Origin of the sequence: Pseudomonas sp. PLMAX (assembly GCF_046042685.1) — a bacterium.
Taxonomy (GTDB): Bacteria; Pseudomonadota; Gammaproteobacteria; order Pseudomonadales; family Pseudomonadaceae; genus Aquipseudomonas; species Aquipseudomonas putida_AE.
Window position 1 is genome coordinate 113658 of the sequence record NZ_CP064949.1, and the last position, 115343, is coordinate 229000.

General features: G+C 58.9%; 107 protein-coding genes and 1 pseudogene (2 of these 108 cut by a window edge). 45 read left to right on the forward strand and 63 right to left on the reverse strand.

The window, feature by feature from the left end; all coding sequences use genetic code 11:
• Both DKB71_RS00515 and DKB71_RS00520 read right to left on the reverse strand, forming a co-directional pair.
• Nucleotides 1–231, reverse strand: partial view of a cation-transporting P-type ATPase gene (locus DKB71_RS00515; RefSeq protein WP_408601182.1) — the start only. Its footprint begins 2448 nt before the window's first position; only the first 231 of its 2679 coding nucleotides appear in the window; its start codon is at nt 229–231; the stop codon falls past the left edge of the window.
• A gap of 771 nt (nt 232–1002) precedes the next feature.
• A protein-coding gene (locus tag DKB71_RS00520) for an IS3 family transposase (RefSeq protein WP_408596099.1) occupies nt 1003–2222 on the reverse strand; the annotation gives its coding sequence in 2 pieces (ribosomal slippage) (nt 1003–1877 and nt 1877–2222; 1221 coding nt in all).
• Nucleotides 2223–2417: 195 nt separating this feature from the next.
• Between DKB71_RS00520 and nhaA the strand changes: the two genes are divergently transcribed.
• The 6 genes from nhaA (at nt 2418) to DKB71_RS00550 (ending at nt 9402) form a co-directional block, all read left to right on the forward strand.
• Nucleotides 2418–3614 (forward strand): Na+/H+ antiporter NhaA, encoded by a 1197-nt coding sequence (gene nhaA / locus DKB71_RS00525; RefSeq protein ID WP_408599351.1) that lies wholly within the window; start codon nt 2418–2420, stop codon nt 3612–3614.
• 163 nt (nt 3615–3777) lie between these two features.
• Nucleotides 3778–5232: a TrkH family potassium uptake protein gene (locus tag DKB71_RS00530; RefSeq protein WP_408599352.1), complete on the forward strand. Its 1455-nt coding sequence runs from the start codon at nt 3778–3780 to the stop codon at nt 5230–5232.
• A gap of 124 nt (nt 5233–5356) precedes the next feature.
• Nucleotides 5357–5725 carry a histone-like nucleoid-structuring protein, MvaT/MvaU family gene (locus DKB71_RS00535; RefSeq protein ID WP_408599353.1) on the forward strand — a complete coding sequence of 123 codons (369 nt, stop codon included), beginning with the start codon at nt 5357–5359 and terminating at the stop codon, nt 5723–5725.
• 217 nt (nt 5726–5942) lie between these two features.
• A complete protein-coding gene (locus tag DKB71_RS00540) occupies nt 5943–6896 on the forward strand; it encodes a TAXI family TRAP transporter solute-binding subunit (protein ID WP_408599354.1) in 954 nt (317 codons plus the stop codon).
• An 83-nt stretch (nt 6897–6979) separates the two neighbouring features.
• Nucleotides 6980–9007 (forward strand): TRAP transporter permease, encoded by a 2028-nt coding sequence (locus DKB71_RS00545; protein WP_408599355.1) that lies wholly within the window; start codon nt 6980–6982, stop codon nt 9005–9007.
• Nucleotides 9004–9402 carry a DUF1850 domain-containing protein gene (locus DKB71_RS00550; RefSeq protein ID WP_408599356.1) on the forward strand — a complete coding sequence of 133 codons (399 nt, stop codon included), beginning with the start codon at nt 9004–9006 and terminating at the stop codon, nt 9400–9402. Before DKB71_RS00545 ends, DKB71_RS00550 begins: the two co-directional genes overlap by 4 nt.
• Nucleotides 9403–9469: 67 nt before the next feature.
• On the opposite strand, the gene dctM is transcribed toward DKB71_RS00550, so the two are convergent.
• The 5 genes and pseudogenes from dctM to DKB71_RS00575 all read right to left on the reverse strand — a co-directional run bounded on the left by dctM (nt 9470) and on the right by DKB71_RS00575 (nt 14132).
• On the reverse strand, nt 9470–10753 hold the full coding sequence (gene dctM / locus DKB71_RS00555; protein WP_408599357.1) for a C4-dicarboxylate TRAP transporter large permease protein DctM: 1284 nt from the start codon (nt 10751–10753) through the stop codon (nt 9470–9472).
• Nucleotides 10750–11382 carry a TRAP transporter small permease gene (locus DKB71_RS00560; RefSeq protein WP_408599358.1) on the reverse strand — a complete coding sequence of 211 codons (633 nt, stop codon included), beginning with the start codon at nt 11380–11382 and terminating at the stop codon, nt 10750–10752. Before DKB71_RS00560 ends, dctM begins: the two co-directional genes overlap by 4 nt.
• Before the next feature lie 67 nt (nt 11383–11449).
• Nucleotides 11450–12445: a TRAP transporter substrate-binding protein gene (locus tag DKB71_RS00565; RefSeq protein WP_408599359.1), complete on the reverse strand. Its 996-nt coding sequence runs from the start codon at nt 12443–12445 to the stop codon at nt 11450–11452.
• A gap of 323 nt (nt 12446–12768) precedes the next feature.
• Nucleotides 12769–13077, reverse strand: a pseudogene (locus DKB71_RS00570) (DUF190 domain-containing protein).
• Between the two features lie 152 nt (nt 13078–13229).
• Nucleotides 13230–14132 carry a universal stress protein gene (locus tag DKB71_RS00575; protein WP_408599360.1) on the reverse strand — a complete coding sequence of 301 codons (903 nt, stop codon included), beginning with the start codon at nt 14130–14132 and terminating at the stop codon, nt 13230–13232.
• 385 nt (nt 14133–14517) lie between these two features.
• Between DKB71_RS00575 and DKB71_RS00580 the strand changes: the two genes are divergently transcribed.
• From DKB71_RS00580 to DKB71_RS00590, 3 genes are all read left to right on the forward strand, one after another.
• Nucleotides 14518–15492, forward strand: coding sequence for a TerC family protein (locus DKB71_RS00580; RefSeq protein ID WP_408599361.1), 975 nt, complete (start codon nt 14518–14520; stop codon nt 15490–15492).
• Nucleotides 15493–15864: 372 nt separating this feature from the next.
• Nucleotides 15865–17250: an NfeD family protein gene (locus tag DKB71_RS00585; RefSeq protein WP_408599362.1), complete on the forward strand. Its 1386-nt coding sequence runs from the start codon at nt 15865–15867 to the stop codon at nt 17248–17250.
• Nucleotides 17251–17253: 3 nt separating this feature from the next.
• Complete coding sequence (locus tag DKB71_RS00590) at nt 17254–18012, forward strand: slipin family protein (RefSeq protein ID WP_408599363.1); 759 nt, start codon at nt 17254–17256, stop codon at nt 18010–18012.
• A gap of 124 nt (nt 18013–18136) precedes the next feature.
• Here DKB71_RS00590 and glmS read toward each other — a convergent pair whose 3' ends face one another.
• The 21 genes from glmS to rpmH all read right to left on the reverse strand — a co-directional run bounded on the left by glmS (nt 18137) and on the right by rpmH (nt 38480).
• Nucleotides 18137–19969 carry a glutamine--fructose-6-phosphate transaminase (isomerizing) gene (gene glmS / locus DKB71_RS00595; RefSeq protein WP_408599364.1) on the reverse strand — a complete coding sequence of 611 codons (1833 nt, stop codon included), beginning with the start codon at nt 19967–19969 and terminating at the stop codon, nt 18137–18139.
• A gap of 1 nt (nt 19970) precedes the next feature.
• Nucleotides 19971–20750 (reverse strand): DeoR/GlpR family DNA-binding transcription regulator, encoded by a 780-nt coding sequence (locus tag DKB71_RS00600; RefSeq protein ID WP_274073873.1) that lies wholly within the window; start codon nt 20748–20750, stop codon nt 19971–19973.
• A gap of 191 nt (nt 20751–20941) precedes the next feature.
• Nucleotides 20942–22309 carry a bifunctional UDP-N-acetylglucosamine diphosphorylase/glucosamine-1-phosphate N-acetyltransferase GlmU gene (gene glmU, locus DKB71_RS00605; protein ID WP_408599365.1) on the reverse strand — a complete coding sequence of 456 codons (1368 nt, stop codon included), beginning with the start codon at nt 22307–22309 and terminating at the stop codon, nt 20942–20944.
• 113 nt (nt 22310–22422) lie between these two features.
• Entirely contained in the window at nt 22423–22848 is a 426-nt protein-coding gene (locus DKB71_RS00610; protein ID WP_007969909.1) for a F0F1 ATP synthase subunit epsilon, read from the reverse strand.
• Between the two features lie 45 nt (nt 22849–22893).
• Nucleotides 22894–24273 carry a F0F1 ATP synthase subunit beta gene (atpD, locus tag DKB71_RS00615; protein WP_020797984.1) on the reverse strand — a complete coding sequence of 460 codons (1380 nt, stop codon included), beginning with the start codon at nt 24271–24273 and terminating at the stop codon, nt 22894–22896.
• 27 nt (nt 24274–24300) lie between these two features.
• The gene (gene atpG, locus DKB71_RS00620; protein WP_008064595.1) at nt 24301–25161 is read right to left on the reverse strand and encodes a F0F1 ATP synthase subunit gamma; all 861 of its coding nucleotides are present in this window, start codon (nt 25159–25161) and stop codon (nt 24301–24303) included.
• 50 nt (nt 25162–25211) lie between these two features.
• Nucleotides 25212–26756 carry a F0F1 ATP synthase subunit alpha gene (gene atpA, locus DKB71_RS00625; protein ID WP_274073776.1) on the reverse strand — a complete coding sequence of 515 codons (1545 nt, stop codon included), beginning with the start codon at nt 26754–26756 and terminating at the stop codon, nt 25212–25214.
• A 21-nt stretch (nt 26757–26777) separates the two neighbouring features.
• Nucleotides 26778–27314, reverse strand: coding sequence for a F0F1 ATP synthase subunit delta (locus DKB71_RS00630; RefSeq protein WP_274073777.1), 537 nt, complete (start codon nt 27312–27314; stop codon nt 26778–26780).
• A 12-nt stretch (nt 27315–27326) separates the two neighbouring features.
• Complete coding sequence (locus tag DKB71_RS00635) at nt 27327–27797, reverse strand: F0F1 ATP synthase subunit B (protein WP_274073778.1); 471 nt, start codon at nt 27795–27797, stop codon at nt 27327–27329.
• Nucleotides 27798–27855: 58 nt separating this feature from the next.
• Nucleotides 27856–28113, reverse strand: a complete 258-nt coding sequence (gene atpE / locus DKB71_RS00640) for a F0F1 ATP synthase subunit C (protein ID WP_003097235.1) — start codon at nt 28111–28113, stop codon at nt 27856–27858.
• Nucleotides 28114–28247: 134 nt separating this feature from the next.
• Complete coding sequence (gene atpB, locus DKB71_RS00645; RefSeq protein WP_408599366.1) at nt 28248–29117, reverse strand: F0F1 ATP synthase subunit A; 870 nt, start codon at nt 29115–29117, stop codon at nt 28248–28250.
• Nucleotides 29118–29133: 16 nt separating this feature from the next.
• Nucleotides 29134–29541 (reverse strand): F0F1 ATP synthase subunit I, encoded by a 408-nt coding sequence (locus DKB71_RS00650; protein ID WP_007969901.1) that lies wholly within the window; start codon nt 29539–29541, stop codon nt 29134–29136.
• 148 nt (nt 29542–29689) lie between these two features.
• Nucleotides 29690–30562 carry a ParB/RepB/Spo0J family partition protein gene (locus DKB71_RS00655; RefSeq protein WP_046818611.1) on the reverse strand — a complete coding sequence of 291 codons (873 nt, stop codon included), beginning with the start codon at nt 30560–30562 and terminating at the stop codon, nt 29690–29692.
• A gap of 9 nt (nt 30563–30571) precedes the next feature.
• Nucleotides 30572–31369 carry a ParA family protein gene (locus DKB71_RS00660; RefSeq protein WP_008064610.1) on the reverse strand — a complete coding sequence of 266 codons (798 nt, stop codon included), beginning with the start codon at nt 31367–31369 and terminating at the stop codon, nt 30572–30574.
• Nucleotides 31370–31387: 18 nt separating this feature from the next.
• A complete protein-coding gene (gene rsmG / locus DKB71_RS00665; RefSeq protein WP_274073780.1) occupies nt 31388–32032 on the reverse strand; it encodes a 16S rRNA (guanine(527)-N(7))-methyltransferase RsmG in 645 nt (214 codons plus the stop codon).
• The gene (gene mnmG, locus DKB71_RS00670; protein WP_408599367.1) at nt 32029–33927 is read right to left on the reverse strand and encodes a tRNA uridine-5-carboxymethylaminomethyl(34) synthesis enzyme MnmG; all 1899 of its coding nucleotides are present in this window, start codon (nt 33925–33927) and stop codon (nt 32029–32031) included. The genes rsmG and mnmG overlap by 4 nt, the downstream gene beginning before the upstream one ends.
• 630 nt (nt 33928–34557) lie before the next feature.
• Nucleotides 34558–35928 carry a tRNA uridine-5-carboxymethylaminomethyl(34) synthesis GTPase MnmE gene (gene mnmE / locus DKB71_RS00675; RefSeq protein WP_408599368.1) on the reverse strand — a complete coding sequence of 457 codons (1371 nt, stop codon included), beginning with the start codon at nt 35926–35928 and terminating at the stop codon, nt 34558–34560.
• Nucleotides 35929–36007: 79 nt separating this feature from the next.
• Nucleotides 36008–37687, reverse strand: a complete 1680-nt coding sequence (gene yidC / locus DKB71_RS00680; RefSeq protein WP_274073782.1) for a membrane protein insertase YidC — start codon at nt 37685–37687, stop codon at nt 36008–36010.
• A 2-nt stretch (nt 37688–37689) separates the two neighbouring features.
• Nucleotides 37690–37935, reverse strand: a complete 246-nt coding sequence (gene yidD, locus DKB71_RS00685; RefSeq protein ID WP_080725322.1) for a membrane protein insertion efficiency factor YidD — start codon at nt 37933–37935, stop codon at nt 37690–37692.
• A complete protein-coding gene (gene rnpA, locus DKB71_RS00690) occupies nt 37928–38329 on the reverse strand; it encodes a ribonuclease P protein component (protein ID WP_274073874.1) in 402 nt (133 codons plus the stop codon). Before rnpA ends, yidD begins: the two co-directional genes overlap by 8 nt.
• A gap of 16 nt (nt 38330–38345) precedes the next feature.
• The gene (gene rpmH / locus DKB71_RS00695; protein ID WP_003213577.1) at nt 38346–38480 is read right to left on the reverse strand and encodes a 50S ribosomal protein L34; all 135 of its coding nucleotides are present in this window, start codon (nt 38478–38480) and stop codon (nt 38346–38348) included.
• Between the two features lie 567 nt (nt 38481–39047).
• Here rpmH and dnaA point away from each other — a divergent pair.
• Genes dnaA through gyrB form a run of 4 tightly spaced genes read left to right on the forward strand, consistent with a single transcriptional unit; the run spans nt 39048 to nt 45257 of the window.
• Nucleotides 39048–40568: a chromosomal replication initiator protein DnaA gene (dnaA, locus tag DKB71_RS00700; RefSeq protein WP_274073783.1), complete on the forward strand. Its 1521-nt coding sequence runs from the start codon at nt 39048–39050 to the stop codon at nt 40566–40568.
• Nucleotides 40569–40606: 38 nt separating this feature from the next.
• Nucleotides 40607–41710 carry a DNA polymerase III subunit beta gene (gene dnaN / locus DKB71_RS00705; RefSeq protein WP_408599369.1) on the forward strand — a complete coding sequence of 368 codons (1104 nt, stop codon included), beginning with the start codon at nt 40607–40609 and terminating at the stop codon, nt 41708–41710.
• Between the two features lie 20 nt (nt 41711–41730).
• The gene (gene recF / locus DKB71_RS00710) at nt 41731–42834 is read left to right on the forward strand and encodes a DNA replication/repair protein RecF (protein WP_008064628.1); all 1104 of its coding nucleotides are present in this window, start codon (nt 41731–41733) and stop codon (nt 42832–42834) included.
• Nucleotides 42835–42839: 5 nt separating this feature from the next.
• On the forward strand, nt 42840–45257 hold the full coding sequence (gyrB, locus tag DKB71_RS00715) for a DNA topoisomerase (ATP-hydrolyzing) subunit B (RefSeq protein WP_077185067.1): 2418 nt from the start codon (nt 42840–42842) through the stop codon (nt 45255–45257).
• 112 nt (nt 45258–45369) lie between these two features.
• On the opposite strand, the gene DKB71_RS00720 is transcribed toward gyrB, so the two are convergent.
• The 5 genes from DKB71_RS00720 to glyQ all read right to left on the reverse strand — a co-directional run bounded on the left by DKB71_RS00720 (nt 45370) and on the right by glyQ (nt 51329).
• Nucleotides 45370–46701 carry an IS4 family transposase gene (locus tag DKB71_RS00720; RefSeq protein WP_323629399.1) on the reverse strand — a complete coding sequence of 444 codons (1332 nt, stop codon included), beginning with the start codon at nt 46699–46701 and terminating at the stop codon, nt 45370–45372.
• A 236-nt stretch (nt 46702–46937) separates the two neighbouring features.
• Nucleotides 46938–47717, reverse strand: coding sequence for a lysophospholipid acyltransferase family protein (locus tag DKB71_RS00725; RefSeq protein WP_408599370.1), 780 nt, complete (start codon nt 47715–47717; stop codon nt 46938–46940).
• Nucleotides 47718–47784: 67 nt separating this feature from the next.
• Nucleotides 47785–48318, reverse strand: coding sequence for a D-glycero-beta-D-manno-heptose 1,7-bisphosphate 7-phosphatase (gene gmhB / locus DKB71_RS00730; RefSeq protein WP_408599371.1), 534 nt, complete (start codon nt 48316–48318; stop codon nt 47785–47787).
• A 6-nt stretch (nt 48319–48324) separates the two neighbouring features.
• Nucleotides 48325–50379 carry a glycine--tRNA ligase subunit beta gene (gene glyS / locus DKB71_RS00735; RefSeq protein WP_408599372.1) on the reverse strand — a complete coding sequence of 685 codons (2055 nt, stop codon included), beginning with the start codon at nt 50377–50379 and terminating at the stop codon, nt 48325–48327.
• Nucleotides 50376–51329, reverse strand: coding sequence for a glycine--tRNA ligase subunit alpha (glyQ, locus tag DKB71_RS00740; protein ID WP_003213601.1), 954 nt, complete (start codon nt 51327–51329; stop codon nt 50376–50378). Before glyQ ends, glyS begins: the two co-directional genes overlap by 4 nt.
• A gap of 81 nt (nt 51330–51410) precedes the next feature.
• On the opposite strand from glyQ, the gene tag reads away from it, so the two are divergent.
• The 3 genes from tag to DKB71_RS00755 all read left to right on the forward strand — a co-directional run bounded on the left by tag (nt 51411) and on the right by DKB71_RS00755 (nt 53209).
• A complete protein-coding gene (tag, locus tag DKB71_RS00745; RefSeq protein ID WP_323625759.1) occupies nt 51411–51968 on the forward strand; it encodes a DNA-3-methyladenine glycosylase I in 558 nt (185 codons plus the stop codon).
• 40 nt (nt 51969–52008) lie between these two features.
• Complete coding sequence (locus tag DKB71_RS00750; protein WP_274073789.1) at nt 52009–52896, forward strand: lysophospholipid acyltransferase; 888 nt, start codon at nt 52009–52011, stop codon at nt 52894–52896.
• 73 nt (nt 52897–52969) lie between these two features.
• Nucleotides 52970–53209 carry a PilZ domain-containing protein gene (locus DKB71_RS00755; RefSeq protein ID WP_408599373.1) on the forward strand — a complete coding sequence of 80 codons (240 nt, stop codon included), beginning with the start codon at nt 52970–52972 and terminating at the stop codon, nt 53207–53209.
• On the opposite strand, the gene DKB71_RS00760 is transcribed toward DKB71_RS00755, so the two are convergent.
• The 5 genes from DKB71_RS00760 to def all read right to left on the reverse strand — a co-directional run bounded on the left by DKB71_RS00760 (nt 53210) and on the right by def (nt 57922).
• Nucleotides 53210–53524 (reverse strand): tetratricopeptide repeat protein, encoded by a 315-nt coding sequence (locus DKB71_RS00760; RefSeq protein ID WP_274073790.1) that lies wholly within the window; start codon nt 53522–53524, stop codon nt 53210–53212. It abuts the gene before it with no gap.
• A 160-nt stretch (nt 53525–53684) separates the two neighbouring features.
• Nucleotides 53685–55058 carry a Trk system potassium transporter TrkA gene (trkA, locus tag DKB71_RS00765; protein WP_046818627.1) on the reverse strand — a complete coding sequence of 458 codons (1374 nt, stop codon included), beginning with the start codon at nt 55056–55058 and terminating at the stop codon, nt 53685–53687.
• A gap of 22 nt (nt 55059–55080) precedes the next feature.
• Nucleotides 55081–56391 (reverse strand): 16S rRNA (cytosine(967)-C(5))-methyltransferase RsmB, encoded by a 1311-nt coding sequence (rsmB, locus tag DKB71_RS00770; RefSeq protein WP_408599374.1) that lies wholly within the window; start codon nt 56389–56391, stop codon nt 55081–55083.
• Entirely contained in the window at nt 56388–57347 is a 960-nt protein-coding gene (fmt, locus tag DKB71_RS00775; RefSeq protein ID WP_408599375.1) for a methionyl-tRNA formyltransferase, read from the reverse strand. The genes rsmB and fmt overlap by 4 nt, the downstream gene beginning before the upstream one ends.
• A gap of 68 nt (nt 57348–57415) precedes the next feature.
• Nucleotides 57416–57922: a peptide deformylase gene (def, locus tag DKB71_RS00780; RefSeq protein WP_408599376.1), complete on the reverse strand. Its 507-nt coding sequence runs from the start codon at nt 57920–57922 to the stop codon at nt 57416–57418.
• A gap of 172 nt (nt 57923–58094) precedes the next feature.
• Between def and DKB71_RS00785 the strand changes: the two genes are divergently transcribed.
• The 3 genes from DKB71_RS00785 (at nt 58095) to DKB71_RS00795 (ending at nt 60919) form a co-directional block, all read left to right on the forward strand.
• A complete protein-coding gene (locus tag DKB71_RS00785; RefSeq protein WP_406591861.1) occupies nt 58095–59120 on the forward strand; it encodes a LysM peptidoglycan-binding domain-containing protein in 1026 nt (341 codons plus the stop codon).
• An 80-nt stretch (nt 59121–59200) separates the two neighbouring features.
• Nucleotides 59201–60307 (forward strand): DNA-processing protein DprA, encoded by a 1107-nt coding sequence (gene dprA / locus DKB71_RS00790; RefSeq protein WP_408599377.1) that lies wholly within the window; start codon nt 59201–59203, stop codon nt 60305–60307.
• A gap of 54 nt (nt 60308–60361) precedes the next feature.
• Complete coding sequence (locus DKB71_RS00795; RefSeq protein ID WP_008064654.1) at nt 60362–60919, forward strand: L-threonylcarbamoyladenylate synthase; 558 nt, start codon at nt 60362–60364, stop codon at nt 60917–60919.
• Nucleotides 60920–61018: 99 nt separating this feature from the next.
• Here the strand turns inward: DKB71_RS00795 and DKB71_RS00800 are convergent, their stop codons facing one another.
• Complete coding sequence (locus DKB71_RS00800) at nt 61019–61996, reverse strand: NADPH:quinone reductase (protein WP_408599378.1); 978 nt, start codon at nt 61994–61996, stop codon at nt 61019–61021.
• Between the two features lie 163 nt (nt 61997–62159).
• On the opposite strand from DKB71_RS00800, the gene hemF reads away from it, so the two are divergent.
• Both hemF and aroE read left to right on the forward strand, forming a co-directional pair.
• Nucleotides 62160–63074 (forward strand): oxygen-dependent coproporphyrinogen oxidase, encoded by a 915-nt coding sequence (hemF, locus tag DKB71_RS00805; protein WP_323625766.1) that lies wholly within the window; start codon nt 62160–62162, stop codon nt 63072–63074.
• Nucleotides 63075–63086: 12 nt separating this feature from the next.
• Nucleotides 63087–63914 (forward strand): shikimate dehydrogenase, encoded by an 828-nt coding sequence (gene aroE / locus DKB71_RS00810; protein WP_323607362.1) that lies wholly within the window; start codon nt 63087–63089, stop codon nt 63912–63914.
• A gap of 73 nt (nt 63915–63987) precedes the next feature.
• Here aroE and DKB71_RS00815 read toward each other — a convergent pair whose 3' ends face one another.
• The 3 genes from DKB71_RS00815 to betC all read right to left on the reverse strand — a co-directional run bounded on the left by DKB71_RS00815 (nt 63988) and on the right by betC (nt 68149).
• Nucleotides 63988–65556 carry a SulP family inorganic anion transporter gene (locus DKB71_RS00815; protein ID WP_406593016.1) on the reverse strand — a complete coding sequence of 523 codons (1569 nt, stop codon included), beginning with the start codon at nt 65554–65556 and terminating at the stop codon, nt 63988–63990.
• A 141-nt stretch (nt 65557–65697) separates the two neighbouring features.
• Nucleotides 65698–66618 carry a choline ABC transporter substrate-binding protein gene (gene choX / locus DKB71_RS00820; protein WP_408599379.1) on the reverse strand — a complete coding sequence of 307 codons (921 nt, stop codon included), beginning with the start codon at nt 66616–66618 and terminating at the stop codon, nt 65698–65700.
• Between the two features lie 16 nt (nt 66619–66634).
• Entirely contained in the window at nt 66635–68149 is a 1515-nt protein-coding gene (gene betC, locus DKB71_RS00825) for a choline-sulfatase (protein WP_408599380.1), read from the reverse strand.
• A 114-nt stretch (nt 68150–68263) separates the two neighbouring features.
• On the opposite strand from betC, the gene DKB71_RS00830 reads away from it, so the two are divergent.
• Nucleotides 68264–69214: a choline sulfate utilization transcriptional regulator gene (locus DKB71_RS00830; RefSeq protein ID WP_408599381.1), complete on the forward strand. Its 951-nt coding sequence runs from the start codon at nt 68264–68266 to the stop codon at nt 69212–69214.
• A gap of 45 nt (nt 69215–69259) precedes the next feature.
• On the opposite strand, the gene DKB71_RS00835 is transcribed toward DKB71_RS00830, so the two are convergent.
• Complete coding sequence (locus tag DKB71_RS00835; protein ID WP_323625771.1) at nt 69260–69925, reverse strand: NAD(P)H-binding protein; 666 nt, start codon at nt 69923–69925, stop codon at nt 69260–69262.
• Nucleotides 69926–70007: 82 nt separating this feature from the next.
• Between DKB71_RS00835 and DKB71_RS00840 the strand changes: the two genes are divergently transcribed.
• The gene (locus tag DKB71_RS00840) at nt 70008–70334 is read left to right on the forward strand and encodes a DOPA 4,5-dioxygenase family protein (RefSeq protein ID WP_408599382.1); all 327 of its coding nucleotides are present in this window, start codon (nt 70008–70010) and stop codon (nt 70332–70334) included.
• On the opposite strand, the gene DKB71_RS00845 is transcribed toward DKB71_RS00840, so the two are convergent.
• Nucleotides 70335–70736, reverse strand: coding sequence for a GFA family protein (locus tag DKB71_RS00845; protein ID WP_274073804.1), 402 nt, complete (start codon nt 70734–70736; stop codon nt 70335–70337).
• Nucleotides 70737–71136: 400 nt separating this feature from the next.
• Between DKB71_RS00845 and DKB71_RS00850 the strand changes: the two genes are divergently transcribed.
• The 9 genes from DKB71_RS00850 (at nt 71137) to DKB71_RS00890 (ending at nt 81453) form a co-directional block, all read left to right on the forward strand.
• Nucleotides 71137–72444: a CitMHS family transporter gene (locus DKB71_RS00850; protein WP_274073805.1), complete on the forward strand. Its 1308-nt coding sequence runs from the start codon at nt 71137–71139 to the stop codon at nt 72442–72444.
• Nucleotides 72445–72529: 85 nt separating this feature from the next.
• Complete coding sequence (locus DKB71_RS00855) at nt 72530–73297, forward strand: TerC family protein (RefSeq protein ID WP_408599383.1); 768 nt, start codon at nt 72530–72532, stop codon at nt 73295–73297.
• Between the two features lie 271 nt (nt 73298–73568).
• Nucleotides 73569–75227: a Na/Pi cotransporter family protein gene (locus DKB71_RS00860; RefSeq protein ID WP_408599384.1), complete on the forward strand. Its 1659-nt coding sequence runs from the start codon at nt 73569–73571 to the stop codon at nt 75225–75227.
• A gap of 190 nt (nt 75228–75417) precedes the next feature.
• Nucleotides 75418–76794, forward strand: coding sequence for a M16 family metallopeptidase (locus DKB71_RS00865; protein WP_408599385.1), 1377 nt, complete (start codon nt 75418–75420; stop codon nt 76792–76794).
• A 64-nt stretch (nt 76795–76858) separates the two neighbouring features.
• Nucleotides 76859–77887, forward strand: a complete 1029-nt coding sequence (locus tag DKB71_RS00870; protein ID WP_274073809.1) for a DUF5924 family protein — start codon at nt 76859–76861, stop codon at nt 77885–77887.
• Nucleotides 77888–77941: 54 nt separating this feature from the next.
• On the forward strand, nt 77942–79090 hold the full coding sequence (locus DKB71_RS00875; protein ID WP_274073810.1) for an ABC transporter permease: 1149 nt from the start codon (nt 77942–77944) through the stop codon (nt 79088–79090).
• A complete protein-coding gene (locus tag DKB71_RS00880) occupies nt 79087–79890 on the forward strand; it encodes an ABC transporter ATP-binding protein (RefSeq protein WP_408599386.1) in 804 nt (267 codons plus the stop codon). Before DKB71_RS00875 ends, DKB71_RS00880 begins: the two co-directional genes overlap by 4 nt.
• 1 nt (nt 79891) lies before the next feature.
• Nucleotides 79892–80830: an MlaD family protein gene (locus tag DKB71_RS00885; protein ID WP_408599387.1), complete on the forward strand. Its 939-nt coding sequence runs from the start codon at nt 79892–79894 to the stop codon at nt 80828–80830.
• Nucleotides 80827–81453 carry an ABC-type transport auxiliary lipoprotein family protein gene (locus DKB71_RS00890; protein WP_323607354.1) on the forward strand — a complete coding sequence of 209 codons (627 nt, stop codon included), beginning with the start codon at nt 80827–80829 and terminating at the stop codon, nt 81451–81453. Before DKB71_RS00885 ends, DKB71_RS00890 begins: the two co-directional genes overlap by 4 nt.
• Nucleotides 81454–81573: 120 nt before the next feature.
• On the opposite strand, the gene DKB71_RS00895 is transcribed toward DKB71_RS00890, so the two are convergent.
• From DKB71_RS00895 to DKB71_RS00915, 5 genes are all read right to left on the reverse strand, one after another.
• Nucleotides 81574–82803 carry a nucleoside recognition domain-containing protein gene (locus DKB71_RS00895; protein WP_408599388.1) on the reverse strand — a complete coding sequence of 410 codons (1230 nt, stop codon included), beginning with the start codon at nt 82801–82803 and terminating at the stop codon, nt 81574–81576.
• A gap of 188 nt (nt 82804–82991) precedes the next feature.
• Nucleotides 82992–84323 carry a glutamate/aspartate:proton symporter GltP gene (gene gltP / locus DKB71_RS00900; protein ID WP_408599389.1) on the reverse strand — a complete coding sequence of 444 codons (1332 nt, stop codon included), beginning with the start codon at nt 84321–84323 and terminating at the stop codon, nt 82992–82994.
• A 673-nt stretch (nt 84324–84996) separates the two neighbouring features.
• Entirely contained in the window at nt 84997–85461 is a 465-nt protein-coding gene (locus DKB71_RS00905; RefSeq protein WP_408599390.1) for an inhibitor of vertebrate lysozyme family protein, read from the reverse strand.
• 2 nt (nt 85462–85463) lie between these two features.
• Entirely contained in the window at nt 85464–85628 is a 165-nt protein-coding gene (locus tag DKB71_RS00910; protein ID WP_003170804.1) for a DUF1328 domain-containing protein, read from the reverse strand.
• A gap of 72 nt (nt 85629–85700) precedes the next feature.
• Complete coding sequence (locus DKB71_RS00915) at nt 85701–85988, reverse strand: hypothetical protein (protein WP_408599391.1); 288 nt, start codon at nt 85986–85988, stop codon at nt 85701–85703.
• Between the two features lie 434 nt (nt 85989–86422).
• On the opposite strand from DKB71_RS00915, the gene algB reads away from it, so the two are divergent.
• On the forward strand, nt 86423–87769 hold the full coding sequence (gene algB, locus DKB71_RS00920; RefSeq protein WP_274073817.1) for a sigma-54-dependent response regulator transcription factor AlgB: 1347 nt from the start codon (nt 86423–86425) through the stop codon (nt 87767–87769).
• Nucleotides 87770–87779: 10 nt separating this feature from the next.
• On the forward strand, nt 87780–89570 hold the full coding sequence (locus tag DKB71_RS00925) for a KinB sensor domain-containing domain (protein WP_408599392.1): 1791 nt from the start codon (nt 87780–87782) through the stop codon (nt 89568–89570).
• A gap of 6 nt (nt 89571–89576) precedes the next feature.
• Here the strand turns inward: DKB71_RS00925 and DKB71_RS00930 are convergent, their stop codons facing one another.
• The 7 genes from DKB71_RS00930 to DKB71_RS00960 all read right to left on the reverse strand — a co-directional run bounded on the left by DKB71_RS00930 (nt 89577) and on the right by DKB71_RS00960 (nt 96765).
• Complete coding sequence (locus DKB71_RS00930) at nt 89577–91190, reverse strand: EAL domain-containing protein (RefSeq protein ID WP_274073819.1); 1614 nt, start codon at nt 91188–91190, stop codon at nt 89577–89579.
• Between the two features lie 75 nt (nt 91191–91265).
• A complete protein-coding gene (locus DKB71_RS00935; protein WP_274073820.1) occupies nt 91266–92045 on the reverse strand; it encodes an N-acetylmuramoyl-L-alanine amidase in 780 nt (259 codons plus the stop codon).
• Nucleotides 92046–92146: 101 nt separating this feature from the next.
• Entirely contained in the window at nt 92147–94069 is a 1923-nt protein-coding gene (locus DKB71_RS00940; RefSeq protein WP_408599393.1) for a diguanylate cyclase, read from the reverse strand.
• Nucleotides 94070–94945, reverse strand: a complete 876-nt coding sequence (locus DKB71_RS00945) for an endonuclease/exonuclease/phosphatase family protein (RefSeq protein ID WP_274073822.1) — start codon at nt 94943–94945, stop codon at nt 94070–94072.
• Nucleotides 94946–94959: 14 nt separating this feature from the next.
• Nucleotides 94960–95601 carry a thiol:disulfide interchange protein DsbA/DsbL gene (locus DKB71_RS00950; RefSeq protein WP_408599394.1) on the reverse strand — a complete coding sequence of 214 codons (642 nt, stop codon included), beginning with the start codon at nt 95599–95601 and terminating at the stop codon, nt 94960–94962.
• A 200-nt stretch (nt 95602–95801) separates the two neighbouring features.
• Nucleotides 95802–96431 carry a cytochrome c gene (locus DKB71_RS00955; RefSeq protein ID WP_274073824.1) on the reverse strand — a complete coding sequence of 210 codons (630 nt, stop codon included), beginning with the start codon at nt 96429–96431 and terminating at the stop codon, nt 95802–95804.
• 43 nt (nt 96432–96474) lie between these two features.
• Nucleotides 96475–96765, reverse strand: coding sequence for a c-type cytochrome (locus tag DKB71_RS00960; protein WP_408599395.1), 291 nt, complete (start codon nt 96763–96765; stop codon nt 96475–96477).
• 191 nt (nt 96766–96956) lie between these two features.
• On the opposite strand from DKB71_RS00960, the gene yihA reads away from it, so the two are divergent.
• The gene (gene yihA / locus DKB71_RS00965; protein ID WP_046818665.1) at nt 96957–97601 is read left to right on the forward strand and encodes a ribosome biogenesis GTP-binding protein YihA/YsxC; all 645 of its coding nucleotides are present in this window, start codon (nt 96957–96959) and stop codon (nt 97599–97601) included.
• Between the two features lie 336 nt (nt 97602–97937).
• On the opposite strand, the gene polA is transcribed toward yihA, so the two are convergent.
• A complete protein-coding gene (gene polA, locus DKB71_RS00970; protein ID WP_408599396.1) occupies nt 97938–100751 on the reverse strand; it encodes a DNA polymerase I in 2814 nt (937 codons plus the stop codon).
• A 74-nt stretch (nt 100752–100825) separates the two neighbouring features.
• On the opposite strand from polA, the gene DKB71_RS00975 reads away from it, so the two are divergent.
• Together DKB71_RS00975 and DKB71_RS00980 are read left to right on the forward strand one after the other, a co-directional pair.
• Nucleotides 100826–101116: a DUF2782 domain-containing protein gene (locus DKB71_RS00975; RefSeq protein ID WP_046818667.1), complete on the forward strand. Its 291-nt coding sequence runs from the start codon at nt 100826–100828 to the stop codon at nt 101114–101116.
• A 59-nt stretch (nt 101117–101175) separates the two neighbouring features.
• A complete protein-coding gene (locus DKB71_RS00980) occupies nt 101176–102126 on the forward strand; it encodes a homoserine kinase (protein ID WP_406592372.1) in 951 nt (316 codons plus the stop codon).
• 108 nt (nt 102127–102234) lie between these two features.
• On the opposite strand, the gene DKB71_RS00985 is transcribed toward DKB71_RS00980, so the two are convergent.
• Nucleotides 102235–103155, reverse strand: a complete 921-nt coding sequence (locus DKB71_RS00985) for a zinc ABC transporter substrate-binding protein (protein WP_408599397.1) — start codon at nt 103153–103155, stop codon at nt 102235–102237.
• 66 nt (nt 103156–103221) lie between these two features.
• Here DKB71_RS00985 and DKB71_RS00990 point away from each other — a divergent pair, with 66 nt between their 5' ends.
• The 4 genes from DKB71_RS00990 to DKB71_RS01005 are packed head-to-tail and all read left to right on the forward strand — an operon-like array spanning nt 103222 to nt 106021.
• Nucleotides 103222–103704: a Fur family transcriptional regulator gene (locus tag DKB71_RS00990; RefSeq protein WP_274073829.1), complete on the forward strand. Its 483-nt coding sequence runs from the start codon at nt 103222–103224 to the stop codon at nt 103702–103704.
• Entirely contained in the window at nt 103704–104489 is a 786-nt protein-coding gene (gene znuC, locus DKB71_RS00995; RefSeq protein ID WP_274073830.1) for a zinc ABC transporter ATP-binding protein ZnuC, read from the forward strand. The genes DKB71_RS00990 and znuC overlap by 1 nt, the downstream gene beginning before the upstream one ends.
• Nucleotides 104482–105270 carry a zinc ABC transporter permease subunit ZnuB gene (gene znuB / locus DKB71_RS01000; protein ID WP_274073831.1) on the forward strand — a complete coding sequence of 263 codons (789 nt, stop codon included), beginning with the start codon at nt 104482–104484 and terminating at the stop codon, nt 105268–105270. The genes znuC and znuB overlap by 8 nt, the downstream gene beginning before the upstream one ends.
• A gap of 37 nt (nt 105271–105307) precedes the next feature.
• Nucleotides 105308–106021: a PA5502 family lipoprotein gene (locus DKB71_RS01005; RefSeq protein ID WP_408599398.1), complete on the forward strand. Its 714-nt coding sequence runs from the start codon at nt 105308–105310 to the stop codon at nt 106019–106021.
• Between the two features lie 84 nt (nt 106022–106105).
• Here the strand turns inward: DKB71_RS01005 and katE are convergent, their stop codons facing one another.
• The gene (katE, locus tag DKB71_RS01010) at nt 106106–108244 is read right to left on the reverse strand and encodes a catalase HPII (protein ID WP_408599399.1); all 2139 of its coding nucleotides are present in this window, start codon (nt 108242–108244) and stop codon (nt 106106–106108) included.
• A 209-nt stretch (nt 108245–108453) separates the two neighbouring features.
• Here katE and DKB71_RS01015 point away from each other — a divergent pair, with 209 nt between their 5' ends.
• The 4 genes from DKB71_RS01015 (at nt 108454) to DKB71_RS01030 (ending at nt 112240) form a co-directional block, all read left to right on the forward strand.
• On the forward strand, nt 108454–109461 hold the full coding sequence (locus DKB71_RS01015) for a methionine ABC transporter ATP-binding protein (protein WP_274073833.1): 1008 nt from the start codon (nt 108454–108456) through the stop codon (nt 109459–109461).
• A complete protein-coding gene (locus DKB71_RS01020) occupies nt 109461–110135 on the forward strand; it encodes a methionine ABC transporter permease (protein ID WP_008027679.1) in 675 nt (224 codons plus the stop codon). Before DKB71_RS01015 ends, DKB71_RS01020 begins: the two co-directional genes overlap by 1 nt.
• Nucleotides 110136–110224: 89 nt before the next feature.
• The gene (locus DKB71_RS01025; RefSeq protein WP_274073834.1) at nt 110225–110998 is read left to right on the forward strand and encodes a MetQ/NlpA family ABC transporter substrate-binding protein; all 774 of its coding nucleotides are present in this window, start codon (nt 110225–110227) and stop codon (nt 110996–110998) included.
• Between the two features lie 237 nt (nt 110999–111235).
• Nucleotides 111236–112240 carry an RHS repeat-associated core domain-containing protein gene (locus DKB71_RS01030; RefSeq protein WP_408599400.1) on the forward strand — a complete coding sequence of 335 codons (1005 nt, stop codon included), beginning with the start codon at nt 111236–111238 and terminating at the stop codon, nt 112238–112240.
• Between the two features lie 191 nt (nt 112241–112431).
• Here the strand turns inward: DKB71_RS01030 and DKB71_RS01035 are convergent, their stop codons facing one another.
• The 4 genes in view from DKB71_RS01035 to DKB71_RS01050 are tightly spaced (at most 10 nt apart) and all read right to left on the reverse strand, a layout consistent with a single transcriptional unit that may run on beyond the window.
• Complete coding sequence (locus DKB71_RS01035) at nt 112432–113067, reverse strand: SCO family protein (protein WP_408599401.1); 636 nt, start codon at nt 113065–113067, stop codon at nt 112432–112434.
• Entirely contained in the window at nt 113064–113963 is a 900-nt protein-coding gene (gene cyoE, locus DKB71_RS01040; protein ID WP_323627828.1) for a heme o synthase, read from the reverse strand. Before cyoE ends, DKB71_RS01035 begins: the two co-directional genes overlap by 4 nt.
• Nucleotides 113951–115024, reverse strand: a complete 1074-nt coding sequence (locus DKB71_RS01045) for a heme A synthase (RefSeq protein ID WP_274073837.1) — start codon at nt 115022–115024, stop codon at nt 113951–113953. The genes cyoE and DKB71_RS01045 overlap by 13 nt, the downstream gene beginning before the upstream one ends.
• Nucleotides 115025–115034: 10 nt before the next feature.
• Nucleotides 115035–115343, reverse strand: partial view of a hypothetical protein gene (locus DKB71_RS01050; RefSeq protein ID WP_323609113.1) — the 3' portion only. 285 nt of this gene lie beyond the right edge of the window; only the last 309 of its 594 coding nucleotides appear in the window; its start codon lies off the right edge, out of view; the stop codon is at nt 115035–115037.

Here is a 115343-nt window from a genome sequence, read left to right on the forward strand (position 1 = left end):
CAGGTGTTGCAGCATCGCGGTAATCGCAGCGGATCCTAGAAGCACATAAATCAGAATGTTGTGAAATTGCAGCAAGAATCTGAGCCACGCAGGTCGACGTGCTGCTTCTGGTAGCCTGTTGCAACCAGTGCGGGCAAGCCTGGCTTGGACTTCGGTTGCCTCCAACCCGACATGTTCATTCACCTCAAGCAGGTTCGTCACTTGCTCTGCAGGCAGCGTATGCCACGTCACGGAATGCGTGGGAACTGGTGTTTGCTCAGTTGCTGCGTCGACCACCGGCTTCTTCAATGAATATCTCCTGTGCGCACAGCTCAACTGAAAGGGGCTGAGGTGGTCATGGGCAGGCGTGGTATAGCAGAACGCTTAAAAATCGTTGGATATTCTTACATTCTTTCAATTATCCAGCTGATACGAACTAAAAGATCTATGCAAACAACAGCTTGATGATTATTGACTCAAATCAGATTTTCAGCGGTCGGTAGTGTGACAAAATGTTTTAATTGGCAATCTGCTCTCACTGTCATTAATGGTGCTGGCTCCTAATATTGCTCAGAGTAGGAGTGACAATATATAAATGTCGAATGCCGCAATCTGCGTCTGTCTCATCCATTAAATATATGGCGCGCAGCTGCAATGCTTTGATATTTAATTGCTTTACAGTCCGCACATGGGTTGTACTCAAATTAAGAGTCTAACGATACGAACTCCCCAGCTTGATTGTTACTGCTATCGACCGAGGTCTGGTCCAGCACCCCTGATGCTTCTGGTAACCGGGAAATCAACCCAAACCGTAGCTCGGCAGCTGTAACAAGACCACCTTGCGCGATTGTGGTTTGTCGAACTGAAGTCCATCTCCAGTGGCTGCTCTGCAGTGACAACCATTTCTTCCGGCACGTCCAATCACGTATCGGCTCCAGCTCCTTTGCCTTGAAGGAGGTAGATCGTATGGATATCGTTGCTCGCGCTGGACTTGCCCCTACAAAACCGGACACCAACTCCCCGTTAAATTGATGCAGCTGCCAAGCGCCTGAACTCCCTCGGTGAGCGATAGTTCAAAGCGCTGTGCGGATGCTGCTCGTTGTAATGCTCAAAGGCAATTGCCAGGTTACGTAGCGCCGTTTCTCGATCTGGCTTGGGCATGTGCGCCACATAATCCCGCTTGATCGTCTTCACGAAGCTCTCGGCCATGCCGTTGCTCTGCGGGCTGCGCACCGGTGTGGTCAATGGCTGCAAGCCGATCTGTCGAGCAAACAGGCGTGTCTGTTCAGCGGTGTACGCCGAGCCGTTGTCGCTTAGCCATTGAACTGGCGTGGCGGGCAGTCGATCACCAAAACGCTTCTCCACGCTTTCCAACATCAGGTCGCGAATATCATCGCCGCTGTACCCGGTCGGGCTCGCAACCCAGCCGATGGCTTCGCGATCACAGCAATCGAGGGCGAAGGTCACGCTCAGTTTGGCGCCGTCCTCACAACGGAACTCAAAGCCGTCCGAGCACCAACGCGTATCGCTGGTTTCCACCGCAATACGGCCTTCGTGCCGACGCGGCACGCCGGGCTGTTTGATCCGGCGTTCAAGCAGCAGATTGTGATCACGCATGACCCGGTAAACCCGTTTCACGTTGATCGCGGGCAGCGACCGCTTTTCACGTGCGCGACGCAGCAGTCCCCAGACGCGACGGTATCCATAGCTGGGCAGTTCGCTGACCTCTTGCTGGATTTCAGCGACCAGCTCTACATCGTTCACAGGCCTGCTTCGCCGTGTCTTGGGCGATACCGATTGCTTGATTCGAACCGTTAATTGCGAGCGCGCCACACCGAGACATTCGCTGACCAGCTTCACTGGTCGTCCCCCGGCAACAAGGGTGAGTGCGCAATCCATTTTCGCGACCGGGCGATCTCCACGGCCTCTTTGAGGATTTCTGCTTCCATCGTCTTCTTGCCCAGCATCCGTTGCAGTTCACGGATCTGCTTGAGTGCATCGCTCAGCTCAGAGGCCGGCACCACGGCTTCACCAGCACTGACCGCCGACAGGCTGCCGTCCTGATAGAGCTTGCGCCACAGGAACAACTGGTTGGCATTGATGCCGTTGCGCCGAGCGACGACCGACACACTTTGTCCTGGCTCAAGGCTCTCGCGAACCATCGCCAGCTTCTGCTCCGGGCTCCAGCGGCGCCGCCGCTCCTGGCCCAAAAGCTCCCCACTCTTATCGTTGCTGTTAGTCATAAACATAACCGTTTGCCTATCCCTTATCGTAAGGGGGAAACGGTGTCCTGTCTTTCATGGGGCTCGTTCACGCGCATCTCTGTTAGCCCCCAATCCAGAGCGCCTAGAGTGGAATGTTTTCAGGCTGGTTAATGCAGCCATGTTTATTTAGGCCAGCTGTTAATATATTACCTTTTAAGTGACCCAAGGACGCTGATGACCAAGCAGCAAGCTACCGCCGAAACCCCTAGAGCTGCCGCAATTCTGGCCCGCTTCCTATCGTCGGAATCTGCGGGAGGTCTTGTGCTGATGGGCGCAGCGCTGGCAGCTCTGATTGTTGCTAACTCCCCTCTATCCCAGGGTTATTTTGCTGCCCTGCACACGGCTTGGTTGGGCATGTCTGTTGCGCACTGGGTGAATGACGGGCTGATGGCGATCTTCTTCCTGATGGTCGGCCTCGAGATCAAAAGGGAAGTGCTGGTGGGCGGGCTTTCCACCTGGGGCCAGCGCGCTTTACCGGGATTTGGTGCCTTAGGCGGCATGATTGTCCCTGCGCTGATCTACATCGCAATCAACTGGGGCCATCCTGAGACCTTAGGTGGGTGGGCGATACCTGCTGCTACCGACATCGCATTTGCCTTGGGTGTCTTATCGCTGCTGGGCAAGCGAGTCCCGATTTCACTGAAGGTATTCCTCGCCGCCTTAGCGATAATTGACGATCTCGGCGCGGTCGTGATCATTGCCTTTTTCTATACATCGGGCCTTTCCATGCCGATGTTGCTGGCATCACTCGCGACTCTGGTCATTCTTATCGCAATGAATCGATTGGGCGTAAGACGGCTGCTCCCGTATCTCCTGGTTGGGGGCGTACTGTGGTTCTTCGTGCTGCAATCGGGTGTGCATGCCACCTTAGCGGGCGTCGCACTGGCAATGTGCATTCCCATGGGCAAGCCGGAAGAAGAAGCACGTTCCCCATTGATGTTCCTCGAAGAGAAGCTGCACTCATGGGTAGCATTTGCTGTAGTGCCTATATTTGGCTTCGCCAACGCAGGTGTTTCATTGGCCGGTATTTCCATGGAAAACCTGGTCGACCCCGTTCCGCTGGGTGTCGCGCTGGGTCTGTTGGTAGGCAAACAGGTCGGTATTTTTCTGTTGGCTGCGCTGGCTATTCGTTTTGGCCTGGCCAAACTGCCGGAAGGGAGTAGCTGGATACAACTTTATGGCGTAGCGCTGTTGTGTGGTATTGGCTTCACCATGAGCTTGTTCATTGGCAATCTGGCGTTCCCTGGATCGCCTCATTTGGTCGATGAAGTCAAAGTCGGGGTATTGATCGGTTCGATTCTGGCTGCGATTGGTGGCGTCACCGTTCTGCGCCGCTTCAGCGCCCAAGCGAGTGCTGCCGTAGCCAAGTAACCTCGCCTGAGATGACCGCAGTATTTCTCGAGGCAAAGAAATACTGTGGTTTAGTAACCCGCGTCAGTGAACAAGGTTCCCGTCGAAATTTTACGCAAAAATTACAGGGGAGATGAGGGTGCGTATCTGATACTGCACGGCGTTGATTTGGCAGGCTACTTTTATGTCCCTCGCGGCAATGCGGCTTATCGGTTTCATCTTAGGTATTTTTCTGATTACGCTGGCCGTAAGCATGGCTATTCCAATGATCACACTGGTGGCCTTTGAGCGTAGCGACGATCTGTCGGCCTTTCTCTGGTCGAGTTTGATTACCTTCATCAGCGGCCTTCTTTTGATCGTGCGTGGACGCCCTGATACTGGCCAGCTCCGTCCGAGGGATATGTACCTGTTGACGACTGGCAGTTGGGTGGTGGTGTGTACCTTCGCGGCGTTGCCAATGGTGTTCATCAGTCACATCAGTTACACCGACGCTTTCTTCGAAACAATGTCCGGCATCACAACCACGGGCTCAACTGTCCTGAGTGGTTTGGATACCGCTTCACCTGGATTGTTGATCTGGCGCTCCATGCTGCACTGGCTCGGTGGTATCGGCTTCATCGGCATGGCTGTGGCGATCCTTCCACTGTTGCGAGTGGGTGGCATGCGTCTTTTCCAGACAGAGTCCTCAGACTGGTCGGAGAAAGTGACGCCGCGTTCTCATGTGGCAGCCAAGTACATCCTCTTTCTCTATCTGGGACTTACTGGCACCGGGGCTCTGGCACTCTGGATCGCAGGGATGACGCCGTTTGAAGCGGTCAACCACGCAATGTCGTTGATCTCTACTGGCGGATTCTCCACTTCGGACGCCTCGCTTGGGCATTGGACGCAGCCAGCGATTCACTGGGTAGCGGTGGTCATCATGATACTGGGTAGCCTGCCCTTTACCTTGTACGTCGCAACATTGCGCGGCCATCGGCGTGCGCTGCTGAAGGATCACCAGGTACGCGGATTTCTTGGATTCTTGATTGTCACCTGGCTGGCTGTGGGTACATGGCTATGCTTTCACAGCGACTACGTTTGGTGGGATGCATTTCGTATTGTGGCGGTCAACGTGACCTCGGTCGTCACGACCACGGGAGTTGCAGTTGGTGATTACACACTATGGGGTAGTTTTGCCGTTCTGTTGTTCTTCTATCTGACGTTTGTCGGCGGATGCTCAGGCTCCACAGCTGGCGGACTGAAAATCTTCCGCTTCCAAGTTGCTGCCGCCCTACTCGTGAGTAGTTTGAAGCAGTTGATCCATCCTCGAGCCGTGATTCAGAAGAAGTACAACGGTCATCCGATTGACGAGGAGATCCTGCGCTCACTTTTAACCTTCTCGTTTTTCTTCACCATCACCATTGCCATAATCGCCTTAGGGCTGGCTCTGATCGGGCTGGACTGGACGACTGCTTTAAGTGGCGCCGCTACTGCAGTATGCAACGTTGGACCAGGCCTTGGCACGATCATTGGGCCTGCCGGTAACTTCTCATCACTACCTGATGCAGCAAAATGGTTACTGACCATTGGCATGTTACTGGGGCGGTTGGAAATCCTCACCGTACTGGTAATTATTACGCCGGTCTTTTGGAGGTATTAGCCTACCTATTGTGAGTTTGAGACTGGGAAAGTCTCCAATGTGGTGTGGGTGACGAAAATCTAATCATCGCTTAGCATGAGGAATGTGCATTCCGCGCAGCTCAAAACCTTAATGAAAGTTTCCCATGTCTCGTTTGGCTGAATATCGCAAGCTTGAACAACAACTGGCCGAACAGCTCGCAGAGCTCGAGTCGCTGAAAAGCGATTCAGGCCTGCAGCGAGAAATGGACTTTGAAAGCAAGCTCCGTGCATTGCTCGGCGAGTACGGCTTCAGTCTGCAGAATGTCATCAACCTGCTTGATCCTCAGGCCGGTCGCCGCTCCCCTGGTGCTGCTGCCGCACCGAAGGCAGCCCGTAAAGCCCGCGAGGTGAAAATCTATAAGAATCCGAATTCTGGTGAGTTAATCGAAACCAAGGGCGGAAACCATCGCCAATTGAAAGAATGGAAAACCGAGTTCGGTGCAGATGTTGTTGAGTCGTGGCGCACTCAATAACATCATCTGTAAGTACAAAGGGCCCCGTTAGGGTAATGCCAGTCAGCTAAGCTGACTGGCATTTTTTTCGGGCGTGAGAATCCCGATTAGGCGTCACCGCAGTGACCGATTGAGAAGCCCAAAATCATTAGGCTAACTCAGCTTCCCACTCAAGGCGTTGGTTTCGACTACAGTAGAAAGACTCTGCATAAAGCCAAAACAAGACGGAGAGTTTTTCATGCGAGTAAACAAACGCTTTAGTCTCTTTGCGGCAACCGCTGCGTTGACAGTCTCATGCGCAGCTAACGCCGCACCTGTGTTCATAAACATCCTGACAGGCGGTACTAGCGGGGTTTATTACCCCATTGGGGTTGGGCTGTCACAGATATACAGCGATGGGATTCCGGGGGCAAAGACTTCTGTCCAAGCGACCAAAGCCTCGGTGGAAAATCTCAACCTTTTACAAGCTGGTCGTGGGGAGCTCGCTCTGGCGCTGGGGGACTCTGTGGCTGATGCAAAAAACGGCGTGGAAGATGCCGGGTTCAAGGCCCCGCTGACAAAGTTGCGAGCAATTGCAGGCGCCTATCCGAACTACATTCAAATTGTTGCGAACAAAGAGTCCGGCATCAAAACCTTGGCGGATTTGAAAGGGAAAACCATTTCCGTCGGCGCCCCGAAATCCGGTACCGAGCTGAACGCTCGTGCGATCTTCAAAGCGGCGGGATTGACGTACGAAGACATGAGCAAAGTCCAATACCTACCCTTTGCGGAGTCGGTCGAGCTGATCAAAAACCGTCAGTTAGATGCCACGCTTCAGTCCTCGGGGTTAGGAATGGCGGCCATCCGCGACCTTTCCTCAACCATGCCATTGAACTACGTCTCCATTCCTCCCGATGTGGTATCGAAAATCGGCAATGCCGCTTATCAGCCTGCACAAATTCCAGCCAATACCTATGACGGACAGCCTGAGCCAGTGCCTACGGTGGCGATCACCAATATTTTTGTGACACGCGAGGACATTTCGGATGACGTTGCCTACCAGATGACCAAGCTGATGTTCGAAAACCTCACTCGCTTAGGTAATTCTCACTCAGCTGCCAAGGACATCAAGTTGCAAAACGCTGCCAAGAATCTGCCCATTCCACTTCACCCCGGCGCCGAGCGCTACTACAAGGAAGCTGGAGCGCTGTAATCCAAAAAAATGCGCCAAGGGGATGGTCGCTAGAGCGATAGAGCGGTACGTACCCTTCTATGTAGTTTTGAGGCAGGTACCCAATGAGCGAAGATCATCATGGCATAGCCGCCAACCCACGCGACTGGCCTAAAACGCTGTTCTACGTGGCGTTGTTGTTTTCAGTATTCCAGATTATCACCGCTGCGTTTGCGCCTGTTTCCAGCCAGGTGCTGCGCGCGGTGCACGTTGGTTTCCTGCTGTGGGTGGTGTTTCTGAGTTACCCGGCGTATGGCAGAGCACGTCCTTGGCAGCCTTTGGCCTGGGTATTGAGCATCGCTGGGATTACCACTGCCTTGTATCAATGGTTCTTCGAGGCGGATTTGATCCAGCGTTCAGGTGACCTGACATCTGCAGATATGGTGGTTGGGCTGGTATTGATCGCATTGGTGTTTGAGGCGGCTCGTCGGGTGATGGGTATCGCATTGCCTGTCATCTGCGGACTGTTTTTGGCATACGGTCTATTGGGTGAATACCTGCCAGGCGACCTGGCACATCGAGGCTACGGTTTCGATCAAATCGTCAACCAGTTGTCATTCGGCACCGAAGGTCTCTACGGGACACCAACCTACGTTTCCGCTACCTATATTTTCCTGTTCATTTTGTTCGGTTCCTTTCTCGAACAGGCGGGCATGATCAAATTGTTCACAGATTTCGCGATGGGACTGTTTGGCCACAAACTCGGGGGGCCGGCAAAGGTATCGGTCGCGTCATCGGCTTTGATGGGGACGATTACAGGTTCAGGCATTGCAAACGTTGTCACGACAGGACAGTTCACGATTCCATTGATGAAGCGCTTCGGCTACAAGGCGGCATTTGCTGGAGGCGTAGAGGCGACTTCGAGCATGGGCAGCCAGCTGATGCCACCTGTGATGGGAGCTGTGGCCTTCATTATGGCGGAAACAATTAATGTCCCGTTTGTAGAGATCGCCAAAGCTGCGTTAATTCCAGCCATCCTGTATTTCGGTTCGGTGTTCTGGATGGTTCACCTTGAGGCAAAACGCTCCGACCTTAAAGGGCTGCCCAAAGACCAATGTCCCAGCGCATGGGGTGCGGTAAAGGAAAGCTGGTATTTGCTGATTCCGCTTTTTGTCCTGGTCTACCTTCTGTTTTCCGGACGTACCCCGCTATTCTCCGGAATGGTGGGTCTGGCGTTAACAGCCATCGTTATTCTCGGTTCGGCAATCATTCTTCGGGTGTCCAGTTTCGCGCTGCGATGTGCGTTCTGGATCGCGCTGGGTGTCCTCTGTGTCGGTTTTTTCCAGTTGGGTATCGGCGTGATCTTTGCGGTGATCGCCACGTTGGTGGTCATCTGCTGGTTAATTCAGGGAGGCCGAGAAACCCTGAGTATTTGCCTGCACGCTTTGGTCGAAGGTGCTCGTCATGCCGTGCCGGTCGGAATTGCTTGCGCTCTAGTGGGAATCATCATCGGCGTTGTGTCATTGACGGGGATAGCCTCGACTTTCGCCGGCTACATATTGGCCATTGGCAGAGATAACTTGTTGTTATCACTCATTCTGACGATGGTTACCTGCCTGGTGTTGGGTATGGGTATCCCGACGATTCCCAACTACATCATCACCAGTTCGATTGCAGCACCCGCACTGTTGGAGTTGGGTGTGCCGCTGATCGTGTCGCACATGTTCGTTTTCTACTTCGGAATTCTTGCAGACCTTACCCCACCGGTTGCCTTGGCATGCTTTGCCGCAGCGCCCATCGCCAAGGAAACAGGATTCAAGATCAGTCTGTGGGCGGTTCGTATTGCACTGGCTGGCTTTGTCATTCCGTTCATGGCGGTCTACAACCCTGCGCTCATGATGCAAGGCGACAATTTGTGGATGACTGCCTATATGTTGGTCAAGACGATGTTGGCCGTTGGCCTTTGGGGAATGGCGTCCACAGGTTATCTGCAACAGAAGATGCCGGTTTGGGAGCGTTTATTGTGTTTCGCGGCAGGTGCCTTGTTGGTCGTTGCGCTGCCGTTGACCGACGAAATCGGTTTTGTGCTGGGTGTGTTGCTGATAGTTCAGCATGTCTGGAGGTCTCGCCGTGGCGGACTGGCCAGAGCATGATCGGCTTGTGCCTGGGTCTGGCGGGAGTCGCCTGGGCCCAACTCCCAATCTCAAGCTTTACACTGGCTTGGAATCACACAATCGAAAAAATTCGTTGGGAAGAAGACTACCGTGTCTCGGAACAGGGACTTGTGCTCACTGAAGCCAGGGTCAAGGGAAATGGCGCAGGCATGGAAATTCCCTCAGGGGCCAGGTTGGAAAAAGGCAGTTGGCACTATCAACGTCAGCTGCCGCCCTTGCAGCCTCTGAGTCTGGGACGCTCCCCGCAAGCAGGTGACTACCAGTTATGCTTCGATCAGCAATGTCATGAGATGAGCGAGTGGCTGGGGCCACCCGTCAGCAATCCGGCCTCATTGGAGCTATGGAGTTGCTGGACGGACTCAGGGCAACAATAAGTGGTCAGAAGCACAAATGTGAAAGCCCTGTCCGGATACGAACGTCCAGTACCCGGACAGGCAGGCATCAACTCATGCCCAGCCAGTTTGGCAAAACCAGGGAGATCCAAGGTACGTAGGTAATCAGTATCAGGAACAGGAGCAGAATCATTAGCCAGGGCATGGCGGCTCTGATGGTTGCCGGCAGTGTCATACCCGTCACAGCAGAGGTCACGAACAGGTTCAGACCCACGGGCGGCGTGATCAAGCCGATCTCCAGATTCACCACCATAATGATACCCAGGTGAATCGGATCGATACCCAGCTTCATGGCGATGGGGAAGAGGATCGGTGCCAGGATCAAGATGATGGCCGAGGGTTCCATAAAGGCCCCGGCAATCAACAACACAATGTTCACCACCAGCAGGAACATCACCGGTGTCAGCCCCGCTTCAATCACCCACGCGGTGATCTGTTGCGGTAGCTGCTCGGTCGTCAGCACATGGGCAAAGAGCATGGCGTTGGCAATAATGAACATCAGCATGATGCTCAGCTTGGCCGAGTCCAGCAGGACCTTTGGTGTTTCGCGGAACGTTAAGTCTTTGTAGACGAACAAGGCGATGAAGGCCGAGTACACCGCCGCTACCGCCGCCGCTTCAGTCGGGGTAAACATCCCGGAGTAGATACCTCCCAGGATGATGAACATCAGCAGTAGACCCCAGATCGCCTTGCGTGCCGTGCTAAGCCATTCACGGAGCGTCGCGCGCGGCATTGCGGGCAGCTTTTTCTTCACGGCGACGATGTAGATCGCGACCATCAACGCCAGCCCCAGCAGCAGGCCTGGTAATACGCCAGCCATAAACAGTTTGCCGACAGACGTTTCGGTCGCGGCTGCGTAGACCACCATGACGATTGAGGGTGGAATCAGGATGCCCAGAGTCCCCGCGTTACAGACGATCCCCGCGCCGAAGGCCTGCGGATAACCGGAGCGGACCATGCCGGCAATGGCAATTGAACCCACCGCCGCCACAGTGGCTGGGCTCGATCCGGAAAGGGCAGCGAACAACATGCACGCCAACACGGCAGCGATAGCCAGACCACCACGGATATGGCCGACACAGGCATTGGCAAAGTCAATCAGCCGCCTAGCGACGCCACCGGTGGTCATGAAGGCCCCCGCGAGCAGAAAGAACGGGATGGCCAGCAGCGTGTAGTGCTCCGACGTCTCGAACAGTTTGATCGCCAGTGAGCGCACGGAGTCCGGGCTGAAAAAAACGATGGTCAGTGAGCCGGCCAACCCCAGGGAGATAGCAATGGGAACGCCGATCAGCATCAGCACGAACAGTGATGCAAAGAGGAAGGCAATGGTCATGACTTGTCATCCTCGTGTTCAGTCAGTTTCATCGCATCCGCGGCTTCATCGGCCAAGCCCAGGCCGGTCTGCCTGTTTTGCAGGATGCGCACGAGAATTTCAGCGAAACGGATGAAGACCAAGGCGAACCCTACGGGGACGATCAACCCGATGTGCCATTGCATGATCCCGTACTGGCCCAGGTCTTCGGCACCTATGCGCGCAATCATCAGGGTCTGGATCCACCCGAAACTGGCAATGCTGAGCAATCCGGCATAAGTCAGACAGAAAAGACAGGCAATGATACCAATGAGCCGTTGCACCGGTTTGCTGGCCAGATTGACCAGCGCGTCAACGCCGATATGGCCGGCCGTGCGCACGCCATATGACAACCCGAAAAAAATCAGCCAGCCAAACAGGGCCTTGGTCAGTGAGGTGCTCCAGGTCATGGCCTGTGCCATTCCCATGACCCCGTCGCCGATGGCGAACAGCGATTCGCTGGCGCCTTCCCAGTTCTCAGCGAGGCGATAGAACAGGGTGTAGAGGTTGTTGAGGACAACGTAGACGAATGTTACCAACGTCATGGCGGCCAAAAGGAAGACGATGAAACCTTCCTCGAAGTGTTCCCAGATGCGCCGAAGAGCATTCATGGATGGCATCTCCTGTAGCGGACGACAGGCAGGTGTTGCCAGGGCGGCAACACCTGCCGACGACCGATCATTGGGCCTGGTTGGCGGCTTCAGCGGCAATGATCAGCTCGGCGCCGATATCGCCTTCGAATTTTTTCCACACCGGTTTCATCGCGACACGCCATTGTTCGCGTTGCTCAGGCGTCAGGGTAATGATCTCGGTGGTTTTGGCCGCGATGATGCTCTGCTTGGCATCCTGGTTCAGTTGCTCGGCCTCTTTGTTCACATGAGCGGTGACTTCGACAAGTATCTTATCCAACTCGCTGCGAAGCTCCGGCGACAAACCGTTCCAGAACTTGGTGTTGGTGATCAGCATGTAGTCCAGTACGCCGTGGTTGGATTCGGTAATGTACTTCTGCACTTCATGCATTTTCTGGCTGTAGATGTTCGAGTAAGGATTCTCCGCGCCGTTGACGACACCGGTCTGCAAGCCTTGATAAACCTCGGCGAAGCTCATCTTGCGTGGATTGGCGCGTATGACCTTGAACTGCTCCTCGAGCACTGCAGAAGCCTGCACCCGGAACTTCAAGCCACGGGCGTCACCCGGCACTCGTAGCGCTTTGTTCGCGGACAGTTGTTTCATCCCGTTGTGCCAGTAGGCCAGTCCTGTGATGTTTTTGTCTTCCATGGACTTGAGCAGTCCCTGGCCCTGCGGGCTCAGCTGGAAGCGGTCAACAGCGGTGATGTCATCAAACAGGAAAGGCAGGTCGAACAGTTGAACGGTCTTGGTGTAGTGCTCGAACTTGGCCAGCGACGGCGCAATCATCTGTACGTCCCCGAGCAGTAAGGCCTCCATCTCTTTGCCATCGCCAAACAACGAGGAATTCGGGTAGACCTCGACCTTGACCTTGCCGGGCAAGCGTTCTTCCGCCAGCTTCTTGAATAACAGGGCGCCCTGGCCCTTGGGTGTCTGCTCTGCAACGACGTGGGAAAATTTTATAATTACCGGATCTGCAGCCATGGCCATGCTCATGGTGCCAAGGGCAAGGGCGCAGGCAACTGCTTTCCACATAGGTTCGAACATTGGGGGGATTCCTCTTGTTTTAGTTTTTCGTACAGTTCCACGCTCTGAAAAGCATGTGCACGGCGGACAAGAGCAAGTCTAGGCAGAAAACTACCATTTGGAGGGTGATGACTGAATGTAGTCAGAAATCTTGTAGGAAATAGGGCACTACCTCCAGCAATACCCTCTTACAATATTAATGCTTAGGACGATTGCGCTAAGGGAAAGGGTGTGTTGTGTTTAAGAGTCATCAATACCGATTACACACTCATCATCGATCGCGCCACCAACAGGGCATCTACTTAGCTCATGCTCATCGCTTAAGATTTAAGAGGGAATATAGATCAGTTGGCCTTTTTACCGACGACGCCCATTTCGATTGGGGTCTTAATAAAATACGGAAATTTCCTCGGCCTCCAATCGCTTGAACAATGTTTAGGACTCGTCCTCGGTGGTAGCCATGCGAATCTCGGTAGATCCGCCAGTTCAAAGAAATGCGAGGAGTGCAACCGACCGGTGTACCCAAAACCCTCGATACCTATAGATAGGGTCGCGCAACGGAGCCCCATATCTTTGGCCAAATTAACGATCCCGTCGCCAAGCATTTTCCCCTGATAACGACGGTTGTTGGCGTTAATGCGGTTTTGATCCAGGCTACCGGAAATCGTAGACCTACCTGAATACTCGGTAATCGATGGTCTTATGCGTGTCTTCACAGACCGCCTAAGGGTCAGCTGAAGTCAGCAGTTTGAGTCAAAACCACACCAGCACCAACAGCCGGCTGCAATTGTGGCGTTTTTTTCGTTCAGTGATCCGCTTCTCCCTTGATGGCCAAAACGCTGCAGGGCACCTGATACAGAACATGCTCCGTGGTACTGCCAATCAGCTTGTCCACCCCTTTGTGATGGGTATTTCCCATTACGAAGACATCCGCTCGAGTATGAGTGGCAAAGTCGGCCATCGCTTTGGTTGGCGGCCCTGCAATGAAGTGTTGTCGCTCAGGTGGCACGCCGTGGCGTCCAGCCAAGGCAATGAAGCACTTTTCAAGTGACCGGCGCACGTCGTTGCTGAAGCCTGGCATCGTCACGGCGCCAGCACCTGCATCAGAGAAATGTGTGTGGGTCAGTTCATAGGCATACAGCATGTGCAATTCAGCATCACATTGCGTCGCCAATTCGTTCGCCGCCTGAATGACGCTGTCGTTGATTCCACTGATCTGACCCTCTGGATGGGATGGATCAACCGCCGCCACTATCACCCGAGGCAGTGGACACCTGACTTCGCTGACCAGATGTATGGGCGTCGGACATTCGCGCAACAACTGCCAATCCAAGGGCGTGACGAATACGCGTTTGAGCGCTGATTCATGATGTACGTCCTTGATAATCAGGTCCGGCTGCATTTCAGCCACATGCCCGAGGATCTCTTGCAGCGGGTCACGGGTCAATGCAACTTCGGTGGTCACATTGATGCCCTTCCTGCGCATGAGTTCGGCCTCATCCGTCAACCACTGCAGGTTCTCCTCCCGGCAACTCTCACGAAGTTGTTCACTGTTGCTCATTAACCGCATAAGGTCGAAGTCTTCGATGAACACCGCGATATGCAGCGCTGCGCCTGTAGCGTCGGCCAATGCGATTGCCCGCTCCATCGCCGGCGAGTGACGCATGGTTGGACCTGCGATCAGAAAGAGTCGTTGATACTGCCTCATGTGACACCTCCAAACGTTCTGGGTTATCCGGTAGCGCCCCCAGCACTCTCGCGTGTCCCACCATTGACGATCTTTTATCGCCTCAACTACATGGATCGACATTATCAATATACGCCTGCATCACAGGCTTAGCAGTTGCCAAGCCTGTCGAAGGCTGTAGCAAACCTTTTCATCACGATCGAGCAGGAGACGACTGCTGGAGCCGCACGCCATGCCACCCGGCTTGACTACGGAGCAGAACCAATGCGATTGCCGGTTATTGAGCACCTGAATCAATACTTCGTAAAAAACGAACTATTCGCAACGAATAAACGATTTTTGTTGATGTAACAGCCTCGCTAGCATGATTCCTCCAGCCTATTGCTGCTTCATGCGGAGACAGTAAATGACCGCCATCAGCGTCGGCCAATCCTGGATGTGGGCCGCCTTCATCGTGTTCATCCTTGCCATGCTGGCGCTCGATCTGTTCGTCTTCGGCGGACGCAAGGCGCATCGTGTTTCGGTGCGCGAAGCGCTGGCCTGGGTTATCGCCTGGACCAGTTTGGCGTTGGTCTTCGCCGTCCTGCTCTGGTGGTATCTGCGCAGCATGTTCGGCGCCGAAGTGGCCCAGCGTACAACGCTCGAATTCCTGACGGGCTACCTGATCGAGCAGTCGCTGTCGATCGATAACATGTTCGTTTTCGTGATGATCTTCGGCTACTTCGCCGTTCCGACAGAGTTGCAGCGCCGCGTCCTGCTTTATGGCGTGCTCGGCGCCATCATCATGCGCGCCGGTATGATTTTCGCCGGTGTCTGGCTGGTGCAGGAGTTTGCCTGGCTACTCTATGTCTTTGGTGCTTTCCTCGTCATCACCGGCATCAAGATGCTGATCTTCGCCAACCAGCAGCCAGACCTCGAGAAGAACCCTTTGCTGCGCTGGCTGCGTAGCCATCTTCGCATCACCGACGGCTTTCACGGCGAGCGCTTCTTCGTGCGCCAGAACGGCCTGCGCTGGGCGACGCCGATGTTCCTGGTGCTGGTACTGATCGAGGCCAGCGACCTGGTGTTCGCGGTCGATAGCATCCCGGCTATCTTCGCCGTCACCACCGACCCCTTCATCGTGTTCACCTCCAACATCTTCGCCATTATGGGCCTGCGCGCACTGTATTTTCTGCTTGCCGACATGGCCTACCGCTTTCACTTGCTCAAATATGGCCTGGCCATCGTACTGGTGTTCATCGGCGGCAAGATGCTGGTCGCGCCGTGGTGGCACATACCGGTCCAATGGTCGCTGACCACAGTCGGCGGCATCATCTTGATTTCGGTACTGTTGAGCCTGACGTTGACGAAGAGCAAAACACGGGTTACGGGAGAGCAATGATGAATCAGAGATGTTGGCACTGATGCGGTCTTGACCCAGGCTACCGGAAATCAATGGCCTACCCGAATACTTGGTAATGGATGGTCTTATGCGTGACTTCACAGGCCGCCTAAGGGGCAGCTGAAGTCAGCAGCTTGGGTCAAAACCGCACCAGCACCTGCACCAACATATCAGCATCGTCAGGAGTAGCTGTATCGCGGTTTCGCGCTCTGGATCATTAGGATCAAGAGCGCAGTACGGTGACGCGAGATCTTGGCGAACAGTTTCGGCAATTGCCCTGCATTAACCGCCGCGCCTGCATCGCCCTTGACTGACTCAACTACGCTTTAAGTGAAGGTTGCAGGCTGCCGAACCCGCAACCAGGAGGGCCCCATGAACAGTCGCTGGTGGTGCCGCCTGCTCCTACTGATGATACTGGTCGGGTTGCCGATGGGGTCAGTGACGGCTGCGGGCAGCATCGTGGTACTGACGGTCAACGATGCCATTGGCCCGGCCAATGCAGACTACGTTGTGCGCGGCCTGACGCGTGCGGAGACCGAGGGCGCACAGTTGGTGGTCATCAAGCTCGACACCCCCGGCGGGCTGGACACTTCGATGCGCTTGATCATCAAGGCGATTCTGGCCAGCCCTCTGCCAGTGGCCAGTTTCGTCGCCCCCAGTGGCGCACGTGCGGCCAGCGCCGGCACCTATATCCTATATGCCAGCCACATTGCCGCCATGACCCCGGGCACCAATCTGGGCGCCGCTACGCCGGTGCAGATCGGCGGTCTGCCCGGAACCGCGCCAGATCCACCGCGCCCACCAGCCGCACCTGCCACCGACAAAAACTCACCGCCCGAGCCGCTAGATACCCTGACTCGCAAACAGATCAACGATGCAGCGGCTTACATCCGCGGCCTAGCGCAACTGCGCGGACGTAACGCCGACTGGGCCGAACAAGCTGTACGTGAATCGCTCAGCCTTTCGGCTGACGAAGCGCTCAAACTCAAGGTGGTCGATTATGTGGCCAATGACGTGGCAGACCTGCTCAAGCAACTGGACGGTAAGAGCCTGAATGTCGCCGGTCAGACGTTGAACCTGAGTACCGCCGGGGTTGCACTCATCGATCATGCGCCTGACTGGCGCACACAACTGCTAGCGGTGATCACTAACCCCAGCGTGGCATTGCTGCTGATCATGTTCGGGGTCTATGGGTTGATATTCGAATTCATGAACCCAGGGTCGGGCGTCGGTGGAGTGCTCGGTGGTATCTGCCTGTTGCTGGGGTTGTATGCCCTGCAACTGTTGCCCGTGAATTACGCCGGGGTCGGACTGATTCTGCTAGGGCTTGCCTTCATGATCGCCGAGGCGTTTCTACCGAGTTTCGGTGTAATCGGCTTCGGTGGGGTGGTTGCTTTTGTAGTCGGCGCAGTGATTTTGATGGACACCGATGTGCCGGGCTTCGGCATTCCGTTGGCGCTGATCATCGGCATGGCACTGATCAGCGTCCTGTTGCTAATGACTCTGGTCGGCATGGCGCTCAAGGCCCGGCGCCGTGCCCTGGTCAGCGGCGATGCGGGCCTGGTCGGCAGCCTGGCCACGGTCACGGGGCTGCTGCCGGGGCTGCCGATGAGCGGCTGGGTGCAACTGCAGGGCGAAAAATGGCAAGTTCAGAGCCGCTCGCCCCTGCACCTGGGCCAACAGGTTCGGGTGGTGGCGCGCACGGGCGTGAAGCTGGACGTCATTGCACCGGATGAAACGCCACCGCGAGGAGGTTGATCCATGTTCGTCGAGTTGGGTTTTGGTGCGCTGCTAGCCTTGCTCCTTGTGTTGGTGTTCTCGACCGTCCGGATTCTGCGCGAATACGAGCGCGGGGTGGTGTTCCAACTCGGGCGCTTCTGGCGGGTCAAGGGGCCGGGATTGATTCTGTTGATTCCGATGGTGCAACAGATGGTTCGCGTGGACTTGCGCACCGTGGTACTCGATGTGCCAACACAGGATGTGATCACCCGCGACAACGTCTCGGTCAAGGTAAATGCAGTGATCTACTTCCGGGTTCTCGACCCGCAAAAGGCGATCATTCAGATCGAAGACTTCCTTATGGGCACCAGCCAGTTGGCGCAGACCACCCTGCGGGCCGTGCTCGGCAAGCACGAACTTGACGAGCTACTCTCCGGGCGCGAGCGGCTCAACACCGATATCCAGCAAGTGCTCGATGCCCAGACTGATGCCTGGGGGATCAAGGTGGCGAACGTCGAGATAAAACACGTCGACCTCAACGAGTCGATGATCCGCGCCATCGCCAAGCAAGCCGAGGCTGAGCGTGAACGGCGGGCCAAGGTGATACACGCCGAAGGTGAATTGCAGGCTTCGGAGAAGCTCATGCAGGCCGCCGAGATGCTTGGGCGCCAGCCTGGTGCCATGCAGCTGCGATATATGCAGACACTGGGTTCGATCGCCGGAGACAAGAGCTCGACGATTGTATTTCCGTTGCCAATTGAGCTTTTGAAAGGAATGGCCGATTTGTCGCAAAAAAAATGACTGACACTGGTGCTTCATCGTCGGGAGGGTCGCCTGTAAGCGACCTCCCAACCCTGAGACAATTTTTATTATCGCTAGACAGACTTTATTGTCTGAAAGCAAGGTTCGATCAGCTGTGGATAACTTATTCCACAGTCACCGATTTCGCCAGGTTGCGCGGCTGGTCGACGTCGGTGCCTTTCAGCACGGCCACGTAGTACGACAGCAACTGCAGCGGGATGGTGTAGAGGATCGGCGACAGGATGTCGTGGATATGCGGCATCTGTACAACGTGCGTGCCTTCACCATTGGTCATGCCGGCCTTCTCGTCAGCGAAGACGATAAGTTCGCCGCCACGCGCACGAACTTCCTGGAGGTTGGACTTCAGTTTCTCCAGCAGTTCGTTGTTCGGCGCCACTGTCACCACTGGCATGTCGTTATCCACAAGCGCCAACGGGCCGTGTTTCAACTCGCCTGCAGGGTAGGCTTCGGCGTGGATGTAGGAAATTTCCTTGAGCTTGAGCGCCCCTTCCATCGCGACCGGGAATTGTGCGCCACGGCCCAGGAACAGGGTGTGATTCTTCTCGGCGAACAGCTCCGCGATTTTTTCCACAGTGCTGTCCATCGCAAGGGCTTCACCCAGACGGGTTGGCAAGCGACGCAGCTCTTCGACCAGCGTTGCTTCAACGCCTTTGGCCAACGAGCCGTGAACCTGGCCCAGGGACAGGGTCAGCAACAACAGACCAACCAATTGCGTGGTGAAGGCTTTGGTAGACGCCACGCCGATTTCGCGACCGGCCTGGGTCAGCAGGGTCAGGTCGGATTCACGCACCAGCGAGCTGATGCCGACGTTGCAGATGGCCAGGCTGGCGAGAAAACCCAGTTCCTTTGCATTGCGCAGCGCCGCCAAGGTGTCGGCGGTTTCGCCGGACTGAGAGATGGTCACGAACAGCGTGTCAGGTTGCACTACGACTTTGCGGTAGCGGAATTCGCTGGCGACTTCGACCTGGCACGGGATGCCGGCCAGTTCTTCCAGCCAGTAACGGGCAACCATGCCGGCGTGGTAGCTGGTGCCGCAGGCGACGATCTGCACATTGCGCACTTTGGCGAACAGCTCGGCGGCCTGTGGGCCGAAAGCCTGCACCAGCACACCGTTCGGGCTCAAGCGACCTTCCAGGGTGCGCTGCACCACGGACGGTTGCTCATGGATTTCCTTGAGCATGAAATGGCGGAACTCGCCTTTTTCAGCCGCTTCGGCGCCGTCGCGATATTGCACGGATTCACGCTCGACAGCCTTGCCGTTGATATCCCAGATCTTCACGCTGTCCCGGCGAATTTCGGCGATATCGCCCTCTTCCAAGTACATAAAGCGGTCAGTCACCTGACGCAGCGCCAATTGGTCGGACGCCAGGAAGTTCTCACCCAGGCCCAAACCGATCACCAGAGGGCTGCCACTGCGGGCCGCTACCAGGCGATCAGGTTGATGCGCGCTGATTACCGCCAGGCCGTAAGCACCGTGCAGCTCCTTCACCGTTGCCTTGAGGGCCTCGGTCAGGTCGGCGATATCCTTGAGTTTATGGTTCAGCAGGTGAGCGATGACTTCGGTGTCAGTGTCCGAGGTGAACACGTAACCCAAGGCTTTCAGTTGTTCACGCAGGGCTTCATGGTTTTCGATGATGCCGTTGTGCACCACGGCCAGATCGCCCGAGAAGTGCGGGTGCGCGTTGCGCTCGCAGGGTGCACCGTGAGTGGCCCAGCGCGTGTGGGCAATGCCCAGTCGACCAACCAGTGCTTCTTCGGCCAATGCCTGCTCAAGTTCGCTGACCTTGCCCGGGCGACGCACGCGCTCGAGCTTCTGATCGTTGGTGTACACCGCCACACCCGCACTGTCATACCCACGGTATTCCAGACGCTTGAGGCCCTCGACCAGGATGGCGGTGATGTTACGTTCTGCGACTGCGCCGACAATTCCACACATGTTATTTCTCCTGACTGACAGCCGCGCAAATCAAAGTGATACCGCGGGCTTGAATCTGATCCCGCGCTTCGAGCGACAGGCGATCATCGGTAATGAGGGTATGGACGCTGCTCCAGGGCAGCTCCAGGTTGGGAATCTTGCGACCGATCTTGTCGGCCTCCACCATCACGACCACTTCACGGGCGACTTCGGCCATGACCCGGCTCAGTCCCAGCAATTCGTTGAAGGTGGTTGTACCGCGGACCAGATCAATACCATCGGCACCGATGAACAATTGATCGAAGTCGTAGGAGCGTAGGACCTGCTCGGCGACCTGCCCCTGAAAGGATTCAGAATGCGGGTCCCAGGTGCCGCCGGTCATCAACAGCACCGGCTCATGCTCAAGTTCGCTTAGGGCGTTGGCGACATGCAGGGAGTTGGTCATCACCACCAGGCCCGGTTGCTGGCCCAATTGCGGAATCATCGAGGCGGTCGTGCTGCCACTGTCTATGATGATACGTGCATGTTCGCGAATGCGAGTGACGGCTGCGCGGGCGATGGCCTGTTTGTAGCTGGAGATTGGTTGACTCAGGTCGGCAACCAACTCCTGAGGCAGGGTGATCGCACCGCCATAACGACGCAGCAGCAGGCCGTTGCTCTCAAGGGCCGCCAGATCCTTGCGAATCGTAACTTCAGAGGTTTCGAAACGCTTGGCAAGCTCATCCACACTGACTTCACCCTGCTCATTGAGCAAGGCAAGAATGTTGTGGCGTCTCTGGGGCGTGTTGCGCTTCGACATGATTTGGTAAGTTTCGATTCGAAAGATAACGAAAGCAATCAAACCCTATCAGGGAAACTTCGTCAAGCGGCTGACAGTAAAAAGACCTGTGGATAAAAACATTAACGGCAAGCCTCCTGAGCTAGCGAGACTTGCCGATTAATATAATTGACAGCCTGTGAATAACTGCTGCCCATCATTCAGGTGTGGATAACTTAGCTCTTCTTGATCTTTACCGGGCGCTTCCAGCCATCGATATTCTTCTGGCGAGCCCGGCCAACCGCCAACTGCGCTTTATCCACAGTTGAAGTAATAGTCGAGCCGGCCGCGGTGGTCGCACCGTCCAGGATATCCACAGGTGCAACCAAAGAGTTGTTGGAACCGATAAATACGTCTTCTCCCAGCACGGTTTTCCACTTGTTGGCGCCATCGTAGTTGCAGGTGATGGTGCCGGCGCCGATGTTGGTGCGCGCGCCCACTTCGGCATCGCCCAGATAGGTCAGGTGGCCGGCCTTGGCACCTTCGCCCAGATGAGCATTTTTCAGTTCGACAAAGTTACCCACATGCGCCCGCGCTTCGAGCACGGTGCCTGGACGCAAACGCGCGAACGGACCGGCATCGCTGCCTTCACCGAGAATCGCACCTTCGATATGGCTGTTGGCCTTGATCACCACGCCTTTACGCAGGGTGCTGTCCTTGATCACGCAGTTCGGGCCGATCACCACGTCATCTTCGATGACGACGTTGCCTTCGAGGATCACGTTGATATCGATCAGCACATCGCGACCCACGCTGACTTCACCGCGAACATCAAAACGGGCCGGGTCGCGCAGGGTTACGCCTTGAGCCATCAAGCGACGGCCGGCGCGCAGCTGATAATGACGCTCAAGATCGGAAAGCTGCTTGCGGTCGTTGGCGCCCTGCACTTCCATGGCGTCGTGGGGTTGTTCGGTGGCCACCACCAGACCATCGTTAACCGCCATTTCGATGACGTCGGTCAGGTAATACTCGCCCTGGGCGTTGTTGTTCGACAGACGACCGGTCCAGTCGGCCAAGCGATCGGCGGGTACCGCAAGAATGCCGGTGTTGCCTTCGTTGATGGCGCGCTGAGCTTCAGTGGCGTCCTTGTGCTCGACGATGGCGCAGACCTTGCCGTCAGCGTCGCGAACGATTCGGCCGTAACCGGTTGCGTCATCCAGTTCGACGGTGAGCAGGCCCATCTGCCCTGGCACTACCAGCTTGAGCAAGCGCTGCAGGGTTTCGATTTCAATCAACGGCACATCACCGTAAAGCACCAGCACGGTGTCGGCCTTGATGAAGGGAACCGCCTGGGCCACGGCATGGCCGGTGCCCAATTGTTTGTCCTGGAGGACGAAGTTCAGATCGTCAGCGGCCAGGCGCTCGCGCACCACATCCGCACCATGGCCGATCACCACGTGAATGCGCTGTGGATCAAGTTGTCGGGCGCTGTGGATAACATGGCCAAGCATCGAATTGCCGGCAATCGGGTGCAAGACTTTCGGCAGTGCCGAACGCATGCGGGTGCCTTGGCCAGCAGCGAGGATAACGATTTCAAGAGACATGACTGGCTACCAATCCTGGGTGGTCAGCGGCTGCGACCAACGTGATGAATTTCGGAAAGAAAAAAGGGTAGCCGAGGCTACCCTTTTTAATCAATCACACAACAAGCGCAGCCTTAGTGGCCGAACTTCTTGCGGATCTGCTGGACGGTGCGCAGCTGAGCTGCGGCCTCGGCCAGGCGTGCGGCAGCGGAGCCGTAATCGAATTCCGCGCCACGTTCATGCAAGGCCTTCTCGGCAGCCTTGACGGCTTCCTGAGCAGAGGCTTCATCCAGGTCGGCAGCACGTTGCACGGTATCGGCAAGAACCTTGACCATGTTCGGCTGAACCTCGAGGAAACCACCGGAGATGTAATACACCTCCTCTTCCCCGCCCTGCTTGACCAGGCGGATCGGACCTGGCTTGAGATTAGTGATCAGCGGCGCGTGACCCAGAGCGATACCAAGATCACCCAGTGCACCGTGCGCAATCACCATCTCGACCAGACCGGAAAAGATTTCCCCTTCCGCGCTGACGATATCGCAATGGACTGTCATAGCCATCTGATTGCCTCAACCTAAATTAGCGCCCGTTTCCGGGCGCCGGGATTACAGTTTCTTGGCTTTCTCGATCGCTTCTTCGATGCCGCCAACCATGTAGAACGCTTGTTCTGGCAGGTGGTCGTAGTCACCGTTGAGGATGCCTTTGAAGCCAGCAATGGTGTCTTTCAGGGAAACGTATTTACCCGATGCACCGGTGAAGACTTCAGCCACGAAGAACGGCTGCGACAAGAAACGCTGGATCTTACGAGCACGGTTTACCAACTGCTTGTCGGCTTCCGACAGCTCGTCCATACCCAGGATCGCAATGATGTCCTTCAGTTCTTTGTAACGCTGCAGAACGTACTGGACGCCGCGAGCGGTGTCGTAGTGGTCCTGGCCGATTACGTTCGGGTCCAGCTGGCGCGAAGTCGAGTCCAGTGGGTCTACCGCTGGGTAGATACCCAGGGAAGCGATGTCACGGGACAGAACGACGGTGGCGTCCAAGTGGGCGAAGGTGGTCGCTGGCGACGGGTCGGTCAAGTCGTCCGCAGGTACGTATACCGCTTGGATCGAGGTGATCGAACCTTCCTTGGTCGAAGTGATACGTTCTTGCAGAACGCCCATCTCTTCAGCCAGGGTCGGCTGGTAACCTACTGCCGAAGGCATACGGCCCAGCAGTGCGGATACTTCAGTACCGGCCAGGGTGTAACGATAGATGTTGTCGACGAACAGCAGAACGTCGTTACCTTCGTCACGGAACTTCTCGGCCATGGTCAGGCCAGTCAGTGCTACGCGCAGACGGTTTCCCGGCGGCTCGTTCATCTGACCGTAAACCAGTGCCACTTTGTCCAGAACGTTGGAATCCTTCATCTCGTGGTAGAAGTCGTTACCCTCACGAGTACGCTCACCCACACCGGCGAACACGGAATAACCGCTGTGCTCGATGGCGATGTTACGGATCAGTTCCATCATGTTTACGGTTTTGCCTACACCGGCACCACCGAACAGACCAACTTTACCACCCTTGGCGAACGGGCAAACCAGGTCGATAACCTTGATGCCGGTTTCCAGCAGGTCGTTGCCGCCCGCTTGTTCAGCGAACGAAGGCGCTGCACGGTGGATGCCCCAACGCTCGTCGGTGGCGATTGGGCCAGCTTCGTCGATCGGGTTGCCCAGTACGTCCATGATCCGGCCCAGGGTCGCTTTACCGACTGGTACGGAGATGGCTGCGCCAGAATCGGTAACTTCCAGACCGCGCTTCAAGCCCTCGGTGGAACCCATCGCAATGGTGCGAACCACGCCGTCGCCCAGCTGCTGCTGAACTTCCAGGGTGGTTTCGGCCGCGCTCACTACTTTCAGCGCGTTGTAGATGCTCGGTACGCTGTCGCGTGGAAATTCCACGTCGATAACGGCGCCGATGATTTGAACGATACGTCCGCTACTCATAGCTGGATCCTCTGAATATTTGAACCGTTAAACCGCGGCAGCGCCGCCGACGATTTCCGAGATCTCTTGGGTGATCGCAGCCTGACGCGCCTTGTTGTAGACCAGCTGCAAATCGCTGATCAAATCACCGGCGTTGTCGGTAGCGTTCTTCATCGCGATCATCCGCGCAGCTTGTTCAGCCGCGTTGTTCTCGACCACCGCCTGGTAGACCTGCGACTCAACGTAGCGGACCATCAAGCCGTCAAGCAGCTCTTTGGCATCCGGTTCGTAGAGATAGTCCCAGTGGTGCTTGAGGTCCTGATCCGGGGTTGCCACCAGTGGAATCAATTGCTCCACGGTAGGCTGTTGCGTCATGGTGTTGATGAACTTGTTGGACACCACGGACAGGCGGTCAATACGGCCGTCCAGGTAGGCATCCAGCATCACTTTGACGCTACCGATCAAGTCGTTGATCGACGGCTCTTCACCCAGGTGGCTGATAGCTGCTACGACGTTGCCGCCGAAGTTGCGGAAAAAGGCCGCACCCTTGCTACCCACTACACACAGATCAATCTCGACGCCTTTCTCGCGGTTTACCGCCATGTCCTTGACCAGGGCCTTGAACAGGTTGGTGTTCAAGCCACCGCACAGACCACGGTCACTGCTCACTACGACATAACCAACACGCTTGATTTCGCGGTCGATCATGAACGGGTGGCGGTATTCCGGGTTGGCGTTGGCCAGATGCCCAATAACCTGGCGGATGCGCTCCGCATAAGGACGGCTAGCTGCCATGCGCATTTGTGCCTTGCGCATTTTGCTGACCGCCACTTTTTCCATGGCGCTGGTAATTTTTTGCGTGCTTTTGATGCTCGCAATCTTACTGCGAATCTCTTTTGCGCCTGCCATGTAACACCTATCAGGTTAGCAAGCGGGAGCCTTGCGGCTCCCGCTGCGGCTTACCAGGTTTGGGTGGCCTTGAACTTCTCGATACCGGCTTTCATGCCAGCGTCGATTTCGTCATTGAAGTCACCTTTAACGTTGATCTTCGCCATCAAATCGGCGTGATCGCGGTTGAAGTAAGCAATCAGCGCTTGTTCAAAGCTGCCGACCTTGGTGATTTCGACGTCAGTCAGGAACCCACGCTCAGCGGCATACAGCGACAACGCCATGTCAGCGATCGACATTGGGGCGTATTGCTTCTGCTTCATCAGCTCGGTAACGCGCTGACCATGCTCAAGTTGCTTACGGGTCGCTTCGTCCAGGTCAGAAGCGAACTGGGCGAATGCCGCCAGTTCACGGTACTGAGCCAGAGCGGTACGGATACCACCGGACAGCTTCTTGATGATCTTGGTCTGAGCGGCACCACCCACACGGGATACCGAAACACCGGCGTTCACTGCAGGACGGATGCCCGAGTTGAACATGGCCGATTCCAGGAAGATCTGACCGTCGGTGATGGAAATCACGTTGGTCGGAACGAACGCGGAAACGTCGCCAGCCTGGGTTTCGATGATCGGCAGTGCGGTCAGGGAACCGGTTTTGCCGGTCACTGCGCCGTTGGTGAACTTCTCTACGTACTCTTCCGAAACGCGGGATGCGCGCTCCAGCAGACGGGAGTGGAGATAGAACACGTCGCCTGGGTAAGCTTCACGGCCTGGTGGACGGCGCAGCAGCAGGGAAATCTGGCGGTAAGCCACTGCTTGCTTGGACAGATCGTCATAAACGATCAGCGCGTCTTCACCGCGGTCGCGGAAGTATTCGCCCATGGTGCAACCGGAGTACGGTGCCAGGAATTGCAGTGCAGGAGATTCCGAAGCACTGGCAGCCACGATGATCGTGTTGGCCAGGGCGCCGTTTTCTTCCAGCTTGCGAACCACGTTGGCGATGGTCGATTGTTTCTGACCGATGGCTACGTAGACGCAGAAAATGCCGCTGTCTTTCTGGTTGATGATCGCGTCGATCGCCAGAGCGGTTTTACCGATCTGACGGTCACCGATGATCAGCTCACGCTGGCCACGGCCGACAGGGATCATGGCATCGACAGCCTTGTAGCCAGTCTGTACAGGCTGGTCTACCGACTTACGCCAGATCACGCCTGGAGCAACTTTCTCGACCGCGTCGGTCTCGGTGTTGCCCAGTGGACCTTTGCCGTCAACAGGGTTACCCAGTGCGTCGACTACGCGACCCAGCAGTTCCTTACCAACCGGAACTTCGAGGATGCGGCCGGTGCACTTGGCGCTCATGCCTTCAGCCAGAGACTGGTAAGCGCCCAGTACTACGGCACCTACGGAGTCTTGCTCCAGGTTGAGAGCCATACCGAAGACGCCGCCCGGAAACTCGATCATCTCGCCGTACATTACGTCGGCCAGACCGTGAATCCGCACGATACCGTCAGATACGCTGACGACAGTGCCTTCGTTACGGGCTTGGGAGGTCACATCGAGCTTGTCGATGCGGCCCTTGATAATTTCACTTATTTCGGAAGGATTGAGTTGCTGCATTGCTCTGCTGCCCCTTCAAACTCAAGATTTCAATGCTTCGGCAAGTTTCGCGATTTTGCCGCGAATCGAGCCATCGATAACCAGGTCGCCGGCGCGGATTACGACACCACCTATCAGGGCAGCATCCTCCGCAACTTGCAGGCGCACTTCCCGGTTGAGTCGTGCACTGAGAACCTTGGCGAGTTTGTCTTGCTGTTCTTGGTTCAATGCAAAAGCACTGGTCACTTCAACGTCTACCGACTTCTCTTGCTCGGCCTTGTACAGGTCGAACAGAGCGGAGATCTCCGGCAACAGCGGGAGACGGTCGTTTTCGGCAACGACATTGATGAAATTCTGTGCCTTGGCATCGAACTTGTCGCCGCACACGTCAATGAACGTGGCGGCCTTTTCTGCGCTCGTCAGTCGCGGGGCCTTGAGCACGCGCAGCATGGTGTCGTCTTGCGACACCGCTGCTGCCAGGCCGAGCATGGCTGACCAATTGGCCAGTTGCTGGTGGGCCTGAGCGTGCTCGAAGGCCGCCTTAGCGTAAGGTCGGGCCAACGTGGTCAGTTCTGCCATGATCGCCCTCGCTTAGATTTCAGCAGCCAGTTGGTTAACCAGCTCTGCGTGCGCGTTTTGATCGATTGCTTTGCCCAGGATCTTCGAAGCACCATCAACGGCCAGAGTACCCACTTGGGCACGCAGCGCGTCTTTGACACTGTTCAGTTCCTGTTCGATCTCGGCCTGAGCCTGAACCTTCACACGGTCAGCGTCGATACGGGCTTTTTCAACAGCCTCTTCAACGATCTGGTTACCGCGTTTCTTGGCTTGCTCGATGATTTCAGCTGCCTGAGCTTTCGCTTCGCGCAGTTGCTGACCCGCTTTCTCTTGGGCCAACTCCAGGTCGCGAGCTGCACGGCTGGCAGCGTCCAGACCATCAGCGATCTTCTTTTGACGTTCGTGCAGAGCCGCGATGACCGGAGGCCATACGAACTTCATGCAGAACAGTACAAAAATCAGGAACGCAACGGACTGGCCAATCAGGGTCGCATTAATGTTCACGCCAACACCTCGCAGTTACGTTGTCCATCACACCAAATTACCCGGAATATCCGAGTAATCAGCCAGCGATCTGACCAACGAACGGGTTCGCAAAGGTGAAGAACAGAGCGATACCAACACCGATCATGGTTACGGCGTCGAGCAGACCGGCAACGATGAACATTTTGACTTGCAGCATTGGAACCATTTCTGGCTGACGCGCTGCGCCTTCCAGGAACTTGCCGCCCAACAGGCCGAAACCAATTGCGGTACCCAGTGCGCCCAGGCCGATCAACAGTGCAACAGCGATAGCGGTTAGACCAACTACAGTTTCCATCTTTCCTCCCGACTTTTACGTCGTATGGTTTAGGTTTTTTTAATTTAAAGCGGTAAAACAAATCGTTTCAGATGCCCCGTGAGGAGCACCCTCCCGTTTGACCGGGAGGGACATCAGACTAGTCGAGACTGGTCTTAATGGTTTTCTTCGTGCGCCATCGACAGGTAGACGATGGTCAGCATCATGAAGATGAACGCCTGCAGGGTGATGATCAGGATGTGGAACACAGCCCACGCCCACTGCAGAACAACGCCCAGGCCACTAAGCCAGAGCAGACCGCTGCCGAACATCACAGCAATCAGAATGAAGACCAGCTCGCCGGCGTACATGTTGCCGAACAGACGCAGAGCCAGGGAGATCGGCTTGGCGATCAGTGTCACGAATTCCAGCAGGAAGTTCACCGGAATCAGCAGGGCTTGAACGAAAATGTTCTTGCTGCCGAACGGGTGCAGGGTCAGTTCGCCGATGAAGCCGCCGATGCCCTTGACCTTGATGCTGTAGAAAATGATCAGTGCGAAAACCGAGATCGCCATGCCCAGGGTCGCGTTCGGGTCGGTAGTCGACACGGCGCGGAACGGGATGTGGGGGTCGCCGGAAATCAGGATGGCCAGCTGAGGAATCCAGTCGACCGGTACCAGGTCGACGGCGTTCATCAGGAACACCCAGACGAAGATGGTCAGTGCCAGCGGTGCAATCACCGGGCTACGGCCATGGAAGCTGTCTTTCACGCTGCCATCGACGAATTCGACCAATACTTCAACGAAGTTCTGCAAAGCACCTGGTTGACCGGAAGTCGCTTTCTTCGCCGCCATGCGGAAAAGAAGAACGAAGATCAGCCCCAATGCGACCGACCAGCCGAGAGTATCGACGTGGAAAGCCCAGAAGCCCATTTCCTTGGCTTCTGCTGCGGTGTGGGCAAAGCCCCAGCCGCCGGTAGGGTGCTGACCGAAGGTCAGGTTCTGCAAGTGGTGCTGGATATAGCCCGAAGCGGTTGTTTCTGCCATGGTTGCCTCAAACGCCCTAAGGTCTCGAAAGTCTTGTTCTCATCAGCAGGGGAGCGAACCAGCTGACTGACTGAGTCAGCACGAAGACACCGAATACTGCAATCGGTGCCAATGGCTTCACACCTGCAAACACCAGTGCAAACAGCACTGCCGTCAAAATCAGTTTGCCTGCCTCGCCGGCATAAAAAGACCGGACGATGGACTGGGCTGCTCGGGCGCCGGAAAACCGAAATGCCCTGTGAGCGAAATAAACATTGGGCAGCAAGGCTATCAGGCCTCCGCAAAGTCCCGAGTACCCGGCAACGACTCCCCGCCATTGCCAGAGCGCCAAAGCAGCGATCAGCAAAACGACAAATTGAGCCATTAGCACCGGAAAAACTGCCAGGCGATGGAAGGGCAAGCGGTTTGGCGTGCGGGTTTCCATCACTTTTGCTCTCCAATGGTCGGCTGCCAGAATTCAATAACTTGGCATAATTTGTGCCGACAAAATGCGCGCAGAGTATAGGGGCGGTTCAGCCCCTATTCAACTGTCAGGTAGTGATTTCCGACTGCGCGCTACATGAGGAAATGTTTCAGCGAATGTGTGCGAGCACACCCTGAAGTTCATCCAGGGAGTTGTAACCAATGACCAGTTGCCCTTTACCCTTCTTTCCGTGGCGAATCTGCACCGCAGAGCCTAGGCGCTCGGCTAGGCGCTGTTCCAGGCGGGCAATATCCGGGTCCGGTTTTGGGGTTTCCACAGGCTCCGGTTTGCCACTCAACCACTGGCGAACCAGTGCTTCAGTCTGGCGCACGGTCAGTCCGCGTGCGACAACATGTCGCGCCCCTTCAACCTGTTGATTTTCCGGCAAACCGAGCAATGCACGAGCATGCCCCATTTCGAGGTCGCCATGGGAAAGCATGGTCTTGATGACTTCCGGCAGGGAAATCAGGCGCAGCAGGTTGGCCACGGTGACCCGGGACTTGCCCACGGCTTCGGCGACCTGTTGCTGTGTAAGCTGGAATTCCGTTTGCAGACGCTGCAAGGCCACCGCTTCTTCGATCGGATTGAGGTCTTCGCGCTGGATGTTCTCGATCAGCGCGATGGCGATCGCGGTTTCATCCGGGACATCGCGCACCATCGCCGGAATGGTTTCCTGGCCAGCTTGCTGGCTGGCACGCCAGCGGCGTTCACCGGCAATGATTTCGTAGCGCCCGCTACCGATCGGCCGCACCACGATCGGCTGCATCACGCCCTGGGCCTTGATCGATTGCGCCAGCTCTTCGAGCGCCTGGGGATCCATGTCGCGACGCGGCTGGTACTTGCCGCGCTGCAGCAGGTCCAGCGGCAGGTGTTGCAGCTCGCGCGAATCGGCTTGCACCGCCTGTTCTTCCAGCGCGCTGACACTCGGACCACTCAGCAGTGCATCCAGTCCACGTCCGAGACCTCGTTTCTTGACGGCCATGGGGATTCCTTAAGTTGCCTGAGCAGCGGCGATGCGTGAGTTTTTGCGTTGACGACGGACCATCTCGCCCGCCAGGGCCAGATAGGCCACGGCACCGCGCGATGATTTGTCGTACGCCAGCGCCGGCATGCCGTAGCTCGGCGCTTCGGCCAGGCGAATGTTGCGCGGAATGACCGTGTCGTACAGCTGGTCGCCGAAGTGTTCCTTGAGCTGGGCCGAAACATCGTTCATCAGGCTCAGGCGCGGGTCGTACATCGTGCGCAACAGGCCTTCGACCTTGAGGTTCGGATTGAGCAGCTCGGCGATGCGCTTGATGTTATCCACAAGGTCGCTCAAGCCTTCGAGTGCGAAGTACTCGCACTGCATGGGGATAATCACCCCGTCGGCGGCAACCAGTGCGTTCAAGGTCAGCATCGACAGCGATGGCGGGCAGTCGATCAGGATGTAGTCGTAGTTTTCACGGATCGGCGCCAGCGCACTGCGCAGGCGGCTTTCCTTCATCTGCATTTCCAGCAGAACCACTTCGGCCGCGGTCAGGTCACGGTTGGCCGGCAACAGCTGGTAACCGCCGTGCTCGGAGAAATGCATGGCCTGGGCCAGGTCGCACTCCCCGATCAGCAGGTCATAGACCGAGTTTTCCAGGCCGTGTTTGTCCACACCGCTACCCATGGTGGCGTTGCCCTGTGGATCGAGATCGATCAGCAATACCCGACGCTTGGTCGCGACCAGGGATGCTGCGAGGTTGATACAGGTGGTGGTCTTGCCCACACCACCCTTTTGGTTCGCTATTGCGAATACCTTAGCCATTCTTGCTTGTGTTCCCAATCATGCCGTGCGGCGCAGTATCAGCAGATGGCGTTGGCCTTGGCAACCAGGTACGGCCAGGGCGTGTTCGCTATCGAGGTGGAAGTCTGTCGGCAATGCTACCAGCTCATCGGCGGGATGAACGCCCTTCATTGCCAGCCAGCGCGTATCGGTGTCACCAAGGTGGCGCGTCCAGTTGCTGAAGTTCTCCATGCTGCTGAAGGCCCGGGAAATGATCCCGTTGAAGGGCTGTGCAGGCTGGAACGCTTCGACGCGACTGTGGATAACTTGCAGGTTGTCCAGTTTCAGCTCGAGTTTGACCTGGGTCAGGAAGCGGGTCTTCTTGCCGTTGCTGTCCAGGCAGGTCACTTGCGACTCGGGAAACAGGATGGCCAGGGGAATGCCCGGCATGCCGCCACCGCTGCCAACATCGAGCCAGCGACCGTTTTCGACGAACGACATCACGCTCAGGCTATCGAGCAAATGACGCGACACCATTTCATCGGGATCGCGCACGGCCGTGAGGTTGTAGGCCTTGTTCCATTTTATCAACAGGGCCAGATAACCCAGCAGTTGTGCCTGCTGGGTTTCACTCAAAGCCACACCGAGCTCGCGAGCACCTGTGGATAACTCTTCTGCGTGTTGCGGGGTGACCAACGAACTCAAGCGCTTTGCTCCAACTGACGGCCCGCGCCGCGTTTTTTCAAATGAATCATCAACAGGGAAATGGCTGCCGGTGTCACGCCCGGGATACGTGATGCCTGACCCAATGTCTCTGGACGGGTCGCGCCGAGCTTGCTCTGGATCTCTTTGGAGAGACCGGAAATGTTCGTGTAATCGATATCCACAGGCAGTTTGGTGTCTTCGCTGGCCCGCAGACGCGCGATTTCATCCTGTTGACGATCGATGTAGCCGGCGTATTTGGTCTTGATTTCGACCTGTTCGGCCACCTGTGGATCTTCCGCGCCACCACCGGTGACGGCGATCAGACCAGCGTAGTCGATTTCCGGACGGCTCAGCAGATTGAGCAGGTTGTATTCGTGAGTCAGCGGCGTGCCGAATTTTTCCGCGATCGCATCGCCCTGCTCGGTGCCCGGGCGTACCCAGGTACTTTTCAGACGCTGCTCTTCCAGCTCGATGCTTTCGCGCTTTTTGCAGAACGCTGCCCAGCGCGCGTCATCGACCAGACCCAATTCGCGACCTTTTTCGGTCAAGCGCAGGTCGGCGTTGTCTTCGCGCAGGATCAGACGGTATTCGGCACGGGATGTGAACATCCGGTACGGCTCCTGGGTGCCGAGGGTAATCAGGTCGTCAACCAATACGCCGATGTAGGCTTCGTCGCGACGCGGACACCAGGCATCTTTGCCTTGAGCACGCAGCGCGGCGTTGGTTCCAGCCAGCAAACCCTGGGCGCCGGCTTCTTCGTAACCGGTGGTGCCGTTGATTTGCCCGGCAAAGAACAGGCCGCCGATGACTTTGGTTTCCAGGCTGTACTTCAGGTCACGCGGGTCGAAGTAGTCGTATTCGATGGCGTAGCCCGGGCGCACGATGTGTGCGTTTTCCATGCCGCGGATCGACTGCACGATCTGCAATTGCACGTCGAACGGCAAGGAAGTGGAAATTCCGTTCGGGTACAGCTCGTTGGTGGTCAAGCCTTCCGGTTCGATGAAAACCTGGTGGCTTTGCTTGTCGGCAAAACGATGGATCTTGTCTTCGATCGACGGGCAGTAACGCGGGCCGATGCCTTCGATTTCACCCGCAGCGGAATACATCGGCGAACGGTCGAGGTTCGCAGCAATGATTTCGTGAGTGCGCGCGTTGGTGTGGGTGATCCAGCAGCTGACCTGTTGTGGGTGCTGGTCCTTGGAGCCCATGAACGACATCACTGGAATCGGCGTATCGCCGGCCTGCTCGGTCATCACCGAGAAATCCACAGACCGGGCGTCGATACGCGGCGGCGTTCCGGTTTTCAGGCGACCGACCCGCAGCGGCAATTCACGAAGGCGTTGAGCCAGGGCGATCGACGGCGGATCACCGGCGCGTCCGCCGGAAAAATTCTGCAAACCGATGTGGATAAGTCCACCGAGGAAGGTACCAGTGGTCAACACCACCGAATCGGCGAGGAAACGCAGGCCCATTTGGGTGACGACACCGCGCACTTGCTCCTGCTCGACGATCAGGTCGTCTGCAGCCTGTTGAAATATCCACAGGTTCGGCTGGTTTTCCAGGATTTCGCGGACAGCGGCCTTGTATAGAACCCGGTCGGCTTGCGCACGAGTCGCCCGTACGGCTGGGCCTTTGCGGCTGTTCAACACGCGAAACTGGATGCCGCCTTTATCGGTAGCAATGGCCATCGCGCCGCCGAGGGCATCGATTTCCTTGACCAGATGGCTTTTGCCGATCCCGCCAATGGCCGGATTGCAACTCATGGCACCGAGGGTTTCCACGTTATGCGTCAGCAACAGGGTCTTGACCCCCATACGTGCTGAGGCCAGTGCTGCCTCGGTACCGGCATGACCGCCGCCGATGACGATCACTTCAAAACGGGAAGGGAAATCCACCACGCACCTCGTGCCTGCTTAAGTAGGTAATTCAGGAATAGTTTGAGCTCAGGTTTTTGGACCTGGTCGACAAGTATAGGGACTTCGCCCTTCCTAAAGAACCCTTTGCACAAAATTTAACCAGCTGTGGAGAAGTGGCGGTTATAGAAATTAAAAAGAGAGAAATTTATTAAATCTTTGTTTTTATGTTTATTTCTACTGGCATGCCTTTCTGTGGATAGATTGTTACAGGCCTTTAAAATCAATGTGTACAGAGATTCAAAACCCTGTGGTCATGTGCCTATGAGGCCCTTGGATAACCGGTTTAAGCCTGTGGATGAATGGGATGCTTATCCACAGGGGTGGTTATCTTCAGTTTTGAGGCCCTGTTATCAACTGGCCTTAGCTGCGGTTATTCACAGGGCTTAATCCACAGGAAAACGTGGATCAGTCAGATCCTGGGCACAGAAAATCCGCTCAAGCAGGGGGAAATCTGCTCGGCACTGGAGGAAATTAAGAGAAAGGAAGAAACAGACAGGCTTGAAAGCAGACCCTTGTAGGAGCGAGCTCGCTCGCGATGGAGCTAAGGGCGACATGTTTAACCAGCAATACACGCGTCATCGTTAACGTCCATCGCGAGCAAGCTTGCTCCTACTTACCGATGCAGAAGCTGGAGAAGATTCGACCCAACAGGTCATCGGAGCTGAACGCACCGGTGATTTCGCCCAGGGACTGCTGAGCTTGGCGCAAATCCTCGGCCAGCAATTCGCCGGCACCCGCCAAGGTCAGTTGCGCCCGGCCGTGCTCGAGGGAAGCACTGGCATGACGCAATGCGTCCAGGTGGCGCCTGCGAGCACTGAAGCTGCTTTCAGAGGTCTGTTCATAACCCATGCAAGCCTTCAAGTGGTCGCGCAGCAGCTCAAGGCCAACCCCTGCAGACTTGGCGCTGAGGCTGATGGTGACATGCCCATCATCGCTGATTTCCAGGGCCATGGCCTCGCCCGTAAGGTCGGCTTTGTTACGGATCAGCGTGACTTTCGCCGGATCAGGGCGGGGTTCGAGGAACTCAGGCCATAGCGCAAAAGGATCGAGGGCTTCCGGCGCGGTCGCATCGACCACCAGCAGGACCCGATCGGCCTCGCCAATGGCTTTCAACGCCCGCTCCACACCAATCTTTTCCACATGGTCATCGGTATCGCGCAGCCCGGCGGTATCCACCACATGCAGGGGCATGCCATCGATGTGGATATGTTCGCGCAGGACGTCCCGCGTGGTGCCGGCGATCTCGGTGACGATGGCCGCTTCGCGACCGGCCAGTGCATTGAGCAGGCTGGATTTTCCAGCATTCGGACGACCGGCGATGACCACCGTCATGCCATCGCGCAGCAAGGCACCCTGCCCGGCTTCGCGCATGACGGTGGATAACTCGTCGCGAACTTTGTCGAGCATGCTCAATACGTGGCCATCGGCCAGGAAGTCGATTTCTTCCTCCGGAAAGTCGATCGCCGCTTCGACATAAATCCGCAGGCCGATCAGTTGTTCCGTGAGGTTATGCACACGCGCCGAAAAGGCGCCTTGCAAGGAGCGCAATGCGTTGCGAGCTGCTTGTGCAGAACTGGCTTCGATCAGGTCGGCGATGGCTTCAGCCTGGGCCAGGTCGAGCTTGTCGTTCAAAAATGCCCGTTCACTGAATTCACCCGGCCGGGCCAGGCGGCAACCCAGTTCAAGGCAGCGCTGCAGCAGCATATCCAGGACGACCGGACCACCGTGCCCCTGTAATTCCAGTACATCTTCGCCGGTGAACGAGTTCGGTCCGGGAAAATACAGCGCGATGCCCTGATCGAGCACCTCGTCGTTTTCACCCAGGAACGGTCCGTAATGAGCGAACCGCGGCTTGAGTTCACGACCGCTGAAGGCCTTGGCCGCAATGCTGGCCAACGGCCCGGAAATACGCACGATGCCGACACCGCCACGACCCTGGGCAGTGGCGACGGCGGCAATGGTTTCACGAGGAGCGCTCATAAACCGGTATCCAGACAAAAGTGACAGATAGCAAAACGCCCCACTAGGGGGCGTTTTGAGTGGTTACCCACAGTGTAAGTCAGGCAGTCGCTTTGGCAGCTGCTTCGATCTTACGAGTGATGTACCACTGTTGGGCGATCGACAGGCAGTTGTTCACTACCCAGTACAGCACCAGACCAGCCGGGAACCACAGGAAGAAGAAGGTGAAGATGATTGGCATCAGCTTCATCACCTTGGCCTGCATCGGATCCGGTGGAGTCGGGTTCAACTGCTGCTGGATGAACATGGTTGCACCCATGATGATCGGCAGGATGAAGAACGGATCCTTGATCGACAGGTCGGTAATCCACAGCATGAACGGCGCTTGGCGCATTTCAACGCTTTCCAGCAGAACCCAGTACAACGAAAGGAATACCGGCATCTGCACGAGGATTGGCAAGCAACCACCCAGCGGATTGATCTTCTCTTTCTTGTACAGCTCCATCATGGCTTGCGACATTTTCTGCCGGTCATCGCCATGTTGCTCTTTCAGCGCAGCCAGTTTCGGAGCCACTGCACGCATGCGCGCCATGGATTTGTAGCTGGCGGCCGACAACGGGAAGAAGATCCCCTTGATCAGCATGGTCAGGAAGATAATCGACCAGCCCCAGTTACCCACAATGGCGTGGATGTGTTGCAGCAACCAGAAGATCGGTTGAGCGATGAACCACAGGATGCCGTAGTCGACAGTCAGTTCCAGACCTGGGGACAACTCTTTGAGCACCGCCTGGCTTTTCGGACCGGCGTACAGAGTAGCGCTGGTTTCAGCCTTGGCACCCGGAGCAACGGTCAACGAAGGACCGGTGTAACCGATGATGTAGTTGCCTTTGCTGTCTTTACGGGTCTGGACGACGTTGTTTTCGCCCTTCGCCGGAATCCACGCGGTCACGAAGTAGTGTTGCAACCAGGCAACCCAACCGCCGGTAACGGTTTCTTTCAGCTGCGCCTTGTCCATGTCCTTCATGGACACTTTCTTGTACGGCTCCGAACTTGTCCACAGGGCGGCGCCCAGGTAAGTCGCGGTACCGGTGGCGGTGCTGGAAGACGGATCGGAGCTGGCGTCACGCTTCAATTGCGCGAACATTGCACCAGACCAGGGCTGTGCGCTCTGGTTGTCGATCAGGTAGGACACGGTTACGTCATACAGGCCGCGTTTCAGAGTGAAACGCTTGATGTAGTTGACGCCGTCCTTGCTGAACTTCAGGTCCACGACCAATTGGTCCTGACCGTCAGCCAGCTGATAAACCTTCTTCTCTGCCGAGTAAATCGGACGACCGGCAGGACTTGCATCCGGGCCGTTGCTGCCAATCAGGCCACTTTGCGCCAGATAAGTCCGTTCGTTGCCGTTGTCGAACAGCTGGAATGGAATTTCCGGATGGTCCTGACGACGTGGATACAGCGGCAATTTCAGTTGGGCAACATCACCACCCTGTGGATCGATGGCCAGATCGAGCACATCCGTTTTGATCTGGATGAGGTCGGTGCTCGCCGCTACCGGAGTTTCGGCAGGTGCGCTGGTATCGTTTGCGGCGTGCGGAATGTCGTCACTGACGGACGCTTTATTGCCAGTGGCCGTATCCGGGAGGCCCGGTGCGGTCGTACTGGAAGCAACATTCTGAGTCGGCAAGGCAGCCTGGCCATAGTCCTGGTTCCATTTAAGAACCATAACGTAGGACACGATTGCCAGGGCGACGATCAGGATCGTGCGTTTGATATCCATGATTACTCGGCCATCGAAGAAGAACGGGAGGTAGGGATAGATGGAACCGGGTCATAACCACCGGGATTCCACGGATGACAGCGACCTAAACGACGAAAGGTCAGCCAGCCACCGCGAAGAAGGCCATGATTTTCAATGGCTTCTAACGCGTAGCAGGAACAACTGGGGTAGAAACGACAGTGACTGGCCATCAGGGGACTAATGGCGTAGCGATAAAACTGGATCGGAACGAGTGCCAGTTTACGCATCGGGACTGTCTACCCCTACAGTTTCGGTTTTGACTGCTGGTACTGGCGTGCTGCGTGCCAGACGCTTCCAGAGTTTGCCGAAATGCTGAATCAATTCGGGGTTTTCTACGTCACCCAAACCTTTGCGCGCGACGATAACGATGTCCCAGCCTGCCAGTGAATCCTGGTTCAGGCGAAACGATTCGCGCATCAGACGTTTGAGGCGATTGCGCTCGACGGAGAGCTTTACGCTCTTTTTCCCGATAACCAGCCCGAGACGGGGGTGATCAAGATCGTTTTTGCGCGCAAGGAGCAGGAGATTTTTCCCCGGAACCTTGCCGGTAGGGGAGTCAAAGACCGCCTTGAAATGCCGGGGGGTAAGCAGACGCTTTTCCCGACTGAAGTCCTGACTCACCTCCAGTGCCGGATTATCAAACTGCCAGACGCGCACGACCTTTGGCGCGACGACGCGACAGGACGGCACGACCGTTCTTGGTAGCCATGCGAGCACGGAAACCGTGGGTACGAGCGCGTTTGATAGTGCTTGGTTGGAAAGTACGTTTCATTGTCGTGTTACCTGGTTCGTCCACAACGGGCCGGAATGGCCCCCGTTTTAAGAGACCGGGGATTCTAGAGAAAGCAAGCCTCTAGGTCAATTTCCAACCAACGTTTCCTTATAAATAGATCTCCAGAGGTTTTGCCTGGCCAGGATCCCCAGGCAAATATAAAAATAAGAAAGGAAAGTATTTAAAGCTTTTCTGTAAAGCTTATAAAAGCTTAGGGCGCGGGTATCTGTGGATAAGTGCCTTGAGCCCTTGTTTCATCGCATGTACAGCGAATGACAACTACAGTGGAAAACGGTGTTCAGGCTGTGCTGCGCGGTCGGATAACCTGTGTGTGGAAAGCGCTGTTATCCACAGGCAGGTTATCCACCGCGTTTCTTCCCCACTTGTGCAATGAGCTTAGAGGTGGTTATCCACAGAGCTTATGCACAGACCATTGGTCGTCTTTTTTGCGTATAAAACCCTGATTGTTCTCGGTTCATGACCCACCTACGTGTGGATAAGTCTGCGTCTGGCCGTTACAATGGCCGCTTGTTTTTGCCTCACCGGCTTTCAACTTAGGGGATATCCGTGTCAGTGGAACTTTGGCAGCAGTGCGTGGAGCTTTTGCGCGATGAGCTGCCTGCCCAACAATTCAACACTTGGATCCGTCCACTACAGGTCGAAGCCGAAGGCGACGAGTTGCGTGTCTATGCACCCAATCGTTTTGTCCTGGACTGGGTCAACGAGAAATACCTGAGCCGCGTGCTGGAATTGCTCGATGAGCACGGCAACGGCATGGCGCCTGCGCTTTCCTTATTAATAGGCAGCAAACGCAGCTCAGCTCCGCGTGCTGCACCGAATGCGCCACTGGCTGCCGCCGCGGCGTCCCAGGTTCAGGCGGCAGCAGCTGCTGCCGCGCCTGCGGCTCCCGCCCCATCACCGGCCAAGCGTGCGACGCAAAAAACCGCTGAAGTGGCTGAGCAAGAGCCTTCGCGTGACAGCTTCGACCCAATGGCCGGCGCCAGTTCGCAACAGGCACCGGTGCGCGCCGAGCAACGCACTGTTCAGGTTGAAGGCGCCCTCAAGCACACCAGCTACCTGAACCGCACCTTTACCTTTGAAAACTTCGTTGAGGGCAAGTCCAACCAACTGGCCCGGGCTGCGGCCTGGCAAGTGGCGGACAACCCCAAGCACGGATACAACCCGCTCTTCCTTTATGGTGGTGTAGGTCTGGGTAAAACCCACTTGATGCATGCTGTGGGTAACCACCTATTAAAGAAGAACCCGAATGCCAAGGTCGTGTACCTGCATTCCGAGCGTTTCGTGGCCGACATGGTCAAGGCACTGCAACTGAACGCGATCAACGAATTCAAGCGCTTCTACCGTTCGGTGGATGCATTGCTGATCGACGATATTCAGTTTTTCGCTCGCAAGGAGCGCTCCCAGGAAGAGTTTTTCCACACCTTCAACGCCCTGCTTGAAGGTGGCCAGCAGGTCATTCTCACCAGTGACCGCTATCCGAAAGAAATCGAAGGCCTTGAAGAACGACTGAAGTCCCGCTTCGGCTGGGGCCTCACGGTGGCCGTAGAGCCGCCGGAACTGGAAACCCGTGTCGCGATCCTGATGAAGAAGGCTGACCAGGCCAAGGTCGAATTGCCACACGATGCCGCGTTCTTCATTGCCCAACGCATTCGCTCCAACGTCCGTGAACTGGAAGGTGCGCTCAAGCGCGTCATCGCCCATTCGCACTTCATGGGGCGCGATATCACCATCGAGTTGATTCGCGAGTCCCTGAAGGACCTGTTGGCGCTGCAAGACAAACTGGTCTCTGTGGATAACATTCAGCGCACGGTCGCCGAGTACTACAAGATCAAGATCTCGGATCTGTTGTCCAAACGTCGTTCGCGTTCGGTTGCCCGTCCACGTCAGGTCGCCATGGCGTTGTCCAAGGAACTCACCAACCACAGCCTGCCGGAAATCGGTGATGTGTTTGGTGGGCGTGACCACACGACCGTTTTGCACGCCTGCCGCAAGATCAACGAACTTAAGGAATCCGACGCGGACATCCGCGAGGACTACAAGAACCTGCTGCGTACACTGACCACTTGATGAACACCAGCGCAGCTTTTAAGGCAAGGGACTAGACCATGCATTTCACCATTCAACGCGAAGCCCTGTTGAAACCCCTGCAACTGGTCGCAGGCGTCGTCGAGCGCCGACAGACCTTGCCGGTTCTCTCCAACGTGCTGCTGGTTGTCGAAGGCCAGCAGTTGTCGCTGACCGGTACCGACCTGGAAGTCGAGCTGGTCGGTCGCGTGCAACTCGAAGAGCCTGCTGAAACAGGTTCCATCACCGTGCCTGCACGTAAACTGATGGACATCTGCAAAAGCCTGCCGAACGACGCGCTGATCGATATCAAGGTCGATGAACAGAAGCTGGTGGTGAAGGCTGGCCGTAGCCGCTTCACCCTCTCGACCTTGCCGGCCAACGATTTCCCCACCGTGGAAGAAGGCCCGGGCTCGCTGACCTGCAGCCTCGAGCAGAGCAAGCTGCGTCGCCTGATCGAGCGCACCAGCTTCGCCATGGCCCAGCAGGACGTGCGTTACTACCTCAACGGCATGCTGCTGGAAGTCTCGGCGGGCGTCATTCGTGCCGTGGCCACCGACGGCCACCGCCTGGCAATGTGCTCGATGCAGGCTGATATCGGCCAGCCGGATCGCCACCAGGTCATCGTGCCGCGCAAGGGTATCCTTGAAATGGCGCGTTTGCTGACCGAGCCGGACGGTATCGTCAGCATCGTCCTGGGCCAGCACCACATTCGCGCCACCACCGGTGAGTTCACCTTCACCTCGAAACTGGTCGACGGCAAATTCCCGGACTACGAGCGCGTTCTGCCTAAAGGCGGCGACAAGCTGGTGCTCGGTGATCGTCAGGCGTTGCGTGAGGCGTTCAGCCGTACGGCGATTCTGTCCAACGAGAAGTACCGCGGTATCCGTCTGCAACTGGCTCCTGGTCAGTTGAAGATCCAGGCGAACAACCCGGAGCAGGAGGAAGCGGAAGAAGAAGTTGGCGTTGAGTACAACGGCGGCTCCCTGGAAATCGGCTTCAACGTAAGTTACTTGCTCGACGTACTGGGCGTGATGACCACCGAGCAGGTACGTCTGATCCTGTCCGACTCCAACAGCAGTGCGCTGGTGCAAGAGTCCGACAACGACGACTCGGCCTACGTCGTCATGCCGATGCGTCTGTAATCATGTTCAGCAGAAGCTAGATGTCCCTCAGTCGCGTCTCGGTCACCGCGGTGCGCAATCTGCACCCGGTGACCTTCTCCCCCTCCCCCCGAATCAATATCCTTTACGGCGCCAACGGCAGCGGCAAAACCAGTGTCCTGGAAGCCATTCACCTGCTGGGGCTTGCGCGTTCGTTTCGTAGCACCCGGTTGTTGCCCGTCATTCAATACGAGCAATTGGCGTGCACGGTATTTGGCCAGGTCGAGTTGGCTGAAGGCGGACACAGCGCCCTTGGCATCTCCCGGGATCGCCAGGGGGAGTTCCAGATACGCATCGACGGACAAAACGCGCGCAGTGCTGCGCAACTGGCCGAGATCCTGCCGCTGCAGTTGATCAACCCGGACAGCTTCCGCTTGCTGGAAGGCGCGCCGAAGATTCGCCGACAGTTCCTCGACTGGGGCGTGTTCCACGTGGAACCCCGATTCATGTCCACCTGGCAACGCCTGCAGAAGGCCCTGCGCCAGAGAAACTCTTGGCTGCGGCATGGTACACTTGACGCCGTTTCGCAAGCGGTTTGGGACAGGGAACTGTGCCAGGCCAGCGCTGAAATCGATGAATACCGCCGCGCTTACATCAAAGCCTTGAAGCCAGTCTTTGAACAAACCTTGAGCGAACTGGTTGAGCTCGAAGGTTTGACGCTCAGCTATTACCGAGGCTGGGACAAGGACCGGGAATTGAGCGCCGTACTTGCCGGGTCCCTGCAACGGGATCAGCAAATGGGTCATACCCAGGCCGGACCGCAACGGGCTGATTTGCGTCTTAGATTGGGCGCACACAACGCCGCGGACATTTTGTCCCGGGGTCAGCAAAAGCTTGTGGTCTGTGCACTGCGGATTGCCCAAGGGCACCTGGTGAGCCAGGCCCGACGCGGTCAGTGTATTTATCTGGTGGATGACTTGCCGTCCGAACTGGACGAGCAGCACCGCCGTGCGCTTTGCCGCTTGCTGGAAGACTTACGCTGCCAGGTGTTCATCACCTGTGTAGACCACGAATTATTGAGGGAAGGCTGGCAGACGGAAACGCCAGTCGCCCTGTTCCACGTGGAACAGGGCCGTATCACCCAGACCCACGACCATCGGGAGTGAAGGCATTGAGCGAAGAAAATACGTACGACTCAACGAGCATTAAAGTGCTGAAAGGCCTGGATGCCGTACGCAAACGTCCCGGTATGTACATTGGTGACACCGACGATGGCAGCGGTCTGCACCACATGGTGTTCGAGGTGGTCGATAACTCGATCGACGAAGCGCTCGCCGGCCACTGCGACGACATCAGCATCATCATCCACCCGGACGAATCCATCACCGTTAAAGACAACGGTCGTGGCATCCCGGTAGACGTGCACAAAGAAGAAGGCGTTTCGGCAGCCGAGGTCATCATGACCGTTCTGCACGCCGGCGGTAAGTTCGATGACAACTCCTACAAGGTATCTGGCGGCCTGCACGGCGTAGGCGTGTCGGTAGTGAACGCACTGTCTGAAGAGCTTGTTCTGACGGTGCGCCGTAGTGGCAAGATCTGGGAACAGACCTACGTACACGGTGTTCCTCAGGAACCGATGAAGATCGTTGGCGACAGCGAAACCACCGGTACCCAGATCCACTTCAAGGCTTCCAGCGAAACCTTCAAGAACATCCACTTCAGCTGGGACATCCTGGCCAAGCGGATTCGTGAACTGTCCTTCCTCAACTCCGGTGTCGGCATCGTCCTCAAGGATGAGCGCAGCGGCAAGGAAGAGTTGTTCAAGTACGAAGGCGGCCTGCGTGCGTTCGTTGAATACCTGAACACCAACAAGACCCCGGTCAACCAGGTGTTCCACTTCAACATCCAGCGTGAAGACGGCATCGGCGTGGAAATCGCCCTGCAGTGGAACGACAGCTTCAACGAGAACCTGTTGTGCTTCACCAACAACATCCCGCAGCGAGACGGCGGTACTCACCTGGTGGGCTTCCGTTCCGCACTGACGCGTAACCTCAACACCTACATCGAAGCCGAAGGCCTGGCGAAGAAGCACAAGGTTGCCACCACCGGTGACGACGCCCGTGAAGGCCTGACCGCGATCATCTCGGTAAAAGTACCGGATCCGAAGTTCAGCTCCCAGACCAAGGACAAGCTGGTCTCTTCCGAAGTGAAGACCGCGGTCGAACAGGAAATGGGCAAGTACTTCTCCGACTTCCTGCTGGAAAACCCGAACGAAGCCAAGCTGGTCGTCGGCAAGATGATCGACGCGGCTCGTGCCCGTGAAGCCGCGCGCAAGGCCCGTGAGATGACCCGCCGTAAGGGCGCGCTGGACATCGCTGGCCTGCCGGGCAAACTGGCTGACTGCCAGGAAAAGGACCCTGCCCTCTCCGAACTGTACCTCGTGGAAGGTGACTCCGCGGGCGGCTCTGCCAAGCAGGGTCGTAACCGCAAGACCCAGGCGATTCTCCCGCTCAAGGGTAAAATCCTGAACGTCGAGAAGGCACGTTTCGACAAGATGATCTCTTCCCAGGAAGTGGGCACCTTGATCACCGCGCTGGGCTGCGGCATCGGTCGCGAAGAGTACAACATCGACAAGTTGCGTTATCACAACATCATCATCATGACCGATGCTGACGTCGACGGTTCGCACATTCGTACCCTGCTGCTGACCTTCTTCTTCCGTCAGCTGCCGGAGCTGATCGAGCGTGGCTACATCTACATCGCCCAGCCTCCGCTGTACAAGGTGAAGAAAGGCAAGCAAGAGCAATACATCAAAGACGACGACGCCATGGAAGAGTACATGACGCAGTCGGCCCTGGAAGATGCGAGCCTGCACCTGAACGAAGAGGCACCAGGTATCTCTGGCGAAGCCCTTGAGCGTCTGGTGAATGACTTCCGCCTGGTGATGAAGACCCTCAAGCGTCTGTCGCGCCTGTACCCACAGGAACTGACCGAGCACTTCATCTACCTGCCGGCCGTCAGCCTGGAGCAACTGTCCGATCACGCTGCGATGCAGGATTGGCTGGCCCAGTACGAAGTGCGCCTGCGCACCGTCGAGAAGTCCGGTCTGGTCTACAAGGCCAGCCTGCGTGAAGACCGTGAACGTAATGTCTGGCTGCCAGAGGTCGAACTGATCTCCCACGGCCTGTCGAACTACGTCACCTTCAACCGTGACTTCTTCGGCAGCAACGACTACAAGACCGTCGTGTCCCTGGGCGCCCAACTGAGCACCCTGCTGGACGAGGGCGCGTACATCCAGCGCGGCGAGCGCAAGAAAGCGGTCACCGAGTTCAAGGAAGCCCTGGACTGGTTGATGGCGGAAAGCACCAAGCGCCACACCATCCAGCGATACAAAGGTCTGGGTGAAATGAACCCGGATCAGCTGTGGGAAACCACCATGGATCCGAGCGTTCGCCGGATGCTGAAAGTGACCATCGAAGACGCCATTGGCGCGGACCAGATCTTCAACACCCTGATGGGTGATGCGGTCGAACCTCGTCGTGACTTCATCGAAAGCAATGCCCTGGCGGTTTCCAACCTGGACTTCTGATCCCGGTTAACCCGCTGGACCAAAAAGGCCAACGCTTGCGTTGGCCTTTTTTGTGTCCAGTGAAAGACCCACATTACAGGCATAAAAAAACCGGCTATATCAGTAATGCCAGTCAGTTAAGCTGACTGGCATTTTTATTTCTGATCGGATACTTCGGCGATTTGAGCCGGATGGCTCGGGGATAAATACGCTCCTCTCGCCGATGAGGCAGGACATAGTGCGGCGCTGAAGCATGAAGCTCGGCCAGGTATTTGGGGATGTTCCCGGAGCGGTCGGCCGAGACGCTGTTGATAAACCCTAAAATTGCCCAGGTGCAGGCGGTAAAACTCATTTCGCACGGGTAAATTCCCGGACAGTGACGGCTCATTTCTACCATCTGATAGCGCAACAGGTTGTAGCCCAGCAACACGCCCCACAGCTCCTGCTCGATCATCTCGGGTGTCTTGCTGCGCAAGGTATAGCTGCTGTTGAGCAGCGTCTGTTTCATCTCCCGAAAGCCCAATTCGATCTCCCATCGCTGGCTGTACAGGTCGACTATTTCGTCAGACGGGAAGCGCAGCGGGTCGGTCATCGACGTCAGGATCTGACACACCTTGCCCTTGACGGTTTTGCTCAGAAGGCGCGCAATCAGGCGCTCGGGCAGTCCCGGCCATTGCTTGCGGGCCTGCGGCGAAGTGCTTAACGAGACCATTGCATCCTGACGGCCCAAACGCTGAACAACTTCGTACTGCGCACCCTTGCGCAGTGGCATCAGCCAATGGCGCTCGGTGCCTGCTTGCTGCCACTGGTGCAGCAATCCCAGGGAGTAGAAACCTCGATCGAATAGGGTCAACGAGTGATCGGGCGTGGTGTCGATCAGTTGTTCGGCCAGTTTCATTTCGTTGCTGCGATAGCCATCAAATGCGCTGCCGATCAACATGTGGCTCGTCAATTCCATCTGACAGACCATGCGTACCTGGGGAAAACCGGTGTCGCCGTGCTGGTTACTGGCCGAATCGTAGCGCGCTCGATTTTCGCGGGTGTCAGGCGTTCGCCAGACGACACCGTCGACGCTCAACAAGCGCAAACCGGCCCAAGTCGGATGCTCAGCTGCTTCATGCCAACTTTTCTGAGTCAGGTCGAAGACTTGTCGTACGGCTTCGCTACCTAGTCTCTGACGTGCCTGGACTACGGCGCTGGGGGCCACTAACGGGCGTTGCCCCGGCAGCATGATGTTCATGCGACTGACCACATCCCACGCCGACATGCGCCGGAAGAACGCCATGGAAATCACGCACCAGAGCATCATTTCCAGCGGCAAGCGCCGCTTGCGCAGCGTCGCCACGCCGGCCTGTTCAAGCGCCTGCTCGACCAAAGAAGGATCGAGTAAGGAATCCAATCCCTCGATTGAGTTTGGAGTGGAAGCGAAGTTGTGGGTCAGTTCCAGTGCCCGAGCGAGACGCATAAAAAAATCCGATGCCAGTTCAGGCATCGGATTTTGATTTCTTGCGGCCAAAGGTCAAGCGAGATGGCTTAACTGATCGGCATTAGGCTATATCAGCCGGTTTTTTTGCGCCCGAAAAAAACTTATGCACGTTTTTTGGTTTTTTAAGAGCTTAAGAAATATCTATATAAATCATTAAGTTAGGATAAGATTTCGACGCTTTTCTCACAAACGGTACACAGCTTATCCACAGACGCTCAGACAACCACCTGATCGTTGGTAACCGGCGCCTGCGGAGCCGGTGGCAGAGAGCCCATTTCCCGCTGCATCTGCTCGTTCCAGGCCTGGACCCGGTCGTTCAATTCGGCAATGGCGCGTGGTCCGCTACCTTCGGCATACATCGGTGCGCCGATGATCACGGTGATGACACCCTGCTTCTTCCTCCAACCGGTTTTTGGCCAGAACTTGCCAGCGTTATGCGCAATCGGCAGCACCGGCAGCTCGGCATTGACCGCCAGTGCCGTACCGCCGCGGGAGAATTTGCCGATGGTGCCGTAGGGAACGCGAGTGCCTTCGGGGAAAATCAGCACCCAGACGTTGTCCTTTAGTAACTCATCGCCTTTCTTGGCGACGTGCTTGAGTGCCGATTTCGGGTTGTCCCGGTCGATGGCGATGGGACGCAGCATGGCCATGGCCCAACCGAAGAATGGCACGTACAGCAGTTCGCGCTTGAGCACCTGGCTCAATGGCGAGAAATAGGCCGAGAGAAAAAAGGTCTCCCAGGTGCTCTGGTGGTTCGACTGGATCACGCAGGGCTGTGCCGGTACGTTCTCGGCACCCTTCACTTCGTAGCGAATGCCCAGGAATACCTTGCTCAGCCACAAGGCGCAGCGGCACCAATAGACGTTGATGAAGCGATAACGCGCCTTGAATGGCAGAAAGGGCGCGATAAAAAAACTCAGGCTGCACCACAGCAGGGAGCTGGTGCCCAGCAGCAGGTAAAAGAGGAAGGTTCTGATGGCCTGCAGTATCGACATGGCGACGTTTACCGTAACGGTTCAAGCGCACTCCCGAACGTTCCTTGGTCAGGATTTCGAAAGCGCTCTAATTGTGGATAAGTTCTGCGGCAATCGCCGCCAGATCGTCGAAAATCAATGTGCCTACCGGAAGGGTCTTGCCCAAAGTCTTTTCGCCTTTCCCGGTCTTTACCAAAACTGGCTGAGAATCGACGGCTTTGGCGGCTTCCAGGTCACCGAGACTATCGCCGACGAACCATAGATTTGTCAGCGATACGTTGTAATGTGCGGCGATGCTTTTCAGCATCCCGGGTTTTGGCTTGCGGCAATCGCAGCCTTCGTCCGGCCCGTGCGGGCAGTAGACGATCAGCCCGACTTCCCCACCCTGCTCGGCCACCAGCGAGCGCAAGCGCTCGTGCATGGCGTCCAGGGTGGCGAGGTCGTAGTAGCCGCGAGCGATGCCCGACTGGTTGGTGGCGACCGCCACCGTCCAGCCGGCCTTGCTCAACTGCGCGATGGCTTCGATCGATCCGGGGAGTGGAATCCACTCCTCCACCGACTTGATGTAAGCGTCGGAGTCGTGATTGATCACCCCGTCCCGATCGAGAATCAGCAGTTTCAAACAGTCTTACCCCAGCAGCGAAATGTCGGCGACGCCGAGGAACAGCCCACGCAGGCGCGCCAGCAGTGCATAACGGTTAGCGCGGACATTGGCATCTTCCGCGTTGACCATCACCGCTTCGAAGAACGCGTCGACCGGCTCGCGCAAGGCGGCCAGGCGTGCCAGCGATTCGCTGTACTGACGTGCCGCCGCCATAGGCTGGACAGCCTGGTCAGCCTGCTGGATCGCCGAGTACAGGGAGAACTCGTTGGCATTGTCGAAATACTTGGCTTCGACCACGGTCGGCACCGAGCCTTCGACCTTGCTCAGCAAGTTCGATACGCGCTTGTTCACTGCCGCCAGGGCTGCGGCTTCCGGTAATTTGCGGAAGGCTTGTACCGCTTGCACGCGCTGGTCGAAATCCAGGGCCGAGCCCGGGTTCAGTGCGCGAACCGACAGGTAGGTCGCCACGTCGACGCCTTCATCCTCATAACGCGCACGCAGGCGGTCGAAGATGAATTCCAGCACAGCGTCGTTGAGGCCGGCAGCCTTGACCTTGGTACCGAACGCATTCACGGCGAAGGCCACGGCGTCGTTCAGGTCCAGATCCAGTTGTTTCTCGATCAGGATACGCAGCACACCCAACGCAGCACGGCGCAGTGCGTACGGGTCTTTGCTGCCGGTCGGCAACATGCCGATACCGAAGATTCCCACCAGGGTATCGAGCTTGTCGGCGATGGCCACGGCCGCACCGGTCAGGGTGGCTGGCAGTTCGGCACCGGCACCGCGCGGCATGTACTGCTCGTTCAGGGCCAGGGCGACGTCTTCCGGCTCGCCATCATTGAGGGCGTAGTAGTAACCGGCGACACCTTGCATCTCCGGGAACTCGCCGACCATTTCGGTCGCCAGGTCGCACTTGGACAGCAAGCCTGCGCGAGCGGCCCACGAAGCGTTGCCGCCAATGCGCGCAGCGATGTAGGCGGCCAGCTTGGAAACGCGTTCGGCCTTGTCGTAGACACTGCCGAGTTTTTCCTGGAACACCACGTTTTGCAGGCGCTGGTTGAAGTCTTCGAGCTTCTGCTTCTTGTCTTGCTTGAAGAAGAACTCGGCGTCGGTCAGGCGTGGGCGAACCACTTTCTCGTTACCGGCGATGATCTGCTGCGGGTCTTTGCTTTCGATGTTGGCCACGGTAATGAAACGTGGCAGCAACTTGCCTTCGGCATCCAGCAGGCAGAAGTACTTCTGGTTGTCCTGCATGGTGGTGATCAGTGCTTCTTGCGGCACGTCGAGGAAACGTTCCTCGAACGAGCACACCAGCGGTACCGGCCACTCGACCAGCGCGGTCACTTCGTCGAGCAGGGCTGGCGGAACGATCGCCGTGCCTTCCTGGCGGGTGGCCAGCTCTTCGGTGCGCTTGCTGATGATGTCGCGACGCTCGTTGGCGTCGGCCAGCACGTAGGCGGCACGCAGGTCGGCCAGGTAGCTGGACGGCGAACCGATGCGCACGTTTTCCGGGTGATGGAAGCGGTGACCACGGGAATCGCGGCCGGACTTCTGGGCGAGGATGGTGCAGTCGATGACCTGGTCACCGAACAGCATCACCAGCCATTGGGTCGGACGCACGAACTCTTCCTTGCGCGCACCCCAACGCATGCGTTTCGGGATCGGCAGGTCGTTCAGCGAATCTTCGACGATGGTCGGCAGCAGGCTCGCGGTCGGCTTGCCGGCGATGCTCTGGCTGTAGCGCAGTTTCGGACCGCTCTGATCGATTTCGCTCAGGTCGACGCCGCACTTCTTGGCAAAGCCCAGCGCCGCTTGGGTCGGGTTGCCTTCAGCATCGAACGCGGCCTGACGTGGCGGGCCATCGAGGTTGATGCTGCGATCCGGCTGCTGGGTAGCCAGCGACATGATCAGCACCGCCAGACGGCGCGGCGCGGCATAAACGGTTTTGGTCTCGTAGTTCAGGCCGGCAGCTTGCAGGCCTTTGTCGATACCGGCAAGAAACGCCTCGGCCAAGGTGTTCAGGGCCTTGGGTGGCAGTTCTTCAGTGCCCAGTTCAACCAGAAAATCCAGAGCACTCATTGTGCAGCCTCCAGCTTGGCCAGTACTTCGTCACGCAGGTCCGGGGTCGCCATCGGGAAGCCCAGCTTGGCGCGAGCCAGCAGGTAGGCTTGCGCAACGGAACGCGCCAGGGTGCGCACACGCAGGATGTATTGCTGACGCGCGGTTACGGAAATCGCCCGGCGCGCATCCAGCAGGTTGAAGGTATGGGACGCCTTCAACACCATTTCGTAGCTCGGCAACGGCAGCGGCTGGTCGAGTTCGATCAGGCGCTTGGCTTCGCTTTCGTAGAAATCGAACAGTTCGAACAGCTTCTCGACGTTGGCGTGTTCGAAGTTGTAGGTCGACTGCTCCACTTCGTTCTGGTGGAACACGTCGCCGTAGGTCACTTTGCCGAACGGACCGTCAGCCCAGACCAGGTCGTAGACCGAGTCCACGCCCTGCAGGTACATGGCCAGACGCTCGAGGCCGTAAGTGATCTCGCCGGTCACCGGGTAGCATTCGATGCCGCCCGCTTGCTGGAAGTAGGTGAACTGGGTCACTTCCATGCCGTTGAGCCAGACTTCCCAGCCCAGACCCCAGGCGCCGAGGGTCGGCGATTCCCAGTTGTCTTCGACGAAGCGGATGTCGTGGACCAACGGGTCCAGGCCAACGTGCTTGAGGGAGCCCAGGTACAGCTCCTGGAAGTTGTCCGGGTTCGGCTTGAGCACCACCTGGAACTGGTAGTAGTGCTGCAGACGGTTCGGGTTTTCGCCGTAGCGGCCGTCAGTCGGGCGACGACTTGGCTGCACATAAGCGGCGTTCCAGGTTTCCGGGCCAATGGCGCGCAGGAATGTTGCAGTGTGGAAAGTGCCGGCGCCTACTTCCATATCGTAGGGCTGAAGTACCACACAACCTTGCTCGGCCCAGTATTGCTGGAGGGCGAGGATCAAGTCTTGGAAGGTACGCACGGCTGGCGTAGGCTGGCTCACGAAATTCACCTGTTTCTTGGGCTGCGATTTAAAGAGCGGGAGTATACCCGATTCATTGCTGCGCACGCCCCCTGGAGCCTTATGCCACGCTGCTTTTGGTGTTCCGAAGATCCGCTGTACATGGCATATCACGATCAGGAGTGGGGCACGCCGCTACGCGATGCGCAGGGACTGTTCGAGTTGCTTTTGCTCGAAGGGTTCCAGGCCGGCCTTTCCTGGATCACTGTGCTGCGCAAACGCGAGCACTATCGCCAGGTGCTGTACGGCTTCGACGTGCAGCGCGTGGCGCAGATGAGCGACACGGAAATCGATGAATTGATGCTCGACCCGGGCATCATCCGTAATCGCCTCAAGCTCAACGCGGCCCGGCGCAATGCCCAGGCCTGGATGGCGCTGGAGGACCCGGTGGGGTTTCTCTGGTCCTTTGTCGGCGGTGTGCCGAAGATCAATCATTTCAAGGACCGCTCCGACGTGCCGGCCATCACGCCCGAGGCGGTGGAGATGAGCAAGGGCTTGAAAAAAGCCGGTTTCACCTTCGTTGGCCCGACCATTTGCTACGCGCTGATGCAGGCCTCGGGCATGGTCATGGACCACACCCGGGATTGCGATCGCTACGCGCTGCTGGCGAACGGCGGTTAGAATAGCCGCCTCGCGCACAGCACAAGATCAGGAGTGACCTGTGGATAAGTTGAAAGGCGCCTTGCTGGTAGGCGCTCTGCGGCTGTTTGCCCTGCTCCCGTGGCGGGCCGTTCAGGCCGTAGGCTCGGCGATAGGCTGGGTCATGTGGAAAACCCCGAACCGTTCCCGCGATGTGGTACGGATCAATCTGTCCAAGTGTTTTCCCGACATGGACCCCGCCGAGCGTGAGCGCCTGGTGGGCCAGAGCCTCAAAGACATCGGCAAGTCCCTGACCGAAAGCGCCTGCGCCTGGATCTGGCCGGCCCAGCGTTCCATCGACCTGGTCCGCGAAGTGGAAGGCCTCGATGTATTGAAGGACGCCCTCGCCTCCGGCAAGGGCGTGGTCGGCATCACCAGTCACCTGGGCAACTGGGAAGTGCTCAACCACTTTTATTGCAGCCAGTGCAAACCCATCATTTTCTATCGCCCGCCGAAATTGAAGGCGGTGGATGAATTGTTGCAAAAGCAACGGGTGCAGCTGGGCAACAAGGTGGCCGCTTCGACCAAGGAAGGCATCCTCAGCGTCATCAAGGAAGTGCGCAAAGGTGGTGCGGTGGGTATTCCCGCCGACCCGGAACCGGCCGAATCCGCCGGGATCTTCGTGCCGTTTTTCGCCACCCAGGCGCTGACCAGCAAGTTCGTGCCCAACATGCTCGCCGGCGGCAAGGCGGTCGGCGTGTTCCTGCATGCCCTGCGGCTGCCGGACGGTTCAGGCTACAAAGTAATCCTGGAAGCCGCGCCCGAAGAGATGTACAGCACCGATACCGCCACCTCCTGCGCTGCCATGAGCAAGGTCGTCGAGCGTTACGTGGGGGCGTATCCGAGCCAGTACATGTGGAGCATGAAACGCTTCAAGAAGCGTCCACCGGGCGAAGAACGCTGGTATTGAGTTGATTGGCATGATCTGTGGATAACCTTGACCTGGGGCGTTATCCACAACCGTTCATTCAAGGGCGCAGCAGATGTCCGAACAGCGCAAATCATTTCGCATCAAGATCAGTCATGAAAGCCTCGGCGAATGCCTGGGCCAGACCCGTAACCTGTCGGCCACCGGGGTCTACGTCAAGCATCCGGCCCTGGCCGCCTTGCCTCGGGGTGCGGTGGTCTACGGGCAGGTCCAGGACTTGCCCACAGGCGCGCCGCAGGTGCGTATGGAAGTGGTGCAGGTGGATGCCGAAGGCATTGGTTTGCGCTACCTCTGATCAGTGCGCCTGACGGTCGAGCTTTTTCAGAAACACCGTCATTTCCTTCTCGGCTTGCTTGTCGCCATGGGCGATGGCGGCCTCGATGCCTTGTTCCCAGGCCTGCCGTGCGGCTGCAAAGTCCGTCAGGGCCAGATGGGCCTTGCCGAGTAATTTCCAGGCCGCCGAATATTTCGGATCGAATTCGACGCAGCGCTGGAAATGCTCCGCCGCCTTGGCGTTCTCACCCAGATCCAGATAACCCTTGCCCAGCCCGAAGCGCAGTAGCGAGTTATCCACACCCTTGGCGAGCATTTTTTCCAGGGATTCGAGCATGGTGGATTCCTTATCTTAGGGGTGTCAGGCGTTCATCCGGATTAGTGAGGCCGCCTTCGCGAGCAAGCCCGCTCCCACATTGGTTTTGTGTTCACCAAAGATCAAATGTGGGAGCGGGCTTGCTCGCGAAGAGGCCCCTGCTGGCAGCAAAAAACTCGGATCAGAAGAAGCTCAGCCCTACGTGGAACAGTTTCTCCACATCGCGAATATGCTTTTTATCCACAAGGAACAGGATCACATGGTCGCCAGCTGCGATCACGGTGTCATCGTGCGCGATAATGACCTCTTCATCGCGAATAATAGCGCCAATCGTAGTACCCGGCGGCAAGCCTATGTTTTCGATGGCCTTGCCGATCACCTTGCTCGATTTCGCATCGCCATGGGCAATGGCCTCGATGGCTTCCGCCGCGCCGCGGCGCAGTGAGTGCACGCTGACGATATCGCCGCGACGCACATGAGCCAGCAAGGTGCCGATGGTCGCCAGTTGCGGGCTGATGGCGATATCGATGTCACCGCCCTGGATCAGGTCGACGTAGGCCGGGTTGTTGATGATGGTCATCACCTTCTTCGCCCCCAGGCGCTTGGCCAGCAGCGAGGACATGATGTTGGCCTCGTCATCGTTGGTCAGGGCCAGGAAGATGTCCGCGTCGGCGATGTTCTCTTCCAGCAGCAGGTCACGGTCGGAGGCGCTGCCCTGCAATACCACCGTGCTGTCGAGGGTGTCCGAGAGATGACGGCAGCGCGCCGGGTTCATCTCGATGATCTTCACCTGGTAACGGCTTTCGATGGCCTCGGCCAGACGCTCGCCGATCTGCCCGCCACCGGCGATGACGATGCGCTTGTAGGTCTCGTCGAGACGGCGCATTTCACTCATGACCGCCCGAATGTTCGCCCGCGCAGCAATGAAAAATACTTCGTCGTCCGCTTCGATCACCGTATCGCCCTGGGGCAGGATCGGCCGGTCGCGACGGAAAATCGCCGCCACGCGGGTTTCGACGTTGGGCATGTGCTCGCGCAGCTGGCGCAGTTGCTGCCCCACCAGCGGCCCGCCGTAGTAAGCCCGCACCGCAACCAATTGCGCCTTGCCTTCGGCGAAGTCGATCACCTGCAGGGCGCCCGGATGCTGGATCAGGCGCTTGATGTAGTTGGTGACTACCTGCTCGGGGCTGATCAGCACATCCACCGGGATGGCTTCGTTGTCGAACAGTTCGGTGCGGGTCAGGTACGCCGCTTCACGGACGCGGGCGATCTTGGTCGGTGTATGGAACAGGGTATGGGCTACCTGGCACGCCACCATGTTGGTTTCATCGCTGCTGGTCACGGCGACCAGCATGTCGGCGTCGTCGGCGCCAGCCTGGCGCAGGATGCTCGGCAGCGACCCGCGCCCTTGCACCGTGCGGATGTCCAGCCGGTCACCGAGGTCACGCAGGCGTTCGCCGTCGGTGTCGACCACGGTGATGTCATTCGCTTCGCTTGCCAGGTGCTCCGCCAGCGAACCGCCGACCTGCCCTGCTCCGAGGATGATGATTTTCATCCAGTCACTCCGTTGAATCCGTTTAACCGCGTGCGGCGGCGATCTTGATCAGCTTGGCGTAGTAGAACCCGTCGTGGCCGCCTTCCTGGGCCAGCAGTTGCCGCCCATGGGGCTGCCTGATCCCGGCCGTTGTGGCCAGGTCCAGTTCGCGGGCACCGGGTGTGCGAGCGAGGAAGGCCTCGATCACTTCGGTGTTTTCGGTCGGCAGCGTGGAACAGGTGGCGTAGAGCAGGATGCCACCCACTTCCAGGGTATGCCACATGGCGTCGAGCAGCTCGCCTTGCAGCACTGCGAGCGCGACGATGTCATCGGGCTGGCGCGTCAGCTTGATGTCCGGGTGACGACGAATGACGCCGGTGGCCGAGCACGGGGCATCGAGGAGGATGCGCTGGAAAGGCTTGCCGTCCCACCAGGTGGCGGTGTCGCGGCCGTCGGCGGCGATCAGTTCGGCGCTCAGTTTCAGGCGTTCGAGGTTCTCGCGGACCCGTACCAGGCGCTTGGCTTCGAGGTCCACGGCGACGACGCCGGCCAGTTTCGGTTCGGCTTCAAGGATATGGCAGGTCTTGCCGCCCGGGGCGCAGCACGCATCGAGCACGCGCTGGCCCGGCGCCAGGTCGAGCAAATCGGCTGCCAGTTGGGCCGCTTCGTCTTGCACGCTGATCCAGCCTTCGGCGAAGCCTGGCAGGCTGCGCACGTCGGCGGCTGCCTCGAGGATGATGCCGTCGCGGCTGTAGACGCAGGCACTGGCGGCAATGCCTGCTTCACTCAGCAGTCCGAGGTAGGCGTCACGGCTGTGATGGCGGCGGTTGACCCGCAGGATCATGGGCGGGTGCGCATTGTTCGCCGTGCAAATGGCTTCCCACTGCTCGGGCCAGAAGGCCTTGAGCGACTTTTGCAGCCAGCGCGGGTGAGCGGTACGCACCACCGGGTCGTGTTCCAGCTCGGCCAGCAGGGTTTCGCTTTCCCGCTGCGCGCGGCGCAGCACGGCATTGAGCAAGGCCTTGGCCCAGGGCTTTTTCAGCTTGTCGGCGCAACCCACGGTTTCGCCGATCGCGGCGTGTGGCGGGACGCGGGTGTAGAGCAGTTGGTACAGACCGACCAGCAACAGTGCCTCGACGTCGGCGTCGGCCGCCTTGAACGGCTTCTGCAGCAGCTTGGCCGCCAGCGCCGACAAACGCGGCTGCCAGCGAGCGGTGCCGAACGCCAGGTCCTGGGTGAAGCCGCGGTCACGGTCTTCGACCTTGTCCAGTTGCGTCGGCAACGAGCTGTTGAGCGAGGCTTTTCCGTTCAGGACAGCGGTGAGTGCCTTTGCGGCGGCCAGACGCGGGTTCATTGAGCGTCCACCGCTTGACCGAGGACGGTACCGATGGCGAATTTCTCACGACGGCTGTTGAACAGGTCGCTGAAGTTCAGCGCCTTGCCACCGGGCAATTGCAGGCGGGTCAGGCACAGGGCCTGCTCACCGCAGGCGACGATCAGCCCGTCCTTGCTGGCGCCGAGGATTTCACCCGGTGCGCCCTGCCCTTCGGCCAGGTTTGCCGCCAGCACCTTCAACGCTTCGCCGTTGAGTGTGCTGTGGGTGATCGGCCAAGGGTTGAAAGCGCGAACCAGACGCTCCAGCTCAACCGCTGGACGCGTCCAGTCGATGCGCGCCTCGTCCTTGTTCAACTTGTGTGCGTAGGTGGCCAGGCTGTCGTCCTGCGTTTCACCTTCGAGCGTACCGGCGGCGAGGCCGGCAATCGCCTGGACCACGGCAGGCGGACCCATTTCGGCCAGGCGGTCGTGCAGACTGCCGCCGGTGTCCTGGGCGCTGATCGGGGTGATGACCTTGAGCAGCATCGGGCCGGTGTCGAGGCCGGCTTCCATGCGCATCACGGTCACGCCGCTTTCGCTGTCACCGGCTTCGACGGCGCGCTGGATCGGCGCCGCACCGCGCCAGCGAGGCAACAAGGACGCGTGGCTGTTGATGCAGCCCAGGCGCGGAATATCCAGCACCACTTGCGGCAAGATCAGGCCGTAGGCAACCACCACCATCAAGTCCGGCTTCAGCGCGGCCAATTCGGCCTGGGCGTCTGCGTTACGCAGGGTCGGCGGTTGTAATACCGCAATGTTATTTTCAAGGGCAAGCTGCTTGACCGGGCTCGGCATCAGCTTTTGCCCGCGGCCCGCCGGACGATCCGGCTGGGTGTAGACCGCAACGATCTCGTAAGGGCTGTCGAGCAGGGCCTTGAGGTGTTCGGCGGCGAATTCCGGGGTGCCGGCAAAGACAATGCGCAGTGGCTCAGTCATGAAAGCTCTCGATTACAAAGCATCTTGAAAAGAAAAAGGCTTGCCGCGGCAAGCCTTTGAAGAGGGCATCAAGCGTTCTGGCGGTGAAGCTTTTCCAGTTTCTTCTTGATGCGATCGCGTTTGAGCGTGGACAGGTAGTCGACGAACAATTTGCCGTTCAGGTGGTCGCATTCGTGCTGGATGCAAACGGCTAGCAGGCCTTCGGCGATCAGTTCGTAGGGCTGGCCTTCGCGGTCCAGGGCCTTGACCTTGACCTTCTGCGGGCGATCGACGTTTTCGTAGAAACCCGGCACCGAGAGGCAGCCTTCCTGGTATTGCTCCATCTCGTCGGTCAGGGACTCGAACTCGGGGTTGATGAACACCCGGGGTTCGCTGCGGTCTTCGGAGAGGTCCATCACGACGATACGTTTGTGCACGTTGACCTGGGTCGCGGCGAGGCCGATGCCTGGCGCCTCATACATTGTTTCAAACATATCATCGACCAGCTGACGCACTTCGTCGTCCACTACGGTCACTGTCTTGGCGATCGTACGCAGGCGCGGGTCAGGGAATTCGAGGATGTTTAAAATGGCCATAAGCTTTGATGACTGCACATGTGAAGTAAGGTCGGGTCGATGGCCTGGCCGATCCGAAGATGCAGGCTACCGGTGTAAAACGTAGCTCCCTTCTCTTCATAAGCAAGCCGGGAGCGAGCCACCGAGGGCTCTGGCGTTTCACGCGAACTCACATAATAAAGGGATTCATCGCATGAGGAAATCACTACTCGCCCTGCTACTCCTGGCCTCGGCAGGTTTTGCGCACGGGCAAGTGCAACTCAGGGAGGGTTTTCCACAGCAATACACCGTGACAACGGGCGACACACTCTGGGACATCTCGGGCAAATATCTTCGTGAGCCATGGCAGTGGCCGCAACTCTGGCAGGCCAATCCCCAGGTTGAAAATCCAGATCTCATCTACCCCGGTGACAGCCTGTCGCTGGTCTACGTCAACGGCCAGCCGCGCCTGACCCTCGATCGCGGCGCCTCGCGGGGGACCATCAAGCTTTCGCCACGGGTGCGCAGCAGTCCGGTGGCCGACGCCATCCCGAGCATCCCGCTGAAATCGATCAACAGCTTCTTGCTGAGCAACCGCATCGTCGACAAGGCCGAGGATTTCGACCAGGCGCCTTATATCGTTGCCGGTGATGCCGAGCGCGTACTCAGTGGCACCGGCGACCGTATCTTCGCCCGCGGCCACTTTGACCCGGCTCAGCCGGTGTATGGCATCTTCCGCCAGGGCAAGGTCTACAGCGATCCGCAGACCCACGAGTTCCTCGGGATCAACGCCGATGACATTGGCGGCGGCGAGATCATCGCCACCGAGGGCGACGTCACGACTCTGGCGCTGCAACGCACGACCCAGGAGGTGCGTCTCGGCGACCGCCTGTTCAGCGGCGAAGAACGCTCGATCAATTCGACCTTCATGCCCAGCGCCCCAGAGACCCAGGTCAACGGCCTGATTATCGATGTGCCGCGCGGGGTCACGCAGATCGGTGCGCTGGACGTGGTCACCCTGAACAAGGGGCAACGGGACGGCCTGGCCGAAGGCAATGTGCTGGCGGTGATGAAAACCGGGGAAACCGTGCGCGACCGGATCACCGGCCAACCAGTGAAAATTCCCGATGAGCGCGCCGGCCTGCTGATGGTTTTTCGCACCTACGACAAGCTCAGCTATGGGCTGGTGCTCCATGCGTCACGTTCATTGGCAGTGCTGGACAAGGTGCAAAATCCTTAGCTGACTTCACAAGTTACCAACAGAGTTATCCACAGCTTATTCCCGTTTCGACGGGTACTCATACCGATCAAGGATGATCCATGTCGATACCAGCTGTTACGCCGGTTTCCCCCGCGGAACTGGAAGCCCGTCTACGTTTGCACCGTCTGCCCGAACTTGGCCCGGCGCGATTCAGGAAATTGCTGGAAGCCTTCGGTTCGGCGTCCAAAGCCATTAGTGCACCGGCAAGCGCGTGGCGAGCGCTGGGCTTGCCGCAGGTGTGTTGCGAGGCCCGGCGCGCCCCGGAAGTTCGTGACGGCGCCAGCCATGCATTGGCCTGGCTAGAGCGTCAGGGCCAGCATTTACTGATGTGGGACCAGCCTGACTACCCGGCGTTGCTGGCGCAGATCAGCGACGCGCCGCCGTTGCTGTTCGTGGCCGGCGATGCGCAGATCCTGGAAAAACCGCAGCTGGCGATGGTCGGCAGTCGTCGTGCTTCACGGCCCGGCATGGACACCGCCACCGCGTTTTCCCGCAGCCTGGCTGGTGCCGGTTTCGTCATCACCAGCGGCCTGGCGCTGGGCATCGATGCTGCCGCGCATCAGGCGGCACTGGACGTTGGCGGGCGAACGGTCGGGGTACTTGGCACGGGTCTTGAAAACTTTTATCCACAGCGCAACCGGCGCCTGGCGGACGCCATGATCGCGTCGGGTAGCGCGGTGCTTTCGGAGTTTCCGCTGGACACCGCGCCCAGCGCCGGTAACTTCCCCCGACGCAACCGGATCATCAGCGGTCTGTCCCTGGGCGTGCTGGTGGTCGAAGCCAGCGTTGCCAGCGGTTCATTGATCACGGCCCGGCTGGCGGCGGAACAGGGACGCGAGGTGTATGCGATTCCCGGGTCGATTCATCATCCCGGCGCCCGCGGATGCCATCAGCTGATCCGCGACGGCGCCGTGCTGGTGGAAACCATCGAGCATATCCTCGAAGGCTTGCGGGGCTGGCAGCAGCTGCCTTTTTCAACGCAAACACCCGCGGCCACATCGAGCCATCCGCTGCTGACCCTGCTCCACGCCGCCCCCCACACCAGTGAAGCGCTGGCCGATGCCAGCGGTTGGACCTTGCCCAAGGTCCTGGCGACGTTGACGGAGCTGGAAATGGACGGCCGTGCTGTCTGTGAAAACGGACGCTGGTTTGCGCGGGTGAGCTAGGTTTTACGAGGAAGAACGGTAAACTGCGCAGAGCCTTATTCTGGAGAGTTTTTCATGGTCAACAGTTGGCGTGTGCAGCAAGCCGCACGAGCAATTCGCGCAGGGGCGGTGATTGCCTACCCAACCGAAGCAGTCTGGGGGCTGGGTTGCGACCCGTGGGATGAAGAGGCAGTGGATCGGTTGCTGCTGATCAAGGGGCGCTCGGTTGATAAGGGCCTGATCCTGGTCGCCGACAATATCCGCCAGTTCGACTTCCTCTTCGAAGACTTCCCCGAACTGTGGATGGACCGTATGGCCAGTACCTGGCCGGGGCCGAACACCTGGCTGGTGCCCCATCAGAACATGTTGCCGGAGTGGATTACCGGGGTGCATGAAACGGTGGCGTTGCGGGTCAGCGATCATCCTCAGGTGCGGGATTTGTGCGCGTTGGTCGGGCCGCTGGTGTCGACGTCCGCCAACCCCCAGGGCCGGCCGGCGGCGCGTACGCGGATTCGCGTCGAGCAGTATTTCCGGGGCCAGGTTGATCTGGTGTTGGGCGGGAACCTGGGTGGGCGCAAGAATCCGAGTGTTATTCGGGATCTGGCGACCGGGCATGTTGTGCGCCCCGATTAAGACCGCGTTATCGTTCTTCGCGAGCAAGCCCGCTCCCACATTGGATTTTGTGAATGACACAGAACCAATGTGGGAGCGGGCTTGCTCGCGAAGGCGTCCTCAAGGCAACAGAATGACCGACCCAGTCGTACGCCGCGCCGACAACTCGGTCTGCGCCTTCGCTGCATCCGCCAGTGGAAAACGCTGGCTGATGTCCACCGTCAGCTTGCCGCTGATGATCATCTCGAACAACTCATCGGCCATGCGCTGCAGGTTCTCGGCATTGTTGGCATAGGTCGCCAGCGTCGGCCGGGTGACGTACAACGAGCCTTTGCCCGCCAGAATCCCCAGGTTCACCCCGTCCACAGCCCCGGATGCATTACCGAAGCTCACCACCAGCCCACGGGGCGCCGCGCTATCGAGGGAAGTCAGCCAGGTGTCCTTGCCGACGCCGTCGTACACCACCGGGACTTTCTTGCCTTCAGTCAATTCCAGTACCCGTTGCGCGACGTTTTCATGGCTGTAGTCGATGGTCGCCCAGGCACCATTGGCCTTGGCCAGCGCGGCTTTCTCTGGCGAACTCACCGTGCCGATCAGCTTCACGCCCAAGGCCTTGGCCCATTGGCAGGCCAGGGAGCCGACACCCCCCGCAGCGGCGTGGAACAGGATGGTTTCGCCACCCTTGAGTTCATAGGTCTGGCGCAGCAGGTACTGCACGGTCAGGCCCTTGAGCATCACTCCGGCAGCCTGTTCGAAAGTGATGGCGTCCGGCAGGCGCACCAGGTTGGCTTCGGGCAACACGTGAACTTCGCTGTAAGCGCCCAACGGGCCGCTGCCATAAGCCACGCGATCGCCGACCTTGAACCGGGTCACTTCGCTGCCGACCGCGTCGACCACGCCCGCGCCTTCCGAACCCAGACCCGATGGCAGGGCCGGTGGCGGGTAGAGGCCGCTGCGGTAATAGGTGTCGATGAAGTTCAGGCCGATGGCCTTGTTGGTCACGCGGACCTGCTGCGGGCCGGGCTCGGCGGGTTGGTAGTCCACATACTCAAGTACTTCCGGGCCGCCATGGGTACGGAACTGGATACGCTTTGCCATCTGCACTCTCCTGAGATCGTTTTACCAAGTGCGCTATCTGGCGCCGAAGCGTGATCTTCGTCAACTGCGACGAGCGCATCGGCGGTGTTATGCTACGCGCCCATTTGCGCAGGCTCGGCTCCGCTGGAGCGCCGCGTAGCTTTGCCCGATCCAAGGTGATGCCATGACTACCCGCACCGAGGCCGTAAAAGCCTACCTGCTCGATCTGCAAGACCGTATTTGCACTGCCCTGGAGGCCGAAGACGGCGGCACGCGCTTCGTCGAAGATGCCTGGACCCGGCCCGCCGGCGGTGGCGGGCGCACGCGGGTGGTCGAAAATGGCACGGTCATCGAAAAGGGCGGCGTCAACTTTTCCCACGTCTTCGGCAGCGGTTTGCCGCCGTCGGCCAGCGCCCATCGGCCGGAACTGGCCGGGCGTGGCTTCGAGGCCCTGGGCGTGTCGCTGGTGATCCACCCGCACAACCCGCATGTACCGACTTCCCACGCCAACGTGCGATTCTTCATCGCCGAAAAGGAAGGTGAAGAGCCGGTCTGGTGGTTTGGCGGCGGTTTCGACCTGACGCCGTACTACGGCAACGAAGAAGATTGCGTGCACTGGCACCGCGTCGCCGAGCAGGCCTGCGCGCCGTTCGGTGCGGACGTCTACCCGCGTTACAAGGCCTGGTGCGACAGCTATTTCCACATCAAGCATCGGCACGAGCCCCGGGGTATCGGCGGCCTGTTTTTCGACGACCTGAACGAGTGGGACTTCGACACCAGCTTCGCGTTCATGCGGGCCATCGGTGATGCGTTCATCGAGGCATACCTGCCGATCGTGCAACGCCGCAAGAACGCTGCCTACACCGCCAAACAGCGGGAATTCCAGGAGTTCCGCCGCGGGCGCTACGTCGAGTTCAACCTGGTCTACGACCGTGGCACGCTGTTCGGCCTGCAATCGGGTGGCCGTACCGAGTCGATCCTCATGTCTCTGCCGCCGCAGGTACGCTGGGGTTACGACTGGAAAGCCGAGCCTGGCAGCGAAGAAGCGCGCCTGACCGAGTACTTCCTGCAAGACCGCGATTGGTTGGCCCAGGCCTGAAGAGGAATGTTGATGGACCGTTATGTCGTTTTCGGTAACCCGATTGGCCACAGCAAATCGCCGCTGATTCATCGCCTGTTCGCCGAGCAGACCGCGCAGAAACTCGACTACAGCACCTCGCTGGCGCCCCTCGACGACTTCTCCGGCTGCGCCCGGGCATTTTTCCTTGAAGGTCGTGGTGCGAATGTGACGGTGCCGTTCAAGGAAGATGCCTTTCGCCTCGCGGACAGCCTGACGGCGCGGGCGCAACGGGCCGGCGCGGTGAACACGCTGAGCAAGCTGGCCGACGGCACCTTGCTGGGCGACAACACCGATGGCGCCGGGCTGGTGCGGGATCTCACGGTCAACGCCGGGTTCAGCCTAAAGGGCAAGCGCATCCTGCTGCTGGGTGCCGGTGGCGCGGTGCGCGGCGCTCTGGAGCCATTGCTGGCCGAGCAGCCGGCGTCGGTGATCATCGCCAATCGCACGGTGGATAAGGCCGAATTACTGGCGGAATTGTTCTGCGATCTGGGCCCGGTAGCGGCCAGTGGTTATGACTGGCTGCAGGAGTCGGTGGACCTGATCATCAATGCGACGTCCGCGAGCCTCACGGGCGATGTGCCGCCGATTGCGCCAAGCCTGATCGAGCCGGGCAAAACGGTTTGCTACGACATGATGTACGGCAAGGAGCCGACTTCGTTCTGCCGTTGGGCCAGCGAACACGGCGCGGCGGTGTCGATGGATGGCCTGGGGATGCTGGCCGAGCAGGCGGCGGAAGCGTTCTTCCTGTGGCGCGGGGTGCGCCCGGATACGGCACCGGTGTTGGCGGAGCTTCGTCGGCAATTGACACAGTCCCTGTAGGAGCGGGCTTGCCCGCGAAGCTTTTGGCGTACTTAAGGACGCCTTCGCTGGCAAGCCAGCTCCTACAAGGATTTCAATCCTCAAAGCGTATCGGGCATTTTTCTGCCCCTTCCAGCTTCCTCAATTCATCCACCACCTGCGGCCTGGCCCGGCGCAGGGTCAGGCTGCGGTCCTGGCGCAATAGCCGCCGCGCTTCCTGATGCAGCATCTCTACCCCTGAATAGTCGATGAAATTGATCTGCTGCGCCTCGATCACCACGCGTGCACCGTGCATGCGTTGCAGGCGAACTTGCAGGTAATGGCTGGCGCCGAAAAAGATCGAGCCGCCGACCCGCAGAATGTCTTCATCGCCGTCGCGTAAATGCTGCACCCGTGGTTGTGAGGTGCGCTTGAGGTAAAAGAACAGCGACGCCAACACCCCGGCATAGATCGCCGTCTGCAGTTCCAACAGCAGCGTGGCGATGCAGGTCAGGCTCATGACCATGAACTCGGCGCGGCTGACCCGCAGCAACGCACGAATACCCCGATGATCCACCAGGCCCCAGGCGATCAGCAAAATGCTGCCGGCCATGGCCGGGATTGGAATGTGGGCGATCAGGTTCGCGCCAAAAATCGCAAACAGCGCCACCCACAAGGCCGAAAAAATCCCCGCCAGTGGCGAACAGGCACCCGCTTCGTAGCTCAGCCCCGAACGGGTGAACGAGCCGGCCGAGAGCGATCCGGAAAAAAACGCACCGACGATATTGGACAGGCCTTGGGCGCGAACTTCCTGGTTGGCGTCGAGGAGTTGCTGCGAACGTGCAGATATCGAGCGGGCAATCGACAAACTGGTGACCAGCCCGAGCATACCGACCGCCACGGCACTGGGCAGCAGGCGCAGGATCAGATCGAGGTCAAGCGGCAGTGGGCTCAAGGGCGGCAGCTGGCCAGTGAAGGCGCTGACCAGTCGCACATGCCCGAACATCGATGGCCAGGCCCAGACCAGCAGGGCTGCCAGCACCAGGGTTATCAACAGGGTCGGCCAGCGCGGCAGGCACAGCTTGAGAATCACGCCGACCACGACAGTAGCCAAGCCGAGCATGAGCGAGGGTTTATCCACTTCACCCAGGTGTTTGAACAAGGTGATGAAACTGTCCAGGGCGGTGGCCTGGCTGGGCAGGTCCAGGCCCAGCAGGTTGGGCAACTGGCCGACGGCAATCACCACCGCCGCGCCGAGGGTGAAGCCAAGCACCACTGAATGAGAGACGAAATTGACCAGCGCACCAAAGCGCAGCAATCCCAGCAGCCACTGGAAAATCCCGGCCAGGAAGGTCAGTAACAGGATCAGGGTGACGTAGTCTTGCGTCGCCGGCACGGCCAGTGGACTGACGCTGGCGTACAGGACGATGGAGATGGCCGCCGTAGGACCGCAGATCAGATGCCACGACGAGCCCCACAGGCAAGCAATCAACACCGGGATGATCGCCGCATACAGGCCGTACTCCGGTGGAAGGCCGGCAATCAGTGCGTAGGCGATGGATTGCGGCAACGCGAGAATCGCGCCACTGAGGCCGACGACCAGGTCACGACCGACGCTGGCGCGGGTTTGCCGGGGTAACCATGAAAGGAATGGGAAGAGTGAATGGCGGCTGGGAAGGGCCATGGGTCCTCTCGGGTTGGGTTTTGCATAAGGGTATCAGCACCACGCATCGTGGGAGCGGGCTTGCTCGCGAATGCGGTGGATCAGGCAACTTCAATGTCGACTGATCCACCGCATTCGCGAGCAAGCCCGCTCCCACATGGATTAGAGCTTGGCTTTCACGGCCGGCAACGCATCCTTGCCATCCACGGTCTTCACGCCATCGAGCCACTTGTCCAGCACGGCCGGATTGGCCTTGATCCACGCCTTGGCCGCATCGGCATTGCTGACTTTCTTGTTCACCACCTCGGCCATGATGCTGTTCTCCATCTCCTGGGTGAAGCTCAGGTTGGTGAGCAGCTTGCCGACGTTCGGGCAGGCCTGTGCATAACCTTTGCGGGTCAGGGTGTGGACGCTGCCGGTGTCACCGAAATATTTCTCGCCGCCTTTCAGGTAATGCATTTTCAACTGCACATTCATCGGGTGCGGCGTCCAGCCGAGGAAGGTCACGAACTTCTGCTTCTTCACCGCCCGGGACACTTCCGCCAGCATGGCCTGCTCGCTGGATTCGACCAGTTTCCACTGACCCATGTCGAAATCATTTTTCTTGATGATCTCTTGCAGCGAGATGTTGGCCGGTGCGCCAGAGCCGATGCCATAGATCTTGTGGTCGAACTTGTCGGCGTACTTGTTCAAGTCGGCAAAGTTATGCACACCCGCGTCCCACACGTAATCCGGGACAGCGAGGGTGAACTCGGTGCCGTCGAGATTCTTCGCCAGTTGCGTGACGTCACCCGTGGCAACGAACTTGTCGTAGAAGCCCTGCTGCGCCGGCATCCAGTTGCCGAGGAAGACATCCACCTGGCCTTCCTTGAGCCCGCCAAAGGTGATCGGCACGGCGAGAGTATCGACCTTGGCCTTGTAGCCCATGCCGTCCAGCAGAAACCCGGTGATGGCGTTGGTCGCGGCGATGTCGCTCCAGCCCGGGTCGGCCATCTTCACCGTCTCGCAACTCTGATCGGCATACACCGACGCACTGCCCAGGGCCAGGAGCCCGACCGTCAGTACTGTGGATAACCTTTGCATGGACTTCCCCTTGAGATTATTGGTTTTGGCAGGGTTGTGGATAACGTGCTTTGCGCTCCAGATCGTCGAGGTCAATGTGGTTGCGCATGTATTGCTGACTGGCGTCCACCAGCGGCTGGTGATCCCAGCTCTTCAGCTTGCCGATGGTCAGGGCATCAGCAACGAAACGCCGGCGCCGCTGACTCGCGAGTACCTGTTGGTGGATCGCCGGAATATTCCATTTCGCTCTCGCTTCGGTGAGAAAATCGTCGAACAGCTGGCGATGTTGCGGTGATTGGCTGAGTTCTTCCAGCTCGCGTGGGTCATTGTGTACATCGAAGAGTAGGCAAGGGTCGTCTTCGCTGTAGATGAATTTGTAGGCGCCACGGCGAATCATCATCAGCGGGCTGATGGTGCCTTCGGCCATGTATTCGCCGAACACTTCGTCGTGACCGCCCTGCCCTTGCAGGTGCGGCACCAGCGAGCGACCATCCAGAGGCAAGCCCGGTTCCAGAGAGCCGCCGGCCAGTTCCACGAAGGTCGGCAACAGGTCGGCGGTTGACACCGAAGCGCTGACCCTGCCGGCACCGAATTGCCCTGGTGCACTTATCAACAGCGGTACACGAGCTGCCATCTCGTACCAGTGCATTTTGTACCAGAGCCCTCGTTCGCCGAGCATGTCGCCGTGGTCGCCGGAGAATACGATGATGGTGTCGTCGATCAGCCCTGTATCTTCGAGTGTTTGCAGGAGTTTGCCGACGTTGTTGTCGATATAGCTGCACGCGCCGAAGTAGGCGCGGCGCGCGTCGCGGATTTTATCCACAGGCAGCGGCTTGTCCCACAGGTCATAGACCTTGAGCAATCGCTGGGCGTGCGGATCGAGTCCGGCTTGGTCCGGTGTAACCGGCAGCGGGATGTCGGCGTCGTCGTACAGATCCCAGAACGCCTTGGGAATGGTGTACGGGTCGTGCGGGTGCGTCATCGAGACGGTCAGGCAAAACGGCTGGTCGCCATCTTCGCGGATGTGGTCGAACAGGTACTGTTGGGCCTTGAACACCACCTCTTCGTCGAAATCCAGTTGATTGGTGCGCACGCAGGGGCCCGCCTGCAGCACCGACGACATGTTGTGGTACCAGCTCGGACGCACGTCAGGTTCATCCCAGTTCACCGCCCAGCCATAGTCGGCGGGGTAGATATCGCTGGTCAGGCGCTCTTCATAGCCGTGCAACTGGTCCGGACCACAGAAATGCATCTTGCCCGACAGCGCGGTGCGGTAGCCGAGGCGGCGCAGGTAGTGGGCATAAGTCGGCACATCGGCAGGAAAATCCGCCGCGTTGTCATAAGCGCCGATCTTGCTCGGCAGCTGGCCGCTGACCAGGGTAAAGCGCGAAGGCGCGCAAAGCGGGCTATTGCAGTAGGCGCTGTCGAACACCACGCCGCCGGCGGCGAGGCGGCTCAGATTAGGCAGCTTGATGGGCGATGGGCCGTAGAGGGGCAACATTGGCGCGGCCATTTGATCGGCCATGATGAAAAGAATGTTCTTGCGCTTCATGTGTTCGCGGCATTCCATAGTGGATGTTTATGCGAGAGTGCTGGGATCGAGGATGTAACCCCCACACTTTGCGGTAAAGCCCATGGCCGGCAATGACTAGGATAAGCACAGCTTATGTATGACGCACTTGGTGACCTCTCTCTGGATTTACTTCGTGCTTTCGAGTCGGCGGCCCGTCAGCGCAGCTTCACGGCGGCGGCGGTCGAGCTGGGCACCACACAGCCGGCGATCAGCCAACAGATCAAGCGCTTGGAGGAGCAACTGGCGACTCGACTGTTCGACCGAATCTATCGAGGTATCGAACTGACCGAGGCCGGGGTCATCCTTTTTGAGCAGGTTCAGCTGGGTTTGCAGAATATCGACGCAGGATTGGCGGCAATCAGCGCGCAACACCAGCACGAGGTGCTGCAGGTCGCCACCGATTTCGCCTTCGCCGCCTACTGGTTGATGCCCCGGTTGCACCGCTTTCATGCGGCCAATCCACAGGTCGACGTCAGCCTGGTGACCAGTGAGCGCAGCCACAACATGCTGCGCAGCGATATCGACGTAGCGGTGCTGTTCGGCGATGGTCGTTTCAAGCAGGGCGAGAGCCATTGGCTGTTCAGCGAGGAAGTGTTCCCGGTGTGCAGCCCGCAGTTGTTGAATGATCGTGCCCTGCCCTTGCCCGCCCAGTCGTTGCTGCAGTTTCCGCTCCTGCACCTGCGTGGCGAAAACAGCAGTCATTGGTTTGACTGGAGCGGTGTCTTTCGCGAGCTGGGCATCGCCTCGGCCCCGGCCCCCGGCCAGTTGCGTTTCGACAATTACACCTTGCTGATTCAGGCCGCCATTGGCGGACAGGGCGTGGCCATTGGCTGGCGGCACCTTGTGGATAACTTGTTGGCGCAGGGATTGTTGTGCCGGCCGATTGCCGAAACGGTGATTTCCAGGCTGGGTTATTACGTGGTGTTGCCACAGCGCAAGCGACGTGGGGCGCTGATTCAACGGTTCGTTGATTGGCTGATGGCTGAGCAGGCCAGCAGTGCGCAATCGTTGACGGGAATGTCGTTTCCTTCGATTGCGGTTTGAAGATCAAAAGATCGCAGCCTGCGGCAGCTCCTACAGGGACATGCTTTACGGCTCAGAAGTCGCGATGAAATTGACGTGCTCGCCGATATGCAGGTTTAGATGCAGCTCATCAGCGATCCCCACCGCCGTGCGGGCCAGGCGTGCGAGCGGTTCGGCCAGCCCCGGCTCAAGACTGCTGCTGACCTGGCTGAAGTGCTCAATGGTCAGCCCCGGCACTCCGCGCGGGGCATTCACCATCGTCCAGTGCAAGGCACTGCTTTGTAGCGCTTCGCGGATTTCCTCGGCGGCGTGCAGTTCCAATCCGTCCTCGAACTCCGGATCGTCCAGAATCTCGAAATCACCCACCAGAAACAACCGCGCAATGCCCGCCGCCTGCATGCCATCGATCAATGCATCCACCGCCAGCACTTGCTCGACCGGGCCGGGCACGATGGTTTTTTCCACATGCTCACTGTTGAACGGCAATCCTGGTGCGTCTAATAAACAGACGACAGCCGAACTGCCGGCCACGCTTTGCTTCACTCGCTCAGCATCGAACAGGTCGCCGGTTTTGGTACGCAAACCCGGTCGCGGCGCCAGGGCCGTCAGATCATCGAGAATGGCGATCACTTCATGTTGGCGCCGCAGCATTTCAGCCATCAGCGCACTGCCCAGGCTACTCATGGCACCATAAAGCACCACTTTCACCACCGGGGTTTCGGCATTTTTCATGGCTGGCTCCGTTGATTCCGGGGTTATATGGCGTGTGACCTGCCGGAAACGGTGAGGGTTCGACTCGGTTTGGAGGATTCAGATGCAACGGATCAAGGGCTATCACGCCCATGTGTATTTCGACGCCAGCACCATCGACCAGGCGCGGGCCCTGTGTGAGCAAGCGGCGCAATTGTTCCCGCTGCAGATGGGCCGCGTACATGAGCGCCCGGTCGGCCCGCACCCGGACTGGAGCTGCCAGCTGGCGTTCGGCCCCGAGCTGATCGGCGAGGTGCTGCCGTGGCTGGCGCTCAACCGCAAAGGGCTGGTGGTATTCCTGCATCCGGACACCGGCAACGACTTGCTGGATCACCGCGATCACGCGATCTGGATGGGCGCGGTTCGGCCGTTGGACCTGTCTATTTTCTGATCAGAGCGTTTCTTCGGCTTCGCCCGGCAGATGCTCATCCAGGTGCAGCCACGGCAGGCGGCTGTCGGTCCAGATGTGCCGTTCGGCCGGGGCCTGTTCCGGGTGGTCGAGGGTGGCAATGGTCACGTCGATGCTGTCCGGGCTCAGGTGAGTCACCAATGCCAGTTGCGCCCCGCAGTTGCCGCAGAAATAGCGCGTGCAGGTGGGTGAAGAGTCGTATCGCGCCGGTGTCCCAAGCAGCCATTGAAAGGCTGAAGCCGGGACGGTGATCCAGGTCGTCACGATCCCGCCGCTGACTCGCCGGCAGATCGAGCAATGGCAGTGGGCGATATCGTGCAATGGCCCGCTGAATTGATAGCGCAGTTGTCCACAGTGGCAACCGCCGGGGTGGAATTCGACCATGCTGCTCCTCCTGATGCGTCTTGACTGACGCCTTCGCGAGCAAGCCCGCTCCCACACTGGATCTATGTCGTACACAAAACCACTGTGGGAGCGGGCTTGCTCGCGAACGCCTCAACTCGGTCCGACGACCGGTTGCACATCCGGTCAATGCTTTCATCGGCGAAAGCTGGCTGAAAGCTTCCCCGATTAGGATCGCCCTCACTTCCGGCAACAGACCGGTTGGCTACAGCGAATGTTCGATTGTTCGCCCGGCCCATTTAACAACAACAATGGTGACCCTGATGTCCTCTTCTATCCGCCGCTTCGCTGCAACTCCGCCCGTACGTCTCGTGCTTCCCGTTCTGCGCTGATCCCGTCCGATCCGCTCATTCCCTAGCCGCGCTACGCCCGGAGTATTCCCATGCTGACTTTCCTTGGCTTCGCCATGGTCATCACGTTCATGTTCCTGATCATGACCAAGCGCCTGTCCGCGTTGATCGCCCTGATCATCATCCCGATCGTTTTCGCCCTGTTCGGCGGTTTCGGCCCGAAAATCGGCCCGATGATGCTCGAAGGCATTACCAAGCTCGCGCCGACCGGCGTGATGCTGATGTTCGCGATCCTGTATTTCGCCCTGATGATCGACTCCGGCCTGTTTGACCCGGCCGTGCGCAAGATCCTCAAGATGGTCAAGGGCGACCCGTTGAAAGTGTCGGTCGGTACCGCGGTACTGGCGCTCGTGGTTTCCCTCGACGGTGACGGCGCGACCACTTACATGATCTGCGTGGCCGCCATGCTGCCGCTCTACAGCCGCATCGGCATGAGCCCGCGGATCATGGCGGGCTTGATCATCCTCGCCGGTGGCGTGATGAACATGACCCCATGGGGTGGCCCGACCGCCCGTGCCGCCAGTGCGCTGCATGTCGACCCGTCCGACATCTTCGTGCCGATGGTTCCAGCGATGGCGGCCGGTGTCCTGGCCATCCTCGCCATTGCCTACTTCTACGGCAAGCGTGAACGTGCGCGCCTGGGTGAATTGCACCTGGTGGGCGACGAGATCGACCACAGCGAAATCACCGTTTCGCAATTCCCGGATGCCCGTCGTCCGAACCTGATCTGGTTCAACGGCGCCCTGACCCTGGCCCTGATGTGCACCCTGATCGCCGGCCTGTTGCCGCTGCCGGTGCTGTTCATGGTGGCGTTCAGTATCGCCATGATCGTCAACTACCCTTGCCTGCAACAGCAAAAAGATCGCGTCGCGGCCCACGCCGGTAGCGTGCTGGCGGTGGTCGGGCTAATCTTTGCCGCGGGCATCTTCACCGGTATCCTGTCGGGCACCGGCATGGTCGATGCCATGTCGAAGAGCCTGCTGTCGGTGATTCCGGATTTCCTCGGCCCGTACCTGGCAGTGATCACGGCGTTGGTGAGCATGCCGTTCACCTTCTTCATGTCCAATGATGCGTTTTATTATGGCGTGTTGCCGGTACTGGCCGAAGCCGCCAGCCATTACGGGATTACCGCAGTGGAAATGGCACGTGCCTCGATCGTCGGTCAGCCCGTCCACTTGTTGAGCCCGCTGGTACCATCGACCTACCTGTTGGTGGCCTTGGCGGGTATCGACTTCGGTGATCACCAGCGCTTCACCCTGAAGTGGGCAGTGCTGGTGTGCATGTGCATACTGGTTGCCGCATTGCTGATGGGGATTTTTCCGCTGTTCAGCACTCTATAAGCCCAAGACTCACCATTTCGGGTCCTGGCTTCGCGGTTTGAAGTCGGGGCCCTTTTTGGTTTAACAATCGCTCAAAGGAATACACATGGAATGGCTGACCAACCCTGAAATCTGGGTTGCCTTCTTTACCCTGACCGCCCTGGAAATCGTCCTGGGTATCGATAACATCATCATGATTTCGATCCTGGTCAGCCGCATGCCCAAGCACATGCAGCAGCGCACCCGGATTTTCGGCCTGGCGCTGGCCATGGTCACGCGGATCCTGTTGCTGTTGTCGATCACCTGGGTCATGCGCCTCACCGCCGACCTGTTCGAAGCGTTCGGCCAGGGTATCTCCGGGCGTGACCTGATCCTGTTCTTCGGTGGCCTGTTCCTGCTGTGGAAGAGCTCGCAAGAGATGTACCACGCGCTGGAAGGTGAAGACGAAACCGACGACGAGCCAAACCTCAAGGGCGGCAACTTCCTCTACACCATCATCCAGATCGCGATCATCGACATCGTGTTCTCCCTGGATTCGGTGATCACTGCAGTTGGCATGGTGTCCCACGTACCGGTCATGGTCGCGGCAATCGTCGTGGCGGTACTGGTGATGATGCTGGCCTCGGGCACTATCAGCGCGTTCATCGACAAGCACCCTTCGCTGAAGATGCTGGCGCTGTCGTTCCTGTTGATCGTCGGTATGGTGCTGATTGCCGAATCCCTGGACGTGCATGTACCAAAAGGCTACGTCTACTTCGCCATGGCGTTCTCGCTGGCGGTGGAAGCGATCAACATCAAGATGCGCACCGCGATTGCGAAAAAGAAGAAGCGGCAGGATCCAGTGAAACTGCGCAAGGACATTCCGGGGCAGTAATCCCGTAAGCGGTATGTACGCAAAACCTGTGGGAGCGGGCTTGCTCGCGAAGACGGAGTGTCAGTCGACATCATTGTTGCCTGATACACCGCTTTCGCGAGCAAGCCCGCTCCCACATTGGTTTCATGACAGTTTTGTTTCAATCAGCACTTTAGCTATGCGATGCTGGCGCACAGACCGTTAGCCAACTACAGCTTAAGTACAGAACGTAGAACGTCGCGCGGCACCGCTAACTTGCCCCTCTGGGGCGCTACCACCACAGGGGGCCTGCATGCTCACCCTGCTCAATTTGCTCTCAGCCGTGGCCTTGCTGATCTGGGGCACGCATATCGTCCGAACCGGCATCCTGCGGGTGTACGGCTCCAACCTGCGCCACGTCATCGGCCAGAACATGTCCAAGCGCTGGCTGGCGTTCATCGCGGGGATCGTCGTGACCGCGATGGTCCAGAGCAGTAACGCCACGGCGATGCTCGTCACCTCGTTTGTCGGTCAGGGCCTGATGGCGCTGACCCCTGCCCTGGCAACCATGCTCGGGGCCGATGTCGGTACGGCATTGATGGCGCGGGTGCTGACCTTCGACCTGTCATGGCTGTCGCCACTGCTGATTTTTCTCGGGGTGATTTTTTTCCTGTCGCGCAAACAGACGCGGCTGGGGCAAATGGGCCGCGTCAGCATCGGCCTGGGCTTGATCATCCTGGCGCTGCAACTGATCGTCGAGGCGGCCGCGCCGATCACCCATGCCCAGGGGGTGAAAGTGATTTTCGCCTCGCTGACCGGCGACATCCTGCTCGACGCCCTGGTCGGCGCCTTGTTCGCGATGATTTCCTACTCCAGCCTGGCGGCAGTCCTGCTGACCGCGACCCTTGCCGGCGCCAGCGTAATCAGCCTGCCAGTAGCCATCGGCCTGGTGATCGGGGCCAACATCGGCAGCGGCATTCTCGCGTTCCTCAGCACCAGCATGCAGAACGCTGCCGGTCGCCAGGTGGCGTTGGGCAGCCTGTTGTACAAGCTGATCGGCCTGTTGCTGATCATCCCGGTGCTCGACCCTCTGGTGCACTGGATCGACAGCCTCGACTTCAGCCCCCAGGAAATGGTCATCGGCTTTCACCTGCTCTACAACACCGCACGCTGCCTGATCCTGCTGCCCACCGTCGGGCCGATGGCCAGGTTTTGCGCGTGGATCCTGCCGGAGCGCCCGCAAACCAACGGCATGGCCAAGCCCCGGCACCTTGACCCGACAGCCTTGGTCACGCCCAGCCTGGCGTTGGCCAACGCGGCCCGGGAAACCCTGCGCATGGGTGATCTGATCGACAACATGCTCGAGGCCATGCTCGACGTGCTGCACGGCAAGCAAACCGCCGTGACCCAGGAAATGCGGCGCCTGACCGATGATGTCGAGGCGCTCTACAGCGCGATCAAGCTGTATCTGGCGCAAATGCCCCGGGAGGACCTCAGTGACCAGGACAGCCGGCGCTGGGCGGAAATCATCGAACTGGCGATCAACCTCAAGCTCGCCAGCGACCTGATCGAACGCATGCTGCGCAAAGTCCAGCAGCAAAAAACTTCCCAGCGCCGATCGTTTTCCGAAGTGGGCCTGGAAGAGCTGGCCGGGCTGCACAGCCAGTTGATTTCCACCCTGCGCCTGGGCTTGTCGGTCTTTCTCAGTGCCGACAAGGAAAGTGCCCGCCAGTTGCTGCGTGAAAAACGTCGCTTTCGCGCACAGGAACGCCGCCTGGCCCACGCGCATGTCAGCCGTTTGCAACGTAAGATCGTGCAGAGTATCGAGACCAGTTCGCTGCACCTGGAGTTGATTGCCGACATGAAGCGTCTGAATTCGCTGTTCTGCAGCAGTGCCTACGTCGTATTGGAAGCGTCCGACACCGGCGCGCTGGCTGTGGACGATTTGGCTGACATCACGCATTCGCCTTGAACGTCTGGCAAGGTGATCAGTCAGTAACATTGATTCAGCCTCAAGGCCGTTATTGCGAGCAAGCTCGCTCCCACAGGTTTCGAGTTGACCACAATGAATGGATCAGCCCGGATTCTGTGGGAGCGAGCTTGCTCGCGATGGCGGACGGAAGGACGAAACGGATCTCCGATTGGTTGCCGGGAAGCTCGTTATGCGTTGTCTGTTGTTCGCCTGTCTGTTGCTTGGTTCACTCCCTTCGTTTGCCTTGGATCGCTTCCAGGTCGAGGGCTATACCCTGCGCAACGGTTTGCAGATGTTGCTCAAGCCCGGCACCGAGCGCGGGCACGTGGCGATCCGGCTGGTGGTCGGGGTAGGCCTGGATGATTTCGGATGCACCGATAAAGAACTGCCGCATCTGCTCGAACACTTGCTGTTCAGCGGCATCGACGCCAGCGGTGAAGGCGGCCTGGAGGAGCGCATGCAGGCGCTGGGTGGCGAGTGGAACGCTTTCACCAGCAACGCCGACACCACCTTCGTGATCGAAGCCCCGGCGAAAAACCAGCGCAAGGTCCTGGATTTGCTGTTGGCGCTGCTGACCCAGACCCATTTCGACGACGACGCCATCAACGCCGCCAAGCAAGTGGTCGAGCGTGAGGACGGCGGGCACTACACGCACCTGCAACGCTGGCTGGATCGCCAGGACCTGGGCCATACCGCCAGCAATCAATTGGCCGTGGAACTGGGCCTCAAATGCCCTGAGCGCGCGGAAGTCGATCACCTGACCCGCGAACAGCTGGAGAACGTGCGCAAGGACTGGTACGCGCCGAACAACATGACGCTGATCGTCGTCGGCGACCTCGACCGCTTACTGCCGGCCTATCTGGATCGCACTTATGGCGAGCTTGCCCCCATCACTCCGACAGAGCACCCGCCCCTGCCCCAGATCCAGGCCAGCGCCGCCCATGAGCGCAGCCTGATCCATGGCTTCGTCGGTGGCGGGGCCAAGCTGCACTGGCTGGTACCGGAGCCGGTGCTGGACGATCAGCACGACGAAACCTTCGACCTGCTCAAGGACTATCTGGACTGGGCGCTCTATCGCCAGCTGCGCCTGGCGCACAGCCTGTCCTATGGCCCCTGGGCCGAGCGCGAGGTGTTTGGCGGCGTTGGCTTCATGAGCCTGAATGCCGACCTGGAGCGCGACGACGTGAGCCAGGCACTGGAAGTGCTGGATGACTTGAAGGCCGGTATGCTCAAGGACGGTCTCAACGCCGAGACCTTCAATCGCCTCAAACAGGCCGCCATCGCCCGCCAGTCCTGGGCGGTGCAAGGCAACAGCGCACTGGCCGATTACTACTGGAGTGCCCTGGGGGACTACGCAGACGGCCGATTCGCCAACCCGGTCAAGGAATTGCAGGCGGTCACGCTGGCGCAAGCGAACAAGGCCATGCGCGAACTGCTCCTGCAGCCGGGGTATGTGCGGATCGAGAAACCCCTGGTCAGTTATGACCAATTGATGTGGGCGATTGCCGGGCTGTCGGGGTTGATGCTGTTGAGCCTGGCGGCATGGCGTTTTCATCGCAGAAAGTAAGCGCTTTCACCGATGAGGCGGTAACCTGTCAGGGATTTTTCCTACGACTACTGTGAACCGCCGAATGCCGACCCTGACCCTATTCGTCCAGCGCATCCTCGAGCTGATGAAACGCTACCCCGGGGTCATTGCGCTCGGTGGTTTCGTCTCCGGGATCGGCAGCTTCATCCTGGTGGATCGCCAGCAGGGCCTGGCGAGCTGGATCACCACCATCATGCTGATCAGCTGGGTCTGGCTGATGCTGGAAAACAGCCTGACCAAGCTGTTCACCCGAATCTTCAAGCGGGAGATCCCCCAGCCCTTGCTGCGTTATGCGACGCAGATGATTCACCAGGAAAGCCTGTTCTTCGTCCTGCCGTTCTTCTTTATCACCACGACCTGGAACAGCGGCCAGCTGTTCTTTACCGGGCTGCTGGGCATCGCGGCGCTGATTTCCATCATCGACCCGCTCTACTACAAGTGGCTGGCGCCGCGGCGCTGGGCGTTCCTGGCGCTGCACACCCTGACCCTGTTCGCCGCCCTGCTCACCGCGCTGCCGGTGATCATGCACCTGACCACTGCGCAAAGTTTCAAGTGGGCGCTGGGCATCGCCGTGCTGTTGTCGTTCCCGAGCCTGGCATCGATCTTTCCGATCCGCACCCTGCGCAACGCCCTGGCGATCCTAAGCATTACCGTGGGTATCGGCGGTGTCGGTTGGGTGCTGCGCTCGTGGGTGCCGCCGGCAACCCTGTGGATGACCGATGTGGCCATCAGCACGCAGATGCAGGATCGCACCCCCGGCGCCAGTCTCGATGAAGTCAGCGCCGAGCAGATTCGCGGCGGCGGCCTCTATGCCTACACGGCGATCAATGCGCCGCGCGGCCTGGACGAGCGGATCTATCACGTCTGGCAATTCAACGGCAAAGAGGTCGACCGAATCCCGCTCGATATCCACGGCGGTCGCAAGGAAGGCTACCGGGCCTGGACCCACAAGCAGAATTTCCCGGGCAATCCGGCAGGCAAATGGCAGGTTCGGGTATTGACCGAAGACGGGCAATTGATCGGCGTATTGCGCTTCAAGGTGGCTGACAGCACACCGGTCAAAGAAAAGTAAGGCAGTTCGTGCTATTACGTAGCTCTGCGTAACAGCCGAAAAAGCACGGAGCTTATGACCAGCAGCACAATGGCCGGCAATGCCCAATTGGACACCTCGCACTCCCCGCCTCAGATACGGGTGACGGGAGACTGGACGCTCGCCCATTACGCTGACCTCAAGCACCTGAGCGAAAAGCTCGAGGGCCAGTACAACGACAGCACCCTCATCGATCTCAACGGCCTCGGCGCCCTTGATACGGCCGGCGCCTCGCTGCTGGTGGAACTGCTGGGCTCGGAACGCCTGGGCCGCTCCGCGCAACATCCTGATTGCACCCTTTCCTCCGCCGACCGCGCGTTGTTGCAAACCGTCTATCAATCGCTGACGGATTTCTGCGTGCCCATCAAGGAGCCGGAAATCAGCGTCGGCATTCAATTGCTGACCCGCATCGGCCGTGCGGTGGACACAGTCTGGCAGGACACCCTGCAACTGCTGGGGTTCGTCGGCCTGATCCTGGAAACCATCGTCCGTGGCCTGTTTCGTCCCAAGCGCTGGCGCATTACGCCGATGGTGGCGCACATCGAACAGACCGGCCTCGACGCCGCGCCCATCGTTGCCCTGCTGACCTTTCTGGTGGGCGCCGTGGTGGCGTTTCTCGGGGCGACAGTGCTGAGCACGTTCGGCGCCAGCGTGTTCACGGTGGACCTGGTGGCGTTTGCCTTCCTGCGCGAATTCGGCGTGCTGCTGACCGCGATCCTGATGGCCGGGCGCACCGCCAGTGCGTTCACCGCACAGATAGGCTCGATGAAGGCCAACGAGGAAATCGACGCCATCCGCACCCTGGGCCTCGATCCGATGGAATTGCTCGTGGTGCCGCGGGTCCTGGCCTTGCTGGTCGCGTTGCCGATGCTGACCTTCCTGGCGATGGTTTCGGGAATTATCGGCGGCGGCGTGGTCTGCGCGGTATCGCTGGATATTTCGCCGGCAATGTTCCTGTCGCTGCTGCAATCGGACATCGGCGTTCAGCACTTTCTGGTAGGGATCGTCAAAGCACCGATCTTCGCCTTTCTCATTGCCGCGATCGGTTGCCTGGAAGGCTTCAAGGTCAGCGGCAGCGCCGAGTCCGTCGGTGCCCACACCACATCGAGCGTGGTGCAGTCGATTTTCGTGGTGATCGTGCTCGACGCCGTGGCCGCGCTGTTTTTCATGGAGATGAGCTGGTGAGTCGAGTACCCCGAGCCCCCGCCGAGGCGGTGATCGAAGTCCGTGGGCTGTGCAATCGTTTCGGCAGCCAGAGCGTGCACGAGAACCTCGACCTGGATCTGTACAAGGGCGAGATCCTTGCCGTGGTCGGCGGTTCCGGCAGCGGTAAATCAGTGCTGCTGCGCAGCATTGTCGGTTTGCGCCAGCCCAGCGAGGGCGTGGTGAAAGTCTTCGGGAAAAACCTGCCGACCCTGCCCGAGCACGAGCGGTCCCTGATAGAGCGGCGCTTCGGCGTGCTGTTCCAGAAAGGCGCGCTGTTCTCTTCGCTGACCGTGACCGAAAACGTCGCCCTGCCCCTGATCGAACATGCCGGCCTGAGCCGCGACGATGCCGAGCACCTGGCGGCGGTGAAACTGGCCCTGGCCGGCTTGCCGCTGTCGGCGGCGGACAAGTACCCCGCGTCCCTGTCCGGCGGCATGATCAAGCGCGCAGCACTGGCGCGGGCCCTGGCGCTGGACCCGGACATCCTGTTTCTCGACGAACCCACCGCCGGCCTCGATCCGATTGGTGCCGCCGCCTTCGATCAACTGATCCTGACCCTGCGTGATGCCCTGGGCCTGAGCGTTTTCCTGGTGACCCACGACCTCGACACGCTCTACACCATCACCGATCGGGTGGCGGTGCTGGCGCAGAAGAAAGTGCTGGTGGCCGATGCCATTGACGTGGTCTCGGAAACCGACGACGCGTGGATTCACGAATACTTCCATGGCCCTCGCGGCCGCGCGGCGCTGAGTGCCGCTCAACAGCTCAACGAGGTCTGACATGGAAACCCGAGCCCATCATGTATTGATCGGCCTGTTCACTGTGATCGTGGTGGCGGGCGCCCTTCTCTTTGGTTTGTTCCTGGCCAAATCCAGTGTCGACACCGAGTTCAAGGATTACGAAGTCGTGTTCAACGAGGCGGTCAGCGGCCTGTCCAAGGGCAGTTCGGTGCAGTACAGCGGGATCAAGGTCGGTGACGTGGTGACCCTGCGTCTGGACCCGAAAGACCCGCGCCGGGTGCTGGCGCGGATCCGACTCGGTGGCGATACCCCGATCAAGGAAGACACCCAGGCCAAACTGGCGCTGACCGGGGTCACCGGCACCTCGATCATCCAGCTCAGCGGCGGTACGCCACAGAGCCCGACGCTCAAGGGCAAGGACGGCAAGCTGCCGACCATCATTGCGTCGCCCTCGCCCATCGCTCGCCTGCTCAATGACAGCAATGACTTGATGGCCGGGGTGAACACCTTGATGCACAACGCCAACCTGATGTTTTCCACGGAAAACATCGAGCGCATCAGCAAGACCCTGGAGCATCTGGAGCAAACCACCGGGGTCATTGCCGACCAGCGCGGCGATATTCGCCAGGCCATGCAGCAATTGGCCTCGGTCGGCAAGCAGGCCGGTACCATGATGGAGCAGACGTCGGCGTTGATGCGCAACGCCAACGGCTTGCTCATTGACCAGGGCAAGCAGATGTTCGGCAGCGCCGAACAGGCCATGAAATCGCTGGAACAGAGCACCGCGACCATCAACCAACTGCTGAGCACCAATCAGCAATCGCTCAACAACGGCATGCAGGGTCTCAATGGCCTGGCGCCGGCGGTGCGTGAACTGCGCGAGACCCTCACCTCGTTGCGGGCTATTTCCCAACGCCTGGAATCCAACCCCAGCGGCTACCTGCTGGGCCGTGACAAGAGCAAGGAATTCACTCCATGACGCTGACCCGCCTCGCCCTCCTCGCCAGCTTCACGCTGATCAGCGCGTGCTCGATCCTGCCCAAGTCAGAACCCTTCGATCTTTATCGATTGCCGTCGGCGCAAAGCAGCATACCGGCCAGTCACGTCACGCCGCAGCGCTGGTCGTTGCGTCTGAACAAGCCCCAGGCCAGCGAAGCGTTGAACAGCCCGAACATTGCCGTCATCCCCCAGGGCGACGTGATCAGCAGCTACAAGGGCTCGCGCTGGAGCGACCCGGCGCCGGTATTGCTGCGCAACCGGCTGCTCGATGGTTTCCAGCGTGATGGTCGGGTGACGCTGCTGAGTACCGATGACAGCAACTTCCAGGCGGATCTGGAGCTGGGCGGCAGCTTGCAGGCGTTTCAGACTGAGTATCAGGGCACCAGCGCCAGCGTGGTGGTGCGCCTGGATGCCTTGTTGGTGCGGGGGTATGACCAGCGAATCCTCGCCAGCAAACGCTTTGAAGTGCGCCAGCCGTTGAGCGATTTGAAGGTGCCGGCGGTGGTGGCCGGGTTTGGCCAGGCCAGCGATCAGATCACGACGCAGGTGGTGGCGTGGGCGGTGGAGCAAGGACAAAAATTAGCGCCGCCCGCGAGATTTTGAAGTCCACACAGTTCAAAATGTGGGAGCGGGCTTGCTCGCGAAGGCGTAGTGTCAGGCGACCTATATCTTGAATGACACACCGCCTTCGCGAGCAAGCCCGCTCCCACAGGAGGGTTGTGGTTAACCGAAGAACCAGTAGCAGACGCCGATCGCCCCCAGCACACCCGCCAATTCCGCCAACAACGCACACCCCACCGCATGTCGCGCGCGCTGGATACCCACCGCGCCGAAGTACACCGCCAGTACGTAAAACGTGGTTTCGGTACTGCCCTGGACCGTTGCCGCCACCAGCGCCGGGAAGCTGTCCACGCCAGAGGTTTTCATGGTTTCGATCAGCATGGCGCGGGCGGCGCTGCCGGAGAACGGCTTGACCATCGCGGTCGGCAGCGCGTCGACGAAGCGCGTGTCCCAGCCGGCCCACTCCACCAGGTGCCGAATCCCGTCCAGGCCGAAATCCAGGGCGCCGGACGCCCGCAGCACGCCCACGGCGCAGAGCATCGCCACCAGGTACGGCAGCAGGTTCTTCGCCACATCAAAGCCTTCCTTGGCGCCTTCGACGAACGCTTCGTAGACCTTGACCTTGCGCATTGCACCGATCAATAAAAACAGCATGATCAAGCCAAATAGCGTGAGGTTGCCGAGGATCGACGACAGACCCGCCAGCGCGGTGGCGGACATCGTGCCCAGCAGCGCCATGAAACCACCGAGGGCCAGGGCGCCGGGAATCAGGTACGCCAACACGACAGGGTCCCAGACGCGCAGGCGTTGCATGAAGGCGACGGCCAGGAAGCCGACGATGGTCGAGCAACTGGTGGCGAGCAGGATGGGCAGGAACACCAGCGTCGGGTCGGGCGCGCCTTGCTGGGCGCGGTACATGAAGATCGTCACCGGCAGCAGGGTCAGGGAGGAGGCGTTGAGCACCAGGAACAGGATCTGCGCGTTACTGGCGATCGTATCGCTGGGATTGAGCTCCTGCAGGGCCTTCATGGCCTTGAGGCCGATGGGCGTGGCGGCATTGTCCAGGCCCAGGCCGTTGGCGGCGAAGTTCAGGGTGATGAGGCCGATGGCGGGGTGGCCGGGCGGGACTTCCGGCATCAAGCGCAAAAACAGTGGACCCAAGGCCCTGGCCAGCCATTCGACGATCCCGGCTTTCTCGGCGATCCGCAGGAAGCCCAGCCACAGGGTGAGCGTGCCGAACAGCAGGACCATGACCTCGACGGACAACTTGGCCATGGCGAAGATGCTCTCCACCATCGCCGCGAAGATCCCGGCGTTGCCGCCGATCAACCATTGCGCCAGCGCCGACACGGCAGCCACGATGAAGAAGCCAAGCCACAGGCCATTAAGCATCAGTCAAATCCCCCAAAAGATGCGCGAATGATAGCGGGGTGACCAGAAACGACAAACCCCGGATTTCTCCGGGGTTCATCCATGCGCTAAACATCTGTAGGAGCCGGCTTGCCGGCGAAGGCGTCATCATTGGCGATGCAGGGCTCGAAGGCCTCTTCGCTGGCAAGCCAGCTCCTACAGGTTGCGTGTCAGCTCTTGGAGGTTTCACCAACCGCCAGCTTTTCCTTGCTGCGCCAGTGCGGCAGGGAGTTCCAGTAGCGCTGGCCCTTGGCGTCGTCGTACATGCCTTCCCAACGAGCGATGACCAGCACGGCCAGGGCGTTGCCGATCACGTTCAGGGCGGTACGCGCCATGTCCATCACGCGGTCGACACCGGCGATGAATGCCAGGCCTTCCAGCGGAATACCGACGCTGCCCAGGGTCGCCAGCAGCACCACGAAGGACACGCCCGGAACGCCGGCGATGCCTTTGGAGGTGACCATCAGGGTCAGTACCAGCAGCAATTGCTGGCTGATCGACAGGTCGATGCCGTACAGCTGGGCAATGAAGATGGCTGCAATGCTCTGGTACAGGGTCGAACCGTCCAGGTTGAACGAGTAACCGGTTGGCACCACGAAGCTGCAAATGGCTTTAGGCGCGCCATAGGCTTCCATCTTCTCGATCACACGCGGCAGCACGGTTTCGGAACTGGCGGTGGAGTAAGCCAGTACCAGCTCATCCTTGAAGATGCGCATCAGCTTGATCACCGAGAAGCCGAACAGGCGAGCGATCAGGCCCAGGATCACGAAAGCGAAGAAGGCGATGGCGAAGTAAACCAGGATCACCAGTTTGGCCAGCGGAATCAGCGACGCGAAGCCGAAGTTGGCCACAGTCACCGCGATCAATGCGAACACGCCGATCGGGGCGTAGTTCATGATCATGTGAGTGACCTTGAACATGCTTTCCGATACGCCCTGGAACATCTTCACCAGCGGCTCGCGCAGGTCCGCCTGCAGGCTCGACAAACCGAGGCCGAACAGCACGGAGAAGAAGATGATCGGCAGCATTTCGCCGCGAACCATGGCCGCAAAGATGTTCGACGGGATCAGGTTGAGGATGGTTTCGATGAACGCGTGTTCATGCTGAACCTCGGCCGCCGTGGCCTGGTACTTGGAAATGTCCACAGTGCCCAGGGTGCTCATGTCGATGCCGGCACCCGGATGGAACAGGTTGGCCAGCAGCAGACCGACCACGATGGCGATGGTGGTGACGATCTCGAAGTAGACGATGGTCTTGAAGCCGATGCGCCCCAGCTTCTTGGCATCACCGACGCCAGCAATGCCGACGATCAGGGAGGAGATGACGATCGGGATCACGATCATCTTGATCAAACGGATAAAGATATCGCCCGCTGGTTGCAAGACGTTGCTGATCCACCAGGCTTTTTCGGCACTGAAATGGTTGAGCAGCGCACCGATTGCAATCCCCAATACCAGACCGATGAGGATCTGCCAGGCGAGGCTAAGCTTTGCCTTCTTCATATCTTTACCCTTACTTCAGTTTGACTCGGACAGATGCAGAAACGGTTTCGCTTGTGGCGAAAATGTCAGAGCACTTGCCCCCGTATAAGGAGCCCCGGAGCGCTTGTTAGTGGCTCTCTGGCAGGCGAAAAAAGGCGCAACTATTCCGATGCAAGGAAGCGACGTCTAATGCCGTAAACGCCTACCCTATGCCGAATCGGCATGAGGTTTTTTCAGTGAAACGCGCGTCCCAACCGGTTCGAATACGACATATTGGCAGGCATAAGTGCCGTGAACCGGCCATCACAGAGCAGATTGGGTGTTTTTTGATCAGCTGGGAAGCGTGCTGAAAAGGCAGAAAAACCTCTTATGTGCGCCGAGACCCGGGCACAAAAGAAAGGCGATTTTTCTCGATGTACGGTCGCTCATGGAGCACCGCGAACGGAAAAACAAAGGTTTGGGGCAGTACAACGACTTTAGCCTTCAAGCTCTACGCAAGTCCGTCGAGCCGCAGTTGGCTGGCGAACTTGCGTGGCAGCTTTACCCTGACCCGGCCCTTGCGCAGGCACTCCCTGTACCCGTAGGTCACTCCGCCCCTGAAGCAGGCAGAACGTCCCGACCCCCTGGTCATGCGCCTGCCTTCCTCAGGTGGCGCAGCGGCAAAGAAGCTGGGCGCTTCTTTCGCGTCTGGAAATCAGTACCACTTTGGATCTTTTCTCAGCTGCTCCATTAACAAGTCCTGCATACCCTGGTCCGGTTTTCCGAGAAAACGGTAGTTGGCATGCCGTGTCGGCGACTTGTCGGCCGGTAAACCTGCCGGTACTTCGACCAGCATGGCGTAGGCCTCCTTTTTGTCGAAACTGACCGCGACGATCAGGCGTTCGTTGGTGCAACTGGCCTGGGATTGGCACAGCGGCGCCACCAGATACTTGTCGCCATCCTCTTCAACGCCGTTCATTTGTTCAGCATCGCCAGACAGGTTGATCACCCATTCCGGCAGCCGTTCTTCTTTTTTCACTACGCCTTGCCAGGTTTCGCGGTACTGCGGGTCAGCGTTCAAGAGTTCGTTGACCCGTGCCTGCCCATCATTGGCGGCGATTGCCATGGCACTACCGCCCAGTAGCAGGGCGGCTGCCAGTGTCTTTAACGAAACGCTCATGTTCACCCTCGACCGCGACGGCCAAAGAAGAAGGAAGCGATGAACATCACCAGGAACACGACAAAGAGAATCTTGGCGATACCCGTGGCGGTGCCCGCGATACCACCGAAGCCCAGGACTGCGGCGACAATGGCAATGATCAAGAATGTGATTGCCCAGCTCAACATGGTGATTCTCCTTACGTTTCTATTTAAAGGTGCTGCATTCCCGGCGCGTCAAGCGCACCAAGTCGAATGTGCTTAAAACACCCAGCGTTCCTGACGCGGCATCTCATCGGCCGGCTGTGCCTGGTCGACGTCCATCATTCGCATCGGGGTGTTGTCTGCCAAACCGCTGCTTGCCGCGCTGAAGTGGGTTTGGGTCGGACGTTCAAACGATACGCTCGGGGCTTCTGGCTGCTGGCTCTGTTCCCAAAGAAGAAACTGTTGGCCGGCGAACAAGGTGATCAACAGTGCAAGTACCGCAAACAGGCCTTGCTGAACATGCAGTGGCGAGAGATGCAATTGGGCGGCACGTTGACGATTCATCCTGAAGCTCCTCCCACGCTGGGGAATATCGGGTTGAGGGCTTTTGTTGTTGCCCTGCGTTAATCAAGCTATTGCAGCCTGCATGCCAGCTTTTTTCCTTTAAAAAATCGTTAAAAAACAATTAGTTACAGATGAGCCAAAACGTCGGCCCGACGCATCCTGCACGATGAGCCCTCGTACGGTCGTGCGTAATGCACGACTCTTTGCAAAGGCATCGCAATATTTTTGAATTGAGAGGAGGGCGCAGCTGTCAGAAATGGACGCAAGGCATCTCTGATCCGGGTTTTCTTTTAAAGACGCGCAAACCCGGGTGCTGAAGCGAGGGGGCAGGAGATAGCTACCCTGCCATGGCAGGAATGGATCAGAATGAACCATGCAACTTGCCCGATTTTTCCCTGACTAACTAAAGATCATTCATTAAGGAGCGTAGGAAAATGGAATCCGCCACTGAGCATCAAGGCCGCATTCTTCTGGTGGATGATGAGTCTGCCATCCTGCGAACCTTCCGCTATTGCCTTGAAGATGAAGGCTACAGCGTGGCGACCGCTAACAGCGCCGCGCAAGCGGAAGCCTTGCTGCAACGTCAGGTCTTCGACCTGTGCTTCCTCGATTTGCGACTCGGAGAGGACAACGGCCTGGACGTTCTGGCGCAGATGCGCATCCAGGCTCCATGGATGCGTGTGGTGATCGTGACTGCGCATTCGGCTGTGGACACTGCCGTGGATGCGATACAGGCGGGTGCCGCCGACTATCTGGTCAAGCCGTGCAGTCCCGATCAGTTGCGCCTGGCCACTGCCAAGCAGCTGGAAGTGCGGCAGTTGTCGGCACGTCTGGAGGCCCTGGAAGGTGAGATACGCAAACCCAAGGACGGACTGGACTCACATAGCCCAGCGATGAAAGTCGTGCTCGAGACCGCCCGCCAAGTGGCCAATACCGATGCCAACATCCTGATTCTCGGTGAGTCCGGCACCGGTAAAGGTGAGTTGTCCCAAGCGATTCACGGCTGGAGCAAGCGCGCGAAGAAGTCCTGCATCACCATCAACTGCCCGTCGCTCACGGCTGAACTCATGGAAAGCGAGCTGTTCGGCCACAGCCGGGGCGCCTTTACCGGCGCCAGCGAAAGCACTTTGGGACGCGTCAACCAGGCCGATGGGGGCACCTTGTTTCTTGACGAAATCGGCGATTTTCCCTTGGTTTTACAGCCAAAATTGCTGCGTTTCATTCAAGACAAGGAATACGAGCGGGTAGGGGATCCGGTGACTCGTCGGGCTGATGTGCGCATTCTCGCGGCCACCAACCAGAACCTTGAGGACATGGTCCGCGACGGCCGTTTCCGCGAAGACCTTTTGTATCGCCTCAATGTCATTACCTTGCACCTGCCGCCGCTGCGCGAACGCCGGGAGGACATTCTCAACCTCGCCGACCGGTTCCTGGCCCGGTTCGTCAAGGAATACGCGCGTCCGGCACGGGGCTTCAGTGACGAGGCCCGTGAAGCGCTGTTGGGTTACCGCTGGCCAGGGAACATTCGCGAGCTGCGTAACGTGGTGGAGCGGGCGAGCATTATTTGCCCGCAGGAACGGGTCGAAATCAGCCACCTGGGCATGGCCGAAGCACCGATCAATAACGCCCCGCGTATTGGTGCGCCGTTAAGCCTGGATGAGCTGGAAAAAGCCCATATCGGAGCCGTCCTCGCCACCGCGGGGACCCTGGATCAAGCCGCCAAAACCTTGGGGATCGATGCGTCGACGCTGTATCGCAAGCGCAAGCAGTACAACCTGTGAGTCAGCGCCGATGAAACTGACGATGAAGTTGCAGACCCGGCTTTTTCTCAGCATTTCCGCGCTGATCACTGTTGCACTGCTGGGCCTGCTGCTTGGTCTTGTCAGTGTGTTGCAGATGGCCGGGAGCCAGGAAGCGCTGGTGCGCAACAACTTCGTCACCCTGGATCGGGGGCTCAAGCTGCGCCAGACCCTGGGTGATCAGTTGATCATCATGCTCAGCGAAAACAACGATCCCGCCGCCTTCGAAGCATCCAGGCAGCGTTACCTTGAGCTGCTGGAGGAAGGTATTGCCCAGGAGCCGGCGGGAGAAAATCTCGAACACGGTTTCAAAAAGGCCAAGGCCGACTATCTGGACTTTATTCGTGCGTATGAGGTGTCCGCTGACCCGACGCGAGTGCTGAACGGCAACGATGAGCTGACCGAAAAATTCAATTTGCTGCGCAATGGCTTGATTACCGAACACAAGCGGGCGCTGGACGACATCAGCACCATCGAACGCAAGGCACGCGAGCGTGCGCTGCTGATCGCCGGACTGCTTGGCCTGGTCGGGCTGGCGGTGTTGATCATCGGGTTCGTGACTGCGCATGCCATCGCCCGGCGTTTCGGCGAGCCCATCGAGGCGCTGGCGCAGGCAGCGGATCATATCGGCCAAGGTAATTTCGACGTCACGCTGCCGGTGTCCTCGTCCGTGGAGTTGAATCAGCTGACCCGGCGCTTCGGCATCATGGCCGAGGCGCTACGCCAGCACCAGGCCACCAATGTCGATGAGTTGCTGGCAGGGCAGCAGCGTTTGCAGGCGGTGCTCGACGGCATCGACGACGGTTTGCTGATGATCGACCGCCAGGGGCACCTGGAGCACCTCAACCCGGTCGCGCAGCGTCAGTTGGGCTGGGACACCGATCGACTTGGGCTAGGCCTGGGTGAGGCGCTGGAGCACCCTGAACTCGATGAACAGCTGCAGCTGGTACTGCGTGGCGGTACGCTGGAGCGAGTGCCGGATGACTTGGGCATCGAGGTCGATGGCGAGACGCGGCTGCTGACTTATAGCCTGACGCCGGTCATTCATACCCAGGGGCAGATTCTCGGTGCGGTGATGGTGCTGCACGATGTAACTGAACAGCGTGCCTTCGAACGGGTGCGCAGCGAGTTCGTCCTACGCGCCTCCCATGAGCTGCGCACGCCCGTGACCGGTATGCACATGGCATTCGGCCTGTTTCGCGAGCGCGCGCATTTCCCGCCAGAATCCCGTGAAGCCGACCTGCTGGACACGGTCAATGAAGAAATGCAGCGCCTGATGCAACTGATCAACGACTTGCTGAATTTCTCTCGCTACCAGAACGGCCTGCAGAAGCTCACCCTGGCGCCGTGCTCCATTGAGGAGTTGCTGGAACAAGCGCAGATTCGCTTCAGCGACGGTGCGCAGGACAAAGGCGTCGAGCTCCTGATCGAAGTCCAGGAGCCCTTGCCACGCTTGCAAGCCGATCAGCCGCAACTGGACCGGGTGCTCGACAACCTGATCGACAATGCCCTGCGCCATACCGCCAGTGGCGGACTGATACGGTTGCAAGCCCGGCGACATGGGGACCGGGTCATCATCAGCGTTGAAGATAACGGAGAAGGCATTGCCTATGGGCAACAGGGGCGGATCTTCGAGCCCTTTGTCCAGGTCGGCCGCAAGAAAGGCGGGGCCGGGCTCGGTCTGGCGTTGTGCAAGGAGATCGTGCAGCTGCACGGTGGCCGGATGGGCGTTTACTCGCGACCGGGGCAGGGCACTCAGTTCTATATGACGTTGACCGTGTAAGCGCTTTTACGCTTCGTCATCCAGGCGTCGGCCAGCCAGTCGACGGCCTCGGGTTATCAGCTCGATGAACTGCACTGCACTCAGCGCGTGAGCGAACAGCCAGCCCTGGCCGAACTTCACCCCCTCACTGCTCAGGAGCGCCGCCTGGGCTTCATGCTCGATGCCTTCGGCAATCACCTTCAAGTGCAGTGACTGAGCCATGTGAATGATATGCGGGGCGACACCGCTGCTCGCCGCGTCATGGCCCAGGGCATCGATGAACGCCTTGTCGATCTTGAGACAATCCACTGGCAGGGTTTGCAGGTAGGCGAGGCTGCAATAACCGGTGCCAAAGTCATCGATCAGTACCTGATGCCCGACATCGCGCAAGGCTTGCAGGTTTTCCCGGGCCACCACCACGTCGATCAATCCGCGTTCGGTGACCTCGAAGGCAATTTGCTTGGCCGCGACCCGGTGCAGGGTCAACAGGCGGGCCATCACCTGGCCGATCCGCGGGACCATGACGTCGCAGGCCGCCAGGTTGACCGAGATATACAACTGCGGATTGGCCCGCAGCAGTTGCCCCAGCTGCTCGAGCAGGCGTTGCAGGACAAAGTCGGTCATCTGGCGAATCTGCCCGGTGTTCTCGGCCATCGGAATGAACAGGTCGGGACTGGTCAGGGTGCCGTCCGGCCTGCGCCAGCGCAGCAAGGCCTCGGCCCCGACGCAGTTGCGGCTGTCGAGGTCGAAGATCGGTTGATACAGTACCTGCAACTCGCCTCGACGAATGGCGCCCGTCAGTTCAGCGTCCAGGGACTGGCGTTGGCGCACCAGCAAGAACACCAGGAAACCCACGCACAGGGCCAATAGCACGCAGGCGGGCAGCAGCCACCACCACACAGGCGGTATATGGGTGCCGCTGCGCGGGCTGATCAGCACCAGCTGGTATTCCGGGTTATCGGTGGGCATGCGGTAAATCAGCCTGTTCTGGGTGACCTGCAGCGCATCGCGGGCTTCCGGCGGCCAATGGCCAGTCGGTGGCCAGGCTTGCGCGACGCCCAGCACCGGAATGGCCCGGGTGCCATGATCCAGTACCACCAGCAGGCTGCTGCCCGGCGACAGGTCGACCATGTCGGTCAAATGGCCGCGGGAGGTCGCGACCCGGAAGTTGCCGCGTCCGAGCATCAGCGCGGCACGGTTTTCATCCGGCTCGGTAGTGGTGTTCAACCAGTAAGTGTAGGTGGGGCCTTTGATGTCCGGTGGGCGTAACAGTGACAGGCCTTCCTGGCGCGGACGGTTGGAGCAGATTCGCGAGTCGTCCATGTAGGCCGCCTCATAGACGAAGCGATAATTGAAGCTGACCTGCTGCAGGGTCGCGATCATGTCGTCGTCGCAGCTGCGCAGTGGCTGGGCTTCCAGGTCATCGAGGCTTTCGCGCAACTGCCCGAATAGTTGCTCGAGCCGGGCGAGAAAGCGTTCGCCCTGGGCGTTCATTTCCCAGCTTTCGTTTTGCTCAACCTGGTGAATGGCAACGAAGTAACTGCCGGCCATCATCAGGGTAGCGCTCAAGACAGCAGCCAGCATCGCCAGAAACCAGGGGCGATAGAACCAACTTCTGAGTGTCTCTCGAGCAGCAGTCATTATGGAATATCCGACGAATTACCAATGAGTTATAGCTGCTATTTGAGAAACGCGCTGACCGTCGGGCGATCGTCATTATTTTGTCTGAATTAATACCTGAAGCATCGCAGCTGTTTGTGCGTCCGGCGTACCGTCATAGCGCGACGGTCGAAAATGCATCTGGAAGGCCGCCAGCACATGGCGGGTAGCGACATCCAGTTCGCCGGTTTGCGGCGTGTCGTAACCGACGCGGGCCAGTTGTGACTGGAACCAGCTGATGCTCGGCAGCTGTGTTTCGAAGCGGCTTTGCTGGCGCGCTACGGCTTGCTCGTTCGGCCAAATGCCGATCCCTTGCTCAGCCAGACGCTTCCAGGGGAACAGTGGGCCTGGATCAAGCTTGCGCAGGGGGGCGATGTCGCTATGTCCGACGATGTTGCGCGGGCTGATCGCGTAGCGCTGGCTGATGTCCTTGAGCAGGACGACCAGGGACTGGACCTGCGCTTCAGTGTAGGGGTACCACAGGCGCCCGGTCGGGGTGTCCTTGAAGCCTGGATTGACGATTTCGATACCGATGGAACTGGAGTTCATCCAGGTCCGGCCTTGCCACTGGCTTTCCCCGGCGTGCCAGGACCGCAGATTTTCATCCATCAGCTTGTAGATGGTCGCGTTCTTGTCGTCGCCGACAAGGTAGTGGCTGCTGACTTCGCCGTGGGTCAGCAGTTGCAGCGAGCGCTCCAGCGATGCGGAGGTGTAATGGAGCACGACGAACTGAATGCGACTGTCGTGGTTGGCCGAAGCGTGGCTGGTGTCGTATCGGGGGCCGCTGGCGCAACCAGCCAACAGGATCAGCGACACGATGAGAGCAAGATATTTCATGGGAAAGCCAACGCGCGAAAGACAGTAATGCAACAGTGTAACGTACTGCCTTGTGCGTGTTGGCCGATCGCAACGATTTGAACAAAATGGGGCAAAAGCCTTCAGCCCAACTCCACCCGGTTTCGCCCGGCATTTTTGGCGCGGTATAGCGCCTGATCGGCTCTTTTGAGCACCAGATCGCTATGCTCACCGGGTTTGAATGCCGCCAGGCCGATGGAGAGGGTTATCGTTACCGGTTCACCCCTGAAGTGAAAAGGGCAAGCTTCGATAGCGGCGCGCAGTGTTTCCAGGAGTTTCAGGCCGTTCGCCGGAACTGTGGACGGCATCAACAGGACAAACTCCTCGCCGCCAAAGCGCGCAATGAAATCCGTTCCGCGCAGGCGTTTGCGCAGCACACTGGCAATGATTTTCAGCACTTTGTCGCCCGCCAGGTGCCCGTAGTTATCATTGATGCGCTTGAAATGATCAAGGTCGAGCATGGCCAGCATCAGCGTGTTGCCGTGCTGCTGCCATTGGCCGATCTCATGCTCCAGGCGTTCGCTCCAGGCCGCGCGGTTGGGCAGGCCGGTCAGCGGGTCGATCAGGGCTTTCTGGCGTTGCTCTTCGAGGTGCTCGCGAAAGCCCTGGGCTTCCTGTTCCATGTGCGCAACCCGTTCGGCCAGGCTGTGCAGGCGGGCTGCTACCTCCTGCTCGCGCTCGTCGCGCTGCTGGCGGTGCTGGTCCATGGTGCCGAGCAAGCCTTCAAGATGGTTCTCCAGGACGTGCTTGAGATCATCCAGGTCGGCCGCTTCCTGCACGCTGCTCTGTAAGCCGTCGACCTGTTCGCGAATCTGCGTGTCCATCGCATGGGCGGCGGATCGGCTGTCGGCATGGCCGGCGCTGGCGGCCTGCAGGTTGCTCTGGAACGATTCCAGGCGTTCATTGAGCTGCTGCAGATACGCTTCGAATTCGTGTTGGCCACTGTCGGAGATGGCCAGCATCAACGTCGCCAGATCGTCGAGAATCGGTAGCAACTCGTACCAGTTCAAGCCATTTTTCAAACGTTCACGCATCGATTCGGCTTGTGGACGATGACGCTCGGGTAGCGTCAGGTCGTCGAGCAAGCCCAACAGGGTGTCTTCGATGTGTTTGGCTACAGAACTGTAGGACGGTTCGGGCGAGTCGGGCAGGGCGTAGAGCATGTCTTGCTCGGGCTGCTGCGGATCGATGGCTGCCAGGGCCTGGGCCATGGGCGCGGGCAGCGGCAGGGTGTCGAGCAATATCGCCGGGCTCAATTCGTCGGGATTGAGTGCCTGTTCAGTCTGAGGTACGGGTTTGACAGGCGCTTGCTGCGCCTCAAGGGTTGGCGCAACAGCTTCAGGCTGGGTTGCAGCCGGAATGTCCGGAGTCGCCTGCGACGCGGTGTCAGCAATGACTGGCGGGCGCGCGACCACAGGCGCCAAAACGTTTTCGCCCGTGTGCGCGTAAAGTGCCTGTTGCGCGGGTATGGCTTCTTCGGCTTCACGTTGACCGAACAGCCGCTGCAACAGGCCAGGGCGTTCGGGTTCCGCCGGGCTCTCCAGTTGGCTCAGGGCCTTGCCTTGCAGCCCGCTCAGTTCGCCGAGCAGCAACGGGATCTCACGCGCCTGGCTGACACGGCTATCCAGTTGCTTGGCGAAGTGCTTGAGGGGGCGGCTCACTTCCCGGGGCAGAGGCAATGTCTGCAGCTGCGTGACCAGGGCGTTGAGGGCGGCGCTGGTCTGGTTGATCCGGGTTTCCCGGCGCTGCTCGGAGTCGAGTACGGCTTTTTCCAGGCGAGGCAGCAGGGCGGCAAGACCGGCGTCCATGTCGTCGGTGCGCACGACTTCGCGCATCTCCTTCATGCATTGGTCAACGACGCGGTCGGTGCCTTCCGCTGCCAGCGTGCTGCGCACCAGGCCCCGGCGCAGCAGGTCGAGCCGGGCGTCCCAGCGACGTTCGAGCTTTTCCTGTTGTTCGATGCTTTGCAGGTACTTCTCTTTCCAGCGCTGTGCTTCTTCGCTCATTCATGGGTTCCGCGGGGGGGCAGGACTCAACGCGGGCAATGCATCGGCCGTGAGCGAACCCGGCAGACGAATCTCTACCGCGACCGGCAGGTGATCGGAAATGGGTTGCGCCAGCACCTCGACCTTTTCCAGGGTCAGGCTCGGGCTCAGCAGAATATGGTCCAGGCAGCGCTGCGGGCGCCAGCTGGGGAATGTCGCATCCAGTTGCGGGGCCAGTAGGCCGAGGTCGCGCAATGGAGAGTTTTGCAGCAGGTCACTGGCGTGGGTGTTCATGTCACCCATCAATACCTGGTGCTTGTAGCCACCGATCAGCTCGCGGATGTAAGCCAGTTGCAGGCTGCGGGTACGAGCGCCAAGTGCCAGGTGCATCATGACCACCACCAGTGCTTCCGGACCTTCGCCGAAGCGCACCAGAATCGCCCCGCGACCTTTTGGCCCCGGCAGTGGATGGTCCTCGATCGCCCACGGACGCAGGCGACTGAGCACACCGTTGCTGTGCTGGCCCAGGCGACCGAGATTGCGATTGAGCTGTTGATACCAGTAGGGGAAGGCACCGAGCTGGGCCAGGTGTTCGACTTGATTGACGTAGCCTGAGCGCAGGCTGCCGCCATCGGCTTCCTGCAGGGCGACCAGATCGAAGTCGCCCAGCAGATTGCCGATTTTTTGCAGATTGTCCGCACGCCCGGTATGCGGCAACAGATGTTGCCAGCCCCGGGTCAGGTAATGCCGATACCGCTCGGTGCTGATACCGACCTGGATATTGAAGCTGAGCAAGCGCAGACGGCTATCTGCGGGCAGGCCCGTCGATTCCAGGTGATGCTCGTTGACCTGCGGATCATGCAGGCCAACGACCCGTTCGGTTCCCCAGCGGCGCATGGCAGGCGCCTCGCTTAGTTGGCGGCAGCCTTGTTAGCCGCTCGCTCTTGGTCGACCAGTTTATCGGCCAGTTGCAGGGCTTGTTCGGCACCGCCGGCAGAGCCGATGTCAAAACGGTACTTACCATTGACGATCATGGTTGGTACGCCGGTGATTTCATATTTCTTGGCAAGTTCACGGGCTTGAACGACCTGGCCCTTGATGGCAAAGGAATTGAAGGTGGCGAGGAATTTATCCTTGTCTACGCCTTGGGTGACCAGGAATTTGGCCATCTCATCCGGGGTAGTCAATTTTTTGTGTTCTTCCTGAATCGCCTTGAACACCGCAGCATGAACCTTATGCTCGACACCCATGGATTCGAGGGTCAGGAACATTTGACCGTGAGCATCCCAAGGGCCGCCGAACATTGCCGGGATACGCTTGAAATTCACGTCGGATGGAAGTTTTTCCACCCAGGGATTGATCACCGGTTCAAATTTGTAGCAGTGCGGGCAACCGTACCAGAACAGCTCCACCACTTCGATCTTGCCAGGCACGGCGACCGGCACCGGATTGCTCAGCTCGACGTAAGGTGCGGCGGGGGCTTCAGCGGCTTGGGCAGTCATGCCGAGCAGGCTGGCAGCGGCAAAAACGGCGCTGATGATCAGATTACGCATGCTTTACTCCTGGACAAATTTTATCGCCTCGCGGGACCTGGATTAAGACAGGTCATGGCGGGCCTGAGTTCTGTAGTGTAACGGCAGCGGCCACAAAAAAGGGCGGCCAAGGCCACCCTTTTTATACTTGCTGCGACGGATTAATGGAGCGTTAACGTTGCAGGAGTTGAAGATCCCGATCAACGCCCGATTCACCGGTCTTAGTGCAGGCCCTGGATGTAGCTGGACACTGCCGCGATGTCTTCGTCGCTCAGCTTTTTGGCAATGCTCTGCATCGGTTTGGTATCGCCGTCGTTATTGCGGCCACCTTCTTCCTTGCGGAAGTCAGTGAGCTGCTTGGCGATATATTGAGCGTGTTGACCGCCCAGGTGCGGGAAGCCGGCGGCTGCGTTGCCCGCGCCGTTTGGCGAGTGGCAGCCGGTGCACGATGGCAAGCCCTTGGCCAGATCACCGCCGCGGAACAGTGCTTCACCGCGTGACACGACTTTCGGGTCGGCGGCGCCGACGCTGCCCTTCTGGCTGGCGAAGTAGGCCGCGATGTCCGCCAGGTCCTGGTCGCTCAGGTTGGTCAGCAGGCCAGTCATTTCCAGAACGGTGCGCTTGCCCGACTTGATGTCGTGCAACTGCTTGGTCAGGTAGCGTTCGCCCTGGCCTGCCAGTTTCGGAAAGTTAGGCGCCATGCTGTTGCCATCCGGGCCATGACAGGCACCACATACGGCGGCTTTTGCCTGGCCTGCGGCGGCGTCACCAGGTTTGACTGGCTCACCTGCAGCATGGGCAATGCCGGAGATCCCCACGGTCAACAGCAGACTCACGATCAATTTGTTCATCAGCTAATCCAACTACGGCTAAGGGTTAAGTTATGGACCGGGTTTACTCGCTCATCCAGTGGATGATGGCTTGGTAATCCTCGGCACTGCAGTCCATGCACAAACCACGCGGCGGCATCGCCTTGAAACCCTGGGTCACGTGTTGCACCAGCGTCTCCATACCTTTCGCCAACCTCGGCGTCCAAGCTTCCTGATCGCCCTTGCGGGGCGCCATGGGTAGTTGGCCGGAATGACAGGCACCACAAACACGGTTGTACACAGCTTCCGGATCCTGTGTAGCCTGCGCGCTGTAAAGCGGCATCAGGATTACGGCAGCTAGCAGCCATTTCGTCATAAAACGACCTTTTCAGGGTTGAGAGCGATCTGCGTTCTAGTGCGCAATCAAGGTCTGTCGCTCTCGTGAACTTCATCCTGCGTCGGGACAAAGCGCACACAAAATCTGCGGCATTATATACTGGCGTCACTGAAACGGAAGCGACACTGCTTGCCGCACCTATTCCTGGCGCCGCCCACATCGGAAATCCCATGCAACTCAAGAATCCCATCCTCGGTCTGTGCCAACAGTCCACCTTCATGCTCAGCGCCGCCAAAGTCGACCAATGTCCGGATGACGAAGGCTTTGAAGTCGCCTTCGCCGGGCGTTCCAACGCCGGCAAGTCCAGTGCCCTGAACACCCTGACGCATGCCAGCCTGGCGCGCACCTCGAAAACCCCGGGGCGCACGCAACTCTTGAACTTCTTCAAGCTAGACGATGAACGCCGTCTGGTCGACCTGCCGGGCTACGGTTATGCAAAAGTACCGATCCCGCTCAAGCAACACTGGCAGCGTCACCTCGAGGCCTACCTGGGTGGTCGCGAGAGTTTGAAGGGTCTGATCCTGATGATGGACATCCGTCACCCGATGACCGACTTCGACCTGCTGATGCTCGATTGGGCCGTTGCCGCCGGCATGCCGATGCACATCCTGCTGACCAAGGCGGACAAGCTGACCTACGGCGCGGCCAAGAACACGCTGCTCAAGGTGCAGTCGGAAATCCGCAAGGGTTGGGGCGATGCCGTGACGATCCAGTTGTTTTCGGCGCCCAAACGCATGGGCCTGGAAGACGCCTACACTGTATTGGCAGGCTGGATGGAACTGGCGGACAAGGGCGCCGAAGAAGTCACCGGATAAGTGTGTAAAAAATAGTCTGAAGTGCGGTCAGGCCAGTGCGGCTTGATCGCAGCAGGCAGTTTTCTACAGGCAAAAAAAACCCCGGACTTCAATGGGGAGGGGGAAGTTCCGGGGTTCAAGTTCTAGACCGCTAGGGCGGGGTCCAGATATCTGCCAACACTTAACACAACATAGGAGCATCGAAGGGCTTCACCAGCCATTCAGTAAATCTGAGTGGCTGGAAGCAGAATTAGTTCAATTTTTTTTCGCGCGCTTTGGAATAACCCCAAGCGCCTTTTGGACTAAGCAGCGTTTGCGCAGTCTGCCGCGGCATCATGCCGCAGCAGCATCGGCGACTCAGTGCGCCTCATCCCAGTTATTGCCCACCCCGACCTCGACCAGCAATGGCACATCCAGTTTCGCCGCGCCGCTCATGTGCAGGCGAATCTCTTCGCTGACCTGCTCGACCAGATCTTCACGCACCTCCAGCACCAATTCATCGTGCACCTGCAGGATGACCTTGGCGTCGAGGCCGGAACTGGTCAGCCAGTTATCCACAGCGACCATGGCTTTCTTGATGATGTCGGCCGCCGTACCTTGCATCGGTGCGTTGATGGCCGTGCGTTCGGCGGCTGCACGCTCCTGCGGCTTGTTCGAATTGATCTCCGGCAGGTACAGCCGGCGCCCGAAGAAGGTTTCCACATAGCCTTGATCCGCGGCCTGGGCGCGGGTGCGGTCCATGTACTCGCGAACCCCGGGGTAACGGGCGAAGTAGGTATCGATATAGGCCTTGGCCGTCTTGGTATCGACACCGATGTCCTTGCCGAGTTTCTGCGCGCCCATGCCGTAGATCAGGCCGAAGTTGATCGCCTTGGCGCTGCGACGCTGGTCGGAAGTCACGTCAGTGAGTTCGACCTTGAACACTTCGGCGGCGGTTGCGGTGTGCACGTCCAGGTTGTGACGGAAGGCATTCATCAGGCCTTCATCGCGGGACAGGTGCGCCATGATCCGCAGTTCGATCTGCGAATAGTCGGCAGCCAGCAGCTTGTAGCCGGTCGGGGCGACGAAGGCCTGGCGGATGCGCCGCCCTTCAGCCGTGCGCACCGGGATGTTCTGCAGGTTCGGATCGCTGGAGGACAAGCGCCCGGTGGATGCAACGGCCTGGTGATATGAAGTGTGAATGCGGCCGGTACGCGGATTGATCTGTTCCGGTAGACGGTCGGTGTAGGTGCTCTTGAGCTTGCTCATGGAACGGTATTCCATGAGCACTTTCGGCAGCCGGTAGTCGTCCTCGGCCAGTTTGGCCAGCACTTCTTCGGCGGTGGACGGCTGACCCTTGGCGGTCTTCTTCAGCACGGGCAGGCCGAGCTTCTCGTAGAGGATGACGCCGAGTTGCTTGGGCGAACCCAGGTTGAATTCCTCACCGGCGATCTCGAAGGCTTCACGCTCCAGCGCCACCATCTTGTCGCCCAGTTCGATGCTTTGCACGCCGAGCAGCGCGGCATCCACGAACGCGCCCTGGCGTTCGATACGCGCCAGTACCGGCACCAACGGGATTTCGATGTCGGTCAGGACGCTGGCCAGGCTCGGAATGGCGTTGAGCTTCTCGAACAGCGCCTGATGCAGGCGCAGGGTGATATCGGCGTCCTCGGCGGCGTACGGGCCGGCCTGCTCGAGGGCAATCTGGTCGAACGTCAGCTGCTTGGCGCCTTTGCCGGCAATGTCCTGGAAACTCACCGTGGCGTGATCCAGGTATTTCAACGCCAGGCTGTCCATGTCGTGGCGAGTGGCCGTGGAGTTGAGCACGTAGGACTCAAGCATGGTATCGAAGGCAATGCCGCGCACGGTGATGCCGTTGGCCTGATCGCCGCCGATGGCGCAGTTGGCCAGGATGTTCATGTCGAACTTGGCGTGCTGGCCGACCTTGAGCTTGTTCGGGTCTTCCAGAATCGGCTTGAGGGCGCGCAGCACAGTGTCGCGGTCCAGTTGTACTGGCACGCCGATGTAGGAATGGGTCAGCGGAATGTAGGCGGCTTCGTTGGCCTGCACGGCGAACGACAGGCCTACCAGCTGCGCCTGTTGCGCATCGATGCCGGTGGTTTCGGTGTCGAAGGCGAACAGCTTGGCGCTGTTGAGTTTTTCCAGCCAGACGTCGAAACGGGCCTGATCAAGGATGGTTTCATAAGCGGTCTCAGGGGCGGCGGCCGGTGTCTCGACCTCGGCCTCGGATGCGCTGAACAGATCTGCAGCCGGCGCAGGCTCGGCGGCAGCACTGCTCAGTTCAAGACGTTTGGCGTCCCGATCAAGATCGTTCAGCCAGCTCTTGAATTCCAGCAGGGTGTAGAGCTCGTAGAGTTTGGCCGGATCTTCCGCGCCCATCTGCAGGTCATCGAGACCGATGTCCAACGGTACATCGACCTTGATGGTCGCCAGTTGATAGGAGAGGAAGGCCATCTCCTTGTGCTCTTCGAGCTTGGCCGGCAGGGTCTTGGCACCACGGATCGGCAGGGTCGGGACGATGTCGAGCTGCGCGTAGAGCTCGGTCAGGCCGCCATTCACGCCCACCAGCAGGCCGGAAGCGGTTTTTGGACCTATGCCGGGAACGCCCGGAATGTTGTCGGAAGAATCGCCCATGAGTGCCAGATAGTCGATGATCTGCTCGGGAGCGACGCCGAATTTCTCCTTCACGCCCTCTACGTCCATGCTGCTACCGGTCATGGTATTGACCAAGGTAATGTGGCCGTCGACCAGTTGCGCCATGTCCTTGTCGCCGGTGGAGATGACCACCGGGCGATCGGCCGCCGCGCTGCTGCGGGCCAGCGTGCCGATCACGTCATCGGCCTCGACGCCTTCGACGCACAACAGCGGGAAGCCCAGGGCGATCACGCTTTGATGCAGGGGCTCGATCTGCACGCGCATGTCGTCGGGCATGCTCGGCCGGTTGGCCTTGTATTCGGCGTACATGTCATCGCGAAACGTCCCACCCTTGGCGTCGAACACCACGGCGAAGGGACTGTCCGGGTACTGCTTGCGCAGACTCTTGAGCATGTTCAACACGCCCTTGACGGCGCCGGTCGGCAGGCCTTTGGACGTGGTCAGCGGTGGCAGCGCGTGAAAGGCGCGGTACAGGTAAGAAGAACCGTCCACCAGGACGAGGGGGGCTTGGCTCATGAGCAGGATCAACCTTTTCGGCGGGTCCGGCGCTAGAATAGCGGGACCGTTGACGACAAAGGGACAAGGTTATCATGCGCACACTAAATCGCCTGTTGCTGGCTGGCTTGTTTGCAATCACACCGTTGGCCGTCATGGCGGCGGACGATGCGCCGACACCTGAGCCGGAAGTTACGATCCGCACGGAAGGCGACAAGGTCATCCAGGAATACCGCCAGAACGGTTTCCTGTATGCGATCAAGGTCACGCCCAAGGGCGCACCGCCTTATTTCCTGGTGCGCGCAGACGGGACCGATGCAAACTTCATCCGCTCGGATCAGCCGGATATGCTGATACCGTCGTGGAAGATCTTCGAGTGGAAGTAGTTTCTTAATTTCAACCGGCGTTGGCTCAAGAGCAACGCCTCGTACTGGCAGTTTTAACCATGTCTGTGTTTACCCCCCTGGCTCGGCCCGAGCTGGAAGCTTTTCTCGCCCCTTATGGCCTCGGCCGCCTGCTTGATTTCCAGGGGATTGCCGCCGGTAGCGAAAACACCAATTTCTTTATCAGCCTGGAGCAGGGCGAATTCGTCCTGACCCTGATCGAGCGTGGCCCGGTGCAAGAGATGCCATTCTTCATCGAATTGCTCGACGTGCTGCACCAGGCCGACCTGCCAGTGCCTTACGCCCTGCGTACCACCGACGGCGTGGCCCTGCGTGAACTGGCCGGCAAGCCGGCGCTGTTGCAACCGCGCCTGGCCGGCAAGCACATCAAGCAAGCCAACGCGCAGCATTGCGCCCAGGTGGGTGAGCTGCTGGCGCACCTGCACCTGGCGACCCAGGCCAACATGATCAAGCGCAAGACCGATCGTGGCCTGGACTGGATGCTGGAAGAAGGCACGCAGTTTCTTTCGCACCTCAAACCGCAGCAGAAAGATCTGTTGCAACGGGCACTGGAAGAAATCACCGAGCAGAAAGAGAAAATCCTCGCATTGCCACGGGCCAACATCCACGCCGACCTGTTCCGCGATAACGCGATGTTCGAAGGCACACACCTGACCGGGCTGATCGATTTCTACAACGCCTGCTCGGGGCCGATGCTCTACGACGTGGCGATTGCCTTGAACGACTGGTGCTCCGACGATGACGGCCTGATCGACGGGCCACGGGCGCGGGCGTTGCTGGGTGCTTACGCCGCATTGCGTCCTTTCACCGCGGCCGAAGCCGAGTTGTGGCCGACCATGCTGCGGGTGGCGTGCGTACGCTTCTGGTTGTCGCGCTTGATCGCGGCGGAGTCTTTTGCCGGGCAGGACGTGTTGATCCACGATCCGATGGAGTTCGAGCTGCGGTTGGCGCAGCGGCAGAAGGTCAATACACCGTTGCCGTTCGCCCTTTAAAAGCTTCGCGAGCAAGCCCGCTCCCACATAGGGCCGCGTTCCATCTGGAAGCACTCGGTCCAATGTGGGAGCGGGCTTGCTCGCGAATGGGGCGACGCAGTTTTCGAATTACAACGACTCCAGGCATCCCGCCAAATCATTCCCCAACTTCTCCAGCACCTGCTCATACCCCTGGGCAGTCGCCGGCGTATACCCGCCCAGCGCATCCAGTTCCGCCAGTTTCACCGGCAGGCCCGCCACCAGGGTTTCCGCCAGGCGTGGGCGCAGCGGCGGTTCGCTGAAGACGCAGGTCTTGCCGACTTCCTGCAACCGCGCGCGCATCGCCGCGACGTGCTGGGCGCCGGGCTGCACTTCGGCCGCGACACTGAACACGCCGGCGTGCTTGAGGCCGTAGGCGTCTTCGAAGTAGTCGAAAGCCTCGTGGAATACGAAGTAAGGTTTGCCTTCAACACCCGCCAGACGTTGCTTCAAGCGTGCATCCAACGCGTCCAGGCGCTCATCAAAGGCCTTGAGGTTGCTCTGGTAACGCGCCGCGTTGGCGGAATCGGCGGCACTCAGATCCGCAGCCATTTTCGCCGCGATGACCCGGGCGTTGACCGGCGATAACCACAAATGCGCATCCAGAGTACCTGGGCGATGGTCGTGGTCATGTTCGTCGGCTTCTTCGGCATGGGAGTGGTTGTCCTCGGCGAAATGTCGCAGTTTCAGGCCAGGAAGGTCCTGCACGGCAACGCTCGGCAAGGTACGACCGTTGAGCACTCGCGGCATGAAACCTTCCATGTCCGGACCGATCCAGTACAGCAGATCCACCGATTGCACCTTCCGTACGTCGGACGGGCGCAGGGCATAGTTATGCGGCGAGGCGCCGGGTGGCAGCAGGACTTCCGGAATCGCCACGCCGTCCTGTACGGCAGCGGCGATCAGCTGTAGCGGCTTGATGCTGGTGAGGACCTTGACCTCGGCTTGCGCCGAACCGAGCAGCAGGAAACTTGCGAAAAAAGCGACAAAGATGGAAAAAAGTCGGGACACGATGACCACTCGAAGAGGCGAGAACGGGTAATATAATAACGTCTCTCACAAAATTCGTCGCCGCTCATGCCTAAAACACCGATTGCAAGTCGTCCCCACGACCACTCTCATTGCGTTCACAGCGCTCTGTCTGAGGCCGATGCCTTGTGCGCACGCAAGGGCTTGCGCCTGACCGCGTTGCGTCGGCGGGTGCTGGAACTGGTGTGGCAAAGCCATAAACCGCTGGGGGCCTACGACATTCTCGCGGTCCTCAGTGAGCAGGACGGGCGCCGGGCTGCACCCCCCACGGTCTACCGCGCGCTGGACTTCCTTTTGGAAAACGGTCTGGTACACCGCATCTCCTCGCTCAATGCCTTCATTGGCTGCAATCACCCGGCGCACGCCCACCAGGGCCAGTTCCTGATCTGCCGTGAATGCCACGCTGCCATCGAACTCGAACAGAAATCCATCAGCGACGCGATCATCGCCAGCGCCAGGGACGTCGGGTTTGTCGTCGAAGGCCAGACCGTTGAAGTGATCGGTCTCTGTTCGGGTTGCCAGGGGGCCTGATGAGTAACGCGTTGATCCGCCTCGAGCAGGTTGCCGTCACCTTTGCCGGCCAACCTGTGCTGGATAACATCGAATTGAGCGTCGAACCAGGGCAGATCGTGACTCTGATCGGCCCCAATGGCGCCGGCAAGACCACTCTGGTGCGTGCCGTGCTCGGCCTGCTGAAACCCGACAGCGGCAGCGTCTGGCGCAAGCCGAAACTGCGGGTGGGCTACATGCCACAAAAACTGCATGTCGATCCGACCCTGCCGCTCTCGGTCCTGCGCTTCCTGCGCCTGGTGCCGGGTGTGGACCGGGCGATGGCCTTGGCCGCGCTCAAGGAAGTCGGCGCCGAACAGGTGATCGATAGCCCCGTGCAAAGTGTTTCCGGCGGTGAAATGCAGCGCGTCCTGTTGGCCCGGGCCTTGTTGCGCGAGCCGCAATTGCTGGTGCTCGACGAACCGGTCCAAGGCGTCGACGTGGCCGGTCAGGCAGAACTCTATAGCCTGATCACCCGCCTGCGAGACCGTCACGGCTGCGGCGTGTTGATGGTTTCTCACGATCTGCACCTGGTGATGAGCACCACGGACCAGGTGGTTTGCCTGAATCGCCATGTCTGCTGCTCCGGCCACCCCGAGCAGGTCAGCGGCGATCCGGCCTTCGTCGAACTATTCGGAAAAAACGCACAAAGCCTGGCGATTTATCACCACCATCACGACCACGCCCACGATTTGCACGGCTCGGTGGTCAAGGCGCCCCCCTCGGGCCATACCCATGTTCATGGAGATAGCTGCAAGCATGGCTGATTTTCTGCTCTACGCCCTGCTTGCAGGTCTGGCCCTGGCGGTTGTGGCGGGCCCCTTGGGTTCCTTCGTGGTCTGGCGGCGCATGGCCTATTTCGGCGACACCCTGTCACACGCGGCATTGCTCGGCGTGGCGCTGGGTTTTCTACTGGATGTCAGCCCGACCGTGGCCGTGACCGTCGGCTGTTTGCTGTTGGCGGTGTTGCTGGTGACCTTGCAGCAGCGTCAGCCGCTGGCCTCCGACACGCTTTTGGGAATTCTCGCACCCAGCACCCTCTCTTTAGGCCTGGTGGTACTAAGCTTCATGCACGAAGTGCGGATCGACCTGATGGCCTATCTGTTCGGTGACTTGCTGGCGATCAGTCCGACCGATCTGGCGTGGATCCTCGGGGGTAGCGCGGCGGTGCTGGCGTTGCTGGTGACGTTGTGGCGGCCATTGCTGGCAATCACTGTGCACGAAGAGTTGGCGAGGGTCGAAGGGCTGCCGGTGGCGGGTTTGCGCCTGGCGCTGATGCTGTTGATCGCCGTGGTGATTGCGGTGGCGATGAAAATCGTCGGCGTGTTGCTTATCACGTCGTTGTTGATCATTCCGGCGGCTGCGGCACAACGGCACGCCCGCTCACCGGAGCAAATGGCACTGGGTGCGAGCCTGCTGGGCGTACTCGCCGTATGTGGCGGATTGGCGATGTCCTGGTTCAAGGACACCCCGGCGGGCCCATCGATCGTAGTGACAGCCGCCGCGCTGTTTCTGCTGAGTTTTGTTCTGCCCCGTCGAGGGGTGTAGACTTGCTCGTTTTTTGCGCAAATAGAGAGTCGCAGGAATGAAGTCGTTCGCCTCCCGTTATCTGCTCCTTGTCGCATTTTCTTTGCTGCTGGGCGCCTGCCAAAGCACGCCACCGGCCCCCGAGGTTCCGGATGCGCGGGCCACGGCCATTGCACAGCTGGAACAAAGTCTGGCCAGCAGCGAACTGGCCACGGCCGAGGGTCAGTTGGCGGCATTGCAGGCCGATTCACCCAACGATCAATCCCTTGAGCAATATCAGCGTCAGCTGGCCGAAGCCTATCTGCTGCGCAGCCAGATCGTGTTGCAAAAAGGCGATGTGAACGCCGCCGCCACCGCCCTGAGCCGAGCCCGTGTGCTGATGCCCAAGGCGCCGGCACTGACCGGCGGGGTCAATGGCGCCATCGCCGAGGCCCGCAAGGCTGAACTGGAAAAAGCCGAAGCAGCGCTGAAAGCCGCCGAAGCCCAGCCAAAAGCCAAGGTCATCGACCTGACGGCGGAGAGCACGACGGTTGCGTTGAATATCAATGATATGGCCAAACTACGTCGCCAACTGGACGCTATCGCCGCCGATGCGGTGAATTTTCAGTGTGATGTGAGCATTCAGGCGCCGCGTACCGATGATTACCCATGGTTGGCTAACTTGCTAACCAAACGGGTGAAAAAGCTCGATCCGCAGTTTGATTTGAATCTGGAGCGGCAGATCATTCGCAGCGTTCCGGCGCAGATGGTCTTGAGCCCTCGCAAACCGTAAAAAGCTTCGCGAGCAAGCCCGCTCCCACATTGGTTCCGTGTCGGTCACGAATCCAATGTGGGAGCGGGCTTGCTCGCGAAGGGGTCAGGCCGGAATCGCTTTAGCCTTAGGCTCCCTATCCCAAACCCGATGCTGGCCGATCGCCGCAAAAAACGGCTTGGCCAACTTGCCGTCCGCGCCCACGATCAATCCCGCATCAGCCTCCAGTTTCAACACATCCAGCAGTTGCTTCGCCTCGCCGTGCAGGGCAATTGCCTTCAAGTGTTTGTAGGCTTCAAGCAGATAATGCAACGCCACGCCGTCGGTGCTCAGCGCCTTGATCGAGGCCGCGCCTCCGGGCACGAATACCGCATCGAACGCAATGGATGGCATGCCCTCCATCGAAGCATCCACCGGCAGCATCTTGCCGTCAGCAGTGGTGACCGGCGCCGAGGTGGGCCCGAGCAGTTTGGCGTGTGCACCTTCGGCTTCCAGGGCTTTTTTCATCGCATCGACCGCATTGCCATCGACGCCGTTGGCCGCGAGAATCGCTACTTTCCGGGTCTTGATGTCCCCCGGCAGCAAGTTGGCCTGGCTCAGGGCTGGCGAACGATCCAACGAAATCTTCGGTACGTCGACCGTTCCGGCTTTGGGTGCTGGCAGGCCGAGGTTTTGCGCCACGCGCTTGGCCAGTTCCAGATCGATGTTGGCCAGGATCTCGTTCACCTCGCGTGCGCGGATGAATTCCCGTTCGACCTTGCCCAGCTCAAAGCTGTACGCCGAAATGATGTGCTCCTGCTCGTGCTTGCTCATGCTGTGGAAAAACAGCCGGGCCTGGGAGAAGTGGTCGCCGAATGACTCGCTGCGCTGACGAATCTTGTTGGCGTCGATGCGCTCCTGGTAACTCTCGAAACCGCCGTCCTGTGCGGCCGCGGGCGTCTCTTTCGGCCAGCCGCCATCGATCGAGTTCGGTTCGTAGGACGCGCGCCCCTTGTCGATGGTGGTGCGATGCAACGCATCACGCTGGCCGTTGTGGAAGGGTGCTACCGGACGGTTGATCGGGATTTCGTGAAAGTTCGGCCCACCGAGTCGGCTGATCTGCGTGTCGGTGTAGGAAAACAGCCGACCTTGCAGCAGCGGATCGTTGGAGAAGTCGATACCGGGCACGATATGCCCCGGGCAGAAAGCCACCTGCTCGGTTTCAGCGAAGAAGTTGTCCGGGTTGCGGTTGAGCGTCATTTTCCCCAGTGGCGTGATAGGCACGAGCTCTTCAGGAATCAGCTTGGTGGGGTCGAGGATGTCGAAATCGAAGGCGTGTTCGTTTTCCTCCTCGATGACCTGTACGCCCAGTTCCCATTCCGGGTAGTCGCCCATCTCGATGGCTTCCCAGAGATCGCGACGGTGATAGTCGGTGTCCTTGCCCGCCAGTTTCTGCGCCTCATCCCACACCAGCGAGCAGGTCCCGGCGGCAGGGCGCCAGTGGAATTTGACGAAGCGCGACTTTCCTTCGGCGTTGATCAGGCGAAATGTGTGCACGCCGAAGCCTTGCATGCTACGCAGGCTTTTCGGGATGGCCCGGTCGGACATGGCCCAGATCACCATATGGGCTGATTCAGGTTGCAGCGAAACAAAGTCCCAGAACGTATCGTGGGCCGAGCCGCCAGTAGGGATTTCGTTGTGAGGCTCGGGTTTTACCGCATGGACAAAGTCGGGAAACTTGATGGCGTCCTGAATGAAAAACACCGGCATGTTGTTGCCCACCAGATCGAAGTTGCCTTCATCGGTGAAGAACTTCACGGCGAAACCGCGTACGTCTCGCACGGTATCGCCTGAGCCACGGGGCCCCTGCACAGTAGAAAAACGCACGAACACCGGCGTTTTCTTTGCAGGATCTTGCAGGAAACCGGCCTTGGTCAGTACGGAGTGATTCTCGTAGGACTGGAAGAAACCATGGGCACCGGTGCCGCGGGCATGCACGATGCGCTCCGGGATGCGCTCATGGTCAAAATGCGTGATCTTTTCACGCATGATGAAATCTTCCAGCAGCGACGGCCCACGGGCGCCTGCTTTCAAGGTGTTCTGATTGTCTGCCACCTTCACGCCTTGATTGGTACGCAAGGCCTGACCGGTGGCGTCGGAGCGAAATGTTTCCAGGCTATCGAGCTTGGCGTTGGTGTTGCTGCGGTCCGGGGTATCGGTCCCGGCCAGTGCGCTTTTAGGGGCGGCAGGCTTCTTCGTACTCATCAGGCAAGACTCCTCGGGTTTTTTTCGAGTGACCTTATTAGTGACTGATGGGGTTTTACGCCGTTCCTTTTTTCTGACCTTTGATCGCGTTATTGCCAAATGACTGGTCGAATGCGAAATAAATGCTAAGAACTGCTATACGGACAGGCTAAAATGCGCGCCCGGCTAACCGCTGATCCTTTTCCAACGCGCCCCACAAGGTTCGCTACGTGATCGAGTTTCAAAACGTCCATAAAACCTACCGCGTCGCCGGTAAGGATATCCCCGCCCTGCATCCGACCAGTCTGACGATAGAGAACGGTCAGGTTTTTGGTCTGATCGGCCATTCCGGTGCGGGAAAAAGTACCCTGCTGCGTCTGATCAATCGCCTGGAAAACTCCAGCGGTGGCAAGATCATCGTGGATGGCGAAGAAGTCACGGCGCTCGACGCCAACGGACTGCGCCGTTTCCGTCAGCAGGTCGGCATGATTTTCCAGCACTTCAACCTGCTGGCGTCCAAGACCGTTGCCGACAACGTGGCCCTGCCACTGACGCTGGCGGGTGAAATGTCCCGCGCCGAGATCAATCAGCGTGTCGCCGAGCTGCTGGCCAGGGTCGGTCTGTCCGACCACGCCAACAAGTACCCGGCGCAATTGTCCGGCGGCCAGAAGCAGCGCGTCGGCATTGCCCGCGCCCTGGCGACCAAGCCGAAAATCCTGCTGTGCGATGAAGCCACCAGCGCCCTCGACCCGCAAACCACGGCGTCGGTCCTGCAATTGCTGGCCGAAATCAATCGCGAGCTGAAGCTGACTATCGTGCTGATCACCCATGAAATGGACGTGATTCGCCGGGTCTGCGACCAGGTCGGGGTGATGGATGCTGGCGTGATCGTCGAGCAAGGCACGGTGGCCGAGGTGTTCCTGCATCCAAAACACCCGACGACCAAGCGCTTCGTGCAAGAAGACGAGCAGATCGACGAAGGCGAACAGCGCGACGACTTCGCTCACGTGCCAGGCCGCATCGTGCGTCTGACCTTCCAGGGCGAAGCGACCTACGCTCCGCTGCTGGGTACCGTCGCTCGGGAAACCGGTGTGGACTACAGCATCCTGGCCGGTCGTATCGACCGCATCAAGGACATCCCTTACGGGCAACTGACCCTGGCCGTGACCGGCGGTGACATGGAAGCGGCCTTCGCCCGCTTCACCGCGGCCGACGTCCACATGGAGGTGCTGCGCTAATGGAAGCCCTGACAACTTTCTTCGCCAATATCGACTGGTTCGAAATCTGGCTGGCCACCGGCGACACCTTGCTGATGCTCGGTGGTTCGCTGTTGTTCACCGTGTTGCTGGGCCTGCCCCTGGGTGTGCTGCTGTTCCTCTGCAGCCCGCGTCAGTTGCTGGAAGCCAAGGGCGTGTACGCGATGTTGTCCCTGGTGGTGAACATTCTGCGTTCGCTGCCGTTCATCATCCTGCTGATCGTGATGATTCCGTTCACCGTGTTGATCACCGGGACTTCCCTCGGCGTCGCCGGTGCAATCCCGCCGCTGGTGGTCGGTGCCACACCGTTCTTCGCGCGACTGGTGGAAACCGCGTTGCGTGAAGTGGATCGCGGCATCATCGAAGCGACCCAGGCCATGGGCGCAACGACACGGCAGATCATCACCAATGCCTTGCTGCCCGAAGCCCGCCCGGGCATCTTCGCGGCGATTACGGTGACAGCCATTACACTGGTGTCCTACACGGCAATGGCCGGTGTGGTCGGTGCCGGTGGCCTGGGCGACCTGGCGATCCGCTTCGGTTACCAGCGTTTTCAGACTGACGTGATGGTGGTCACGGTGGTGTTGCTGCTGGTGCTGGTGCAGGTCCTGCAAACCGTAGGCGACAAGCTGGTTGTGCATTTTTCCCGGAAATAAAAAGCTCTCGTAAATGATCAATGAGCCGGCCATTCGCTGGCAGGCGCCAAACGGGCGCCGCAAGCGGGTACCCAAAAGGAGTTAGCTGAATGAAAAAACTACTCGTCGCGTTCGCTGCCGTTGCAGCCTTTTCCGCCCATGCCGCCGACACCCTGACTGTCGCGGCGACTCCGGTTCCGCACGCGGAAATCCTCGAGTTCGTCAAACCGGCCCTGGCCCAGCAAGGCGTCGACCTCAAGGTCAAGGTCTTCACCGACTACATCCAGCCGAACGTGCAGGTCGCGGAAAAACGCCTGGACGCCAACTTCTTCCAGCACCAGCCGTACCTGGATGAATTCAACAAGGCCAAGGGCACTAACCTGATTTCGGTTGCCGGCGTGCACCTGGAACCCCTGGGCGCTTACTCCAGCAAGTACAAGACTCTGGAAGAGCTGCCAAGCACCGCCACCGTGGTGATCCCGAACGACGCCACCAACGGCGGCCGTGCGCTGCTGCTGCTGGCCAAGGCCGGTGTGATCAAGTTGCAGGACTCGAACAACATCTTGTCGACGGTCAAGGACATTACCGAGAACCCGAAGAACCTGAAGTTCCGTGAGCTCGAAGCCGCGACCATTCCGCGTGTACTGACCCAGGTCGACCTGGCGCTGATCAACACTAACTACGCGCTGGAAGCCAAGCTCGATCCGTCCAAGGACGCGCTGGTCATCGAAGGCAGCGACTCGCCTTACGTGAACATCCTGGTCGCCCGCCCGGACGACAAGGACAGCGAAGCGATGAAGAAGCTGGTCGCTGCCCTGCACAGCCCGGAAGTGAAGGCTTTCATCCTCGAGAAGTACAAAGGCGCGGTCGTGCCGGCGTTCTGATTTGTAGCTATGACGAAAAAAAGGGGCGCATTGAATGCGCCCTTTTTCGCCCTGAAACACTGCCCTTGTAGGAGCCCGGCTTGCCGGCGAAGGCGATCTCACGGGCCCCTTCGCCGGCAAGCCGGGCTCCTACAGGTTGCGCGTGGGCCTTCCACCCTATCAGTTCTACTAGTAGACAGATATTCGCTGATCTTCGAAGCTGAAATTCTAGATCAAAGACTTTTAGAGGTTTTGCTCATGAATGCGAAGGCTCAAAACGTGCTACGCCGTTACCACTATGATCCGCTGGACCGACTCATAGGAACGACACCGGTAAACGATGCTCGGCTTCGGCTCTTTTACTGTAAAAAACGCTTAACCACGGAAATTCAAGGTGCTGTGCAGCGCACGATCTTTCAACAAGACGATCAACTACTGGCTCAACATGATCAACAAGATCATGTGATTGAATCCTCACTGTTAGCAACAGATCAGGCGCGCTCGGTCTTGCGGGTAGACAAGGCCAATCGCCCCAATGCCGTCAGCTACTCGCCCTACGGACACCGACCAGTAGTAGACGATTTGCGGAGCTTGTTGGGTTTCAATGGTGAGCGAGTGGATTCGGTTACGGGATACTATTTGTTGGGTATTGGTTATCGGGCATTTAATCCAATATTGATGCGATTTAACAGTCCGGACAGTTTTAGTCCTTTTGGCAGAGGCGGATTTAATTCATACGTATATTGTTTGGGCGATCCAATAAATCGCTACGATGATAGCGGTCATTTTCCTCTGCTTAAAATGCTTGGTTTAAAACCCAGAGTGAAAACATTCAAAATTCTTCATCCCAAAAAAACTGTTGATTTATACCATAATAATTTCAAGGAAACTAAGCACTTGGCGCCGGAGCCGGTAATAAGCCATGTAAAAGATGCGGAAGGTCTTAATTATTTGCAGCCGGGCGATAGAGCGAAATTTGTTTACACCAAGGATAAGAAGTTGATTGTCGGAAAGCTATATAAATACGATCAAAAATGGCATGGAATGCACCATGTCCACCATGGCAGTTTAGTCGCAAATGAGCGCAGCAATAAAGTTTTTACTGCTGGGTATATGTATAGGAGTGATGGAGGTGGGATATCAATAAGTAATGAGTCGGGTCATTACAAGCCAACTTTTGAATCACTTTTTTCGGCAAAAAAATATATAGAGGAGAGCAATATAGCGAAAGATGTTAAATTGATACGCTGGGCTAAAAATTAATTAGAGATTCATCTATTTGCATAGGCGCAAGAGAGCTTCGATGAGAATGCGTTTTGGACTGTAAGCCAAAGATCTGTGTTTGTAGATAAGTACGTAGGGCCATCATTCTGATCAAATGAAGCAAAAAAATGAGGACGAGGAATGAGTCCTCATTTTTTCTGAAATACCGACCCGTAGGAGCGCTGCAGTGATTATTGGCGCTTAAGCATCACCGGCAATTGCGCCACCAGTTTCACATTGTTCAACGGCGCCCGGATAAACCCGCGCTGCGTCCCGTCCGGCCCGATCACCGCCAGATTGCCACTGTGGTCGACAGTGTAGTTCGGCTTGCTGGTATCGGCAGGAATGAACGGAATGCTCACGGCGTTGGCCACTTTCTGCAGGTCTTCAATAGAAGTCGGGGTCAGGCCGACAAACTGTGGATCGAAGTAACCCAGGTACTGCTTGAGCTGCTTGGGCGTATCGCGGTTGGGATCGACGCTGACCAAAACGATCTGCAACTTGTCCACCGCCTCGGGCGGCAGTTCACTTTTTATCTGGCGCAGTTGGGCGAGGGTGGTGGGGCAGATGTCCGGGCAGAAGGTGTAGCCGAAGAACAGCAGCGACCACTTGCCTTTGAGTTCGTTGACGGCCACCGGCTTGCCGTCCTGATCGGTCATGGTCACGCTCGGCAGGTTGCGGCTTTGCGGCAGCAGGATGATCCCGGCGTCGATCAGTGCCGTCGGGTCGCCCTGGCCTTTGCCGGACAGCACTTTATTGATGGTGAGGCCCAGGACCAGCGCGATCAGGGCGACAAGGATGAAGATGGTTTTCTGGGTTCGGGTCATAGATTCAACAATAAGTAGTGGTCAACGAGCAGGGCGATGAACAGCAGGAACAAGTAGTAGATAGAGTACTTGAAGGTGTTGATCGCCGCGTGCGGCCGAGTGCCACGGTACAGCACCACGGCCCATTGCAGGAATCTGGCGCCAAGGCCGATGGCGCAGACCAGGTAGAGCAGGCCGCTCATGTGGATCACGTAGGGCATAAGGCTGACGGCCAACAGCGCGCAGGTGTAAAGCAGGATGTGGATTTTGGTGTAATGCTCGCCGTGGGTCACCGGCAGCATCGGGATGTCGGCCTTGGCATATTCCTCCTTGCGATGGATGGCCAGCGCCCAGAAGTGCGGCGGGGTCCAGGCGAAGATGATCAGCACCAGCAGCAGCGGTTCGGCACTGACGTGTCCGGTGGCGGCGGTCCAGCCGAGCAGCGGTGGGGCGGCACCGGCCAGGCCTCCGATGACGATGTTCTGCGGCGTCGCGCGCTTGAGGAAACCGGTGTAGACCACCGCGTAGCCGAGCAGGGAGGCGAGTGTCAGCCATGCTGTCAGTGGGTTGGTGAAGGCCAGCAACAAGGCCTGGCCGAGTAGCGCCAGCACCAGGGCAAAGGTCAGCGCGGCGGCCGGAGACACCCGGCCTTCAGCCAGCGGCCGCTTGTGGGTGCGTGCCATGACCGCATCGATCCGCCGGTCCACCACATGGTTGACCGCCGCCGCACCGCCCGCACACAAGGCAATGCCCAGGTTACCGAACACCAGCACCGTCCACGGCACTCCGGCGCGCGTCGCGAGGAACATCCCAACCAGCGAAGTGATGAGCATCAGCACCACCACTTTCGGTTTGGTCAGCTCCAGATAGTCACGCCAGATCGCCTGGCTGTGACGCGCGCCGATCAGAATCGCCATGGCATCTCTCCTTTTATTGTTATGGGCCCGGCTGAATGTTTACGCGGGCTGAAGCGCCAGCGAGTCGGCTGCTTGACCCGAACCAGGCTGGTCCGGGCGTGATAGTTGACCAGCACCATCGTCAACAGCAGCGCCGCGCCCCCGGCGTTGTGGGCGACGGCCACTGGCAGCGGTAGATGAAACAGCACGTTGCTGATTCCCAGGGTGATTTGCGCGGCGAGGGCGATCAGTACCAGGCCGGCGAGCCGCGTCATGCCGACGACTTTCAGTTGCCATGCCAAGCCGAGTAACACCAGCGTGACCAGCAGCGCGCCGATACGGTGAGTCAGGTGAATAGCGGTGCGGGCGTCGCTGTCCAGTTGCCCGCCGAGGTAGTTCGGGCCGATGTGTTGGGTCAGGTGAAAACCATTGGCAAAGTCGGCTGGCGGCAGCCATTGACCATGGCAGGTCGGAAAGTCGATACAGGCCACAGCGGCGTAGTTGGAACTCACCCAACCGCCGAGGGCGATTTGCCCGATCACCAGCAACAGCCCGGCAGTCGCCCAGTACTGCAAGCGCCGCGGAACCGTTAGCGCCGGCAATACGCCGGACAGGCGCAAGGTCAGCAGGAACAACAGGCTCAAGGTCGCAAAGCCGCCCAGCAGATGCCCGGTGACCACCTGCGGCCAGAGCTTGAGCGTCACCGTCCACATGCCGAACGCCGCCTGGGCGAATACCACCGCCAGCAGGAACAACGGCAGCTTCACCGGTTGCCCCGGATGCCGGCGATGGACCCAGGCCCGACCGGCCAACACCGAGATCAGCAGCCCCAGCGTGCCGGCGAAGTAGCGGTGGATCATCTCGTTCCAGCCTTTATGGGCTTCGACGGGCGTGTCCGGGAAATGCAATTCGGCATGGGCCAATTGCGCTTCGCTTTTCGGCACGCTGATAAAGCCATAGCAGCCGGGCCAGTCCGGGCAGCCCAGGCCTGCGTGGGTCAGGCGGGTATAAGCCCCGAGCAACACCACAATCAGTGCCAGCAAGGTGGCAAACAACGCGAGGCGAAATCCAGGCTTGGCCATGACGATGCCCTCATCCGATGTTCGACAGTTTCAACAGGTGACGCAGGTCGTTGAGCAAGTCCTTGCCTTTGACTGACGGGTCGTAGCGCAGCACCAGATTGCCGTGGGGGTCGATGATCCACAGCTGTGGCACCGCCTTGCCACCGGTGGTTTTGTTGAAGGTGTTCACGTCCAGCGGATAGCGCTGCAGTTGAGGATACTCCCGCGTCAACTTGGCGTCGTAATCAGTGCCCAGCGGCTGCGCGACGGCAATGGCATGGCTGGCGCGCCCGGCATCGCGGCCCAGGCCGATCTGGACCTGCCGTGCCAGGTACACCAG

Coding starts and splice junctions, on each gene's coding strand:
- nhaA (WP_408599351.1), top strand. CDS start 2,418: ATGACCAAGCAGCAAGCTACCGCCGAAACCCCTAGAGCTGCCGCAATT.
- DKB71_RS00530 (WP_408599352.1), top strand. CDS start 3,778: ATGTCCCTCGCGGCAATGCGGCTTATCGGTTTCATCTTAGGTATTTTT.
- DKB71_RS00535 (WP_408599353.1), top strand. CDS start 5,357: ATGTCTCGTTTGGCTGAATATCGCAAGCTTGAACAACAACTGGCCGAA.
- DKB71_RS00540 (WP_408599354.1), top strand. CDS start 5,943: ATGCGAGTAAACAAACGCTTTAGTCTCTTTGCGGCAACCGCTGCGTTG.
- DKB71_RS00545 (WP_408599355.1), top strand. CDS start 6,980: ATGAGCGAAGATCATCATGGCATAGCCGCCAACCCACGCGACTGGCCT.
- DKB71_RS00550 (WP_408599356.1), top strand. CDS start 9,004: ATGATCGGCTTGTGCCTGGGTCTGGCGGGAGTCGCCTGGGCCCAACTC.
- dctM (WP_408599357.1), bottom strand. CDS start 10,753: ATGACCATTGCCTTCCTCTTTGCATCACTGTTCGTGCTGATGCTGATC.
- DKB71_RS00560 (WP_408599358.1), bottom strand. CDS start 11,382: ATGAATGCTCTTCGGCGCATCTGGGAACACTTCGAGGAAGGTTTCATC.
- DKB71_RS00565 (WP_408599359.1), bottom strand. CDS start 12,445: ATGTTCGAACCTATGTGGAAAGCAGTTGCCTGCGCCCTTGCCCTTGGC.
- DKB71_RS00575 (WP_408599360.1), bottom strand. CDS start 14,132: ATGAGGCAGTATCAACGACTCTTTCTGATCGCAGGTCCAACCATGCGT.
- DKB71_RS00580 (WP_408599361.1), top strand. CDS start 14,518: ATGACCGCCATCAGCGTCGGCCAATCCTGGATGTGGGCCGCCTTCATC.
- DKB71_RS00585 (WP_408599362.1), top strand. CDS start 15,865: ATGAACAGTCGCTGGTGGTGCCGCCTGCTCCTACTGATGATACTGGTC.
- DKB71_RS00590 (WP_408599363.1), top strand. CDS start 17,254: ATGTTCGTCGAGTTGGGTTTTGGTGCGCTGCTAGCCTTGCTCCTTGTG.
- glmS (WP_408599364.1), bottom strand. CDS start 19,969: ATGTGTGGAATTGTCGGCGCAGTCGCAGAACGTAACATCACCGCCATC.
- glmU (WP_408599365.1), bottom strand. CDS start 22,309: ATGTCTCTTGAAATCGTTATCCTCGCTGCTGGCCAAGGCACCCGCATG.
- DKB71_RS00610 (WP_007969909.1), bottom strand. CDS start 22,848: ATGGCTATGACAGTCCATTGCGATATCGTCAGCGCGGAAGGGGAAATC.
- atpD (WP_020797984.1), bottom strand. CDS start 24,273: ATGAGTAGCGGACGTATCGTTCAAATCATCGGCGCCGTTATCGACGTG.
- atpG (WP_008064595.1), bottom strand. CDS start 25,161: ATGGCAGGCGCAAAAGAGATTCGCAGTAAGATTGCGAGCATCAAAAGC.
- atpA (WP_274073776.1), bottom strand. CDS start 26,756: ATGCAGCAACTCAATCCTTCCGAAATAAGTGAAATTATCAAGGGCCGC.
- DKB71_RS00630 (WP_274073777.1), bottom strand. CDS start 27,314: ATGGCAGAACTGACCACGTTGGCCCGACCTTACGCTAAGGCGGCCTTC.
- atpE (WP_003097235.1), bottom strand. CDS start 28,113: ATGGAAACTGTAGTTGGTCTAACCGCTATCGCTGTTGCACTGTTGATC.
- atpB (WP_408599366.1), bottom strand. CDS start 29,117: ATGGCAGAAACAACCGCTTCGGGCTATATCCAGCACCACTTGCAGAAC.
- DKB71_RS00650 (WP_007969901.1), bottom strand. CDS start 29,541: ATGGAAACCCGCACGCCAAACCGCTTGCCCTTCCATCGCCTGGCAGTT.
- DKB71_RS00655 (WP_046818611.1), bottom strand. CDS start 30,562: ATGGCCGTCAAGAAACGAGGTCTCGGACGTGGACTGGATGCACTGCTG.
- DKB71_RS00660 (WP_008064610.1), bottom strand. CDS start 31,369: ATGGCTAAGGTATTCGCAATAGCGAACCAAAAGGGTGGTGTGGGCAAG.
- mnmE (WP_408599368.1), bottom strand. CDS start 35,928: ATGAGCGCTCCTCGTGAAACCATTGCCGCCGTCGCCACTGCCCAGGGT.
- yidC (WP_274073782.1), bottom strand. CDS start 37,687: ATGGATATCAAACGCACGATCCTGATCGTCGCCCTGGCAATCGTGTCC.
- yidD (WP_080725322.1), bottom strand. CDS start 37,935: ATGCGTAAACTGGCACTCGTTCCGATCCAGTTTTATCGCTACGCCATT.
- rpmH (WP_003213577.1), bottom strand. CDS start 38,480: ATGAAACGTACTTTCCAACCAAGCACTATCAAACGCGCTCGTACCCAC.
- dnaN (WP_408599369.1), top strand. CDS start 40,607: ATGCATTTCACCATTCAACGCGAAGCCCTGTTGAAACCCCTGCAACTG.
- recF (WP_008064628.1), top strand. CDS start 41,731: ATGTCCCTCAGTCGCGTCTCGGTCACCGCGGTGCGCAATCTGCACCCG.
- DKB71_RS00720 (WP_323629399.1), bottom strand. CDS start 46,701: ATGCGTCTCGCTCGGGCACTGGAACTGACCCACAACTTCGCTTCCACT.
- DKB71_RS00725 (WP_408599370.1), bottom strand. CDS start 47,717: ATGTCGATACTGCAGGCCATCAGAACCTTCCTCTTTTACCTGCTGCTG.
- glyS (WP_408599372.1), bottom strand. CDS start 50,379: ATGAGTGCTCTGGATTTTCTGGTTGAACTGGGCACTGAAGAACTGCCA.
- tag (WP_323625759.1), top strand. CDS start 51,411: ATGCCACGCTGCTTTTGGTGTTCCGAAGATCCGCTGTACATGGCATAT.
- DKB71_RS00755 (WP_408599373.1), top strand. CDS start 52,970: ATGTCCGAACAGCGCAAATCATTTCGCATCAAGATCAGTCATGAAAGC.
- DKB71_RS00760 (WP_274073790.1), bottom strand. CDS start 53,524: ATGCTCGAATCCCTGGAAAAAATGCTCGCCAAGGGTGTGGATAACTCG.
- trkA (WP_046818627.1), bottom strand. CDS start 55,058: ATGAAAATCATCATCCTCGGAGCAGGGCAGGTCGGCGGTTCGCTGGCG.
- rsmB (WP_408599374.1), bottom strand. CDS start 56,391: ATGAACCCGCGTCTGGCCGCCGCAAAGGCACTCACCGCTGTCCTGAAC.
- fmt (WP_408599375.1), bottom strand. CDS start 57,347: ATGACTGAGCCACTGCGCATTGTCTTTGCCGGCACCCCGGAATTCGCC.
- def (WP_408599376.1), bottom strand. CDS start 57,922: ATGGCCATTTTAAACATCCTCGAATTCCCTGACCCGCGCCTGCGTACG.
- DKB71_RS00785 (WP_406591861.1), top strand. CDS start 58,095: ATGAGGAAATCACTACTCGCCCTGCTACTCCTGGCCTCGGCAGGTTTT.
- dprA (WP_408599377.1), top strand. CDS start 59,201: ATGTCGATACCAGCTGTTACGCCGGTTTCCCCCGCGGAACTGGAAGCC.
- DKB71_RS00795 (WP_008064654.1), top strand. CDS start 60,362: ATGGTCAACAGTTGGCGTGTGCAGCAAGCCGCACGAGCAATTCGCGCA.
- DKB71_RS00800 (WP_408599378.1), bottom strand. CDS start 61,996: ATGGCAAAGCGTATCCAGTTCCGTACCCATGGCGGCCCGGAAGTACTT.
- hemF (WP_323625766.1), top strand. CDS start 62,160: ATGACTACCCGCACCGAGGCCGTAAAAGCCTACCTGCTCGATCTGCAA.
- aroE (WP_323607362.1), top strand. CDS start 63,087: ATGGACCGTTATGTCGTTTTCGGTAACCCGATTGGCCACAGCAAATCG.
- DKB71_RS00815 (WP_406593016.1), bottom strand. CDS start 65,556: ATGGCCCTTCCCAGCCGCCATTCACTCTTCCCATTCCTTTCATGGTTA.
- choX (WP_408599379.1), bottom strand. CDS start 66,618: ATGCAAAGGTTATCCACAGTACTGACGGTCGGGCTCCTGGCCCTGGGC.
- betC (WP_408599380.1), bottom strand. CDS start 68,149: ATGAAGCGCAAGAACATTCTTTTCATCATGGCCGATCAAATGGCCGCG.
- DKB71_RS00830 (WP_408599381.1), top strand. CDS start 68,264: ATGTATGACGCACTTGGTGACCTCTCTCTGGATTTACTTCGTGCTTTC.
- DKB71_RS00835 (WP_323625771.1), bottom strand. CDS start 69,925: ATGAAAAATGCCGAAACCCCGGTGGTGAAAGTGGTGCTTTATGGTGCC.
- DKB71_RS00840 (WP_408599382.1), top strand. CDS start 70,008: ATGCAACGGATCAAGGGCTATCACGCCCATGTGTATTTCGACGCCAGC.
- DKB71_RS00845 (WP_274073804.1), bottom strand. CDS start 70,736: ATGGTCGAATTCCACCCCGGCGGTTGCCACTGTGGACAACTGCGCTAT.
- DKB71_RS00850 (WP_274073805.1), top strand. CDS start 71,137: ATGCTGACTTTCCTTGGCTTCGCCATGGTCATCACGTTCATGTTCCTG.
- DKB71_RS00855 (WP_408599383.1), top strand. CDS start 72,530: ATGGAATGGCTGACCAACCCTGAAATCTGGGTTGCCTTCTTTACCCTG.
- DKB71_RS00860 (WP_408599384.1), top strand. CDS start 73,569: ATGCTCACCCTGCTCAATTTGCTCTCAGCCGTGGCCTTGCTGATCTGG.
- DKB71_RS00865 (WP_408599385.1), top strand. CDS start 75,418: ATGCGTTGTCTGTTGTTCGCCTGTCTGTTGCTTGGTTCACTCCCTTCG.
- DKB71_RS00870 (WP_274073809.1), top strand. CDS start 76,859: ATGCCGACCCTGACCCTATTCGTCCAGCGCATCCTCGAGCTGATGAAA.
- DKB71_RS00875 (WP_274073810.1), top strand. CDS start 77,942: ATGACCAGCAGCACAATGGCCGGCAATGCCCAATTGGACACCTCGCAC.
- DKB71_RS00885 (WP_408599387.1), top strand. CDS start 79,892: ATGGAAACCCGAGCCCATCATGTATTGATCGGCCTGTTCACTGTGATC.
- DKB71_RS00890 (WP_323607354.1), top strand. CDS start 80,827: ATGACGCTGACCCGCCTCGCCCTCCTCGCCAGCTTCACGCTGATCAGC.
- DKB71_RS00895 (WP_408599388.1), bottom strand. CDS start 82,803: ATGCTTAATGGCCTGTGGCTTGGCTTCTTCATCGTGGCTGCCGTGTCG.
- gltP (WP_408599389.1), bottom strand. CDS start 84,323: ATGAAGAAGGCAAAGCTTAGCCTCGCCTGGCAGATCCTCATCGGTCTG.
- DKB71_RS00905 (WP_408599390.1), bottom strand. CDS start 85,461: ATGAGCGTTTCGTTAAAGACACTGGCAGCCGCCCTGCTACTGGGCGGT.
- DKB71_RS00910 (WP_003170804.1), bottom strand. CDS start 85,628: ATGTTGAGCTGGGCAATCACATTCTTGATCATTGCCATTGTCGCCGCA.
- DKB71_RS00915 (WP_408599391.1), bottom strand. CDS start 85,988: ATGAATCGTCAACGTGCCGCCCAATTGCATCTCTCGCCACTGCATGTT.
- algB (WP_274073817.1), top strand. CDS start 86,423: ATGGAATCCGCCACTGAGCATCAAGGCCGCATTCTTCTGGTGGATGAT.
- DKB71_RS00925 (WP_408599392.1), top strand. CDS start 87,780: ATGAAACTGACGATGAAGTTGCAGACCCGGCTTTTTCTCAGCATTTCC.
- DKB71_RS00930 (WP_274073819.1), bottom strand. CDS start 91,190: ATGACTGCTGCTCGAGAGACACTCAGAAGTTGGTTCTATCGCCCCTGG.
- DKB71_RS00935 (WP_274073820.1), bottom strand. CDS start 92,045: ATGAAATATCTTGCTCTCATCGTGTCGCTGATCCTGTTGGCTGGTTGC.
- DKB71_RS00940 (WP_408599393.1), bottom strand. CDS start 94,069: ATGAGCGAAGAAGCACAGCGCTGGAAAGAGAAGTACCTGCAAAGCATC.
- DKB71_RS00945 (WP_274073822.1), bottom strand. CDS start 94,945: ATGCGCCGCTGGGGAACCGAACGGGTCGTTGGCCTGCATGATCCGCAG.
- DKB71_RS00950 (WP_408599394.1), bottom strand. CDS start 95,601: ATGCGTAATCTGATCATCAGCGCCGTTTTTGCCGCTGCCAGCCTGCTC.
- DKB71_RS00955 (WP_274073824.1), bottom strand. CDS start 96,431: ATGAACAAATTGATCGTGAGTCTGCTGTTGACCGTGGGGATCTCCGGC.
- DKB71_RS00960 (WP_408599395.1), bottom strand. CDS start 96,765: ATGACGAAATGGCTGCTAGCTGCCGTAATCCTGATGCCGCTTTACAGC.
- yihA (WP_046818665.1), top strand. CDS start 96,957: ATGCAACTCAAGAATCCCATCCTCGGTCTGTGCCAACAGTCCACCTTC.
- polA (WP_408599396.1), bottom strand. CDS start 100,751: ATGAGCCAAGCCCCCCTCGTCCTGGTGGACGGTTCTTCTTACCTGTAC.
- DKB71_RS00975 (WP_046818667.1), top strand. CDS start 100,826: ATGCGCACACTAAATCGCCTGTTGCTGGCTGGCTTGTTTGCAATCACA.
- DKB71_RS00980 (WP_406592372.1), top strand. CDS start 101,176: ATGTCTGTGTTTACCCCCCTGGCTCGGCCCGAGCTGGAAGCTTTTCTC.
- DKB71_RS00990 (WP_274073829.1), top strand. CDS start 103,222: ATGCCTAAAACACCGATTGCAAGTCGTCCCCACGACCACTCTCATTGC.
- znuC (WP_274073830.1), top strand. CDS start 103,704: ATGAGTAACGCGTTGATCCGCCTCGAGCAGGTTGCCGTCACCTTTGCC.
- znuB (WP_274073831.1), top strand. CDS start 104,482: ATGGCTGATTTTCTGCTCTACGCCCTGCTTGCAGGTCTGGCCCTGGCG.
- DKB71_RS01005 (WP_408599398.1), top strand. CDS start 105,308: ATGAAGTCGTTCGCCTCCCGTTATCTGCTCCTTGTCGCATTTTCTTTG.
- katE (WP_408599399.1), bottom strand. CDS start 108,244: ATGAGTACGAAGAAGCCTGCCGCCCCTAAAAGCGCACTGGCCGGGACC.
- DKB71_RS01020 (WP_008027679.1), top strand. CDS start 109,461: ATGGAAGCCCTGACAACTTTCTTCGCCAATATCGACTGGTTCGAAATC.
- DKB71_RS01025 (WP_274073834.1), top strand. CDS start 110,225: ATGAAAAAACTACTCGTCGCGTTCGCTGCCGTTGCAGCCTTTTCCGCC.
- DKB71_RS01030 (WP_408599400.1), top strand. CDS start 111,236: ATGAATGCGAAGGCTCAAAACGTGCTACGCCGTTACCACTATGATCCG.
- DKB71_RS01035 (WP_408599401.1), bottom strand. CDS start 113,067: ATGACCCGAACCCAGAAAACCATCTTCATCCTTGTCGCCCTGATCGCG.
- cyoE (WP_323627828.1), bottom strand. CDS start 113,963: ATGGCGATTCTGATCGGCGCGCGTCACAGCCAGGCGATCTGGCGTGAC.
- DKB71_RS01045 (WP_274073837.1), bottom strand. CDS start 115,024: ATGGCCAAGCCTGGATTTCGCCTCGCGTTGTTTGCCACCTTGCTGGCA.